Source organism: Sinorhizobium numidicum (genome assembly GCF_029892045.1).
GTDB lineage: Bacteria > Pseudomonadota > Alphaproteobacteria > Rhizobiales > Rhizobiaceae > Sinorhizobium > Sinorhizobium numidicum.
Window position 1 is genome coordinate 848751 of the sequence record NZ_CP120368.1, and the last position, 114747, is coordinate 963497.

The following is a 114747-nucleotide window of genomic DNA, read 5'->3' on the forward strand; positions in this document are numbered from 1 at the left end:
AAATTGCTCAGGAAATGAAGCGCGCAACGCAACTTGAGCAAGCGTTGCGTAATGCGATCATCGCCGACGAGGTCGATGTGCATTTCCAGCCGATCGTCGACCTTCGCAATGACGCGGTCGTCGGCTTCGAGGCGCTTGCCAGGTGGTGCGATGCGGATCTCGGCTATGTCTCGCCTTCCGTATTCGTGCCGCTCGCGGAAGAGCGCGGTTTCATCGAGGCGCTGGCGGAGGCGCTCCTGCGCAAGGCGGCCCAGGCTGCCCTCTCCTGGCCGAGAGAACTCTTTTTATCCTTCAATCTGTCCTCGGCGCAGTTGATGGATCCGGCGACCAGCACCCGTCTGCTGGCAATCGTCAATCAGGTGGGCCTTGATCCGCACCGCCTCGAACTCGAGATCACCGAAACCGCAGTGATGACGGACACCGGTGTCGCCCAGAAGATCGTGTCCGAATTGAGGGCCGCGGGTGTGTGCGTCTCGCTCGACGATTTCGGGACTGGGCAGTCGAGCCTCGGCCGATTACGGGATTTCTCCTTCGACAAGGTGAAGATCGATCGCGCCTTCGTTTCCCGAATTTCAGCCGACCGGGCCTCGGAACACATTGTCAAGGCCATTGTTTCGATGTGCGAAGGGCTGGAACTGGAGGTCGTGGCCGAAGGCATCGAAGACGTCTCCGAGGCGCTGATTTTGAAAGCGCTCGGCTGCGGCATGGGGCAAGGCTACTTTTATGGCAAGCCGGCCGACGCCGTCACCACCATGCGCTATCTCTCTGACCGTTATCGCGACGTCGCGGTGCGTTGACGGCCGCTCGCGTCATCACGATCCTTGATCTCCGAACGATCGCGTCTGCCCTCGTCCAACAGCCAGTCCCTGATGCGCCGCGCCTGGCTGTTGAGCTCGCGCGAACGCGGCCAGACCACGTAGAAGGCTTGGCCGGTCTTCAGCACATGCCCTCCGACCGGCACGAGAGTGCCGGAGCAAACCTGCCGTTCGATCAGGTGCTCCCAACCAAGCGCTATTCCTTCGCCGGAAAGCACGGCCTGGATGACCAGGACATAATCGTTGATCGCGAGCCGCCGCGCCTGGGCGGGATAAGCGAAGCCGGCGCTCGCGAACCATTCGGTCCAATCGCAAGCGCGTCGAACCGGTTCCTCGAGATGAATGAGATTGTGCCGCAGCAGTTCGGCCGGCGTTTGAGGTAGGCCGTGCGCGTCGATATAGGCCGGCGTCGCCACTGCGTTGATCACCTCATCGGCAAGCAGCGCTGCGTGATAACGCGGCCAATGGTTAGGATCGCCGCCGCGAATACCCAAAGGGATCGGTTCCTCGTCGAGATCGAGGTCGCGCACGCTGGTCTGAATGCGGAGGTCGATTTCCGGCAGGTCTTCTCTCAACCGATTCAGTCGTGGCAACATCCACATCGACGCGAACGCCGTCGAAGCCGCCAGGGTAACATTCGTCTCGCGGCCCTTGGCGCGGATATCCTCGGCCGACTTCTGGATTCTCGAAAGCCCGACCGAGACGTCGGCATGGAATTTTTCGCCGGCTTCCGTCAATTCGACCGCCCGGTGAACGCGGTGAAAGAGCGCTACGCCGAGCTGCTCCTCGAGCCCCCGGATGGCATAGGACACCGCGGCCTGGGTCATTCCGAGCTCGCTGGCGGCGCGGGTGAAATTCTGGTGGCGGCCGGCCGCTTCGAAAACGATGAGGCTGGCGGCGGAAGGAAGGAGACGTCGCAGATTTTCCATAAGTTCCACTTATATCATGCGTCGAATTTTTCCAACGTTACAACGATCTCGATCGTCAATACCATCATTGTGAATGATGGGAGGTGGACGATGGAACTGGCTGCTGCAACAGCGGGCGAGACAACGAAACGAACGCGAAGCGGGCGGCCGCAGCGGCGCGAAGGCGGCCGCAGGAGCCTCGGTGTTCCTTACATCGTCCGCAACATACCAACCTACGACATTCTCGGCGAAGAGAGCCTGCAGCGGATCGAGCGGACGGCGGATCGCATTCTCGCCGAAGTCGGCATCGAGTTTCGCGACGATCCGGCCGTCCTCGATCATTGGAGGAGAGCCGGCGCCAAGATCGATGGCGTCCGGGTCACCTTCGAGCCCGGTATGTTGAATGAGATTGTTCGTTCCGCACCGTCGGAGTTTACACAGCACGCACGCAATCCCGCCCGCAGCGTCGAGATCGGCGGCGGCAATGTCGTCTTCTCGCCGGCCTATGGTTCCCCTTTCGTCATGGATCTGGATAAAGGTAGGCGTTACGGCGCGATCGAGGACTTCCGCAACCTGATCAAGCTCGCCCAGTCTAGCCCGTGGCTGCATCATTCCGGCGGAACGATCTGCGAGCCGGTCGACGTACCGGTAAACAAGCGCCATCTCGACATGGTGTATAGCCACATCAAATATTCCGACCGGGCCTTCATGGGCTCGATCACGGCGGAGGAGCGCGCCGAGGATTCGATAGAAATGGCTCGCATCCTCTTCGGCGCCGATTTCGTTGATCGGAATTGCGTCATTCTCGGCAACGTCAACGTCAATTCGCCGCTCGTCTGGGATGGGACGATGACGAAGTCGCTGCGCGCCTATGCGCGCGCCAATCAGGCCGCAGTCATTGTTCCGTTCATTCTAGGCGGCGCCATGGGCCCCGTGACCAATGCCGGCGCGATCGCCCAGTCCTATGCCGAAACGCTTGCCGGCTGCGCGCTGACGCAGCTCGAGCGCAAGGGTGCGCCGGTGATCTTCGGCAATTTCCTCTCCTCCATGTCACTCCGGTCCGGATCGCCGACCTTCGGCACGCCGGAACCGGCGATCGGCAGCATGGTCGTCGGGCAACTTGCCCGCCGGCTCGGATTGCCGCTGCGTTGCGCCGGCAACTTTTCCAATTCGAAACGGCCGGACGCCCAGGCGATGCAGGAAGGCGTCATGTCGATGCTGTCGGCGGTGCATTGCGGCGCCAATTTCATCTTGCATTCGGCCGGTTTCGTCGACGGGCTGCTTGCCATGTCCTACGAAAAGTTCGTGATGGACACGGATTTTTGCGGCGCGCTCCATTCCTATCTCGCCGGCGTCGTCGTCGATGAAAACACGCTGGCCCTGGACGCCTTTCTCGAGGTCGGGCCGGGCAGTCACTTCCTTGGCTGCGAGCATACGATGCGCAACTATCAGACGGCCTTCTGGGACAGCGCCCTTTCCGACAACGAGCCTTTCGAGAAATGGGTTGAGCAGGGCGAAACCGACATGGCGCTCCGCGCCAACAGAAGCTGGAAAAAGACGCTCGCCGAATACGAAGCGCCGCCCCTGGATGCGGCGATAGACGAGGCACTGACGGACTATGTGACCAGACGCAAAAACAGCATGCCGGACGCTTGGTATTGAGAGTGATCCGAAAAGCGGGAACCGGTTTTCGGATTGATTATGCGACAAAAGAAAACCTGAGCGGCGGCGGTAATTCTCAAGGACGATTGTGACTCTCTCGAAAGACCCGCTGCTCCAGCCTTACCGCCTGAAACACCTGACGCTGAAAAACCGCGTCATGTCGCGTGAGCCGGCCTCTTCGGACGACATGCCGAATAACCGCTATCGCCTCTATCATGTGGAAAAGGCGAAGAGCGGTATCGCGCTGACGATGACGGCTCGCTCAGCAATCGTGTCGGAGGATTCGCCGCCGGCATTCGGCAACCTTGCACCTATAAAGCGGCGCCTTGGGCGCCGCTTTCCAGACGGTGAAGCGGGATGCCAGAGGATACCTCCGATCCCGCTTCAGACCGCTTTACTGCTGAGGTGCCGGCTGCGTCGGCGTGGCCGGGGTCGTACCGGTGGCCCCGGTCGTCGATGTGTCGACCGGCTGCGCGGCGTTGCGCTCGGCGATCAATTGCGCCTTCGTCTTGAACTCCGGTGCGGCCTTCAGTGTATCGGCCGTTTCAGTCGTCATCAGCTTCAGCGCGTCTGTGTCGGGCTGCTCGGAGATTTCGATGCGGTCGAATGGAACCGCAACATTCTTCTCACCGATACCCAGGAAACCGCCCACGCCGATCACTGCCGCTTCGACGCCGCCATCCTTCTTGAGGATCAGATCATTGATCTCGCCGATTCTCTCATCGGCGGCGTTGTAGACCGACTGGCCGACATAGGAACTCGTGGCGATCTGGTCATCGGCCTGCTGGGTCAGATAACCCGATCCTGCAGCAGCCGTCTCAGTCGTCGTATCGGCCGGTGGTTTCTGTGCCTGGTCAGCGGGCGCAGGCGTCGTTGGAGCAGGCTGCGTCTGCATCGTCTCAGGCTCGGCCGGAGGCGGTGTCGTGGTTTGCTGCGCGAAACTCGTCGGGGCAACGGCAACGCCCACGAGAAGCGCGCCGGCGGCAACGGAAGATATAAGGTACTTGGTCATATCTGTGCCTTTCGTTGACGTTGTCGAACAAGGCGCAGCTTAGCTCTCGCTGCTCCGGCTGCGCCGGTGATACTCAAGCAACGTCCGGCAGCGAAAACTGTTCCGGAAAAAGTGAAGCTTCGAAGCCGAGAGTTGCGACGATTCAGCATTGATCTGCATCACTTAGCGGAAGCGGGCGGCTTACCTCGTGTTGTAAAATCACCAATCAAAGCTGCTACACGTGCGGCGAGATCTCGGCGCAACCGCGATATTCCCTAGTTGCACCCCTAAAAACTGTGGGTGACCTAGGTCGTAAAAACCCGCATGGAGCTGGCGGGCTGCCTTCCGATACGGTTCGGGAGCGGCAATATGCGTTTTCCCATCGTGCTCACGAAGAAACGACGGCACCTGACCGCCGGGCGACGACAATTGCGCCGTCTTAACACCAGAACGCCGGGGGCAGCGACACCCCGACCTTCCAGAACCATGAACTATCGTATTTCTGGCGTTCAGCAACGGCCGGATTTAGATCATGAACGTTATTGATTCTACTGCATGTTTCCTTAAATCGGAGCCGATTTAAGGATAAAAACATGCAGCAATTCAAAGTGCTACAGCGGCCTTTGTGCGTCTGAAAGACGCACCGCGCTGTAGCAAGTTAGAGCGGGATGCGGACGGAAAACCGCACAGATTTTTCCTTATCCCGCTCTAGTGGCTTTCACGATGCACCTCGCTGCCGCTGTTGCCGACGAGAAAATCGAGGTCGGCTCCCTTATCGGCCTGCAGCACGGTGTCGTGGTAGAGCTTATAGTAACCCCGGTGCCACTTTTGTTCCGGCGGCTGCCAAGCTGCCATGCGGGTCGCGAACTCCTCGTCGCTGATCAGCAGGTTCAATTCGCCCTTCATCGTATCCAGGCGAATACGATCACCGGTCTTGACGATCGCGAGCGGGCCGCCGGCGTTGGCTTCCGGGCTGACGTGCAGGACCACGGTGCCAAAGGCTGTGCCTGACATGCGCGCGTCCGAAATGCGCACCATGTCGCGAACACCCTTTTCCACAAGCCGCCGCGGGATCGGCATGTTGCCGACTTCGGCCATGCCGGGGTAACCCTTGGGGCCGCAACCTTTGAGCACGAGGATCGTTTCCTCGGTCACGGGCAGGTCGGGATCGTCGATCTTCGCCTTGAGATCTTCGATCGTTTCGAAGACGTAAGCAGGCCCCTCGTGGGCGAGAAGATGTTCACTCGCGGCCGACGGTTTGATCACAGCGCCGTTCGGAGCGAGATTGCCCTTCAGCACCCGGATGCCGGCGGCAGCCCGCAGAGGGTTGTCGAGCGGGCGGATGACGTCGTCGTTATAGACTTCCGCGTCCTCCCAATATTTGCTGATCGGGACGCCGCAAACCGTCGGGGCATCGGCGTGAAGCAGATGTCCGATACGGTTCATTACGGCCGGCAGGCCGCCCGCATACGCAAGATCCTCAATGAGATACTTGCCCGACGGCATGCAATTGACGATGCAGGGAACGTGGCCGCCGACGCGATCGAAGTCTTCCAGACAGAGATCGACACCGGCACGGCCGGCAATCGCCAGCAGATGCACGACCGCATTGGTCGATCCGCCTACGGCGGCGTTGGCGATGATGCCGTTCTCGAAGTTCTCCCTCGTCAGGATCTTCGACAGCCGCAGATCCTCATGCACCATCTCGACGATGCGCTTGCCGGTCATATGCGACAGCGCCATACGGCGAGCGTCGACGGCCGGCAGGGCCGCGTTGGTCGGCAGCGAAAGGCCCATGGCTTCCACCACAGAGGCCATCGTGGTCGCCGTGCCCATGGTCATGCAGACACCCGGCGAGCGCGACATGCCGCTTTCAGCGGCCATGAATTCCTGCAGGCTCATTTCACCGGCCCGCACCGCTTCCGAGAACTTCCAGACGTCCGTACCCGAGCCAATGTCCTTGCCCTTCCACTTGCCGTTCAGCATCGGCCCGGACGAAACGACGATCGTCGGCAGATCGACGGAGGCAGCACCCATCAACTGTCCGGGCGTGGTCTTGTCGCAGCCGCCGAGAAGCACGACCCCGTCGATGCCGTAAGCGCGGATCGCCTCTTCGACGTCCATGGCCAGGAGATTGCGGAAAAGCATGGCCGTCGGACGCATCTGGGTTTCGCCGAGCGACGAAACCGGGAATTCGACCGGAAAGCCGCCTGCCTCCCAAACGCCGCGCTTCACACCTTCGGCGAGGATGCGCAGGTGGCTGTTGCAGGGGGTCAGTTCGGACCAGGTGTTGCAGATGCCGATGATCGGCCGCCCGTCGAAGACATGGTCGGGAAATCCCTGGTTCTTCATCCACGATCGATGAATGAAACCGTCCTTGTGGGTGCCGCCGTACCAGTGGCGACTTCTCAGTTCTTTTTTCTTTTCGCTCATCCGAGCACTCCCTTTCCGCTGCGATTCATCGCAATGGATTAATTGTATGACTTTTTCTCGACGCCGCACCAGCATTTGTTGACGGTGCGGGATCAGGAAAACGTGGCGCGGATTCCATCGGCATTCCGCTCCACGTCTTTTTCAGAGAATAAAGGCCGGCTCGAAGCGGCCCTTGACCGTGATGCCGAGATCGAAGGTCTTGCCCGCGTCGGGATCGGCCGCCCGCGCCGCGTCGTCCATGTCCTGCCATGCTGTCGTCACCAGCAGCCGATCGGCCTTGGCGCCGATAAAGGCTGGGCAACTCGGCTGCGTCGCCGGCACGGCGTAACGGGCGACCCTTTGACCATCAGGTTTGTAGACGTCGACGGCACCCGCGCCCCAACGCGCGTTCCAGATCAGCCCGTCGGCGTCGCAGACCGAGCCGTCAAGCCCGCCGGGTGCCGTGCTCTCGTCGCAAAGGACAACAGGGTCGCCGGTCGGAAGCGCAGTCGCCGGATCGATGTCGACCCGCATCAGATGATTGACGTCCGTGTCGGTGAAATAGGCGGTGGCGCCATCCGGCGAGAAGCAGATCGAGTTTGGAATCGTGATGTTTCCGTAGAGCTTCGTTACGCGGCTGCCGGCAACATGGTAGATCGCGCCGGCGTGTTTATCGGCCTTCCGTCCCATGGTGCCGATCCAGAGCGCGCCAGAGGCATGCACACGTCCGTCGTTGGAACGGTTACCGGGCTTGTCCTCGATCGTGGCGAACTGGCTGAGCTTGCCGCTCGCAGTGTCGCGGAGAAAGAGGCCCTCGTCGGACGCTATCAATTGCCGGGCCGGATCGATCACGGCCAGCACGCTGCCGAGAAAGGGCAGGACGTGGACCGTCTTTCGTCCGCTTTCGAGATGAAGCTCGTGCAGTTCCTTGCCCTTGATGTTGAACCACCAGGCCGTGCCCATGGCGGGATCAAAGGTAGGGCCTTCGCCGAGTTCAGATGTCTGCTGACAAAGAATGTGTCCGGCAAAGCGGATGAACTCGGTCATCATGGGTCTCCATAGATGGCGTCATATGCCTTGAGTGTCGCGACGGCCCGCTGCCGCACCTCGTCGGCGTTCATGTCGGGCTTGTAGAGGCTCGATCCGAGACCGAAGCTGCGGATGCCGATTTTTGCGTAATCTGCGAAATTGCTCTCCGAAACGCCGCCGACGGCCGCGATCTCGAGGTCCTTCGGCAGAACCGCGCGGATCGCCGCGATGCCCGAAGGGCCGAGCACGCTCGCCGGGAAGAACTTCAGGCCGGTTGCCCCCGCACCGGCGGCCGCGAGCGCTTCCGTCGGCGTGAAGACACCGGGCATCGTCACCATTCCTTTCGCTGCCGCAAGAGAGATGACGGAGGTTTCCACATTGGGGCTGACCATCAGCCGTCCGCCGACATCGGCAAGGCGTTCGACGTCAGCCGTCGTCAGCACCGTGCCCGCGCCGATGAGGCAGTCGCCGGGGGCCATCTTCACCGCTGTTTCGATGGACTTAAAAGGATCAGGGGAGTTCAACGGAATTTCGATTGCGGTGAAACCCGTTTCGATGAGGGCGCCAACAACGCGTTCCGTTTCGTCCGGCTTCAGACCGCGCAGAATGGCGATCAGCGGATATTTCATCGGTGGCAAGGGGATGCGGTTCATGTTTTTTCTTTCTGTCAAAGAGGCCAGATCGCCCGGGCGGCAGCCGAAAGGCCGTCTCGAACCGCCTCGTCCGCATCGACAAGCTGGACTGCGAGACCCTGGCTTTCGAGGGCGGTGCGATAGAGCACGCCGAGCTTCCCCGAGGCGACGAGGCAAATACCGTCCACCGAACCCGCCAAAGTGAATGCTCCGGCAATCTCGGCACCGATCAGCGTTCCGGACAGGCAAGCCCTGGCGTCGGCGGCGCCAGTTCCACTGAGAAGCTGTCCCGCCCGCACGGAAAAAAGCAGATTCGTCGCCAGTGCCGGATTCTCCCTCGCCCGAGCGACGGCTTCGGCAAAGGCCGGGCTGTCGGCCGGGAAGGCGTCTGCATCCGCCACGGCGTGACTGAGGATCGTATGGCGCGAGATAACGTCGAACAATTCGCCGGTCATGAAAGTCGAGAAGCCCTCGACCGTGTCGTCCGCAAGACGGACCCATTTGCTGTGGGTGCCAGGCATGCAGACGAGGTGCCGGCCGCCGCCAAGCCTTTCCGCGGCGCCGAGAAGCTGCGTTTCCTCGCCGCGCATGACGTCCGGGTGCCGTTCGTCGCGTTGGGCGAGGCCGGGAAGTATCCGGATGTCACGATCGACGTCGGGAACGGCGATCGCATGGCCGGCGATGGCCGAGAGCTTGGCCGGCGTGCCGAGATAGCCGGCTTCCTTCCAGCCCTGCCGGGCACCTGCCATGCCGCAGATGATGATCGGCAGATGGGCTGGCGCGGAGAGGGCCGCGAGATGGGCATCGAGTACGGTGTGAAAGCCCGTCTTCGCCGCCGTCGTCATGCCCTCGGCGCTGCGGCGCTCGGCGAGAACTGCCCCGTCTTCCCCAATGATCCACAGCCGGAAACTCGACGTTCCCCAGTCCACCGCGGCGTAATAGCCAGCCGTTATCAAAATACGCCTCCATCGATGATCATAGTCTGCGCCGTCATCGCGGCCGAGCAATCCGACGCCAGATAGAGGCAGGGCCCCACGAGGTCATCGGCGACCAGCATGCGTTTTAGGCACTGTCTTTCCTGCATCCGCGCAATTGCCTCATCGTCGAGCCAGAGCCGTTTCTGTCGTTCGGTGACGATCATGCCCGGCAGAATCGTGTTGACGCGAATGTTGTCCGGTCCGAGCTTTCCGGCGAGCGACTTGGTGAGCCCGATGATTCCTGCCTTCGCCGTTGCATAGGCGGGGATCTCCGGCATGTTGAGCAGAAAGGCGATGGACGAGAAATTGATGATCGACCCGCCGCCCGCGCGCTGCATATTGGGGGCGATCGCCTGAGACATAAAAAAGAAATGCCTGAGATTGACGGAGAGGCTTTCGTCCCAACTCTCCTCGGTCACCGCTTCGAGCGGCTGTCGATCGTCGCGCGCGGCGTTGTTGACAAGGACATGAATGGAGCCGAGCTTCGCGACGGCGGCCTCGGCTGCTGCCCTGACCGCTTCGATATTCCTGAGATCCGCGAGAATGAAATGCGGCATCCGTCCGGTTGCCTCGGCGACCCTGTCGCAAAGCTTTCGGCTTGGCTCCTCGGCAATGTCGACGAAGGCAACCTGTGCGCGTTGCCGGGCGAAGGCCTCAACCAAGGCTGCTCCTATGCCTGAACCACCGCCGGTTACCAGAACGCCGCGGTCGCGCAGGTCGGGGAACTGGCTGCTTGGCAAAGTCATGATTGGCCTCCCCTTGAAACTGCAAGCGTGGAAATCTCGTTCCATTATTTGGAACGTGGTTTTATTATCTGGAATTATCGCGCCAAGGCATTTATCCTGTCAAGGCGGCATCGCCGGAGGAAATTGGATCAAATGGACGGAGACGAGGCAAGAGATTTCGAGGGGGAAGGTGCCGGGACCGGCACGCTCGGCAAGGCGATGGCCGTGCTTGAGGCGGTGGTGACGGCGGATCGTCCTCAGCGCTTTACCGAGATACTCCGATCTGTCCGGCAGCCGCGCGGCACGCTGCACCGGCTGCTGAGCCATCTCGTCGACGAGGGGCTGCTGGTGCAGGGGCGCGACCTGTCCTATGAACCCGGCCTCCGCCTGTTGAAACTTGCTTATCGTTCCTGGTCCGGCAACCGGTTCCGAGAGATCGCGGCGCCACATCTCCTGAGTTTGCACGAACTTACCGGCGAGACGGTCCATCTCGGCGTGTTGCGGCAAACGGAGATCATCTATGTCGACAAGGTCGAAAGCCGGCAGACGGTTCGCATGAGTTCGCAGATAGGCAAGGCGTCACCCGTCTATTGCACCGGGATCGGCAAGGCGGCTTTATCGTCGCTTTCAGAGCCCGATCTCAAGCGGATCGCCGCAAGCATGGAGTTCCACCCGTTCACCGCGCATACCCATCGATCAGCCGCGACATTGCTTGCCGAAATCGACGAGATTCGCCAGACCGGTTATGCGTTCGATCGGGAGGAGCACGAGGCAGAGATCTGCTGCGTCGCCGCGCCGATAGCCGTCCCGGAACACGATCTGGTTGCGGGTGTTTCCGTGACCGGGCCCTCCTACCGCGTCAGTTTGGCGCAATTGGCAGCCTGGGCCGTGGACGTCCGGAAGGCGGCGGGTCAAATCGAGGAGGAGGTCAGGATCCGCCTCGGCCCTGGGCGCGATGGACGTTGAGACCGCTTTACGGTAAATTAGCGGTTTCGACTGGACGGGGGGTCTTGAGATCGCTAGCTTCGATGGCTTCAAGCTTGCCTCTACGCTTGGTTGCGGGCGCGAGCGGGATTGATCCCGGCGGAAGCTCTGACGTAGATTCATCACAGCGAAAACGGCCGCGCTCCCATGGGAGCAGGATGGAGACGGGCGGAAGATGATAGATTTCACCGCAGACATGTCCTCACTGGTCCTCCCTGATGGCCGGTCCATAAGGGGACCGCTTGGCAGCGAAGACGATATCAAGCGTGTTCTCAACCAGGTATCGGAGGCTTACGGCTTTCGCGGTTTCATGGTTCTGGCCATTCCCGACACCGGCTGTCACAGCCTCGCCGCGCAGGCACTTTTGACGACCTGGGCCTCGGAATTCCTGAGGCGCTACGACAGTGCCGGTCTGATCGATGGCAGCCCCGTCATCCAGAGGTTGCGCAGAAGCACGATCCCCTTCACATATGATGCGCATCAGTTGGCACGAAGACGACTGGACGGCAAGGGAGAGGCCGCCATCAGCGTCTTCGAGCACGCGAACATGCCACGGGGCGTCTACCTTCCGGTTCACGACGCTGCCGGACATCGTGCGGCCATCGCCTTTGGCGGCGACAGGCCGGTGGTGTCCAACGACGAGTTGCAGGCGCTCAATCTTTTGGCGGGACTTGTCTACAGCCGGCTGACTGAGGTCAGGCCACGCGACCGGCGCGGCCCCGGCAGCCTTTCCCGTCGCGAGATCGAATGCCTGCGCTGGGCGGCGGCCGGCAAGACGACCATCGAGATGGCGAGGATCATGGCGCTGTCCGAATATACGGTAAACCACTATCTGAACCGCGCGACACGTAAGCTGGATTCGGTCAACCGCGTGCAGACGGTCGCCAAGGCGATGCGCGCCGGGCTGATTAACTAACCCGCATTTCGATGCGCGGAAAGGGCGGACGCGGCGGTCGCGATGCGAAGAAATGCACAGCCTTTTGCGTATGAACAGTGAGGATCGTCGATCATCTGTTGGCATTGGTCTTCGGCTCAGGCTATTTGATAGTTGATGAATGCCATGGAACGCGCGAATGCAAGATACGATGACGACCGGGATGACTGACACCGATCTGCCCCGGGGCGGTGATTTCGCGTCCGAAATCACAAGGCTTGAAACCCAGTTCGACATCATCCGCTACATGCGGCGGGTCACGCAGATCTTTGGCTTCAAGACGTTCCTCATCTGCTCTATTCCGGCGATCGAGGTGGAGCGCCTGGCGGCCACCACGGTCATCTCCAACATGCCGGCCGAGCTTCTCAACAAATACGACAGCCTGTCGATGCTGCGCTTCAGCACGGGCGTCCGTCGATTGAGAGAGACGACGACTCCGTTCCAGATCATGCTCGAGGACTGGGAAAAAGAGGGCGGCAAGCCGGCGTCGGCCGACGACTATATCGCCATGCTGCGCGAGAACGGCATCTTCCAGGCGAACTATTTCCCGGTTCACGACGCCGAAGGTGGTCGCGGCGCGGTCATCCTCATGGGGCCGGAAGCCTTTTTGCCGATGACGGCGGCAATGGAATTGCAGATGATCGCGATCCACGTCTACAATCGCCTGGCAGAGATCGGCTCTGTCTGGAAGAACGCAAACACCACCCTGTCCGAGCGGGAAATACAGTGCCTGAGTTGGACGGCAGCCGGCAAGACCAGCGCCGAAATCGCCGGCATTCTCGGTCTCTCCGAGCATACCGTCAATCATTACCTCAACCATGTCACCAAGAAGCTCGACGCCGTCAATCGCACGCAAGCGGTCGTGAAGGCGATGAAGAAGGGCTATATCAGCTAACTGGTCGAGTTGACCGGCCGCCGCTCGATTCCGTGAATCGGAACGACTTCCAAACAGAATTGTGCAGCAACTTAACTTAAAGCGTGAGGGCGTGTCGGGAGCGCAGCTTCATCACGAGTCTCCGGCACGGCTGCTCGGTGCCCTGCGCCAAGCAGCGAGCGAATTGCTCAATCGTCATGCTCCGCTCCTGTGCTTAAATGGCAGGCATGCCCAGGAAGTGAGCAGTTTCTTTTCGTAGATTTGTGACGCAAGAAGCTATCCATCTGAAAACGTTACTTTTCAGATGGCATTTCAATCTGGCATGCATTCTGCATATCCGTTGGCATGTCCAGAGGGGACTAGAATAAGACAGCGCCCAAGAAGGTTGCGAAGAAAGGGCCGCCGCCAACGGCTCGTGATCCCGGATGTACGGACACGATCGTTGGCTGGCGGCCCTTCATTTTCTTATCTATCGCATTGGCGAAGCGCCCTAGCTCGACTATCTACTGCATGGTTCCTTTAAATCGGATTCGATCTGGGAATAAGCTATGCGGCAGTACAGAGCGATAAAGCAGTCTCTGCACGTCGGTGCGTAACGCGCCGTCATCAGGGTAAAAGACAAGAGGGCGACATGCCGGACGTAACCAGGGAAATGGTTCTTGAAAAGCTGCGGAACGTTCGCGGCCCGGACATGGAGGGCAATATCGTTGACCTCGGGCTTGTCTCAGATGTGTTTATTTCCGACGGCAAGGCCTATTTTTCGATCACCGTGCCGGCTGAGCGGGCGAAGGAGCTGGAACCGATGCGCGCCGCCGCCGAACGGGTCGTGCGCGACATCCCTGGCGTGAAAGCGGCGATGGTCGCATTGACCGCCGACCGCAAGGCGGCCCCCCAGGCCGCACCCGTGCAGCGCCCGCAACAGCCGCCGGCTGCCGGGCATGCGCATGGTCAGCGCCCGGCCACTCCTTCCAAAGCGGGTGTTCCGGGTGTCGGTGCCATCATCGCCGTTGCCTCGGGGAAGGGCGGGGTCGGAAAGTCTACGACCTCGGTGAACCTGGCGCTGGCGCTGCAGGCGAACGGTCTGAAGGTCGGCTTGCTCGATGCCGATATTTACGGACCCTCCATGCCGCGACTGCTGAAGATTTCCGGCCGCCCGCAGCAGATCGAGGGGCGGCTCATCCGCCCGATGGAAAACTACGGGCTGAAGGTGATGTCCATGGGCTTCCTCGTCGACGAGGAAGTGGCGATGATCTGGCGTGGCCCGATGATCCAGTCGGCGCTGCTGCAGATGCTGCGCGAAGTTGCCTGGGGTGATCTTGACGTTCTTGTCGTCGACATGCCGCCCGGTACCGGTGACGCGCAACTGACCATGGCTCAGCAGGTGCCGCTTGCCGGCGCGGTCATCGTATCTACTCCGCAGGATCTGGCGCTCGTCGACGCCCGCAAGGGCCTTGCGATGTTCCGGAAGGTCGAGGTTCCCGTCCTCGGCATCGTCGAAAACATGAGCTACTTTGTCGCGCCGGATACGGGCAATCGCTACGACATTTTCGGTCACGGCGGCGCGCGCAGGGAAGCCGAGCGGATCGGCATTCCGTTTCTCGGCGAAGTGCCGTTGACCATGGGGATCCGCGAAACCTCGGACGCGGGAACGCCGCTGGTGGTGTCCGAGCCCGACGGCGAGGTTGCGCGCATCTACCGCGACATTGCTCTAAGGGTTTGGGAACAAGTCTCAGCGGCGCAGCAGGATAAGAGCCGAGCGATGCCGAACATCGTTTTCGAATAGCCGCCCCGCGACGCTGTCTCCGGCGTCGCGCTTCTGTCAGCTACCCGAGGCCGCCGGGGCGTCTTAGCTGCGGTGACTTTATCTTAAGTCGATTTTACGGAATGATGCAGTAGGGTCCGGCCCCGGTTCAGTGCCGAGAGTGTAATGCCGTGGGGAGATGGCAGAGGCAAGGGCGTTGATTTTGCGCGAGCATTGCGTCATATGCCTTGCCGCATTCGCGAGGCAAACGGTTCGGCGCCTCTCGCCGGAGATTTCTGACCCCACGACACGACCGTCGTGTCGGGCGGAAGTCTTCATCAGGTGAATCTGTATTGTGGAAATCGTGTGGCGGCTGATCGCTCAAAACATTCAGGGTTCATCCTCGTCGCCCGCCTGAAGAAGGCGGTCCCGTGATCACAGGATATTGCGCCAAAGGTGAAGCTGTCGCTCTTTCGACGGCAGAGCCGCCGGCGACCTTGCGCTCCGATATTGTCTGGATCGACCTCGTCGGCCCGAGCAGGGCGGAAGAGACGATGATGGAAGGTCTGCTCGGGATTTCCATTCCGACGCGAGATGATCTGAAGGACATAGAGCCGTCGAGCCGGCTCTATACGGAAGAGGACGCAGTGTTCATGACGGCGTCGCTGGTCTACCGGAGTGAAACGGAAGCCCCCGGTCTGACGGACGTGGGCTTTATTCTGTCGGGACGGCGACTCGTGACGGTCCGGTACGCGGAGCCGAGGGCGTTCGGGCTCTTTAAGGCCAGTATGCATCGGATACCGGGCGGCTGCCATAGTGGCGTCGTGCTCCTGACCCGGCTGCTCGAGACGATCGCCGACCGAACGGCGGAAATTCTGGAGCAGGCGGTGGACAAGATCGACGATCTTTCGATCGAGGTCTTCGGCGAAAAGACAGCGTCGAAGCGTAGGCCTCCGCATCTGTTAGAGGCCCGCCTGCGTGATGTGGCGGGCCATCACAGGCTGATCGCGAAGACCCGCGACAGTATTGCCTCGCTTTCGAGGCTGCTGACCTTCGTTTATACCGTGCCCGCGGTGCAGGAGGACGAGGACAGTCGTGAACTCTGCCGCTCGATCACCCGAGACATACAGTCGCTCTCGGAACATGCGGGCTTCATTTCCGGCAACATCACTTTTCTGCTCGATGCTTCGCTCGGCCTGATCAATGTCGAGCAGAATGCGATCATCAAGATCTTCTCGATTGCTTCAGTCGTTCTGCTGCCGCCGACGCTGGTGGCATCCATCTACGGTATGAATTTCCGTGTAATGCCGGAGCTCGAATGGCAGCTCGGCTATCCTTGGGCGCTTCTGGCCATGGTGATTTCGGCCGTCATACCCTTTTTCTTCTTCCGCTGGAAAGGCTGGCTCTAAGAGCCTGATGGACACGTATGTCTCAGTTGTCTGCCCCCGCCATACATGGCTCCGAAAATATGCGCCGCCTGGTCGCTATGGCGCTCGGATCTGTTGGCGTCGTCTACGGCGACATCGGCACGAGCCCGCTCTACGCTTTTCGCGAGGCGCTGCGCCCCATCTCGCGTGACGGCGTGACGGACGTGGAGATCATCAGCCTCATTTCGATGATGATCTGGGCGTTGACGATCATCGTCACGATCAAATACGTGCTCTTCTTGTTGCGCGCCGACAACCACGGGGAGGGCGGCACGCTTTCTCTGCTCGCCCTGTTGATGAAAACCGCCAACGGCCACGCGTCGATCCTGTTCTTCATGGGAATCGCTGGGGCGGCGCTTTTCATTGGCGATGCGATGATCACGCCGGCGCTTTCGGTTCTCTCGGCTGTCGAGGGACTGAAGCTGGTGACGCCGGCCCTTTCGGATTATATCGTCCCGATCGCCGTTGTGATCCTCCTGCTTCTCTTTGCTGTGCAGTCGAAGGGGACCGCTGCCGTCTCCATTTTCTTCGGACCGATCACGCTCGTCTGGTTTCTCGTCATGGGCGCTGTCGGGGTGATGCATATCGCCGATGATCTGTCGATCTTCTCCGCCTTCAACCCGCTCTACGCGGTAACCTTCATGTTCAACGAAGGTTTTCTCGGCGTCCTCGTGCTGGGCGCCGTCTTCCTTACGGTCACGGGAGCGGAAGCGCTCTATGCCGACCTCGGCCACTTTGGCCGGCGGCCGATCCAGTGGGCCTGGTTCACCATCGTCTTTCCGGCGCTCACCTTGAATTATCTCGGGCAAGGCGCCTTCGTCCTCAAGAACCCGGACGCGATGTCCGATCCGTTCTTCCTGATGTTTCCGAAATGGGCGCTGCTTCCGGTTGTCATCCTCGCAACCGCGGCGACCATCATCGCCAGCCAGGCGGTGATTACCGGCGCCTTCTCCCTGACCCGTCAGGCGATCCATCTCGGCTTCCTACCGCGCATGGCCATTTTCCATACGTCGGAAACGCATACGGGCCAGATCTACCTGCCGAACGTCAACACGCTCTTGATGTTCGGCGTTATGGTGCTCGTTTTCGTGTTCGGTTCGTCAGAGTCGCTGGCGACCGCCTACGGCATTTCCGTGACCGGCGCCATGGTGGTCACGACTTGCCTCGCGTTCGAGTTCCTGCGAGCCCGCTGGAACTGGTCGGCCTTGGGGGCGGCGACCGTGCTCTTGCCGCTCTTCTCGTTGGAGTTCGTCTTTCTCGGCGCCAACATGCTGAAGATCCATGACGGCGGCTATGTGCCGATCCTGATCGCGGCGACCTTCATCATCGTCATGTGGACCTGGAAGCGCGGCACGGAAATCCTTCACGCCAAGACCCGCCATATCGACATTCCGCTGGCAAGCTTCGTCAAATCGATCGAGCGCAAGAGCGAGCATGCGCCGGTCGCCGTGCCGGGTACCGCGATCTTTCTGACGAGCGATCCGGACTCGACGCCGGCCGCCTTGCTTCATAACATCAAGCACAACCACGTGCTGCACATGCAGAACTTCATCCTGACGATCCGCACCGCCAACACGCCGAGGGTGCCGAAGGAGGAGCGCGTCAGCGTACGGCCCCTGTCGGAGCGCTTCACGCTGCTCGAAATGAAGTTCGGCTTCATGGAGACGCAGAACGTCTCGCAGGCGCTGGGCCTCTTTCGCAAGTCGGGCTTGAAGTTCGACATCATGTCGACGTCCTTCTATCTCGGCCGCCGCAAGCTCGTGCCCGATGCCCAATCCGGCATGCCGCACTGGCAGGATCGCCTGTTCATCGCGCTCGCCAATGCGGCAATCGATCCTTCGGACTATTTCCGCCTGCCGACGAACCGCGTCGTCGAACTCGGCTCGCACGTGATCATCTGACTTCCTTCCATCTCGCATCGGCGGTGAGTCAGCCGCATGTTCCAGTGATGAGGCATTAACCAAACATCAAGGTTAATGCATCATTTTTGACGCTCGAAGGCAGCGGTCACGGAGAGCCGTCCGATCGCTTCAAAGGCCTAACGTTCCGCACGAAATCTTGCCGCTGGTCTTCGGCCGGCTTGCGAGAACGCGTGTCCGAGTAAGAGTTGCGTGGAGCCGATCGGTGCGTAAGAGTCAGAAGTTGCGTCACAAGTTTCGCATGTCCTTCTCGGCCTGGACCGGGCCGGCAATCATCGGTCTGGCAATCTTTCTCAGCTTTCCTTCGGCGGTGGCCTATTCGGATCTGGCGACCTTCCTGGCCGGCATCAACCGCGGCGGCGAACGTTGGCGTATGTATCTGACCCAATCGCCGGCAGGTTCGCTCCACGAGGTCGAGATGGTGTTCGCCGATCCGATCACCACCGGTGCGCTGGATGGTGGCGCCGGCATCAATCTGCCCGACGGTAGCCGCGTAGCGCTGACCGCGGAGACCAAGCATCACGGGACGCCGGACGAAGACCGCGTCACGCGCAAGCTGAAAAAAGGGCGGATCGTTGCCGTCAGCCCGGTTACGCCGCCAAAGGATTTTACCGCCGGTTCGATCCTACAGCGCACGAGCTCATTGCTGGAGCCGGACTTCGACGGGGCCGAGAAGATGATCTTCGCGAAGCCGAAGATCAAAGGCAAGGAGATCGAGATCGCCACGGCCTTCTACCGTAAGAAACCGCCGAAGACCGGTATCGGCGTTTCACCGATGCTCGCCAAGCTCGTCACCAACGACAAGGCCGACATTCTCGCAACCGCCTATGTCCGGCCCGAGCCGGACTATGCGCGTGAATCGCCCTTCGATTCGATCCTGCGGGAAGACAAGAATGCCGGGCGCTTCATTCCGGAAATAGCCCCGGACGACCATGCCTGGGCGGCGACGCCGTTGCCCCCGACCGTTTTCAGTAAGGAAGAGCAGACCTGCCTGGCCGAAGGCATCTATTTCGAGGCACGCAGCGAGCCCGTGAAAGGGCAGGCAGCGGTCGCCCAGGTGATTCTCAACCGCGTCCGCAACCCGACCTACCCGAAGACGATCTGCGGCGTCGTCTACCAAAACAAGGCCTGGCGCAACCGCTGCCAATTCTCGTTCGCCTGCGACATGATCCGCGACCTGATCTATTCGCGCTCGCACTGGAAGACCGCCAAGGAAGTCGCGCTGGCCGTCACCGCCGGCAAGATCTGGCTGTCCGAAGTGGGCTCCGCAACGCACTATCACGCGACCTATGTGAGGCCAGCTTGGGCCAAGACCATGAAACGGGTCGGCAAGATCGGACTGCACATCTTCTACCGCACCTATGGCGGCGGCTGGAGCTGACCGGCGCGTTCGACTCCGTGCACGCGTAAGTCATGCGGCCGGTGCCCGAACACCGCGTACGGCAACGATTCCCGCTGCCGCTTTGTCGCAGCTTGCGGATTTAATCATTTAAGCCATTGATTTCTCTTCGAAACATTGTCCACGTCGAACGCTCTTCCATGCCTTGACTATACGGGTGCCTAAAACTATGTTGCGCGCGACTTCAAATGGGGCCGAAGCGTGGCTTGGATACCGGCCGTTTGTATGACCGAGATCGCGTTCGACCGCGTGGGGCTGCAAAGGGGAGCCATGTGACGGAGAAGCCGGAAGACAGTCTGGAAGCGCGGCTGAAGCGTCTTGGCGACGACATTGCGTCCAAGCGGACGGAAGAGTCGGAGGACGTCGAAGTTCGTGCCGCTGAAAGCCGCAAAGGCTATGCGGCGGCAATGAAGCTCTCGAGCGAGTTCATCGCCGCCATCGTGGTCGGGGCGTTTCTGGGCTATCTTTTGGACCATTTTGCGGGTACAGGGCCGTGGGGCATGATCGTCCTCCTGCTTCTCGGGTTCTGTGCCGGTGTTTTGAATGTGCTGCGTTCTGCCGGACTGGTGGCGACACCCGATCAGCGGAAAGACGGCCTTGGGAATGACAAGAAGGACGGAGGCGGCGTCTGAGGCGTCGCCCGGAAGAACACGGTTTCCGCTTGCGGGCGGGTAAAATGAAAGAGAAGCGCGGTGTCAAACGATCCGACCCACCAGTTCCTGGTCAATAAGATTGTCCCGATCGAGATTGGCGGACTTGACTTTTCCTTCACCAATGCGTCGCTGTTCATGGTTGCGACCGTCGGTGTTGCTGCCGGCTTCCTTTACCTGACTACATCGCAGCGCGGGCTGATCCCGACGCGCATGCAGTCGGTTTCGGAGATGTCGTACGAGTTCATCGCGTCGATGCTGCGCGAGGGCGCCGGCAGCCACGGAATGAAATTCTTTCCGATGGTCTTCTCGCTGTTCATGTTCATCCTGACGGCGAACCTGCTGGGGATGTTTCCCTATTTCTTCACCGTCACCAGCCAGATCATCGTGACGTTCGCTCTGGCCGTCTTCGTGATCGGCACGGTCATTCTCTACGGTTTCTATAAGCACGGCCTCGGCTTCCTGAAGCTTTTCGTGCCTCATGGCGTGCCCGGCGTGCTGCTGCCGCTGGTGGTGACGATTGAAATCATCTCATTCCTTTCCCGTCCCATCAGCCTTTCGGTCCGTCTGTTCGCCAACATGCTGGCCGGCCACATCACGCTGAAGGTCTTTGCGGGCTTCGTCACCTCGCTGAGCGCTCTCGGCGCGCTCGGCATCGGCGGTGCGATCCTGCCTCTCATCATGACCGTCGCTATCACCGGTCTCGAATTCCTCGTTTGCTTCCTCCAGGCCTATGTCTTTGCGGTGCTGACCTGCATGTACCTCAACGATGCCGTCCACCCGGGAAGCCACTAGGGAATAACAGTCGCTGGCTTCCGGTCGGCCTAGCCGCCGAAAGCACAAATCCTAAGCCGCAACACCATTTCGAAGGAGTTCAATCATGGAAGCGGAAGCAGCAAAGTTCATCGGTGCAGGTCTTGCATGCCTCGGTATGGCCGGCACGGCTCTCGGCCTCGGCAATATCTTCGGCAGCTATCTCTCCGGCGCGCTGCGCAACCCGTCGGCTGCTGACGGCCAGTTCGGCCGCCTCGTATTCGGCTTCGCCGTTACGGAAGCTCTGGGCATCTTCTCGCTGCTCGTAGCCCTGCTCCTCCTCTTCGCCGTCTAATAACGGATGAAGTTTCGGCCGCGGCCCTCAGGGTCGCGGCCGCGCATATTCTTGCACCTTGGAGGTGAGCATGTTTGTGACCGCGGCTTATGCCCAGCAGTCGACCCCCACTGAAGGCGCCGAAACACACGATGCCACTGCGGCCGGTGAGGTGCACACCGAAACGGGTGTGGCCCACGAAGGCGAGGCTGGCTCCGGCGTTTTCCCGCCCTTCGATTCGACCCATTTCGCATCGCAGCTGCTCTGGCTCGCGATCACGTTCGGCCTTTTCTATCTCCTGATGTCGAAGGTCATCATTCCGCGCATCGGCGGAATTCTTGAAACCCGCCATGACCGAATCGCGCAGGACCTCGATGAGGCCTCCCGCCTGAAGGGCGAGGCAGACGCCGCCATCGCAGCCTACGAGCAGGAACTCGCAAACGCCAAGGCCAAGGGCCACTCGATAGCGGACACTGCCCGCGAGGCCGTCAAAAGCAAGGCCAACGCCGAACGAGCCACTGTCGAAGCCGAGCTGGCGAAGAAGATCGCCACGGCCGAGGCGCGCATCGCCGATATTAAGACCAAGGCGCTTGCCGACGTCGGCGCGATCGCCGAGGACACGGCAGCCGCGGTCGTCAAGCAACTGATCGGCGGGACTGTCACCAAGACCGAGATCGCCGCGGCGGTCAAGTCGTCGGCAGGCAACTGAGGAGCGACCAACCATGGCACTTGATGCGACTTTTTACGCCCTCGTCGGCCTGATCCTCTTCTTCGCCCTCATCGCCTATCTGAAGGTTCCGGGCATGGTTGCCAGTGCGCTTGATGCGCGTGCCGACAAGATCGGCAACGAGCTTAAGGAAGCCAAGCGCCTGCGCGAAGAGGCGCAGAGCCTGGTCGCCGAATATCAGCGCAAGCGCAAGGATGCCGAAGCGGAAGCTGCCAGCATCGTCGCTGCGGCGCAGCGCGAAGCCGAAATGCTGACCGCGGAAGCCAAACAGAAGACCGAGGAATATGTCACGCGCCGCACGGCGCTTTCCGAGCAGAAGATCAAGCAGGCCGAAACCGACGCGATCAACGCGGTGCGTGCGGCTGCCGTCGACCTGGCGATCAGCGCGGCCGAGAAGGTGCTGGCGACCAAGACCGATGCCAGCGCTCAAGAGGCGCTCTTCAAGAAGACACTCGGCGAGGTCAAGACCCGCCTCATTTAAGTTTTGATCCGGTCTTGCGAATTCGAGAGCTCCGCTTCGGCGGGGCTTTTTTATTGGGATGTGACGTCTGGTGCCGGGCAGTATATGCGGCTGCCGTCCTGCTCGCCTTGACGTCATGCCGGCAGGCGGCACGACCGGGTTGCGCCCGGCAAACGCTCCCGCAAAATTTATGAGGTTCTGCGGCCGCGGCCTGGGTCCGCTATCTTGCATGCGAATCGCACGCGCGCCTTTTCGCGCGCCGGCGTTACGCCGTCCGAAACGGGCGAAAGGTTAGGCGATGCAGGGAACAGGGACCGTGGCTGTCGATCGCAGTGCGATGCTTCTCTGTTGCATAGCCCACATGCGTGGCAAAACCATAGAGGGGGAAGGTGGCATCGGCGCGCGCCATCATCCGGTCTCGGGTAACCTTGGCGACGATGGACGCGGCGGCGATCGACGCGGATCGGGAATCGCCCTTGACGATCGCCTTCGCATGGCAGGAAAGACCCTGAGGAACATCGCGGCCATCGATGAGCGCGAAACGTGCCGCGATCGCTAGGCCGTCGATGGCGCGCCGCATGGCGTCGAGACTTGCCTTGAGAATATCGGTGGTGTCGATATGCGTGGCCGAGGATGAGGCGATCGAGACCGTCGCCGTCGCCATGATCTCTTTGAACAGGACCTCGCGCTGTTCCGCGCTCAAGAGCTTGCTGTCGTTCAGTCCGGCCGGAATGAGATCGGGATCGAGAATGACAGCGGCTGCAACGACCGGACCAGCGAGCGGGCCGCGTCCGGCTTCATCCGCGCCCGCGATCGGCCAAAAACCGTCTCGGCGTGCGGCGAGTTCGAAGCTGAAGTCCGGAACTGGCAGCTCGAGAGGAAAAAGGGGGGAATCGGGCGATTTGCGACGTGACATGCGGGGGACCCTCGCATATTCGCCCGATTCCCTTCAAGCCCCCCGGTTCGATTGCGGCGGTGACCGGGAGGAAAACCAGCGCCATCCAGAGGCAGGGGAGGGCACCGGAGTCGAATTTTGCATGAAACCATTCCTGGACGTCCAAGTCCTGCACCGGGTATCGTTGATCCTCAACGCATCAGATTAAGCTCATTAGAGCGGACGCCTGGGGGAACGCCGATGCCTTCCTCGTCCCGCTAGAGCAGCGACAGTTGGACGCCCATCCCAAGCGGAGGCACAAAAATATCGTTCCGCAATTGCCGCCGGGTAAGATTGAGACCAAGTCGCTTGGCAGCGAGTTCGAAGCGGCGGCCGATCTGCCACGCATAGGGACCTGCCCCCTTCATGCGCTTGCCGAATTCGGCGTCATAGTCCTTGCCGCCGCGCATGGACCGGATGAGCGACATGACATGCCTGTAGCGGTCCGGATAGTTCCTCAAGAGCCAGTCCCGGAAAAGGGGGCTCACTTCGAATGGCAGACGCAAGAGCACGTAACTCGCTTCCGAGGCGCCCGCCGTCTTGGCTGAGTCGAGGACGCGCTCGATCTCGTGGTCGTTCAATGCGGGAATGATCGGGGCAACCAATACGCCGGCCGGAATGCCTGCTTCCGAGATTGCTCGAATGGCCTCGAGCCTCTTGGCCGGCGTCGACGCCCGCGGTTCCATGGTCCGCGCGAGTTTTCGGTCGAGCGTCGTCACCGAAATGCCGACCCGCGCCAGTCCTTTTTCCGCCATTGGGGCAAGAAGGTCGATATCGCGCGTCACCAGGGCCGATTTCGTGACGATCATCACCGGATGGTTGGCCGCCTTCAGGATTTCGAGAATCTGGCGCATGATCCGCCACTCCTTCTCGATCGGCTGATAGGGATCCGTATTGGTGCCTATCGCGATCGGACGAACCTTGTAGTCAGGCCTTGCAAGTTCACGCTCCAGCAGGCGTGGCGCATCCGGCTTGGCAAAGAGCTTGGATTCGAAGTCGAGACCGGCCGAGAGCCCCATATAGGCGTGGGTTGGTCGGGCGAAACAATAGATGCAACCATGCTCGCAGCCGCGATAGGGATTGATCGAACGATCGAAGGAAATATCCGGAGACTCATTGCGCGTTATGATGGCCTTCGGCTTCTCGACCTGAACTTCGGTCTTGAACGGCGGCAGTTCCTCGATGCTTTGCCAACCATCATCGAAGACTTCACGCGTTGTGGGCTCGAAGCGTCCCGACATGTTGAGGCCGGCGCCACGCCCACGGCGGCGGTCGATCTCAATCCTGACGCCACTTCCCTTGACGATCGCTTCGGCCATGTCTGCGGTATTGCCGGGCGCAAAAGCACCTTGCTTGAGTTGAGACAGCTCGCTCATCGGAAAATCTCCCAGGAACCGCACACTTGATTCCGTTTCGTCCTGATTATTTTCCTATCCCAGGAACGAGAACAAAGCAAGAACAAAACATGGTGCGGCGCAGAACGTCGAAGAAGGAGAGATGGCCGAAGGGGCTTGCCGCCCAAAGGGTTGTGGCATTTGGCCGGGCAATACGCTAGGAACGATTATGCTGACGATTATCATGGAGACACGGGATAACGAAGCGGAGCTGGCCCAGACGCTCTCGGCGCTTGTTGCCGGCGCGGTGGAGGGACTTGTCAGCGACGTCATCATCCTCGATCACGGGTCGAGCGACGGTTCGGTGCGCGTTGCCGATGCGGCCGGCTGCCGCTTCTGCCTCGATTGGGATCTCGGCGATATTCTTCGCTCGGCGCGCGGCGAGTGGCTGATGCTGCTGGAGCCGGGCGCTCGCCCCGTCGGACGCTGGGTGGATGAACTCGCGGAATACGTATCGCTCAACAAGAGTCCGGCACGGTTTTCTCCGTCGCGTATGCACAAACGCTCGTTTCTCAAACGCCTGTCACGCAAGACGCCACCGCTTGAGGCCGGCTTTTTGATGCGAAAAAGGGATGCGGTTGCGGTCGCGCGCGCCAACATGCGACTGAGCGACATCGCCAGCGGTCGGGCCGTGCGCAAGCTTGCCACCGAGCTCGTTCCGGCCTGGGTCGCTGCAGGCAATCGATCGGTCGAGCAAGCCTGACCGCAAGATGGGGCGTGCCTTGCGGCACCCCCGAAGCGACCCTCAAATAAACTTTTCTGGGAAATCTTTTGCTATGGATGCTCCACGTCGTTTTGTGGGCACCATGTCGTATAGCTACGTGGACCCCCCGGTTGGATGGTCCGGAAGGAGGCGTCTTCGCTTCGCTCGAAGTGGTCTGGTGATTTGCCTCTGCCGCTTCGCGCTTGGCTGACGAGGAGGAACATACAGCATTTATCTGTGGAAGGCTGTTCCAAAGGGAACATGTGGGTCGTCAGCCCCGCTTCAGATGTTCGTCCAGCCGCGGCATGATCTCTACGAAGTTGCAGGGCATGTGCCTGTAGTCGAGCTGCTGCTTCAGGATTCCGTCCCAGGCATCCCTGCAGGCACCCGGCGATCCGGGCAGGACGAAGATGAATGTGGCGTTGGCGACGCCGCCGGTTGCCCGTGATTGGATCGTCGAGGTGCCGATCTTCTCATAGGAGATCCGGTGAAACACTTCGGAAAATCCATCCATGCGCTTTTCGAAAAGCGGCTCCAGCGCTTCCGGCGTCACGTCGCGGCCGGTGAAACCAGTGCCGCCGGTGGTAATGATCACGTCGATGGCATCGTCCAGCGTCCAGGTTTTCACCTGATCATAAATCTTCTGCCGATCGTCGGGAACGATCGCGCGCGCTGCGAGCCGATGACCGGCCTCGCGTATCCGCGCCTCGAGCGTGTCGCCGGACCTGTCGTCCGCCGGCGTTCGCGTATCGGAGACGGTAAGAACCGCAATACCCACCGGAATAAAGGCACGTGTTTCGTTGATCCCGGGCATTGGCGTTATCCTTCTTTCCCTACCGTTCGAGCGGCGACAACGTACCATCCCGTATGAGCAGCGGAAATGCCCTCAGCGGCGCGTTCTGCGTCGTCGTCGCTGTCGAATAACCCGAAGCAAGTGGCGCCTGAGCCGGACATTCGAACGAGCCTCGCACCGGCGGCTTTCAATGCGCCCGAGACATCCCCGATCACCGGCTCAAGAGCTCGCGCAGGCGGTTCCAGATCGTTGCGCATGTTGGCCATCGCCGCGATCCATTCCGCACGCGTTCTTGCGCTCCGCGGGAGGGCAAGCGGCGAATTCGTCTTCTCGACCAGCATCCGAAAGATCACCGGCGTCGAAACCGCGACGCGCGGATTGACAAGGATGATTGGAAAGGATGGAAGGCGCGGAATGGGGGTAGTCTCCTCGCCGATGCCCTTTGCAAGCAGCGGTCCGCCGTCGAGGCACATCGGTACGTCGGCTCCGAGCTCGAGGGCGAGGCTCTTGAGCCTCGCCGGCGTCATTGATGCACCCCAGAAGGTCAATAGCCCACGAAGCGTCGCGGCCGCATCCGCCGAGCCGCCGCCGACGCCCGATGCGATAGGCAGGTTTTTTTCGAGGTGGAGATGGACGGGGCTTGTCGCACGGCCCTCCGCCGTCAGCCCCCGGCGCAGCAGGTCGCGGGCGCGAAGAACGAGGTTGCCGCGCCTGTCATCCGCAGAAAGCGGCAAATCCTGTGAAAAGCGGCCCGAAACGGTAAAACGGTCGATATCAGCGGGTGCCAGACCGATCCGGTCACCGAAATCGGTAAAAGTGACCAGGCTTTCGAGAAGATGATGGCCGTCGGCACGTTGTCCGACGACATGCAGCGCCAGATTGATCTTGGCGGGCGCCGCATAGGTCAATGCGAAACCCGGAATTCCCTCTGCCTGCATATTGTTATCAGGACTTTTTGCCCGGCGTCGCAGTCGCGGGACCAGCCTTCTTCGGCAGCTTGTCCTTGGCGTCCGCCGCGGCCGGAACCCGTTCCTTGAGCGGCGGCAGACCGTTTTCGATCTTCGCCTTGATCTTCGGAATTTCCGCTTCCTCGGGCTTGAGTTCCAAAGTTTGGTTCCACTGGAACACCGCTTCGAGCTTGCGGCCGACCCGCCAGTAGGCGTCGCCCAGGTGATCGTTGATCGTCGCATCGCCGGCCAAAAGTTCGGCGGCGCGCTCCAGCTCCCTGACCGCCTCGTCGAAGCGGTTCATTCGGAAATAGGCCCATCCGAGCGAATCGACGATGTAGCCGTCGTCGGGCTTGAGCTCGACAGCCTTACGGATCATGTCGAGGCCCTCTTCGAGGTTCTTGTTCATGTCGACCCAGGAATAGCCGAGATAGTTCAGAACCTGCGGCTGGTCCGGATTGAGCTCCAGCGCCTTGCGGAAATTCGGCTCTGCCTTATCCCACATCTTCTGCCGTTCATAGGCGATGCCGCGCTGGAAGAACACCGTCCAATCGCTGCGTTTCGGCACGGGGCCGATCGCTGCCACCGCCCGATCATAAACGTCGCCCATCTCCTTGTAGTCCTTGGCGTCGGAGAGCACGCTGCCATAGGCGAGATAATTGCGGATATTCTTCGGATCGACGTCGATCAGTGCCTTCAGATGCTTCTTCGCCTCGTCGACCTTGCCGATGCTGGCGAGGCTGAGGCCGAGTTGAAGTTCCGAGAGGCGGCGCATCGGCGAGTCTTCCGGAACGCTCTTGTAGAGAGCGATTGCCTCGTCGGGCTTCTTCAGGGTTTCCGCAATGCCGCCAAGCATGACGAGAATGTCCGCGCTTTCCGGATCAAGCCGGCGCGCCGTTTGCAAATAAAGCGACACAATGTCTTCCGCGCCCTCGCGGTTGAGTGCGCCGCCGATGGAGAAAAGTACGGCGGCGGCGCCCTGCACGGCGGTGCGCACCTGCTGCTCTTGCGGTTTGCCTTCTTCGATGCTCTTTCTTAGCGCTTCCAGCGGCGTATAGTTGTTGACCAGGCCTTCGCCGACCGAAATCGTGTCCAGCGCCTTCTGCCTGTTGCCCTCGCGGGCTTCGAAACGCGCCAGCGCCTCGACGGAGCGCATGAACGTGTCCGGGGCGGCGCTGCCGCCCTCGCGGTCCAAAATGGCGTCGTTCAGTCTGGCGCGCGCGGTGGCCTTGTCGCCGGCTGCAAGCGCGATCGCTCCGGCATGATAATTCTTGAACACGCGGAACCATTCCGGCCCCTCGAGCGCCTTGATCTGCGCCAAGGCCTCCTTCGGCCTGCCTTGACCGAACTTCGCCCAGGCGGACAGAAGACTGTTCATCAGCCGGTCGAGATCGTTTGGACCTTCATACTTGAGCAGCTTTTGGGCGCTGCGGTATTCGCGCTTGCGGATCGCTTCGATCGCGCGGACCACCGTGGTGATCCTCTCGACGGCCGGATCGGCTTTCAGTTCCTCCGCGATCTTGGCGCCTTCGTCAAACTTGCCGCTCATCAGCAACGTGATCATCAGCCGCTGCTTGACGTCGTTGTTATTCGGCTCGAACCGCAATGCAGTCCGATAGAGCGCCGTTGCCGTTGCGAAGTCACGATCCACATCGGCCGTCCGAGCAGCAAGGAATGCGCCGGCAAAAGTGTTCACGGAACCTATGTCGAAAGGCTCGGCGTTCTCGACAGCCGCCTTTTCTTCAGCGAAGGCCTGCAGGCCGCCGGTCACCGATGCAAGGACCAGCATTGCCGCGCCGCTGAGGAGGCGAAGGAGTGTATTTTGCCGCATATCAAACCTTTCATTGCCAGTGGTCCGGCCCGCCGTTCCATCGCTGGTTGTTCCGGAATCATCGGAAGTTGCCGGACACAAGTCTTGAAGAATAGAATGGCTTTTTTGGCGCAACGCGGCAAGAAATTCCTCCGGGGAGTATCAATCCGCGGTCCGGCGTTCAGCTCACGCGATCAATGCAGAAATCGATCACCTCGACTAGCGCCGACTTCCATGGAGAGGCCGGCAGCGGGGCGAGTGCATCCCGCGCAATCGTGCCGTAATGCTGGGCCCGTGCGATCGTGTCGGTCAGTCCGCCATAGCGGCGGATAAGGCCGAGCGCCTTCTCGAGGTTTGCTGCACTGCTGACGCCGCCTTCGATCGCTTCGCGCCAGAAGGCACGATCCTCTGGAGTGCCGCGGCGGTAGGAGAGAATAACCGGCAGCGTGATCTTGCCCTCTCGGAAGTCGTCACCGACATTTTTGCCGAGGTCCCTCGACGAGCCGCCGTAGTCGAGGACGTCGTCGACCAACTGGAAGGCCAGACCGAGATTCATGCCATAGGATTTCAGCGCATTGCGGTTGGACTTGCTCGTTGCCGCAACGATCGGGCCGACCTCGGAGGCTGCTGCGAAGAGCGCGGCGGTTTTGGCACGGATGACCTGCAGATAATCGTCTTCGGTCGTTTCCATGTTCTTGGCGACGGAAAGCTGCAGGACCTCGCCTTCGGCGATCACCGAGGCTGCAGTCGAAAGCACGTCGAGCGCGTCGAGCGAGCCGACGTCGACCATCATGCGGAATGCCTGCCCGAGCAGGAAGTCTCCGACGAGCACGCTTGCCTGATTGCCCCAGATCGTCCGCGCCGTCGATTTGCCGCGCCTGAGATCGCTTTCATCGACCACGTCGTCGTGCAGAAGGGTTGCGGTGTGCATGAATTCGACGCTGGTGGCGAGCTTTATGTGGGCATCGCCTTCGTAACCGAACATCGAGGCGGCAGCGAGCGTCAACATCGGCCGCAGGCGCTTGCCACCCGAGGAGATCAGGTGATTGGCGACCTCCGGGATCATCTGCACGTCGGAGCCGGCTTTGGAGAGAATGAGCTGGTTGACCCGCTCCATATCGGACAAAGTGAGGTCGACGAGCGGCTTCACAGACGCCTGTTTGTTTTTATTGTCTTCCAGCGGTATCACTACGCCCAACGCCCGGACTCCTGTTTCGTTGCGGTTTCGACAATAGAAAGAGGGCAATCGGGCGGCAAGAGGCGAATTGCTCCGCCTCATGGAAATTGAAACAGGAAAACCGAGCCGTATGAAGGAACTGATCCGCACCAACGACGCCGTGCTTCTCTCTTTTGCGGAGAGCCTGATGAAGGATGCCGGCATTGCCTGCCTCATCGCCGATCGGGACATGAGCATCCTCGAAGGCTCGCTCGGGCTCCTGCCGCGCCGTTTTCTGGTCGCAGAAGATGATGCGGAGGCAGCCCGGCGCATCCTTGTCGATGCGGGTCTCGAGAAGGAATTGCGGCCGTGATCTCAATGATTGCGCGAGGCGGCTGCGACACGTGGGCAAGACGAGCCATATCATGACTGTGACGTCCGAAACGGTGGACGCGTTCCACCGTGGCAGATTCCATCTGGTCCAGCCGAGCGGTCGGGGCCACCGTTCCGGCATGGACGCGATGTTGGTTGCCTCTCTCGTTTCCTGCGATGGCCCCTGCCGCGTCGCCGATCTCGGCGCGGGCGCCGGCGCGGCGGGAATGGCGGTCGCCTCGCGTCTGGAACGAGCCGAGGTGCTGCTCGTCGAGCGTTCGGCGGTCATGGCGAGCTTTGCCCGCCGCAGCCTCGCCTTGCCGGAGAACGCCCGCTTTGCCTCAAGGATTGCCGTACTTGAAGCGGACGTTTCGCTGAACGGCAAGGCGCGCGCGGCCGCCGGCCTGCCGGATGAGACTTTCGATCACGTGATCATGAACCCGCCTTTCAACGATGCCGCCGACCGCCGGACGCCGGACTCCCTCAAGGAAGAAGCCCACGCGATGAGCGAAGGCCTCTTCGAGACCTGGATCAAGACGGCGGGGGCGATCATGAAGCCGGGGGGACAATTGTCTTTGATCGCACGACCGGAATCGATTGCCGAGATCGTCATGGCCTGCGGCCGGCGCTTCGGCGGGATCGAGATAACGCCGCTTTTGCCGCGCGCCGGCGAAAACGCCGTACGGATTCTGGTGACCGCGATCAAGCAGAGCCGCAAGCGATTGACGCTCCGCGCGCCGCTGATCATGCACGGCGAGGGAACGCATCACTTTTCTCCGGAGGTGGATGATCTCAACAACGGCCGCGCCGCCTATCGGCGCCGATGATTAACGGTAAGTGTGGCATTGCGTTTGCGGCGGCAGTGCATACATGCAGTGATAAAGTCGTGTCGGACAGGAGTTGAAATGGCCGGGTTCTTGAAAAGGCTGGTGCCGAAGCGTTTTCGCAGGGACGGGGTGACCATCCCGGCAATCCGGCTGCATGGCGCTATCATGGCCGGCGGCGGCCAGTTGCGTCCGGTTCTCAATCTTGCGACCGTCGCCCCGCTCCTTGAAAAGGCCTTCTCGGCCACGGACGCTCCGGCCGTCGCCATTTCTATCAATTCGCCCGGCGGCTCGCCGGTGCAGTCCCGCCTGATCTACCAGCGCATCCGCGATCTCGCGGAAGAGAAGAAGAAGCGCGTCCTGATCTTCGTCGAGGATGTGGCAGCCTCCGGTGGCTACATGATTGCGCTTGCCGGCGACGAGATCATCGCCGACCCAACTTCGATTGTCGGCTCGATCGGCGTGGTCTCCGGCGGTTTCGGCTTTCCGGAACTGCTGAAAAAGATCGGCGTCGAGCGGCGGGTGTATACGGCTGGAGAAAACAAGGTCGTGCTCGACCCGTTCCAGCCGGAAAAAGAAAGAGATGTCGAGTTTCTAAAGGGTCTGCAACTCGAAATCCACGACACGTTTATCCAGATGGTCAAGGCCCGGCGCGGATCGCTGCTTGCCGATCATCCCGATATTTTCTCCGGTCTTTTCTGGACGGGGCGGCGCGGTCAGGAACTCGGCCTCATTGACGGTCTCGGCGACATGCGCGGCGAAGTAAAGAAACGGTACGGAACAAGGGCTCGCCTCGAACTGATCCAGCCGGCACGCAGCCTTTTCGGCCGGCGCCAACCCGGTGCGGCGGTAGCGGCGGCGATTGCCGCGCCCTTCGCGGCATCAGCGGCGGCCGGTCTTGTCGAAGCGATCGAGGAAAGAGCGCTGTGGGCGCGCTTCGGGCTTTGAACCGGCAGTTTTTCCGCCGATGCCCGTCTTGTTTTCAGGCCGCGATCACGCCGCATCTGGTCAGGCGCGCAAGGCCGCTGTAACACTTTGAAGCGCTGCATCTCCTCTTGAGCATGGCCGAGGAAGCATGCAGAGGAGGAACCATGCTGCAGATCATCCTGCTCCTCATCATCGGTCTCGTCGCCTGGATCGGATACCGCAAGTTCATTGCTGACGCCGAGAAGCTGACGCGTCAGCGTGAGCGTTTGCGTCGCGAGAAAGAGACCGGCGCCAATGGAACGCTAGTCAAGGATCCGAAGACGGGAGAATACCGACTGAAACGCGATGACGAGGAATGATAGCCGATCCACCAGGACGGAAGGAGGATCGGGCAAGACGCTTGACCCTTCACGTGCGACATGGCACCTGTCCCGCAAATTTTGAAGAATTCGGACGTGATCTTATGAGCAGCGCATCCCTCCCGGACCATTTGAACCCGAAGCGTTCTTTTCAGGCTCTGATCCTGATGCTGCACAACTACTGGGCCGACAAGGGCTGCGCCGTGCTTCAGCCGTACGACATGGAAGTCGGCGCCGGCACATTCCATCCCGCGACCACCCTGCGCGCGCTCGGACCGAAGCCCTGGCGTGCGGCCTATGTCCAGCCGTCGCGCCGTCCGACCGACGGCCGCTATGGAGAGAACCCGAACCGGCTTCAGCACTATTATCAGTATCAGGTTATTCTGAAGCCGAACCCGTCCAATCTGCAGGAGCTCTATCTCGGCTCGCTCGAGGCGATCGGCCTCGATCCGCTTCTGCATGACATCCGCTTCGTCGAGGACGACTGGGAAAGCCCGACGCTCGGCGCATGGGGTCTTGGCTGGGAATGCTGGTGCGATGGCATGGAAGTCTCGCAGTTCACCTATTTCCAGCAGGTCTGCGGCATCGAGTGCTCGCCGGTTTCCGGTGAACTGACCTATGGCCTCGAGCGGCTGGCCATGTATGTACAGGGCGTCGACAATGTCTATGACCTGAACTTCAACGGCCGCGAAGGCGCCGAGAAGATCAGCTATGGCGATGTGTTCCTGCAGGCCGAGCAGGAATATTCCCGGCACAATTTCGAATATGCCAATACCGCGATGCTTCATCAGCATTTCATAGACGCTGAGAAGGAGTGCCTTGCGCTGCTTGCCGCCGGTGCGCCCGGTGATGCCAGCAACAACCGCCTGCACAAATGCGTCTTTCCCGCCTATGACCAGTGCATCAAGGCAAGCCACGTCTTCAATCTGTTGGATGCCCGCGGCGTGATTTCCGTGACGGAGCGTCAGAGCTACATCCTGCGCGTGCGAACGCTGGCGAAAGCCTGCGGCGAGGCCTTCCTGCTGACCGATGCCGGTGGCGCCAACTGGAACAAGGAAGCGGCCTGATCACGAGACCAGGCGGATTTTCCGTCCGCATGGCAAGGTGGTGGGCCGATTTGCTGAGGGCCGCGCGTCGGAAGACGAGGCGCCGTGTTGCAGGCAGAACAACTCGCTCCCATCGAGCCGCCACATCGGCTCCACCCTCAGAGATGCGCCGCTCGACAACTCGCCCGCATAGATTTGCAGAGCGCGCCGGACTCCGCTCGGCCGCTCGATGGGTACTGCGCTCGCATGGGCGGTGAAGAGAGCCGCGAAGGCGATGGCGTTGATGAGAGTTGCGAGTGACGTCATGGTCTTGTCTTCGGTGCTGCGGTTGTTCGATGCTTTGACTATCGCCCATCAACAGCCGCTCCGCGGTTACCGGCGGAACAGCCGAAGACCTCGGCCGAGCGCATGACCGTTCCCGCAAAGCTTTCAGCGCGAGCCTGTCCGAACGGCGATCCTGCAAACTTGTGATCGGCTGCGGGATTGGTGCAGAAATGCCTTTGAAGCTGCAAAGCCGGTGCTAATCTCCGGCGGGTTCTCAAGAGAGGGGTTTTCATGATCGGACTGGCAATCGGCGTCGCCGTGATCCTTTATCTGGTTTTCGTCTACAACGGTCTCGTCAAGGCGCGGCAGGTCGCCGAAGAGGCTTGGTCCGGCATCGACGTGCAATTGAAGCGGCGCGCCGATCTCATCCCCAATTTGATCGAGACGGTAAAAGGCTACGCGGCCCACGAGAAATCGACGCTCGAGGAGGTTGTCGCGCTACGCAACCGGGCGCAGGCGGTGCCGGAGGGCGACGTCGCCGGCCGGGCGGCTGTTGAGGGTGCACTCTCGCAGGCGCTTGGACGGCTCTTCGCGCTCGCCGAAGCCTATCCGGATCTGAAGGCCAACGAGAATTTCGCGGAGCTCCAAGGTTCGCTGGAGACGATCGAAGGGGAGATCCAGATGTCGCGCCGCTATTATAACGGTGCGGCCCGCGATCTTAACGTCAAGGTCGAGAGCTTTCCGTCCAATCTGATCGCCAATGTCTTCCGCTTTGCCAAGGCCGGTTATTTCGAGATCGCCAATGAGGCCGATCGCGCGGTGCCGTCGGTCAAATTCTGACGGCCGGAAAAGGAAATGGCGATGAGGCGGCTTTCCGCGGCGCTTGCGCTCGTTCTTCTCATTCTTGCTTCGCCAATGAGCGTGTCGGCGGAAGAAATAATCTCTTCCTTTCATTCGGTCATTGACGTCGCCAAGGACGGCACGCTCTCGGTCACCGAGACGATCACCGCCAATGTCGAAGGTAGTCAGATCCGGCGCGGCATCTATCGTGATTTCCCTTTAACCTTCCTCGATGCGAACGGCCATCGGAGCAGGGTGGATTTCCGTCTCGTGTCGGTCGAACGCGATGGTGAAGACGAAGAGTACCGTACGGAATCGATTGGCGGCGGTATCCGAATCTATACCGGGAAGGCGGATGTCTTCCTGCCGCGCGGCGAGCATACCTTCCAGATCACCTACGAGACCGGCCGGCAGATACGCTTCTTCGCCGATCATGACGAACTCTACTGGAATGTGACCGGAACCGAATGGGCTTTTCCGATCGAGGAAGCGACGGCGACTGTGAACTTGCCGGAAGGGATAAAGGCCCAAGCCCTCAACGTCTTCACCGGCAGCTATGGTGCCACGGGCAAGGATGCGCGGGCGGTGGAGGAGGGAGACGAGCTCTTCTTCGCGACAACGCGCAGGCTGCATCCGCAGGAGGGACTGACCATCGCGATCAAGCTGCCGAAGGGCAGCATCGATCGGCCGAACGCGTCGCAACAGAATATCTGGTGGTTGCGCGACCACATGGCCCTCGTCATCGCCGGCGCCGGCCTGATCGTCGTCACGCTTTATTATGGACGCGCTTGGGTTCGCGTCGGCCGCGATCCGGCCCGCGGGGTCATGGTGCCGCGCTGGGACGCCCCTGATGGCATTTCGCCGGCGCTCGTTAATTATATCGACAATAAGGGCTTCTCCGGACAGGGCTGGACGGCATTCTCCGCCGCAGCGCTCAATCTAGCCGTCAAGGGACATATCGTCCTTGAGGATTTGAAGCACGCCATCGTTATCGCCGCGACGGGCAAGGGCGGCGGAGAGAAACTGCCGGCCGGCGAGGCGGCACTGATGAAGGCGGTTGCCGCCGCCGGCGGCAAGCTCACGGTCGACCGGGCAAACGGCAAGAAGGTCGAGGCGGCGGGGGCCGGTTTTCGCAGTTCTATAGAGCGGGAACATCGCGGCAAATATTACCGTGCCAACATCGGCTGTATCATCGGCGGCGTGTTGCTCTCGCTCATCGCACTCGCTGCGCTTTTCATCTTCGGCGACCTCAGCGAGGACAGCATTCCGCTTGTGATCGTGCCGGTCCTCATCGCCTTTTTCGTTTCGATCTTTGCGGTAGCGTTCGGCAAGTCTTTCCGGCGCGGATCGAGCCTCGCGCGCCGGATTCTGTCTGTCGTGGTGCTCGCCTTCATCGGCTTCGTGCTTTTCACGATCATTTCCAGCATTCTCGCGGTCGTCATTTTCTCGGCGACTGAACTCGATGAACTGCCGCTTCTCTTCGCGATCGGCGGCATCGTCCTGATCAACGTGCTTTTTTTCTATTTGATGGGCGCTCCGACGCCGCTTGGCACGCGCATGATGGATGGCATCGATGGGCTTCGGCAATATATGACGCTCGCCGAGAAGGACCGGATGAACATGCAGGGCGCACCGGAAATGTCGCCTCGGCATTTCGAGACGCTTCTGCCCTATGCCGTTGCGCTGGGTGTGGAAAAGCCCTGGACAGAGGCCTTCGATCGCTGGCTGGTGGCGGCTGTCGCCGCTGGCGCGGCCGCCTACGCGCCGGGCTGGTACCACGGCGACGATTTCGGGCCAGGTTCCTTCAGCGACAGGATCGGCGGTTTTGCCGGTTCCATGGCCGATACCATGACGGCTTCGCTGCCGCCGCCCCCCAAGAGTTCATCATCGGGTTTTTCTTCCGGCGGAGGTTTTTCCGGCGGCGGCGGTGGTGGGGGCGGCGGCGGCGGCTGGTAGGCTCAATTTCCTCGCCGCACTTGATGACATTTTCGCCAGAGCTTGCTAAGTCCGCCGCAACCGTCCGGAACAGGAACAAAGTCGTACGTCCATGCCCGATCTTCTTATCGAACTGCGCTCCGAAGAAATTCCCGCCCGCATGCAGCGCAAGGCGGCGGGCGACCTGAAGAAGCTTCTGACGGACGCGTTGGTCGAGGCGGGCCTGACCTATGAAGGCGCGCGCGAATACTGGACGCCCCGTCGGCTGACGCTCGATATTCGTGGCCTGAACGCACGCTCCGCCGATATCCGTGAAGAACGCAAGGGACCGCGTACCGACGCAAACGAAAAGGCGATTGAGGGCTTTCTGCGTGGCGCTGGCCTTTCCTCCATCAGCGAAGCGCATGTGCACCGCGACCCGAAGAAGGGCGATTTTTACGTCGCCCACATTCTCAAGCCCGGCCGGCCGGCGGAGGAGATCGTTGCCGAGGTGATGCCGGCGATCATCGGCAATTTCCCCTGGCCGAAATCGATGCGCTCCGGTGCCGCCTCGGCCAAACCGGGAAGCCTGCGCTGGGTGCGGCCGCTGCAATCGATCGTCTGCACCTTCGGTCCGGAGACCGACGAAACGAGGGTGATTCCCTTCGAGGTCGACGGCATCGTTGCCGGAAACGTCACTTACGGCCATCGCTTCCATGCGCCGGAGGCGATCACCGTTCGCCGCTTCGCCGACTATGCCGACAAGCTCGAAAGGGCGAAGGTCGTGATCGACGCCGAGCGCCGCAAGCAGATCATCGCCGCCGATGCCCACAACGTGGCCTTCGCCAGCGGACTGGAACTTGTCGAGGACGAAGCTCTGCTCGAAGAAGTGTCGGGACTGGTCGAATGGCCGCAGGTGCTGATGGGGAGCTTCGAGGAAAGTTATCTCGAAATTCCGTCTGAAATCATCCGGTTGACGATCAAGACCAACCAGAAATGTTTCGTCACGCGGCGGCCGGGTGCCGAGACGCTCTCGAACAAATTCATTCTCGTTTCGAATATCGAGGCCAAGGATAGCGGCAAGGAAATCGTCCACGGCAACGGCAAGGTCGTGCGCGCGCGTCTTTCGGATGCGGCACACTTCTGGAAGCGTGACCAGGGCGATCTGCCGGATCTCGACACTTTGAGGTCATCGGCCGAGAAGTTCGGATTGGACCTAAAGAAGCCGCTCGACCAGCGGATGGCGAAGCTCGACGCGTTGAACGTAACCTTCCACGCCAAACTCGGGACGCAGGGCGAACGGGTCGCCCGCATCCGTTCCTTGGCCGCTGAACTCGCCAAGGTTACCGATGCAGATGCCGCGCTGGTTGATCGTGCGGTCGTGCTCGCAAAAGCAGATCTGCGCACCGAAGCCGTCGGCGAGTTTCCTGAGCTTCAGGGCATCATGGGCCATAAATATGCGGTGCTGCAGGGAGAGAGCGCCGCAGTCGCCAACGCGATCGAGGATCACTATAAGCCACAGGGCCCCTCAGACCGTGTGCCGACCGAACCGGTATCGGTGACGGTCGCGCTTGCTGACAAGCTCGACATGCTCGTCGGCTTCTGGGCGATCGACGAAAAGCCGACTGGCTCGAAGGACCCTTACGCGCTGCGCCGCGCTGCGCTCGGCGTGATCCGGCTCATTCTCGAAGGCAAGGCGCGCTTGCCGCTCCTGCCGCTCTTCAATATCGCTCTGGCGGGCCTTAAGGCGAAGCGGGCCGATGTGGCCGGCGACATTTCCGCAGACCTTCTGGCCTTCTTCCACGATCGCCTAAAGGTCTATCTGCGCGATCTCGGAGCGCGCTACGACCTGATAGACGCGGTGCTGACGCCGGAAGCCGACGATCTGTTGATGATTGCACGACGCGTCGAGGCGCTGACGGCCTTCATCACGGCGGAGGAGGGCAAGAATCTCCTGGCAGGCACCAAACGCGCCACGCAGATCCTCGCCGCCGAGGAGAAGAAGGGCACGGAAGTCGCCGCTTTAGTGGACGAGAAGCTGTTCAGGCTCGATGCCGAAAGGACACTTCACGCCTCCATCAAGATCGCCTCCGGCGACGCGCGCGAAGCCATCGTCAAGGAGGATTTCCGCTCGGCCATGGAGGCGCTCTCCAGACTGCGCGAGCCGGTCGACGAGTTCTTCAATGACGTGCTCGTCAATGACGAGGATGCGGCGATTCGCGCCAACCGCCTGGCGCTGCTGGGGCTCATCCGCACGGCGACCGGCGAGGTTGCGGATTTCTCGAAGATCGCGGGATAGCAAGCGCGATCAGCCTTGTGGCTACTGCATGATCTCCTTAAATCGGAGCCGATTTAAGGAGAAAAGACGCACGGCGCTGTAGAGCCATCCGCTCGCGAGGGCGGACGGCCGCTTTCCGTCGACAACCGGGGAGAACTGTCCTATCTCCTTTATTATGACGAGCGGCAATCCGAGCGCAGGCGCAGGTGTCATCGACCCTCCGGCCCTTGAGAGGCATGGCGATTGGATAGCCGTGGCCGACGATGCCGTCCCGTTCGAGCGCATCGAAGCGTTCTTTGCCGGGCGTGCCTATGAGCCGCACCGGCACGATACCTATGCGATCGGCCAGACGCTCTCCGGCGTTCAGAGTTTCCGCTATCGCGGAGCCGACCGTTCGAGCCTTCCCGGCAAAACGATGGTGCTGCATCCTGATGAGTTGCATGATGGCCGCGCCGGTGGCGACGATGGCTTTCGTTACCGTATGGTCTATATCGAACCGGCTGCGATACAGGACGTCCTTGGCGGCCGTCCCTTGCCCTTCATCAAGGACGGCATTTCCTCCGATCCGCGCCTCTTTACCGCGGTTCGCTCATTGCTTCCGGCGACGGAAGCGCGGATCGAGATGCTGGAGTTCGACGACGGTCTCTTCGAACTTGCGCACGCGCTCGAAGCGGCGGCCGGTGAACCTCCGAAGAGGGGAGGAGCGCTTGACTATCGCGCCGCCGAAAGGGCCCGCCTTTATCTCCATGATTTGCCCGAGGGTATCGTAACGTTGGAGACGCTCGAGGCGATCAGCGGTCGGGATCGCTGGAATCTCAGCCGCGACTTCCGCCGATTGTTCGGCACAAGCCCCTATCGCTATTTGGTGCAGCGGCGTCTCGAGGCCGTGAAGGCCGACCTACGGCGGGGAGCACCCGCTGCCGAGGCCGCGCTTGATGCCGGCTTTGCCGACCAGGCGCATATGAGCCGCCATTTCAAGAAGGCTTTCGGCGTTCCGCCCGGGCGCTGGTTGCGTATGACGGGCAGTTCGCCGGTCGACCTGGAATTGCGAAACGGGCCAATTGCCCGTCTTCACGATCGTTCAAGATAAATCGCCTGAACCGCCATATCCTCCGCGAAAAATGACAGGAGGAAACGGCAATGGACATGCCCAAGCGCACCTATGCTCCAATCAATTTCGGCGACAAGCTGGCGCAGTTCACCGACCGATGGCAGCCGCGCGTGATCGCCGAACTCAATGACTATCAGTTCAAGATCGTTCGCATCGAAGGCGATTTCGTTTGGCATGATCATCCGGAAACGGACGAGGCCTTCATCGTTCTGGAGGGCACGCTTCGGATCGATTTCCGCGATGGCGCGGTGACGATTGGTCCGGGCGAAATGTACATCGTGGCGAAGGGCGTCGAGCACAAGCCCTATGCGGCGAGCGAAGTGAAGATGCTGCTCATCGAGCCGCGCGGCGTTCTGAACACCGGCCATGCGGGTGGCGAGCGCACCGCTCGTAACGACGTCTGGATCTGAGCGTGCCATGACCGACGATCTGGTGCTCCTGATTGCAGCGGCGTTGCCGCTCATGGGCAGTCCCGGGCCGGCGACACTCAGCCTTGCCGGCATGGGTGCCGCTCATGGTGTCCGGCGCAGTGCTCGATACGCCGCAGGCATCAATCTCGGCACGGTCGCCGTCGTGTTGCTGATCGCAACGGGCGTCACTGCGATGATCCTGGGCCTGCCCGCAATGAGGATGACGATTGCGGTTCTCGCCGGGTTCTACATGCTCTATCTGGCGTGGCACATCGCTACTGCGCCGCCCCTCGCGGCGAGCGACCCTGGCTCGCACACGCCCTCGTTCGTCGGAGGTTTTGCACTTGCGATCGCGAATCCCAAGGCCTATGCCGCGATCGGCGCCATCTATGTCGGAAGCACGATCGAGGCCGGGAATGCCGCTTCAGCCACCATCGCAAAAATTCTGGTTCTTGTGCTCGTCGCCATAACCGTGAACACGGTTTGGCTCGCCGTCGGCGCCGCCATCGCCTCCACACTGCGCGATCCCGCAAAAGCGCGTATCGTCAACCTGGTCTTCGCCGTACTGCTGCTCGCCTCAGTCGCATGGGCATTTCTGAGATAGCCCCCTTGAGCAGACGAGGGCCGGGCGGCTATGAGGATCATATGACCGCCCGGATTCTCGTCAGTGCCTGTCTCATGGGCCACGCGGTGCGCTACGACGGCGCATCGAAGCCGTTGCTTCACCCGGTGATCGATCGCTGGCAACGGGAAGGGCGGCTCGTCACCATCTGTCCCGAGATTTCGGCAGGCATGCCGGTTCCGCGCCCTCCCGCGGAGATCGAAGGCGGAAAAACGGGGGTCGACGTGCTTTCCGGCCAGGCTCGCGTTCTCGAAAAGACCGGTGGAGACGTAACGGCCGAATTTCGTCGTGCCGCCGAAAACGCCCTTTCACTCGCGCGCGAAACGAACTGCCGGTTTGCGCTGTTGATTGACGGCAGCCCGTCCTGCGGCTCCGGCTTCATCTATAACGGCAGCTTCAATGGCGAGCGTCTTGCGGGAGAGGGAGTGACGGCCGCGCTGCTACGCCAGAACGGCATTGAGGTCTATTCCGACCGGGAGATCGAGGCTCTGATCGTCAGACTTGAAGGCGAAGGCAACGGCTGCCCCTAAAAGATTACGCCCCTGCTTCTCTCAGGGGCGCAATCTCTCGCCATTGCAGCGAATTGCCCGTCAGCCTTGAAAATCAGGGGTCGGCTGACTGGGGCAGGGAACATAAATTATATGGGCTTAATCTAGCCGAAGTGCGAAATCGGACGGATCAAATTCTCGTGAGCTGTTGTCCGCCATTGACGCCGCAACGGGCTCTGCGCGCGAAATTGGCTGTATGGCGGCGGTGGTCGCCGCCCGGTCGATTTCCGCGGAGACCGTGTCCTGCGTCAGCGACTGAGAGGGGCCGCTGCCGGTCGCGGCATTCGCCATTGTCGGCTGGGCGGATTTCATTGCCGCTGCCTTGATGGCATCCTCCGATGCCTTGCTGACGAAGACGACCGGCGATCCGCCGAGCCAGGCTTCAGTGCGCACGGACTTCACCTCTCCGCCGATTTCCTTGAATTCCACCCGCTCGGTGCCCGGTGCGAGATCGGGCACGACGTAGGAAGATTTCTTTTTTGGCTTCAACGGCGGGCAGCTTGCACAAGAAATCGCGGCGACGCTGGAATTCACGGCCTTGCCCGAACCCACATCCTCGATCGACGACGCTGCCGCAGTGCCGGAAGCAAGCGCGAAGGCGGCGGTGATCAACAGGGCGCGCATTGATTTCTCCTCGATATTATCGAGGGCAAGAATAGGCGTCCTCCCTTACCTTCCCGTCATGAGAATTGGTAAAAATTGAATCATGCCGCCATTTCTGCGGAAGTCAGGCGCGTTCGCGCTCAACGGCGCGCCAGCCGATGTCGTGGCGATAGAAGCCGTTCTCCCAGGAAATGCCGCTGAGGACGGCATAGGCTGCGTCCTTCGCATCGCTGACGCTTTCTCCCATGGCGGTGACGTTCAGCACGCGCCCTCCGCAGGCAACCAGTTGGCCGTCCTTTATCGCTGTCCCTGCATGGAACACCTTCGTCGTCGCAGACGGATCGGGCAAAGCGGTGATCGGTGTGTTCTTCTCGTAAGTGCCCGGGTAGCCTTTCGAGGCCATCACCACTGTGAGCGCCGCCTCGTCTCGCCATTCGATGTTCATGCCGCCAAGCGTTCCGGTCGCGGCTGCATAGAGCAGCGGCAGCAGATCACTTTTCATCCGCATCATCAGCACCTGGCATTCGGGGTCGCCGAAGCGGACATTGTATTCGATGAGTTCCGGTCCCTTTGCGGTGATCATCAGCCCGGCGAAGAACACTCCGGTGAAGGGATAGCCGCTCTCGGCCATGCCGCGCATCGTCGGTTGGATGATTTCCTTCATCGTCCGCTCGACCATTTCAGCCGACATTACCGGCGCCGGCGAATAGGCGCCCATGCCGCCGGTGTTCGGCCCCGTATCGCCATCGCCGACGCGCTTATGATCCTGCGCCGAGGCGAGCGGCAGCGCGCTCTCGCCGTCGCAGAGGCAGAAGAAACTTGCCTCCTCGCCATCGAGATAGGCTTCAACGACGACTTCCGCGCCGGCTGAGCCGAAGGCACCCGCGAAGCACTCGTCGACGGCCGCAAGCGCCTCGTCGAGCGTCATCGCGACGGTAACGCCCTTGCCGGCAGCAAGGCCGTCGGCCTTGATGACGATCGGCGCACCATGCTCGCGGATATAGGCCTTGGCAGGTGCGGCCTCAGTGAAGCGGTCATAGGCGCCGGTCGGGATTCCATATTTGGCGCAGAGGTCCTTGGTGAACCCCTTGGAACCTTCAAGCTGAGCTGCGGCAGCCGAAGGACCGAACACCGGAATTTTGGCGGCGCGAAGGACGTCTGCGAGACCGGCGACGAGCGGCGCCTCGGGGCCGACGACGACGAAGTCGATCGCCTCCCGGCGGCAAAACGCGGCAACGGCCTCGTGATTTTCGGTGTCAAGCGCAACGATTGTCGCTTCTTCGGCGATGCCCGGATTGCCGGGGGCGGCATAAAGCGCAGTCAGTTCCGGCGACTGCGCGATTTTCCATGCAAGTGCATGTTCGCGTCCGCCCGATCCGATCAGAAGAACCTTCATTGCCAGCCCCCGCCATCAGATAAGTGTTGCGCTGCGGTTAGGACGGCAGGCCGGTCGGGTCAAGAAAAAAGCGGCCGGTGGCATAAATTGGTGAAGCCGTCAGGCCAGAGCGGCAGCAGCCGGCCAGGCGACGAGTTCTTCGGTCGCCGGCCCCTCAGGGGAGCACACCGTTCGCGTCAAGGCCCAGATCGCCAGATCGTCCAGTGAAAGGGGTTTGCTGATCAGATATCCCTGAAACCGATCGCAGCCGGCAGCAGTGAGCATGGCCAACTTCTCCGGCGTATCCACTCCCTCGCCGACTACCGCCATGTCTTTTGCATGGCAGAGTGCGATCACCGCTTGGAGCACGGGAAGCGATTGTGAGGCCGCCAGGTTTGAAACCAGGGCCCTGTCCAGCTTGATGGTGTCCGCGGCATAGTCAATGATCTGCTGCACCGAGGTGTAGCCGGCGCCAAAATCGTCGATCGAAAGACGGAAACCTTGCCGCCGCAATTCCTCGATATTCCGGTGCAATTGATCGCTGACTTTGACGGCAAAGGTTTCCGTGAGCTCGATATCGATCGATTGCGGTTGAATCCCGTGGCGCGTCAGGCGGTCGGAAAAATAATCGCTGATTGATCGCGAGTGCAGTTCGGCCGAAGAGATATTGATCGCCAACACCGTTTGCGGTCCAAAAAGGGATTTCAACTGGGCGCAATCGGACATCGCCTTGTCGATGACCCACCAGTCGATCTTGGTGAAGAGGCCGGAGCTCTCGGCGATCGGCACGAATTCGTCCGGCGTGACGCTGCCGAGCACGGGCGAGTGCCAACGCAAAAGAGCTTCGCAGCCGGTGACTTGACCGAGTGCGTCCACGATCGGCATGTAGACGAGGCGAAACTGCTCGTCGGGATCGAGCGAGCGCAATTCCTCCTGAATTTGGCGCAAACGGGTACGCTTGTCGTTGATCGCGCGCGAAAACCGGGCGGAACGGTTCTTGCCGCCGCTCTTTGCCTGGTACATCGCGGCGTCGGCATTGGAAATCAGTTCGGCGATTGTAGATGCGTCGTCCGGACAGATGGCCGCACCGATACTTGCGGTCACCGGATAGCGCCTGCCCGACACTTCGAAGCCGCCGTCAAACAGGGCGAGGATTGCAGCGGATATTTCCCGTACCGTACCGTCTCCTGGCCTCGAACGCACAAGAACCGCAAATTCGTCGCCCGATAAACGCGCGAGGATCGCCGGCTTCTGTCCTCGCTTTCGGGTGATGGTGTCGACACTGTCCGCAATCCGTGCGGCCAGTGTTTTCAAAAGGTCGTCGCCGACGTTGTGGCCGTGCTTGTCATTGACGAACTTGAAATTATCGATGTCGATGAACAGCAGGCTGCGTTTTTCACCGGCGGCGATCGCCTCGCCAACGGCGGTGGCGGCAAGCATGTTGAAGTGCGCACGGTTGCTGATGCCGGTGAGCGTGTCCGTCCAGGAGCTTTGCTGTACGAGCTGCAGCGAATGAACCGACTGGCGATGTAGTTCGCGGATGTTCTGGGTCAGACGGCCGATCTCTCCGGCTTCCTTCACATCCGCGATGTCGTCGCGGGCACCGGCCATGACTGCCATGACGTTGGCGTCGAGCGTCGCGATCGGGCCGGTAATGAAGCGGCGGATCAGCACGATAATCAGGCAGATGGAGAAGAGACTCATAACCAGAGCGCCGAGAGCGAGCAGCACTTTCTGGCGCAGCATCTGGTTGTTGAAATGCGCATCGGAAATTGTGAGCGTCGCATGGAGCGATGGACCAAGAGGCACGCTTGCCGAAAGGTTGTCGGTTATTGCCAGGGGCCAGGGCTGCAGAACGATGTCGGCGCCATATTCCTTTTTCAAGGCGGCCTGCATGTCGAGGAAGCGGTCGGGTTGCACCGCCACTTGCATCAGCAGCGCGCTTGCCTTGGCACTCGGCATCGGGCGTCCGAAGGTGATCGGATCGACGAACAGCGAGTAGACGATTCTGGGCCGATCGCCGGCGCCGTGAAGATAGGTCCAGTCGCCAAGCTTGGAGCGTCTGGTCAATTGCCTGGCAAGCTCGACCTGCGCCTGGTCGATCTCGGCGAACGGATCCCAGCTGTTTTCGAAATAGTATTCGGTTTCCAGTTTCGAATTGAAAATGACAAACGAGACGAAGCCCATCGGGTCGTCCGAGAGTGATTTTACGCTCTCCTGCAGGCCCACCCCGAGTGCGTTGGCGCGATAGCTCCTGTCTGTCTCGGAGACGAACTGACGCAGCGCATTGCCGTTCAGCAAAGCATTGAGGAAGCCCTTGCTTCGCCGAACCTCGTTCTGGAAGACGGCGGCGGTATGCTCGAGCCGTTGCGATAGCTTGGCGTGCTCGAGCGCGCGGATCGATCTACTCTGGGCGATGTGAACAGAAAAGGCCGCGAGAAGATAGCCCGCCAGCACCACAGGAAAGATAAGGATGAGCGCGCGTTTGCCGAGGGTCACTGGAAATTCGCCAATGTGCTGATGATCCGTCGGCGCGCCTGCACCGAAGGAACGGAGAGTTCCTGTTGGTATTGGCTTTTTGCCAGAATTTCGGGTGGCGGATAGATTTCCGGATCGGAGCGCGTCGCCTTGGGAAGCAACGCCAAAGCCGCACTGCTCGTGGTCGGCATAGTCAGCGCCATCGCGTTTGCGGCCGCGCTCTCCGCCGAGCCGATGAAGTCGAGAAACTCAAGCGCGCGCCGCTTGTTTGGCGACGCCGAATTCGCCGCCAGGCAATCGACCCAGGAAAGCGTGCCTTCATTCGGGACCGAATAGCGCCACAGCCCGGACACGCCCACCTTGTCGTTGAGCACATGCTGATCGCCGCTATAGCCGAGGGCCATATGGATGTCGTCGCCGAGTACCGGGTCCTGGATCGACGTGATTGCATAATCATAAGTCAAGACGAACGGCGCCTGTTTCTTCATGAGATCGAATGCGGCCTTCAGCGTTTCGTTGTCGTTGGCATTGATGGAGGTGCCGAGCAGCATCAACGGCGGCACGAATGCCTCGGTGTGATCGCTGATCATGGCGATATGTTTCTTGAGCGCAGATGCCGGGCGCATCAGATCCTGCCAGGAGGTCGGTGGCCGCGTGATGACATCGGAACGATAGAGAATGCCTACGGTGCCCCAAAAATAAGGCAGGCCGAATCCCGCACAGCGCTTGCGCCATTCCGGCGCGTAGTCCTTGAGGGAAGGCACGTTCGTTTCGGCGAGCGGCGCGAGAATGCCTCTTCTGCCGAAAAGTGCTGCCGCGTTTTCGCCGACGACGACCAGATCTATGTTGCTGCTCGGATTCGCGAGGATCTCGTCTCGGGCATCGCCGCTGTCATAGTTGATCTGACGAATGGCAACGCCGGTTTTCTCCATCCAACGGTCGACGACCTTCTGGTCGATATAGGATTCCCAGATAAGCAGGTTGAGTGTTTCGGCACGGCTCGGTGACGTCCAAATCAGCGTCGCCACCAAAACGGAAATAGCCGTGCACCCCCTCATTCTCAGCCCCTGCTCGAACCCCCATTCACCGACGGTAGCTGCCAATAATTTATGAATGATTACGGCGGTGCGAGCGCCGAGGCACAGCTTTTCGAATGCACTCGATAGTGGCTGCGGAACGCTCCGAAGAGCGCCCGCTGTCGTCGCTTCAGCGCATGATTTTATCGTGCCGGTATTTTCGGCAGGAAGACGGTGAAGATGCCGAGCAGTGGCAGATAGGAGCAGATGCGATAGACGAACTCGATGCCGTGGCTGTCGGCAAAGATGCCGAGCACCGCGGCGCCCATGCCGCCGAAGCCGAAGGCGAAACCGAAGAAGACGCCCGCGATGAGCCCCACGCGACCGGGTACGAGCTCCTGCGCGAAAACGACGATCGCGGAAAAAGCCGATGAGAAGATCAAGCCGATGACGATGCTGAGCACGCCTGTCCAGAACAGGTTCGCATAGGGAAGCAGAAGCGCGAACGGGATAACGCCGAGGATCGAGAACCAGATGACGAAGCGCGCGCCATACCGGTCGCCGATTGGCCCGCCGAGGAAGGTGCCGGCAGCCGCCGACCCAAGAAACAGGAACAACATCAGCTGCGCCTGCTGCACGCTGGTGCCGAACTTTTCAATGACGAAAAAGGTGAAGTAGCTGGAAACACTGGCGAGGTAGACATTCTTTGTTGCCGTCAGCAGCACGAGGATCGCGACCGCCCACAGGACGCGGGCCCTCGGCAGGGGCAGCGCGCGGCTGGGCGCGGAGCGGCTCATCGTCGTGCGGCGATGCCGCACGTACCACGTGCTGACCCAGGAAAGCACGAAGAAGCCGATGATTGCGACGATCGAAAACCAGGCAAGGCTGCCTTGGCCGAATGGGATGACGATGAAGGCGGCGAGCAGCGGCCCCGCCGCGCTGCCGGCATTTCCTCCGACCTGGAACAATGACTGAGCCAAACCATGGCGGCCGCCCGAGGCGAGCCGGGCGACGCGGGAGGATTCCGGATGGAAGATGGCCGAACCCACGCCGATCAGGCTTGCCGCCACCAGTAGCATCCAGAAGTGATCGGCATTAGCGAGAAGGACGAGTCCAGAGCAGGTCGAAAGCATGGCGACGGGGAGCGAATAGGGGAGCGCCCACCGATCGGTGACGATGCCGACCGCCGGCTGCAACATCGAGGCCGTCACTTGAAAGGTGAAGGTCAGGAGGCCGATCTGGACGAAATCGAGAGCGTAATTCTCCTTGAGCAGCGGGTAAATCGCCGTCAGCAGCGACTGCATGATGTCGTTCAGCATGTGGCAGAAGCTGACGGCAAGGATGACGGAGAAAGCTGTCTTTTCCGGGCTGATGCCGCCCGCGGACGTAACCGATGCCATGAGATGTTCCTTCCGAACGGCCCGCTGTCGGAACCTTCCGTTCATCTCTAGCCCGCTTGCTGCTGGCCTGCTTTTGTGATTTGGTCTAGTTCTTTCGCGAGTGGGCCACATGGCGAAACCCGATCAACATTATCTGCCGGCGCTGCCGGATGCGGACCATTTCAGAAGTCTGGAATGGATTGAGCAGGCGAATGTCCCCGTTCTGGCAATCGGGCGGGATTATGGCTCCGGGCTGATCGTACCCCTTCACAGCCACAGCCGCACTCAGCTCTGGTGGGCGCGCTCCGGAGTTGTACTGGTGCATACGGCAGGCGGACGATGGATGATTCCTCCTGGCCATGCCCTGCTCATCCCCGCCGGCATGGAACATTCGGCTGAGATGGTGAGCGACGTGCGGATGCATTCGATCTACATCTCGTCGGCGATGAACCGGGCTCGCCGGCCTTTGGTGCTGGAGATCACCGCTCTTGTCGGCAGCCTCATCGACGAACTCGTCGGTCTTGAGAACGAAACGACATCGGACCGGCGCGAGCAACTGATCACGGATTTGTTGCTCGAGGAAATTCCACGCCTTAAGGAGCGGCCGCTCGGTCTGCCGTTTCCACAGGACCGCAGGCTCGCCGCCCTCTGCCGGCAATTTTTGAAAGCGCCTTCGGCAAACGCCAATACCGATGAGTGGGCTGCACGCCTGGGCATCAGCCGCCGTTCTTTCACGCGGCTATTCCGGCGCGAGATGGGCATCAGCTTCGTCACTTGGCGCCAGCAGGCCTGCATCTTCGCCTCGTTGCCGCGCATTGCCGATGGCGAACCGGTTACCACCGTGGCGCTCGATGCCGGCTATGACAATGTCGCCGCGTTCACCACCATGTTTCGCCGGATGCTAGGCGCGCCGCCGAGCCTCTATCTCCGCGGCCAGCAGACGTGATTGAATCGGGCATGCCATGGAAACCGAAAGCTGAATTGACCTGGTTAACCGAATCGTAGGAACACGTCGCCGATAAGCGATTGCCGTGCCAAATCAAGCCGCTCCCCTTCTTCGTGCATCGGCACGTTCCAAGTTCGTGCCGCCGAATGATTCATCCGGAGTTGTTCCTTGCGTATCCGTATTGCTTTCCTTTTGTCTGGAGCTTTTCTTTTCACGGCTGGTGCCGCTTCGGCCGGCGACGGCTCCTATTTCTGGTCGGGCGACTGGTATTTGAAGGTCGGTGCCACCGGTTTTCTCGGTCCGAAATACGAAGGCGCTTCGAAACGGATGTTTCAGGCCGCGCCCCTCGTCTCTCTCGGGAGGGCGGGCAGCACGGTGCGCTTCTCGTCGCGCAACGACAACATGTCCTATGCGCTTATCGATCAGGGTGGCTTTCGCGCCGGTGTTGCCGCCAAGCTGATCTTCGGTCGCGACGCCGATACGTCCAGTGACCTCAAAGGGCTGGACCCGGTCAAGTTCGGCGGGGAGCTCGGCGGCTTCGCTGAGGTCTATCCCACGGACTGGATGCGCATCCGCGCCGAAGTCCGCCAGGGTATCCGCAGCCACCATGGCATCGTCGCCGACGTTGCCGCCGATGCATTCGTCGATGTCAGCAGCAATGTCCGCGTTTCCGCCGGCCCGCGTGTGACCGCGGCCACGAGCGACTATTTCGACGCCTATTACGGCGTGAATGCCGCCGAATCCGCCGCATCGGGCCTCAGCACCTATAATCCGCATGGCGGTATTCATTCCGCCGGTGTTGGCGCTGCGATCACTTGGGCGGCGACAGAGAAGCTGGAAGCCGGCGCTATGCCGAATATCGGCGGCTGATGGGCGCCGCCGCGGATTCGAGCCTTGTGCGCGAACGTGGCAGCCGCAATCAGTTGCTCGTCGGTGTCACCGCGACCTACCGTTTCGACTTCACCCTTCCTTGATCGCTGGACGGAAGATTGCGCGAATGATTGCAGGCGCCTGACCGCTGGAACTTGACCGCTGGAACTTGCGCGGTCAAACAGGAGCCATGAACACTTCGTCCGCCGAACACGGGCGCGTACATGACGCGCCGTCCAACAACTGGGTCTACCGGGTATTGCCGCGCGCGCTCTGGCCCTATGCGCAGCTCGCCCGCTGGGACAGGCCGATCGGCTGGCAATTGCTGATGTGGCCGTGCCTCTGGTCTGTCGCACTGGCCGCGGGAACGGCAGCTTCTCTCGGCAGCTTCTCTCCGGAGCGCTTCGTCTTTCACGTGTTTCTCTTCATCGCCGGCGCGATCGCCATGCGCGGCGCTGGCTGCACCTACAATGATATCGTGGACCATGACATCGATATGGAAGTGGCGCGTACCCGCTCGCGCCCGCTGCCTTCCGGTCGCGTCACGCGTTTTGGGGCCAAAGCCTTCATGGTGCTGCAGGCCTTGGCGGGACTTATCATTCTCTTGCAGTTCAACGGCTTTACCATTTTCCTCGGCATCCTGTCGCTTGCGCTGGTGGCGATCTATCCGTTTGCAAAGCGCTTCACGGATTGGCCGCAACTGTTCCTGGGCCTCGCATTTTCCTGGGGCGCCGTCATGGGCTGGGCGGCGGAATTCGGCGAACTGGCTCTCGCCTCGATAATCCTCTACGGCGCCGCCATTGCTTGGACCATCGGTTACGATACGATCTATGCCTATCAGGATAGGGAAGATGACGAACTGATCGGCGTCCGCTCGACCGCACGCCGCTTCGGCGACAATCCAAGGCCCTGGCTGATCGGGCTCTATGGGCTGGCCGTTCTCCTGATATTTTTCGCATTCCTCGCCGCGGGCGCCGGCTTCTTCGCCTATGCGGCCCTTGTCGTGGCGGCCGTGATGCTCGGCTATCAGATCCTGGTCTTAAACATCCACGATCCGCTACAGTGCCTTGCATTGTTCAAGTTCAACGGCATCATCGGCCTCATCGTCTTCGCGGGGCTCGTGCTGGCGCTTCTCGTGCGCCTGATATGAAAAACCTTCCGAGAGCTCCGGAGGATTTACAGCGCTGTACGTCCTTTCAGACGCGCAAAAGTCGCTGTAGCACTTTGATTTGCTACATGTTTTTCTTAAATCGGACTCCGATTTAAGGAAAACATGCGGTAGTGGATTTCAACTCGGCTAGCGCTCTTCAGGCGCGGTTGACCCGAGCCAGACTGCTTTTCAAGCCCAGCTCGGTTCGGCATCCGCCTTGCGCCGCTCGGCAGCGATGAAATTACGAATCACGGCCCGAAGGGCGACGAGGGTAGCGAGCAGGTGCTTGCGCATCGGTATCTCCTTCATGTGTGCGCCGCTTATGGCACGATGAACGCCTACCTGCTGTTTCTGCAGTAACACGTCGGAGAGACCGATCATCGAACTTGCCGGCGATGACGCCGGCGGCAATCGAGACCTTGTACTTACATACAAGAAGCCGGCCGCAGGGAACGGCCGGCTTCTTGCACTGGAGATAGAAAAACGTCGATCAGCGCCGGGCGATGATTTCGCGCCCGTCGATCTTCATCTGGACGCCGAGCGTGCCTGTCGACCGGCGTACGAGAAAGCGCGGCCGGCGTTCGGCGAAAAAGGAGTGGCGGCGGCGCGGCTTCACCGCCGCGGTGCGGACTTCGCCGAGATGCTCCTCGAGCGGCCGGGCGACGCCGTCCGCTTCGACCATCAGCATGGGAGTGCGATAGGCTTCGGCCCAGGCGCGCCAGTCGGCGGCGATGTCGGAAAGGTCGTGGGCGACGAGCAGCGGAATGCAGAGATCCGGATCATCGTGATGGAGTTCTAGCGTCACTGTAACCTCCCCGTCCCCATGGTCGATGGCCCGCGCTGCGACACCCTTGAACGCTCTTGCAGGCAAGGCGATCGAAAGCGGCAAACCGCTGGATGGTAACACCTTGCGCAGCACAGCGCCACGCTCGTCGAGATTAATGGTCACTTTGCCCACATGCCCGCGCAGGGCGTAAGTTGCCTGCTGCGGAAAACGCTTCGGGTCGAGCCTCAGCGTGTTTTCAACCCATGCCGGTTGAGTGAGTGTATTGCGCATTTTCAATCGCCCTTGTTTTCCTTGAGAGCCGGTTCCCGGTCTTCTCGTCGGGACTTTTCGTCCTCTATGGGCAGGAGGATAGGCGGCCGCTCTTCCGGACGGCTTAAAAATCGCGGTTAAAAAAACTTTGCATCTGCCGATGGTTAGCAAAAACCGACCCGCCAAGGTTTCTCCTTCGTCAACGAAACCGCGGGCATTTTTTTAGAGCCGCGCAAACGAGCGCTCGAAAAGCCACGCACAAGTCCCCCGTGAGATCATGCGGCGTCAGAATTCCGTTTCGACGGGAATATGGATAGATCGACAGGGCAGCGGCATGGTTTCGACCTATATCGACTACAATCTCATCACCCGCGACATGAGAACCAGTCTCAACCGTGTGTCGCTTCAGCCGTTGGTCGCCCGCGAAGCGGAATACTATAAGGCCAATATCGGCAAGGTGGCTTCTGTCGACGAGTTTCTCGACGACTATCGGCTTTACTCCTATGCGATGAAGGCTCACGGGCTTGAGGATATGACCTATGCGGTCGCCTTCATGCGCAAGGTGCTGGAAAGCGATCTCAAGGACGACAACAGCTTCGCCAACCGTCTGACAGACGAGCGCTATCGCAATTTCGCCGAAGCGTTCAGTTTCGGCGCGTCAACCGCCGTTGCCCAGACCGATGCCCAGACGGATGCGCTGATCGGTCTCTACAGCGAGACCATCGCCAACCAGTCTGACGTGGTCAATGCCGAGACGAACTATTACAATGCGGTGATCGACACTGTCGCGGATGTGGACCAGTTCCTGGGCAACGAGCGTCTTCGAACCTACGCGATGAAGGCTTTCGGTCTCGATCCCAGATACACATCCTATTCCCATTTGAGACAGATTCTGACGAGCGACGTCAGCGACCCGAACAGCTACGTCAACAAGCTCGGCAGCAGTAACGCTCTAAACCTGGCAAACGCGTTCAATTTTGCGACTGATGGAAGCCTTCCGACGGGCACCCTGCCGCAGGACTCGGCCCAAAAGAGCGCAATCAACGAAAGCTACACCCTGAACGGCAGCGACCACGTGACCTCCGCTGCTGCACTCCTCAACAAGGCCTATTATGAGGCAAAGATCGGCAGCATAACGACGATCACGCAATTGAAGGCCGATACCCGTCTGTTCAATTACGTGGTGACGGCGTTCGGCCTTCCGGCGAGCACCTTGACGACGACCTTCGAAAACATTCTGACGAGCGATCTCAACGATCCGAACAGTTACGCCAATACAATGGGTGGGGAATACAACGCCGAGTACAAGGCCATGGCCGCCGCGTTCAATTTCCAGACCGACGGCACGCTCGCCAGCGGCGACAGCGCCCAGACCGCGGCGCAGATCACCACCACGTCCGACGGCTACATGATCCATTACAACGACAAGGATGACGCCGCGGACGAGGCGCTGATTGCGCGTTTCAAGATGCTGATCAACACGCTGACCAGCGTCGACGACCTGCTCAGCGATTCGAGCATGATGAATCTGACCTTGCGCGCCTTCGGCCTCGAAGATGAAGACGACAGCGTGCGCAAGCTGAGAAGAGTTCTGACGAGCGACCTTAGCGATCCTGACAGCTACGCCAATTCGCTCAGGGACGAGCGTTACGTGAAGCTCGCCAAGGCTTTCAATTTTCAGCCGGACGGCACACTCGGCGCACCGAAGCTCGCGCAGTCCGAGGCGGAAATCCTCAACACATCGAAATCCTACGTCATCGAAAAGAGCCGCTTCGGCACGGAGGAGGACAAGACCAAGGCGCAGGAAGAGGCCAAATACTACAGCGCCGAGATCGAGAAGATCGAGACGCTCGACGACTTTCTCGGAAACCGCCGGCTGGTCGACTTCGTCCTTCTCGCCGCCGGCATCGATCCCGAAACAGTCGAGACCAGCTATATCGAGGAGATGTTTATCTCCGACCTCGATGATCCGGAAAGCTTCATCAATACCGAAAGCGACACGCGCTACCGTGAAATCGTGGCCTCCTTCAATTTCGATACGGAGGGCAAGCTGCTTCGCGGAACAGCGGGCGAGATCCAGACCCGACGCGGCATCATTTCCACGATGGATCTTTATCTGAACCAGACGCTGGAAGAAAATGCCGGGGAAGACAATGCCGGCGTGCGCCTGGCGCTTTATTTCAAGCGCATGGCTTCGGACGTCAACACCGCCTATGACTTGCTCGCCGACAATGCCTTGATGCAGGTCGTCCGCACCGCTTTCAGCATCCCCCAGGAGATGGCGAGTTCCGACATCGACGTGCAGGCTGAATATATCAAACGCGTTCTGGATATCGAGGATCTGCACGATCCAGAGAAGCTCGAAAAGCTACTGCAGCGATTTACCGCGCTCTATGACGTCGAGAACAACACCGACGTTTCGCCCGCCGCCACCATTCTTTCCGGTGGCAGCGGCTTCGGGATCAGCGCTGATACGCTGATGCAGCTCACGCAGCTCAGATTGGGCGGCTAGAGCATCCCGCTTTCAAGCGGAGCCGCTGGAACCGGACAAGATGCTCTAGAATCCAATGTGCTAGAGCGTCCTTTGTGCGTTCACTTGAACGCACGGCGCTCTAGCGCCGAACCGATTTCCTGCACCGCTTACCAAGCGGATTTCAATCCTCCCGCAACACCTTGCCGGGATTCATGATGCCGGCCGGATCGAAGGCGTGCTTGATGCGTTGCATCAGCTCGAGTTCGATCGCCGGTCGGATTTTCGCGAGCTCATCGCGCTTCAGCTGACCGATGCCGTGTTCGGCCGAGATCGAGCCGTTATGTTTGAGCACGATCGCGTGGACGATGGCGTTGATCTCCCGCCACCGCCCGAGGAAGGCCTGCTTGTCTGCGCCGACCGGCTGCGAGATGTTGTAGTGGATGTTGCCGTCGCCCACATGACCGAAGGCGCAGATGCGTGCGCCGGGTATGGCCGTCATGACTGCGGCATCCGCCTCGGCCATGAAAGCGGGAATGCTCGATACCGGAACCGATACGTCATGCTTGATCGAGCCGCCTTCGGGCTTCTGTGCCGGCGACATGCTCTCGCGCATATGCCACAGCGCCTTGCATTTGGCTTCGCTCGTTGCGATGACGGCGTTTTCTATGAGGCCATCGTCGGCCGCCGCCTCGAGCAGGTTCTGGATTATCCGCTCCGCACTCTCAGCGGACTCCGAGGTCGAGACATCGATCAGAACGTACCAGGGATGCGACGTTTCCATCGGATCGTGAACCCCGGGAATGTGCCGGGTCGTGAATTCTATGCCGAGCCTCGGCATCAGCTCGAAGCCGGTCAGGGCAGGACCGCAGAGGCTTGAGGCGCGCTCGAAAAGGGCGAGCGCATCTTCGACGCTCTTGAGGCCCGCAAATGCGACCTGATGGCCGAGCGGCTTCGGAAACAGCTTTAGCACGGCTCCGGTTATGACCCCGAGGGTTCCCTCGGCGCCGATGAAGAGGTCACGGAGATCGTAGCCGGTATTGTCCTTCTTCAGCCGTCGCAACCCGTCCCAGATCTCCCCCGTCGGAAGCACGACTTCCAGCCCGAGGCAAAGCTGTCGCATGTTGCCGTAGGCAAGTACGGCGGTGCCGCCTGCATTGGTCGAGAGATTGCCGCCGATCCGTGCCGATCCTTCCGAACCGAGCGAAAGGGGGAATAGTCGGCCATTGTCGTCCGCGGCTTTCTGGATGTCGGCGAGGATGCAACCGGCATCGGCGACGATGACATTGCCGACTGGATCGATATCACGGATGCGGTTCAGCCGCTCGAGCGAGAGGACGACGTCGGCTTTTCCTTCACGCGGGATCTGCCCGGCCACATGCCCGGTATTACCGCCCTGCGGAACGATTGCCGTGCGGGTCCGGCTGGCGAGCTGCAGGATGCGCGAAACTTCAGCGACCGCACCGGGCCGCAATACGAGAGGCGTCGTGCCGCGATAGAGCCCGCGCGACTCGACGAGATAAGGCGCCGTCTCTGACGGACCGGTGAGGGCATTGCCGGGGCCGACGATCTCGGTGAAGGAGGTGATCAGTTCGGGAGAAGGAATAATGGTCGTCATGGCCTCTGCCTTGGATCAGGATGATTTATTCGTTGGAGCGCCTCATCCCGCTCTAGGGGCAGCCGCCCGTTGCAGGCGATCGACAATCGCTTCGCCAAGTCCCTCGGCCGGGATCGGGCCGAAGGCGATGGTCGCAGCGCCGCTTGCATCCGCCTTTTTCATATAATCGAAGAGGTTGGCGGCCGCCTCCCGAAGATTGCCCGCCGGGCTGAGCTCGAGCACGATCGCCGCCTCGCTTTCGCCGGGAAGCGGCTTTCCGCCGAAACGGATCAGCGCTTCTCCCTGTCGGACGTCTTCGGCATTCAGCCGTACGGCGGCGCCCGGCGCGTAATGCGAAGCGAGCATGCCCGGCGCTTCGATCGCCGCGCCGGCGGTTTCCGAACGCTCGACCGTAAGGCCGGTAAGTGCCTCGACCTCCGCCACGTCGAGCCCGCCTGGCCGCAGCAGCCGGAGCTTCCGATCATCGAGCTTGATGATCGTCGACTCAAGGCCGATCTGCGCGGGGCCTGCATCGAGAATAAGCTTGAGCTTGGATCCGAGATCCGCTTCCACATGGGCCGCACTAGTCGGGCTGATCTTGCCGGACGTATTCGCGCTCGGCGCCGCGAGCGGTCGTCCGAAACGGGCGATCACCTGCCGCGAAAAGCCATCCGGCATGCGGATGCCGAGCGTATCGAGACCGGCGGACGCGAGCGCATGGACGGTACTCTCCGGCCGCTGCCGCAGGATCAAGGTAAGAGGGCCGGGCCAGAAGACTTCCGCCAGGCGCCGCGAAATCGGATCGAATTCGACGTGCTTCTCGGCCATCGCAATGTCCGAAACATGGCAGATCAAAGGATTGAAGCGCGGCCGCCCTTTCATCTCGTAAATGTGGCTGATCGCGTCGGCATTGGTGGCATCGGCAGCAAGGCCATAGACCGTTTCCGTCGGGATCGCGACCGGTTCGCCTTCGGAAAGTATGGCGCAGGCTCTCTCGATCGCCCGATCCGGCTCGATGCGCGTGTCGATGATTTCGGCCATGGCGTTTCCATTCCTTTCCGACGCTTCCTTAAAGGAGGTGTCGCGAAAACAGAACGATTTTCTGCGTGCGAGGGCTGGTCAGAGGTTGCGGATGATTTTGCGCAGCGCCTCGTCTGCGGCGCCGAGCATCAGCACGTTCTTGAGCGCTATCATCGGATCCTGTGTGCGGAAGATCAGTCCGTTGCCGCGAACGTAGCGATTGACGACCATGTGCCGATCATAGGCGTCGGGTTCGATGGCGACGGCGAAATACATGCGCGAATAGCCCGGCTGTATTCGATCGAAGAAATGCGTCTCGTCACCAAGCTCGGAGAAAAAGTTCGCAAAGTAGAAGGCCCAGGTGACCTCTCGCGAGTGGGCCAGATGCGTTCTGGCGCCGGTCACATGGCAGTAACCAAGGTGAGGACTGTTGGCGAGCGTCCGGTGAAAGATCATCTTTGGAAAGCGGATCGAAGCATGGAAGCTGTTGATCCGCTTGTGGGTCGTCTCGCCGGCTGCCGTCAGTTTGCGTCCGGTCCGCTCCGCGACTTCGTCATGTGTCAGATAGCGCCGCTGCTCGGCTATCCAGTGGCGGCGCCGATCGATGCGGCCCGTCCTCAGGAACTCGGTATGGATTGCAGCCTTTGGTGCCAGGGCGGGTGCCCTTTCGGCCGCGTCGTAATATCTGAGCTTTGCCATCGACGTTAATGCGCCACCCTGCCGGTGAAACGGTTGATCCGTTAGCGGATGCTAAGTGATCAGGGTTAATGAATGTTTTCCGCCGGGGCGCGCTCGATGCGGGTGTCGCAAAAGGGCGAGCCTCTTTCGCAGCCGAGACTGCGCTGCCGAAAAAATCGCCAATTGCTCAAGTTTTCCGCTATCGCGTTGTTTACAAATGGAAAATATCATTTCTTACATGACGCGCAGATGCCGGAATATCTGTCGTCTTTCTGGAAACGGATGTCGCGAACCGGCAGTTGTCAAGGCTATCCGCCGGCTTAGATACCCACACTCAAGGTGCCGCCTTAGGGAGGGCGGAGAATTGGGAAGCCGGTCAAATCCCGGCGCTGCCCCCGCAACGGTGGTGGAGCAAAAAGCCTCGGCACAAGGCCACTGGACAAATCGGTCCGGGAAGGCGCCGGGCTGGTCCTTCGTGGACTGCTCCAGAGCCCGGAAACCAGCCTTGAAGCGAAATCAACCGTAACTGGTTGCGGCGGGCAGCCGGATCGGAACCACATGGCGCGCCGGCGTCATCGCCGGCGTTTGGTTCCTGTCCTGCCTCTCCGAAACGTGGCGAATGAGGATGGGACATGGACATTCAGAACGACATGCTGCGCAAGCTGAAAAGCCGCCGCAACGGGTACAGCCTCGACCGGGCTTTCTATATCGACCCCGACTATTACCGCCAGGATCTGGAGCATATCTGGTACAAGGATTGGCTCTTCATCGGCCATGATTGCGAAATCCCAAGAGCCGGGAATTATTTTACGGTCCAGGTCGGCGACTATCCGATTGTCGTCGTTCGCGACCGGCAGGGGACCATCCGGGCGCTGCACAACTCCTGTCGCCACCGCGGCTCGCGCGTCTGCGCGCAGCAGAAGGGCTCTTCGGCCAAACTCGTCTGTCCCTATCATCAATGGACCTACGAACTCGACGGCAGGCTGCTTTTCGCGCGGCAGATGCCCGAGGGCTTCGACCCCGCCCAGCACAGCCTGAAGCCGGTGCACTGCGAGACCGTTGGAGGATATATCTTCATCAGCCTCGCCGACCAGCCCATGGATTTTCAGCCCTTCCGCGACATGGCGGCAGGCTATCTCGCGCCGCATCGCCTTGGCGAAACCAAGGTCGCCTACGAGAGCACCATCGTCGAGAAGGGCAACTGGAAGCTCGTCTGGGAGAACAATCGCGAGTGCTACCACTGTGCCGCCAACCATCCGGAGCTCTGCCGGACGTACCCCGAGGCTCCGACGGTCACCGGCGTTCAGGCCTCGATGGACGATCCGGAAATTGCCGCCCATTGGGCGCAATGCGAGGCAGCGGGGCTGCCAAGCGCTTTCAAGATCTCGCCGACCGGCCAGTTCCGCACGACGAGAATGCCGTTGATCAACGACGCCGAGAGCTACACCATGTCGGGTGAGAAGGCCGTCCGTAAGCAGCTTTCCGCCGACGTCAACGCGAGCCGGATCGGCACGCTGCTTCTCTTCCACTACCCGACGACCTGGAACCACGTGCTCGGCGACCACGCGATCACCTTCCGCGTCTTGCCGCTGGGGCCCGAATTGACTGAGGTCACGACCAAATGGCTGGTCAACAAGGATGCGATCGAAGGCGTCGATTACACGATCGAGGAACTCACCCATGTCTGGACGGAAACCAACGATCAGGACCGCCGTATCGTTGAGGAGAATGCCTTCGGCATCCGCTCGCCGGCTTATGAGCCCGGTCCCTATTCGGCCGAGCACGAGGGGGGCGTGATGCAGTTCGTCGAATGGTATTCGAACTTCATGCAGAACCGCCTTCAGGGCGCTGCCGCTCCTCTCTCGCGGGTGGCATGACCCATGGAAATGGCCGCCTCCTTCCGCCATTTCGATGAACTGCATCCCTGGATCGATCGCCAGCACATGCTTGAGTGCACTTCGACGGTTGCCGAGACTGCGGATGTGATGACTTTCACGTTCCGGTCCGACAAACCGGCCTGGTTCCGTTATCTGCCGGGACAGTTCGTGACGCTTGAACTGCCCGTCGGCGAGGAGTCGGTGATGCGCACCTATACTCTATCGTCCTCGCCCTCGCGTCCGCTCTCGGTGGCCGTCACGGTTAAGGCCCAGGCGGACAGCGTCGGTACGCGCTGGATGTTCGACAATCTGAAGCCGGGCATGACGCTGAAAGCGCTCGGGCCGCTCGGCGATTTCAGCTTCGTCCGCCATCCGGGCGAAAAATATCTTTTCGTTTCGGCCGGTTCCGGCATCACCCCGATGATGTCGATGACGCGCTGGATGGGAGATTGCGCACCGGAAACGGATGTTACCTTCATTTCCTGCGCGAGACGGCCGGACGATCTTCTGTTCAAATCCGAGCTTGAAGTTCTCGCCCGTCAGATGCCGCGGCTCAATCTCGGCTTTCTGGTGGAGGGACACGAGGCACGCCACGGTTGGCACGGATTGCGCGGCCGCATCGATGCGACGAAGCTGCCGCTGCTTGCGCCGGATTTCCTGGAGAGAACCGTCTTTTGCTGCGGTCCCGAGCCCTTCATGCGAGGTGTGAGGGAAATGCTGAAGGCGTCGGGTTTCGAGATGGCGCGTTACCATCAGGAAAGCTTCCAGCCGGCGGCCGCACCCGCCGCCGAGGAGCTTGCCGTCCGCGCTGGGCCGGCCGCAGGCGCTCCGGTCGAGGCCGCACGGTTGACTTTCACCATGAGCGGCAAGGAGGTCACAGCCGTTCCGGGCCAGACGATCCTTCAGACGGCGCGCGTCAATGGAGTGAGGATCGGCGCCGCCTGCGAAGGGGGCATCTGCGGCACGTGCCGGGTGAAGAAGATTTCCGGCGATGTCGAGATGACCCACAACGGCGGCATTCTCGATGACGAGATCGAGGAAGGCTATATCCTCGCCTGCTGTTCCCGGCCGGTCAGCGATGTGCAGATCGAAGCTTGATCGAGCTTTAAAAGTCGGAGCGGAACGCGGGCGCTAGAGCATCCCGCTTTCAAGCGGAACCGCTGGAAGCGGGATGCTCTAGAATCTAGAGTGCTAGAGCGTCCTTTGTGCGTTCACTTGAACGCACGGCGCTCTAGCGGCGCTCGGTCTGATAGGGCAAGCGCGCCTCCGCCGCCTTCACGCTGATGGTGCCGGTGACCGTCATGTCGACGCCGGTGCCTGATCCGCTCTCGGCCCCGGCACGGCTGATGAGCAATGGCTGCGCGAAGGAGGCGACGGCGGTGGCGCCCGTCATTTGCGCGGCGCCGGCTTTGGCGGAGGCGACAACCGTCAGGACCGGCGGTTTTTCCGGCAGCAGCGTACCGCTGGCCCAGACAGCCTTCAGTGCTGCGACGGGCATGGCCGCGACGTTCACGTCAATGTCGTTGAGTGTGCCCGGCACGCGGTAGGGGCAGCGTTTCTTGCCGCAATTATGCGCAGACGAGAATTGCCACAGCGCATAGCTGTTCCAGTTGCCCAGCGGAAAAACCTTGCGGATATCGGGTTTATAGCGCGCATACCAGAGCGGAAGGCGCGAAAGCAGCCGATGCTTGAACCGGTTGGCGGCGATGTGCTTCGCCGTTATGTGGTTGGTATAGAGGATCGGATAGCGGCCGGTGCGCGCTTTGATATGGCCGGCGAAGATCGCCGCGTCGTCGAGAGACATGTATTTGTCCGGATCGATACCTTCGATGTCGAGGACCATCATCTCGTCGTCGCGCGGGTCCGCGTAGTCGAGGAAGTGATTGGCCTGATCGACCGGGTTGCCGGGCCGGGCCAAATGATATGCACCCCAGAGCAGGCCGTGAGAACGGGCAATCATTCGGCGGGTCTGGTAGAGTTCCCGGCTGACCGCATATTTGCGCCACATCGTCTTGCAATGGGCGACCGTATCGCCGCCATGGTCGCCGGTGCAGGTGAAGCTTTCCGGCAGGCCGTCGGAGGCTTTTGCGATGAAGCCGGAAATCCGCTTATCCTTCAGCATCGCTTCCCAGTCGATGCTGTTCATCTCGTAAGCGTCGACGATGATCGCGTTCTGGCGCTGCTTCCACGGCTCGACGTCACTCGCGCGTGCGCTCGCCGCCGCGAAGGTCAGGCCCACAAGGGCCGCCAGGCGCAAGATCATCCCCGAAATCGAGAGTCCCCGCTTTTCCATTCTCTGAGATTGCCGACATTAGGGTTAAAAGGTCGTGAATCTCAGCCCCTGTGCTGATCCTGCGCGAGACGGCCGCTTCTGTACATAGACCTGCGGCGGCAAAGTAGCCGTCGAGTTCGGCTCTGGATTGTGATCTCGCCGGCGGTTTTGTCCGTTATGTGCGCGGGCCGGCAGCTTCGCCGCCCGCTCCATCGACTTCTAGAGGATGCCGATACGCTTGAGGATCATCCAGGCAAGTCCCATCGAAAGGGCAATGAACAGCCCTGCATAGAGCGTGCCGCTCCCGCCGGCGAAGGGCAGGGCGCCCGTGTTCATGCCGAAGAAACCGGTCACCAGGGTGGCCGGCAACAGGAACGCCGTCATCAGCGACAGGATGTAGAGATGGCGGTTGGTCTCAGAGGAGATCTTGCTATCGATTTCCTCGTGCAGGAGCCTCGCTCGTTCCTGAAGCGCAAACACATCGCGGTCGACGGCCTCCAGCCGATCGGAAAGCCGCTCGGCCGCGTCGATGAATCCCGGTGGCACCTCGTCATCCTCCGAGGCCGCCGCGCGCCGCAGCAGGGCGAGGGTGGTTCTCAGGTGCCGGTGCAACCGCACCACAGTTCGGCGCAACGGCGCGAGCCCGGGCTGCTGCCTGTGTTCCGCCTCGCCGTAGACGCGGTCCTCGATGACGTTGAGCTCTTCCGTCAGCTCGAGCACCAACGAGATCAATGTGCGTTGGAACTCGATGACGAGCATCTCGAAGAGATCGATCGGCCGGCTGCATCTGGCGTTCTTTTCAACGGCCGCCTTCACCCGGTCGATGCTGCGCAGCGGATGCAGGCGCGTGGTGATGACGAGCCTGTCGCTGACCGCAAAATGCAGCCAGCCGATCGTTTTGGTGACCGTGTCGAAGGTTCGCTCGAAATCGACCACGGTACCGTGCACGACATCTTCCGAAACGGTTATCGCCGCCTGGGTGTCATGGCTGGTGAGCGTCGCGATTGCTGCCTGCGGCAGATTGGCGATACGCTCGATCAGCGCGGGCGTGCGCGCATCGCTGAGCGCCAGATGCATCCAGAGCCAGCCCTCGCTCGCCTGGAGACTATCGACGGACGAATCGGCGGAGATGCGCTGGCATCGGTTTTCGCCGGGAAAAAACCGGTAAGCCCAGACGAGGCCAGGTATCTCGGGGGAAATCAGGTTCATCGGGAGTGCCTTAGACCGCGAGGATTTTGACTTGAATCAACCCAAAATTCCTAGGCCTATCGATTCAAATAAGGAGAGCGGGATCCGCGCGGAAAACCGTTCACACTTTTCCTTAATCCCGCTCGAGCGGCCGTTTGAGACGGCTTCTATTCGTCTTCAATGACAGTTTTGTTACACTCATTTGCTGCAAGCGCTGGCACGCATCTCAGCATTGACGTTTACGTAAAAATCAATAGGCTCGGCACGTGAAGAGTGCGCGTCGTCTACGATGGCCGCGACTGCACGGGAGGAACATTATGTACAAGGCGCCAATTGACGAGATTGCATTCACCCTGAAGCATGTGGCCGGCATGGACGGTGCTCTGACCGCGGGCAGATTCGGCGAACTCGGCGAAGATCTCGTCGATGCGATCCTTTCGGAAGCGGGTCGTTTTGCAACGGAAGAGATAGCGCCTCTCGCCGAGATTGGCGACCGGCAGGGCGCACGCCTGATTGATGGGGCTGTCCAGACGCCCGAGGGCTGGCGCGACCTCTATCGCAATTGGATCGGCGGCGGGTGGAATGGTCTGACGGCACCGGAGGCCTTCGGCGGACAGAACCTGCCGCACATGCTGCATGTCGCCGCGATGGAAATGTGGAACGGCGGCTCGATGGCCTTCGCCCTCGCTCCCACGCTGACCATGGGTGCTATCGAGGCGTTGGAAAAACACGGCTCCGACGCTCTGAAGGCAACTTTTCTCGGGAAGATGGTTTCGGGCGAATGGATGGGGACCATGAATCTGACGGAGCCGAATGCCGGCTCCGACCTAGGCGCGCTCAAGACCCGCGCTGAACGCCGCGCGGACGGCAGCTACCGCATTTTCGGCCAGAAGATCTTCATTACCTGGGGCGAGCACGACTTTACCGATAACATCATCCATTTCGTGCTGGCGCGATTGCCCGATGCGCCACCCGGCACGAAAGGAATTTCGCTATTTCTTGTGCCGAAATTCCTCGTCAACACGGATGGCACGCTCGGTGCCCGCAACGATCTCTTTTGCCACTCGCTTGAGCACAAGCTTGGCATCCATGGATCGCCGACCTGCACCATGATCTACGGCGACGGCAGGTTCGGTGCGGAGAAGGGAGCGATCGGTTATCTCATCGGCGAGGAACATCGCGGGCTCGCCTGCATGTTCACGATGATGAACAATGCCCGGCTTGCCGTGGGGATACAAGGGGTCGCCATCGCCGAAGCCGCTACCCAGAAGGCGATTGCCTACGCCAAGGAGCGTACGCAGGGCAGGGCGCCCGGATGGAGCGGTGAAGGCATGAGCCCGATCATCGAGCATCCGGATATCGCCCGCACATTGCTGACGATGAAGGCGCTGACCCAAGGGTCGCGTGCCATCGCCTACGCCTGCGCACACGCAGTCGACATGGCGCACGCCAGCCGGGGCGACGAAGCCCGTCATTGGCAGGAACGCTCAAGCCTGCTGACCCCGATTGCCAAGTCCTTCGCAACCGATGCCGGCGTCGATGTCGCCTCGATGGGCATTCAGGTGCATGGCGGCATGGGCTTCATCGAGGAAACCGGGGCGGCCCGGTACCTGCGCGACGCGCGAATCGCACCGATCTATGAAGGCACCAACGGTATCCAGGCGATCGATCTCGTCATCCGCAAGTTGCCGCAGTCCGACGGCGCTCATGTGCGCGGTTTCATTGGTGAACTCGGCCAGGTCGCCGCTGCCGTCAGGGCATCGAACAGGCAGGGATTTGGCGAGACGGCATCGCGGCTCGACGCTGCGATCGCCGATCTCGCGGCGACGACCGAATGGCTGCTGGCAGCGCTGGGAAGCGAAAAACTCGCCGATGCACTCTCCGGCGCCACCCCCTATCAGCGCCTGTTCGGTCTGGTGCTGACCGGCGTCTATCTCGCCAAGGGAGGGCTCGCCGAAGCCGGCGATGGAAAGCAGGATGCGCGCATCAGCCTCTGCCGCTTCGCCGCGGAAAATCTTTTGGCAGAGACAGCCGCGCTCAGAGACCGTGTCGTCAATGGCGCGGAGAGCCTTGCAACCGCCCGCGCCGTTCTCAATTGAGGAAAACCCCATGACTGACCACGTGCTCGTAGAACGGCCGGAGGCCTCTCCCGGTGTCCAGGTCATCCGTTTCAACCGGCCGGAGAAGAAGAACGCCATCACGCGCGAGATGTACGCCAAGATGACGAAGGCACTGACGGTCGCCGGAGAAGATCCCGCTGTCCGTGTGACTGCCTTCCTCGGAACGGAAGGGTGTTTTTCGGCCGGCAACGACATGGCCGATTTCCTGACCTTTGCCATGGGCGGCAGTATGGGAGGCGAAGTTCTGGACTTCCTCCAGGCGCTCGCGGGCGCGGCGAAGCCCGTTGTTTCCGGGGTCGATGGATTGGCGATCGGCATCGGTACGACGATCCATCTGCATTGCGATCTCACAGTGGCTTCCGCCCGTTCGGTTTTCAGGACTCCTTTTGTCGACCTGGCGCTCGTTCCGGAAGCCGCCTCAAGCCTGATTGCACCGCGCATCATGGGGCATCAGCGCGCTTTTGCGCTTTTGGCAGCCGGTGAGCCGCTTGAGGCCGCCAGTGCGCTGGACGCCGGACTGATCTGGAAAGTTGTCGACGAGGATACCGTGGAAACCGAAACGCTCTCGCTCGCAGCGCGCCTCGCCAAGAAGCCGCCGGAGGCGCTGCGCATTGCACGCGATCTCATCCGCGGCGACCGCAAGGATGTCCTCGCGCGGATCGACGAGGAGGCGGCGCACTTTTCGGCGCAATTGAAGAGCGCCGAAGCGCGTGCCGCTTTCGAGGCATTCATGCGCCGCTAGGACCGAAGTTCGGGTGCAGGCATCCTGAATTTCTATCTGTCAATTTTAATCGGTTCTTAAATAGCAATCGCTAGCGTCCGGCCGCAGTAGGCCTTCCCTCGGAGCAGCCGGCCTTAGGTGCAATCACTGGCGCCTAAGGGCTGCTCTGAATGAAAGGCGCTGGAGCGTCGTCCGTGTGTTCACCGGAACTTGCGGCGGTTCGGCGCCGGCCCCGGCGGCATGAGGCATGGCCGGCATCGCCCTCGCGGCATGTCCACTCGGTTTCCCGGCATTTCTCCAGTCGCTCCGGCGATCGGTCCGTCGCGTACGGGAAAACCCTTACGAGCTCATGTCGCCGAAAAACGCCGGCCATTCCCGAGGAGCCCTATTTTGTCCAAACGATCGAACCTCATGACGCGCATCCTTCTTGCGGCGTCCTGCGTTGTCGTCGGTGCCTTCGCAGGTTTTTCCGTCTATATCGATGCGCTTCAGCGTGACACGACCACGAAGGCAGTCGAGGAGAATATTTCCTCTTCCGGCAACCAGGCAGCTCAGAGCGTCGCCAACTGGCTGAACGGCCGGGTGACGTTGACCGCCATGGCGGCGGATGCGGCCGGCAGCGCCTCCGACGAAGCCGGCATCCTGGCCGCGTTGAAGAATGACGTTCTTACCGGCGAGTTCATGTCCACCTATGTCGGCAATGAAGCGGGCAAGTTCATTACGTGGCCCGAGATGCCGCTGCCGGAAGGCTACGACCCGCGCCAACGCCCCTGGTATCAGCAGGCGGTGAAGGCCGATGCTCGCGTTCTCACCGAGCCTTATATCGACGCGTCGAGCGGCGACGTCATCATCAGCGCAGCTGTTCCGGTCAAGCATGACGGCAAGCTTTATGGCGTGGCCGCGAGCGACTTCTCCCTGAAGACCCTGGTCTCCATGATCAACGATATCGATGTCGGCAGCAAAGGTTTCGCGTTTCTCGCGAGCAAGGACGGGCAGATCCTCGTCCATCCGGATGCAAAGCTCGTGACGAAGACGCTCGCTGACGCCTTCCCGGTCGATACGCCGGTGATCGGCAGCGGCATCATGCATAGCGAGCTTGACGGCAAATCGATGCTGGTAAGCTTCGTGCCGGTGCAGGGACTTCCATCGGTCGAATGGTATGTCGGCTTCGCCCTCGATGCGGACGTCGCCTATTCGGCGATCAGCCAGTTCCGCGTGGCCGCGACCGTCGCGACGCTTCTCGCCGTCGGTGCCATGATCGTCTTTCTCGCGACCCTTCTCAGCCGTCTCGTCATCCGCCCGGTGACCGACATGACGGGTGCGATGGAGAAGCTTGCCGCCGGCAATCTCGCTGTTGCGATTCCGGGGGAAGAGCGCCGGGACCAGATCGGCTCAATGGCGGCGGCGGTTGCCGTTTTCCGCGCCAATGCGGTCGAACGGGTTCGGCTTGAAGAAGAAGCGGATGCCAACCGCTCGCTGTCGGAACGTGAACGCCTCGAGCGCGAAGCACAGAAGGCTCGCGATGCGGCGGACGTGCAGCATGCAGTCGAAGCGCTGGCGACGGGCCTCGGCCGGCTCGCGGACGGCGATCTCGCCTATCGCATCGACAGCCCGTTCGCCGATCGCCTCGATCGTCTCAGGGACGACTTCAACAATTCGGTCGCCAGGCTGCACGATACGCTGTGTGCGGTCGGCACCAATGCACGCGCCATCGATGCCGGCGCCAGCGAGATCCGCTCTGCCGCCGACGATCTTGCCCGCCGCACCGAACAGCAGGCGGCTTCTGTCGAGGAAACTGCTGCAGCGCTCGAGGAAATCACCACCACTGTCAAGGACTCGGCGCACCGAGCAGAGGAAGTCGGTGCGCTCGTCGCCCGCACCCGTGAAGGGGCGGAAAAGTCCGGCGAAGTGGTGCAGAACGCCGTCCACGCGATGCACGCAATCGAAAAATCATCCGGCGAGATCTCGAACATCATCGGCGTCATCGACGACATCGCCTTCCAGACCAACCTCTTGGCGCTGAATGCCGGCGTCGAAGCCGCCCGCGCGGGCGAGGCCGGCAAGGGCTTTGCCGTCGTCGCTCAGGAAGTGCGCGAGCTCGCCCAGCGTTCGGCCAATGCCGCGAAGGAAATCAAGGCGTTGATCACTACCTCCGGCGAACAGGTGCGCTCCGGCGTGACGCTCGTCGGCGACACCGGCAAAGCGCTGGAAGCAATCGTCGCCGAGGTTCAGGAGATCAACAAGCACGTAAGCGCGATCGTCACCGCGACTCGCGAACAGTCAACCGGGCTCCAGGAGATCAACACGGCCGTCAACACCATGGACCAGGGTACGCAGCAGAACGCGGCCATGGTCGAGGAACAGACGGCGGCAAGCCACGGTCTTGCCCAGGAAGCGGCTGCGCTCAATGCGCTGCTCGCACAGTTCAAACTTGGAGACATACTGGCGTCCGCCAGCCCGGCCAAGAGCCATCGCCGCCGCGCGGCCTGATGCCGCCTCCGTTGGCAACAGGAAGGGTCCGGCCAGCCGCCGGGCCTTTCTTATTTTTCGAGCGTTGCGACCGCCTCGACATGGGCCGACCAGAGAAACTGGTCGATCGGCGTCACCGATGTGATGCGGTAGCCCGCGGCAACGAGGATCGAGAGATCCCGTGCAAGCGTCACGGGGTTGCAGGAGACTGCGGCGATTTTTTTGACGCTCGAGCGGGCGAGCTCATGGCATTGCGCTTCGGCTCCGGCGCGCGGCGGATCGAAAACGACGGCGTCGAAGACCTTCAACTCCTGCACCATCATCGGTCGGCGGAAAAGGTCTCGCTTCTCGATGGTTATGGGTTTCAGCCCTTGCGTCTTGCGGGCCGCAAAGTCGAGCGCCTTCAAGGCCTTGTCTTCGCTTTCGACGGCGTGGACCCGCGCTGTCCGCGCGATCCTGAGTGCGAAGGTGCCGATGCCTGAAAAGAGATCGGCGACGCGCTTTGATTTGCCGACGTGGCCCAGCACGCGTTCGGCCATTGCCTCTTCGGCCTCGCGGGTCGCCTGAGTGAAACTCCCGGGCGGCGGAGAGACAGTTACACCGCCGAAGCCGATCGCCGGCTTGACGGGCTCGACGATGATCTCGCCGTTCAGGCTGACGCGGGCAATGCCGCGCTCACCCAAGACCGTCTCGACTGTCGTGCGCCTCTGCTTGTCGCTGAGCTTGATACCTTCAGCGGCCAAATCGAGCCCGGTCTCCGTCTCAAGCACGGTGATGCGGAACGGCTCGGCGCTCGACGCCATGGCGGCGGCGATCCTGCGGATGGTCGCGAGCCGCGAGACGATGCCCGGGCTCGTGATGGGACATTCGCTGATCGCGACGATATGGTGGCTCTCCGCCTGGTTGTAGCCGAGGAGCAGTTCCTTCTCAGTTCGCCGGGCGGTAAACACGACGCGGCGGCGCTCACCCGGTCGGGCGATGATCAGCGGGCCAACCTCCGGCGTCAGACCTTTCGACTTCAATGCATCGATGACGAGGCTGCGCTTGAACGCGTGATAGAGTTCGTCGGAAGCGTGTTGCAGCGTACAGCCGCCGCAAGTGCCGTTGACGCCCTCGGGTCCGAAGTGGCGACATTTCGGTTCGACCCGCTGAGGGGAAGCCTCCTTCAGCGACATCAGCGTGCCGTGCGTCCTGTCGACCGCGAGGGTCACCGTCTCGCCGGGCAACGTGAAGGCTGCATAGACGTGGCCGGTTTCCGTCTGCGCGACGCCGTCGCCTTGCGCGCCCAGCCGACTGATCTTCACGGTTTCCGTGCTCATGGCTTTCTTCCCGCGAGAAGAAATTCGCTGTTGCCGTCGCCGCCCGCGATCGGCGAGGGGATGAGTCCGAGGCTCTGCCAGCCCATGTCCTCCACAAGCCAGCGTTCGAGCTCGGCCGCCACCGCCGGCGCGCTCTCCGGATCCTTGAGCAGACCGGCCTTGCTGATCGCGTCGCGACCGGCCTCGAACTGCGGCTTGACGAGCAGGACGCAGTGCGAGCCGGGCTCGGCCATGTCGAGCGCGGGCGGCAGCGCCAGTTTCAACGAGATGAAGGATACATCGGAAACGACGAAGGTGATGCTGCGGTCGCCGATATCCTCAGTCGTCATCGCTCGGGCGTTTAGCCCCTCGATATTGGTGACGCGAGGATCTTGCGCAACGCGCGGATGTATCTGCCCGTGACCGACATCGACGGCAACCACATGGGCAGCCCCTCTCTTTAGCAGCACCTCGGTGAATCCACCCGTCGACGCACCGATGTCGAGACAGGTTTTGCCCGAGGGGTCGAGCCCGAAATGGTCGAGCGCGGCGACGAGCTTCAGCGCCGCGCGGGACACATAGGCCTGTGCCGGGTCGTCGATGGTGATCGCAACGCCTTCGGCGAAAGTCGTGGCGGGTTTGGTCACGGTGCGACCATCGACCTTGACGGTTCCGCGCTGGATCGCGTCACGCGCGCGGGCGCGGCTGGCGACGAGGCCCTTGTTTAGAAGCAATTGATCGAGGCGGATCATGACGTGCATTTCATTGGACATGGTCCGTCATGGCGCGTCATGCGGCGTATTGCAAGGGAGCGGGATAAGCGCCTTTGGATTAAGCGAAATTTAAGTCAAAAAATGCGAATCTTTCAGGGCTGGCAAAGCTCCCTCCCGACGAACCATGAACGGTTCCGTCCTCTGCCATATCCAATGATGCCTTTGGCGCGACCCGAAGCGGCTGGCCGTCTCCCACGGCACCGATCGGGTTGCGCTGCCCGATCCGCGTGTGTCCCTGAAACAGGATTCCACCTCAATGTCTCTAAAAAACATTCCCCTTAGTCGCAAACTCGGCCTGACTTTTTGCGGCCTTATCGCACTCTTCCTGACCGTATCCGCGGTCGTCTATTGGAAAGCCGAACTCGCCAGGCAGTCGTCCGCCCGACAGAGCCAATCCGCCCGGCTCGTCAACCTCATCGATGAGGCTTCTCAGGCCATGCTGGAGCAGGCGGTCAATCTTCGAGGCTTCCTGCTCTTCCGCAGCGACAGCACCTATAATGACGTCTTCGCAAATCGCGAGCGCATGGGAAAAAATATCGCTGCCGCTCGCGAGACGGCCGCCGGCGAAACGCGATTGCTGGCCCTAATCGACAATATGCAGAAGGCTGCCGACGTCTATTTCAACGAACTCGCCAAACCGCAGCTGGAGGCGCGTCGCACGACCGAAATGCCGATCCTCGAGGTCATCGAGATCGGGCGCAACGCATCCAAGGGACAGCTTGACGCGTTTCGTGAGGCTGCTGCCCAGATCAAGGAAAAGGCACGTGGTTGGTCGGCCGAGCAGCAGGACCTTCAGGCAAACGCCACATCGGTCCTCATGGCGGCTCTCGGCCTCGGCGCCGTCGCGGCAACCGTGGTGGCGGCCCTGATGGCCTGGATGCTTTCCCGGACGATCGTGCGGCCGATCGTCGGCATGACCGGCGCAATGGGCCGCCTTGCCGGCGGTGATCACGATATCGACGTGCCCGCCCTCGACCGCGAGGACGAAGTCGGTCAGATGGCCCGTGCGGTGCTCGTGTTCCGGCAGGCTGCGATCGAGAAGCTCAGGCTCTCCGGCGAAACCGAAAAGATGCGCAGCGCGGCCGAAGCCGAACGCAGCCGTAGCGATGCGGACAGGGCTCGCGAGGCCGCTGAAATCCGAGTTGCGATGGAAGCGCTTGGCAGCGGGCTTGCGGCTCTCGCCGAGGGCAATATTGCCCACCGGATCGAGGTGCCGTTCGCCGAGCGCCTCGATGCCCTGCGCATGGATTTCAACCAGTCGCTGGAGAAGCTTCAGGCAACTCTTCGTGCCGTCGGCGAAAACGCCGGTGCGATCAATGCGGGCGCCAATGAAATTCGCGAAGCCGCAAATGACCTGGCGAGACGCACAGAGCAGCAGGCCGCTTCCGTCGAGGAGACGGCGGCGGCGTTGGAGGAGATCACCACGACGGTGCGCGATTCGACCAAGCGCGCGGAGGATGCAGGCGTTCTGGTCGATCGCACCCGAGCGGGAGCGGAAAAATCCGGCGATGTCGTCCGCCGCGCCGTCAGTGCCATGCATGAGATCGAAAAGTCGTCCGGGGAGATCTCCAACATCATCGGCGTTATCGATGACATTGCTTTCCAGACCAATCTCCTCGCGCTGAATGCCGGCGTCGAGGCCGCACGCGCTGGCGAAGCGGGCAAGGGCTTTGCGGTCGTGGCGCAGGAAGTTCGCGAGCTCGCCCAGCGCTCGGCCAACGCGGCCAAGGAGATCAAGGCCCTGATCATGATGTCCGGCGAACAGGTTCGCGCCGGCGTGCACACCTCGTCGGCCAGACGGGCGAGGCCCTCGAAACGATCGTGACCGAGGTGCGCGAGATCAATCAGCACGTGAGCGCCATCGTCACGGCAGCACGCGAGCAGTCGACCGGACTGCAGGAGATCAATATGGCCGTCAATTCGATGGATCAGAGCACGCAGCAGAATGCGGCAATGGTCGAGCAGTCAACCGCCGCGAGCCACGGACTCGCGCGCGAGGCCGCAGCTCTGGATCAGCTCATTTCACAATTCAAGCTGGGCCGCCGTCTCGAAACGACTGCGGCGGTGACGAGCGCTTCAGCGGCATCGAAGCCGATTGCTTCTCCTGCCCGACTGCTCAGCCAAAAAGTGGCGAGATCGTTCGGTTCTGCGGCGGCGGCGCAAAGCCAGGATTGGACCGAGTTCTGATGGCGTCCTGACGATCTTGCCTAACGCGAAGGCCCGGCGAAAATGTCGGGCCTTCTTCTTGAAGTAGAATGCCTCAGCCCGCCGCGCCGAGGCCAACCGCGTGCTTCTGGCCGAGCGCCTGGAACACGGTCGAGACGATGCCTGCGCGATCGAGGCCTGCGCGAGCGTACATCGCTTCCGGTTTTGCCTGTTCCATCCAGACGTCGGGCATCACCATCGGCCGCACCTTAAGGCCGCCGTCGAGCAGGCCCTCTTCGGCAAGGAAATGCAGTACCTGGCTCGCAAAGCCGCCGATCGCGCCTTCCTCGATAGTGATCAAGACCTCGTGGTGGCGGGCGAGCTGACGGACCAGATCATGATCGAGAGGCTTAGCAAATCGCGCGTCGGCGACCGTTGTCGAGAGGCCGGAGGCGTCGAGGTCTTCGGCCGCCTGCAGACAGTCTGCAAGCCGGGTGCCGAATGAAAGCAGCGCTACCTTCGTTCCCTCCTTGACGATGCGGCCCTTGCCGATCTGAAGGATCTCGCCGCGCTCCGGCAGTTCGACGCCCACACCTTCACCACGCGGATAACGGAAGGAAATCGGCCCTTCGTCGTAGGCCGCGGCGGTGCGCACCATATGCTTCAACTCCGCCTCGTCGGCAGCAGCCATCACAACGAAGCCGGGCAGGGTGGCAAGGTAAGTCGTGTCGAAGGAGCCGGCATGCGTCGGCCCGTCGGCGCCGACGAAGCCGGCGCGATCGATCGGGAACCGGACGGGCAGGCCCTGGATCGCCACGTCATGAACGACCTGATCATAGGCGCGCTGCAGGAAGGTCGAATAGAGTGCGGCGAAGGGCCTGTAGCCTTCGGCGGCGAGCCCTGCGGCGAAGGTCACGGCGTGTTGCTCGGCGATACCGACATCGAAGCAGCGTGACGGATGAACGGCCGCAAACCTGTCGAGACCGGTGCCGGTCGGCATCGCTGCGGTGATCGCGACGATCTTGTCGTCGAGGCTTGCTTCCTGGGTGAGCGCTTCGGCAAAGACCGAGGTATAGGCTGGGGCATTCGGCTTTGCCTTGGCCTGCGCGCCGGTGATCACATCGAACTTGTTGACGCCGTGGTATTTGTCGGCGGCGGCTTCCGCCGGCGGATAGCCCTTGCCCTTCTGCGTCACCACATGAATCAGCACTGGCCCTTTGGCATTGTCGCGAACGTTGCGGAGCACCGGCAGCAGATGGTCGAAGGAGTGCCCGTCGATCGGCCCGATATGGTAGAAGCCCATTTCCTCGAAGATGGTGCCGCCGGTGACGTAGCCGCGTGCATGCTCGACGGCCCGGGTGATCGCCCGGTCGACGGTCTTGCCGAGATAGGCGGTAAGCTTCTTGCCGACTTCGCGGATACCCATGTAGGTCCGCCCGGAAGCAAGCCGCGCGAGATAGGCGCTCATCGCGCCTGTCGGCGGCGCGATCGACATGTCGTTGTCGTTGAGGATGACGATCAGGCGGGCATCGAGTGCTCCGGCATTGTTGAGCGCTTCGAAGGCCATGCCGGCCGACATGGCGCCATCGCCGATCACCGCGATGACATTGCGGGCCTTGCCGTCGAGGTCGGCGGCGACGGCCATGCCAAGACCGGCAGAGATCGACGTCGAGGAATGCGCGGCACCGAAGGGATCATACTCGCTTTCAGCGCGCCGGGTGAAGCCGGAGAGGCCGCCTTCCTGGCGCAGTGTGCGGATACGGTCGCGCCGCCCGGTCAGGATCTTGTGCGGATAGCACTGGTGGCCGACGTCGAATATCAGCCGGTCGTCGGGTGTGTTGAAAATCTTATGGATGGCGATCGTCAATTCGACCACGCCGAGGCCGGCGCCGAGATGGCCGCCGGTGCGTGACACCGCATCGATCATTTCCGCGCGCACTTCGCTTGCCAGTTGCGGCAAGTCCCTGTCGTCGATCTTCTTCAGATCGGCGGGGAACTTAACCTTATCAAGCAAGGGAGTCGCCGGCATCGGATTGGTTGGCAGTTGTGTCACGCTGCATGCCTCGTGCGCACCGAAGGACGGCGCGCGAATGTTGATGGGTCCGTTAGAACGGCTGTTTAGACGCAATCGTCGTTGAATGCAAAATTAGGCTTTCCTGCGTCTTCAACCAAGAGCTTAACGAAAATTACCTTTCGGGCAAAGGCACGAACTCTTCCTCATCCCCCGGCACGATCTCGAAGCGCCCGGTGCGCCACTCTTCCTTGGCCTTATCGATCCGCTCCTTGGAGGAGGAAACGAAGTTCCACCAGATGTGACGCGGCGAAGCCAGGCTAGCACCCCCGAAGAGCATCACGTGGCAACCCTTTGCGCCGGCAGTGATGGTGATTTCATCCCCCGGCCGGAAAACGAGAAGCTGATTGTCGGCGAAATGATCGCCGGCGATGATCGCTTCGCCGGAAAGAATATAAAGCGCGCGTTCCTCCCAATTGGCGGCGAAGGGCGCGCTTCTGCCCGCCTCGATCGCCAGATCGACATAGATCGTGTCGGTGAAGACGGAGACCGGCGAGCTTCCGCCTTCAAAATTGCCGATGACCACCCGCGCCCGAACGCCGCCGTCGGCAAGATGGGGCAGCATGTGTTCTTCAGTGTGATCGAAGACGGGATCGATCTCTTCCTTGCCGTCGGGGAGTGCCAGCCAGGTTTGCAGTCCAGAGAGCGAGCGTTCATGGCCGCGCTGGTTTTCCGGCGAGCGCTCGGAATGCACGATGCCGCGCCCGGCGGTCATCAGGTTCACGTCACCGGGACGGATCACCATCTCGGTGCCGAGGCTGTCACGATGCTTTATCTCGCCGTCGAAGAGATAGGTGACGGTCGAAAGACCGATATGCGGATGCGGGCGGACATCGATTGCCTCGCCCGCCCGAAGCAGCGCCGGTCCCATACGATCGAAGAAAATGAAGGGGCCGACGAGGCGGCGCCTCGCCGTCGGCAACGCTCGGCGCACCTGCAGGCCGCCGATGTCACTGGTGCGTGGAATGATGAGGTGCTCGATGGCATCACAGGCGGGTTTGTCGCCGGCGAGCGGATCGGGACCAGGAAAGAAGGACATGGCAGTCGCTCCCGTTGGTGGGCGTTCCGGTTGAAACTAGCGGTAAACCCCTCAACGCGGTAGCGGCTCTTCGAAGACGCAGCGTTTCCGGTTTCAAGCCTTTGCCGCTCACTGCTCTGCGTCGAGCGGCTCCACGCCCTGCGGTCTGCCCGCACGATCGAGGCGGATTTTCTCGATACGGTCCTCGGCCGCCTTCAACAGCGTCTCGCAATGCTTCTTCAAAGCCTCGCCGCGCTCGTAGATTTCGATGGACTTGTCGAGCGCGACATCGCCGCGTTCAAGCGCGGAGACGATGCGTTCCAGTTCTTCGACCGCCTGCTCGAAGGAGAGGGTAGAAACGTCCGGTTGCTGGATGCTGGTGTCCATGAATTACCCTCTCAGAAGTCTCAAGATATGCATGCCGGCCGACTCGGCGAGCCCCTGCAGATCGTAGCCGCCCTCGAGCAGGCTGACGACACGGTGGCCGGCGCTTTTACTGGCCATGTCCATGAGGCGCCCGGTGGCCCAGTCGAAGTCTTCGGCAACAAGGTTGATCTGGGCCAGCGGATCGCGATGGTGAGCGTCGAAGCCGGCGGAAACCAGAATGAAGTCGGGTCGGAAATTGTCGAGCGCGGCGAGCACGCGGCTGCGGAAGGCATCGCGGAAATGCTCGCTGCCGCTGTTTGGCGACAGCGGCGCGTTTACGATGTTGTGCTTGACCCCGGTCTCGTCCTTGGCGCCGGTGCCCGGATAGAGCGGCATCTGGTGAGTGGAACAGAAGAGCACTGACGGATCGTCCCAGAAGATGTCCTGTGTGCCGTTGCCGTGGTGAACGTCCCAGTCGACGATGGCGACCCGCTCCGCGCTATGCGCCTTCTGTGCGTGGCGCGCGGCGATCGCCACCGTGTTGAAGAAGCAGAAGCCCATCGCCTTGTCCTTTTCGGCGTGGTGCCCCGGCGGGCGGGCCGCGACGAAGGCGTTATCGGCCCCGCCGGAGAAGACCGCGTCCACGGCAGCAACCGCACCGCCGATCCCTGTCAAGGCTGCCTCAAGGCTCAGCGGACTGGCATAGGTGTCCGCTTCGATCTGGTTTATATCGTCGCCGTCCGGGATCGCGCGCTTGATCGACCGCAGATGCTCTTCCGTATGGGCGAGCAGCACCAAATCTTCATCGCTTTTCAACGCCTCCAGGCGCTTGAGCTCCGTAAAATTCGGGTGCTCCAGCGCAAGGTTCAGCGCCTTCAGCCGATCCGGCCGCTCAGGGTGCCCCTCCGGAACCTTGTGTTCCAGGAAAACTGGGTTTTCGTAAAAATGCGTGGTCATGCCCGGAAACTAGTGCGCGAACGGTCAGAGGTCCATGGCGGAACACCGTGAAAGTGTCGATTTTCAACAGCGCGGATCGAGCAGGATCTTGCCGTTGCGAAGCGGGTCGGCCTGATGCGCCAACGCATCGGCAAGCCGGCTTAACGGGTAGGTTGCGGCCATCGGGCTTGCGAAAAGGCCGTCGCGCAGGCCAGCGAAGCTCCGCGCAAAGGCCGCTTCAATCGCTTGGCGATCGGCCGAATGCACCCAGGTCCTGAGCCAGAGGTAGGCGAAAAGGACGCCGGAGCGGCGGCTGATTGCCGCCTGCGGCACCGGCACGCCGCTGAGCGCCCCATATTGGATGAAGGTCCCGCCGGGGCGAACGGAGCGGCTGATCAGCTCGCCGGCCAGCCCGCCGCCGACGGCATCGAGTACGGCGTCGAAGTCGATGTGCGGGGGAAGGTCGCTCCCGTCGCTCACAATCACGCGGTGAGCATTGCCAAGACGGACGCGGCTTTTTTCGCTGCGAAGGATTGCCGTCGGCGCCATGCCTTCGAGAGCCAACAGCCTCAACAACATTCCGCCGATCGCAGAGCCGGCAGCGGTCACGGCGACGCTGCGCCCCTCGAGCGAACCGAAATGCGTCCGCAAGGCTTCGATAAGCCGAAGCGCGGTTAGCGGATTGACGTAGCACGCGGCGGCCTGTTCGTCGGTTATATCGTCCGGCACACGGAAGCACCATTCGGCCGGGCGTATGAGGAATTGCTGCCATAGGCCGCTTGCCCCGATCGGAAGGACGCGGTCCCCCGGCCTCAGATCTCGCACGCCCGGTCCAACGCGGCTGATAACGCCGACGCCTTCGAAGCCGGGCACGAAGGGCAGTTCGGTGCGGGCGCGATAGGCGCCGGTCACGGGAATGAGGTCGGACGGGTTGATCGCCGCGAGCGATATCGCGATCTCGATCTCGCCGGCAGCCGGGGCCACGCGCTCGGCATCCACAAGTTCGATGACTTGTTCGGGATCGCCAAACTGTCTAACGAGGGTGGAGAGCATGGCAAGGGGCCTCGCATGGACGGCACGCATCGGGAAAATGTCACGGAAATCCGCATTCCTTTTCGCGATATAGACATGCACGGGCATATGCACAATGCGGCCTATTACGCGCATGCGGAAGCAGCACTCGCCAATCTGTGGCGGCATCGGCCGGCGGTAAAGGGCGAGCCTGCCTATCTCGTTCGCCGTTCAGCCTGCGTCTACCATCGAGGACTGCGTTTCGACGAGCCGGCCAGGTTCACGGTAAGTGTCGCGAAGGTCGGCGGCAGTTCCTTAAGCTTCGCCGTGCGGGTCGAGGCGGCCGACCAGCTGTCGGCGGAGGTCGAAATCGTCTGGGTCGCCGTCGATCCCGTTCGCCACAGACCCTTGCCGGTTCCCGCCGCTACCCGCGAATGGCTTACGGCTTACATGGCCTGATCCGGCCGCAGGCTGCGGACATGGGCAACGATCCCCATGCCGCCGCCGACACCCATCATCGCGAGGCCCTCCGCCTGTGATGGGACGGCAAGCATCTGCGAGAACAACCGGACGATAAGAATGGCGCCCGAAGCGCCGTAGGGATGGCCGAGCGCAATGGCGCCACCGTCGAGATTGACGCGCGCGGGGTGAATGTCGAGCTGGTCGAGGCTGCCGAGGACCTGCGAGGCGAACGCCTCGTTGAATTCGATGAAGTTCATATTTGCTATGTCGAGCGCGGGGTTGCGCGCGCGAAGCCGCGCCATCGCAGGGACGGGACCAAGCCCGAGCAGGTTCGGGTCGACGCCCGCCGCCGCCGCATCGACGAATTCGAGCGCAAAGGGAACGCCGAGCCGCCGCGCCTCGGCGAGATTGGTCACCAGCACCATGGCAGCCCCGTCATTGATCGGGCAGGCATTTCCGGCGGTGACGGTGCCGTTCTTGACGAAGACCGGCTTCAGCCGGGCGAGCGTCTCAGCGGAGGCGTTTGCGCGGGGGCATTCGTCCCTTGCGACAATACCGGCAGGTGTCGCCACCGGCACGATCTCACGCGCGAACCTGTCCGCCGCTTCGGCCGCGACGGCGCGCCGATGGCTTTCCAGGGCGAACTGGTCCTGCCGTTCCCGCGAAATGCGGCAGACTGCGGCGACGTTCTCGGCCGCAACGCCCATGTCCGGGTCGCCGATGAAATCAGGCGCCATCCGCGCGCGCTTCACCGGCTGAAGCTCTTCGCCACGCGCAAGTGGCGGCCGAAGCCGGACGTGGGCGCGGCTGGCGCTTTCCGTGCCGCCGGCAAGATAAAACCGACCCGCGCCGGCCTGAATCTGGCGTGCCGCAAGCACGATGGCTTCGAGCCCGGAGCCGCATTGGCGATCGACGGTGACACCCGGGATGGAAACGGGCAAGCGGGCTTCGAGAGCGGCGAGGCGGGCGAGATTGCCGGCGCTGTTGGCGGCGTTGCCGATGAGCACGTCATCGATCTCGGCGCTGCCGATGCCGGTGCTGGCGACGATCTTCTCGATCAGCAAGGCAGCAAGGCTTGCCGGCTCGATCGTGGCGAGGCTGCCGTTGACGCGGCCGACCGGTGTGCGCAGCGCTGCGATGATGACCGGCGTGCGCGCCGGATCAGACGAGACGTTCAAGGGCACGGTTTCCCTCCGCGATCCATTGCCGCAGCTCCTTGGCGGCGATCTTGCCGGAGGACGTCATCGGCATCTCGCGGCAGAGCCAGACCTTTCGCGGGTGCTTGTAGCGCGGCAGGGCGGCGGCAAGATGACGCTCCAGCGCCTCGCGTTCAAAGCCGCTTCCGTTTGGCTGGATCACGGCGGCAAGCTCACTGCCAAGATCGGGATGGTCGAGCCCGAGGACCAGAACAGCGCGGCTGCAACCGCCGGCCATGATCGCTGCTTCGACCTCGGAGGGATAGATATTATTGCCGCCCGAGAGCACCATGCCGCCCGCGCGTCCGATGAGATGCAGCGTGCCGTCGCCGTCGAGAAAGCCGAGGTCTCCGACAGTTGCGCGAGCGCCTTGCCGAAGGAAGCCGGTGCCGTCGGCGCCAGCAATGTAGCCATCGGATATCAGTTCGCTCTCGACGAAGATCGTGCCCGTTTCGCCTGGAGGAAGACTGTTGCCTGCGTCATCAAGGATCGCCAGCCGAACGCCAGGGAAAGCCTTGCCGACTGCGGTCGGCGTGTGGTTGTCCATTGCCCCGGAAACACTGATGAAACCAAGCTCGGAAGCGCCGTAATATTCGGTAACCTCCGCCGTAGGAAAGGCGCGGCTTGCCGCCTTTCGATCCGTAGGCGTGAGCTTGGCGCCGGCGACGGTGATCTTTTCGACGGAGCTCGACTGGTAGCCTTCCGATAGGTCGCAAAGCCGTCGCAACATCGTCGGCACCAGCACGAGCCGCTTGGCTTGTGCTGCTTGGATCGCAGTGAGTGCCTGGCGCGCTTCGAAATGGCGGGTGCCGATGAACTCGGCTCCGGCCGTCAAACTTTCGGCAAGCGCATAGAGGGCTAGGCCGTGTGCCAGTGGGCCGGGCGCATAAGTCTTCGTTTCCGGTCCGATGCCGAAAAAGCCCTGACCGATCTTGAGACTGAGGCGCCAGGACCTGCGGTCGCGGATGATCGCCTTCGGTTCGCCGGTAGTGCCGGATGTGGAGACGATGAGGAAGGGTTCAGCGCCGTTGCCGATCGGGAGGAGGGGTGCACTATCGAAGCTGCCATCGACAAGATGACCTTGTCCCGTGGCGAGCACATCAAGACGCAAGGAATCGCCCTCGGCGCTGATGACGATGTCGGGGCGCAATTGCTCTTTCATTCGCCGTCGGGCGGCCTCCGGCAGGTGCGGATCGATGATCGCTGCGCAATTGCCGCCTGCCGTTGCGGCAATGACAGCGGCCGGAAAGAGCGGATGATTGCCGACTTCGAGCGCGATCAGCCGCGCCCGGCCCGAGAGGACGCTGCGGCTCGTGGGCGCCTCTCGCTCGATCGCGTAGAGAATGCGTTTTGCCTCCGCAGCGAGCTCCCGGAACGTGAAGGTCCGGTCCTCCATTCGGAAGGCTGGAACATGCGGGCGCTCACCCGCATGCAGCATTGTCGCCTCGGCGAATGGCATGGCGTTAGGCGCGCACCGGCAGCAGCGGGTAGCCGGCAAGGACGGCGCGGGCGGCAAGCGCGGCAATCGCTGCCTTGAGAAGATCACCCGGTATGAACACCAGCGAACCGGTCGCGGCAGCCAGCAGCGGCGTGCCTGTGACTGCGGAAAGCCACGGAACGCCGATCGCATAGAGCACGACGATACCGCCGATCACCGATGCCAGAAAGAAGCCGGCAAACTGGCGGCCTTCCGAATTTGCCGGATGCACGAAACGCTCGGCGATCAGGCCGGTGACGAAGGCGGCAACCGCCCAGCCGAGGATGAAGCCACCGGAGGGACCGGCGAAAACCGCGAGGCCACCGCGTCCACCGGAAAGCACCGGCAGGCCGATGGCGACCAGCAGGATGAACAGCAGGAAGGCAAGTGCCCCGCGTTTCGCGCCGATGATGCAGCCGGCGAGCATGACGCCCATAGACTGCGCCGTGATGGGAACGGGAATGAAGCCGAGAGTGATCGGCGGTATGAGGCCAAGCACGATGACGATCGCAGCGAAGAGCGCGACGAGGACGAGATCTCTGGTGTTCATATGGTCTTACCCTTTTATTAGAAAGCGCGAATTTATTGCCGGCGAAATCCGCGGGCGTCAATGGCGGCTGCAATCGTATCCGCATCTTTCAGTGTCAGGATGATCAGCGGTCCGACGATCGTCAACGGCCGCACTGGCAGCCCTCGTGCGCGGTGCGCCTCGCGGATCGCCTGATAGCGAGCGAAGATATCGGGGACGAAACGCAGCACGAGGCCGAGCGCCAGGCTGACGTCTGCCGCACGCAGCAGACCCAGGCGCTCAAACGGCTTCATCAGGATCGTGATCTCGTCCATGAAGGCGCCGATGGTCGTCGTCGCCGTGACTGCCGCCGCAAAGAGCACGAGCGACGTCAGCCGCAGGATCAGAGCGGCGACGTCCGGCACTGGAAGGAGGAAAAGGTTGACGAGCGCGAGGACGAGGATGGTGAAGAAGATGAAGCCGACGCGCGAAATCGCTTCGCGTAAAGTCATGCCGAGCGACAAGTAGAGCGAGCCGCAAAGCAGGAATGCGGGCAGCAGGAGCGTGAGCGACTTTGTCGCGAAGAGGAGCAAGCTGACGATCACGAGCGCGATGAGTTTCGCGCGTACCGGAACGCGATGAAACCAGCTTTTTCCCTCGACATAAAGGCTCGTCAGCATCCGGCGACCCCGTGATAGTGCCGGATCGTCTCGTCCGGCGGTCCGTCGGCAACGAGCCGGCCCTCATGAAAGAGAAGCAATCGCGCCACACCTTCGACAAGTCGTAGGTCATGGGTGATGACGATCGTGTCTTCGTCGAGCGCGTCGATCGTTTCGGCGACCATGCGGCGGTTGCGCAGATCGAGCTGATTGGTCGGCTCGTCGAGGATCAGAATTTTCGGTCCGGTGACGACGACGCTTGCCATCGCGACGAGTTGCGTTTCCCCGCCCGAAAGCTCGTGGACGCGGCGCCGCGCGAGGTGAGAGACGCCGAAACGTGCCAGCACCGCCTCGGTTCGCAACGAGATTTCATGGGCAGATAGTCCGCGGTTCTTGAGACCGAAGGCGATGTCATCGGAGACGATCGGCATGATCAATTGGTGCTGCGGATTCTGGAAGATGAAGCCGGCTTGCGCCAGCACCTCCCGGTCATTCTCGATTGTATCGAGCCCGTTGACCGTCACGCGGCCCGTGGTCGGTTTGACAAGCCCGTTGATAAGCCGTGCGAATGTGGTCTTGCCGGAACCGTTGAGGCCGATGATGCCGATACGCCGTTCGTCCAGGGAAAGGGTCAGGGGATAAAGCGCGACCCGCTCGTTGAAGCTGACCGAGCAATCGGTAAAGCGGATATTCAATCCTTGTTCCCTCGCAGTTTGCGTGATCGCTCTATAGGGCAAGTCGATCGGAAAGAGCAATGCGGCTTCGCCCCCGCTTCGCGCTTTGCGGAGTATTTGAAAAATGGGAATAAAAGCCTACTCTTTGCGGCATGACGATTCGTCTCTCCAACCGCGATGCCCGGTGCATCTTCCTTGCCAAGCAGGGTCTCTCCGCCGCGCCGCATCGCGCGCTCGGCAAGGAGGGCTTGCTGCAGCTCATTCACGACATCGGCTTCGTGCAGGTCGACAGCATCGCGACGGTCGAGCGGGCCCATCACCAGATCCTCTTCTCTCGCAACCAGACCTACCGCCGCGAGCACCTGACGGAGCTCCTGGAGAAAGATGGCGAGCTCTTCGAGCACTGGACCCACGACGCCTCGATCATTCCGAGCTCCTTCTTCGTCTATTGGAAGCACCGCTTCAAATGGGAAAGCGAGACGCTGAAAGAGCGCTGGCGCAAATGGCGTGGCGAGGGCTTCGACGAGGGTTGCGACGAGACTTACGACAGGGTCGCCAGCGGCGGCGCGGTCATGTCACGCGACTTGAAAGCGGATGACCACGAGTCCGGCGGCTGGTGGAACTGGCACCCGTCGAAGACGGCCCTCGAAGTGCTCTGGCGGCAGGGCAAGCTCGCGATTGCCCGGCGGGTGAATTTTCAGAAGGTATACGATCTCACTGAACGGGTCATTCCCGCGCGCCACTACGAGGGGGACGTCAGCCACGAAGAGTTCGTCGATTGGGCCTGCCGCAGCGCGCTCGAGCGTCTCGGCTTCGCCACCCACGGCGAGATCGCAGCTTTCTGGGACCTGGTGTCGTCGGACGAGGCGAAAGCCTGGGTTGCCGCGCACCGCGACGAGCTTTGCGACGTGGTGATCGAATCTGGCAATGGCGGCAAACCGCGTCCATCCTACGCTTTCTCCGGCTTTCCGGACAACGTCGGCGATATCCCCGATCCACCGGGCCGCATTCGCGTGCTCAGTCCTTTCGATCCCCTGTTGCGCGATCGGAATCGCACCGAACGCCTCTTCGGCTTCTTTTATCGCATTGAGGTCTTCGTCCCGGAAGCAAAACGCGAATACGGCTACTATGTCTTTCCGCTGCTTGAAGGCGACAAGCTGATCGGCCGCATCGACATGAAGGCCGACCGCAAGCGCGGAAGCCTCGATGTTCGGCGTCTCTGGCTGGAGCCGGGCGTAAAGGCGTCGTCGGGGCGGATGGAAAAGCTCGCCGCCGAACTCGACCGCGTTGCCCGTTTTGCCGGCGTCGAAGAGGTGAACCTGCTCGATGCATGGGATGCTCCTGTTTCCTGATCGAGAATTTCCTTGGCTTGCGGCTCCACGCTTCCTAAATGGAGCAAGGAATCTCGCCCACGCAGGAGCAGAACCATGAATACCGATCTGATGAGCCTCTTCGACGCGGACGAGGCAATAGTCCGCAAGGTTCTCTCCGAGACGCTTTCCGGCGCCGACGACGGTGAACTCTTCCTCGAGCATGCGCAGGCCGAGGTGCTCTCATTCGACAACGGCCGCCTCAAGGGCGGCAGCTTCAACACCGATCAGGGCTTTGGCCTGCGTGCTGTAGCCGGCGAGGCGGTGGGCTATGCCCATGCGGGCGAACTGTCGCTTGCGGCGTTGAGAAGAGCTGCGGATGCCGTGGAGCAGGTGACCCGGGGCCATTCAGGCTCCTATGCTGCGGCTCCGCAACGCACGAACAAGAAGCTCTATGGCGACGAAAATCCGATCGGCGAGCCGGCATTCGAGACGAAGGTAACGTTGCTTCAGGAAATCGATGCCTATCTGCGCGCGAAGGAGTCGAAGGTCCGGCAAGTCACAGCGACGATCTCCGCCAGTTGGCAGGTTGTGGACATTCTGAGGGCTGACGGCCATCGCGTTCACGATATACGGCCGATGACGCGCATCAACATCTCCGTCGTCGTCGGCGAAGGTGACCGGCAGGAAACAGGCTCCTTCGGCATCGGCGGACGGCGCGGCTTCGGCGACTTCATCACGGAAGAAAACTGGAAACGCGGCGCCGACGAAGCGCTACGGCAGGCGCTCGTTAATCTCGAAGCTATCGACGCGCCGGCGGGCACCATGGATGTCGTGCTCGCCTCCGGCTGGCCGGGCGTCATGCTGCACGAAGCGGTCGGCCATGGCCTTGAAGGCGACTTCAATCGCAAGAAGACATCAGCCTTCGCCGGCCTCCTCGGTGAGCAGGTCGCTGCAAAGGGCGTTACCGTCGTCGATGACGGGACAATCGAGGAGCGGCGCGGCTCGATCTCGATCGATGATGAGGGTACGCCCTCCGGCTACAACGTGCTGATCGAGGACGGCAAGCTCGTCGGTTATATGCAGGACCGGCAGAACGCCCGACTGATGGGCATGAAGCCGACCGGCAATGGCCGCCGTGAAGGCTATGCCTATGTGCCGATGCCGCGGATGACCAACACCTATATGCTCTCCGGCGATCGCACGCCCGAGGAGATCATCGCCTCGGTGAGGAAGGGCATCTATGCGGTCTCCTTCGGCGGTGGTCAGGTGGACATCACCTCCGGCAAATTCGTGTTCGGCTGCACTGAGGCCTATCTGATCGAGAACGGCAAGCTTGGAGCGCCGGTCAAGGGCGCGATGCTCATCGGCAACGGACCGGATGCAATGAAGCGGGTGACGATGGTCGGCAATGACACGAAGCTCGATACCGGCATCGGCAATTGCGGCAAGGCAGGTCAGTGGGTGCCGGTCGGCGTCGGTCAACCGCATCTGAGGATGGATCAGATCACCGTCGGCGGCACGCAGGCGTAGATCGCACATGATAGAAATCCGGCGTTTTTCGCCAGCCGACGAACAGGCTGTCATCGACGTCATCCTACCGATCCAGCAGGAGGAATTCGGCTTCGATTACGGTCGAGGACCAGCCGGACCTCCGGCGATCCCGGAGTTCTATCAGAGCGGAGACGGTGATTTCTGGTTGCCACGACCGGCGGCCGCGTCGTCGGCACGATTACCCTCAAGGATATCGGAGGCGCGCAGACAGCACTGCGCAAGATGTTCGTCGCTCGCGACTTTCGCGGCCGAGACCACGGCGTGGCCCACACGCCTGCTAAAGGCGCTTCTCGCCCATGCCGAGCGCCGCAAGACTGCGGCGATCTTCCTTGGAACGACCGAGAAATTCCTCGCCGCGCATCGCTTCTGCGAAAAGAACGGCTTTGTGCAAATCGCCTGCGAGGACCTTCCGCCGAACTTCCCGTTCATGGGCCTGGACACACGTTTCTATGTTCACCGGCTGACGCCCGCCGCATAGGCCGGGCGGCCTGTAAGTTAACCGCGGCCGGGAAGCAGAACGCAGTCGTACGCCTGTTTCTTCAGCCTTGCACAGGCAGCGGCGGCGGCCTCGCGGCTGGCAAAGCCGACAAAGCGTGCACGATAGAACCTGTTCGCGCCCTTGCCGACCGCTTCAGTGGTAGGCGAAGCTTTGGCGAGGGCACCGGCCGCCACAGACCGGGCTTTCGCAAGAATTCTGCGCGCTCCTTCCTCAGTCGGCGCCGCCGAGACCTGAATCTGCCAAAGGCCGATTGCCGGCCGCGATGGCGTTGCGGCGAGCTCCTCCGTTTCGACCGCAGATTCGGCGGATGCCGCAATGACCGCCGCCACGGCATCTTCGGTCGGCCGCGGCGGAGCGGCATAGGGCAGTGAAACGCCTGGCAACGTTGCTATGGCGACCGCGCCGCGAGGCGCAGCTGCTGCGACGTTCGCTTGCGCGGCTCTGCCCAGGTGCTGGTCAAGGAGGGCGGCCATCCTGTTGTCGCGGCTTCTCGCTGTGCGCCCGCCGAGAACCACACCGATGATGCGACGGTTGCCGTCCTGGACGGCGCTGACGAGATTGAACCCGGAAGCATTCGTATAGCCGGTCTTGATCCCGTCCATGCCGTTATAGCGGTACATCAGATTGTTGTGGCCGCGGATCGTACGGCCGCGGAATTTGAAACTCCGCGTCGAGAAGAGGCGATACTCCTGCGGGAAGTCCCTCATGAGCGCCACGGCGAGCGTTGCCATGTCGCGCGCGGTCGTCATCTGCTGGCTCGCCGGCAATCCCGATGCGTTGACGAAGACGGTGCGCGTCATGCCGAGACGGCGCGCTTTCGCTGTCATCATCTGGGCGAAGGCCGGCTCGGATCCGCCCAGCTTTTCGGCCACAGCCGCCGCCGCGTCATTGGCCGAATGGATGATCATGCCGTAAACCGCCTCGCGGACGGTGATGGCATCGCCAGCCTTGAGGCCAAGCCTGGTCGGCGGCTTGCGCGCAGCCTCCCTCGACATAGGCACCGTCGTCTCCCAGCCGACCTGGCCGCGATGAAGCGCTTCGAAGGTCAGGTAGAGCGTCATCATCTTGGTCAGAGAGGCGGGATAGTTCGGGGTGTCTGCGTTCTCGGCGGCAAGGATCTTTCCGGTACGGGCGTCGAGAACGAGAGAGGCACTGCCGGCAAGCGCCGATGTGGCGGCGACGAGAAAAGCGACCACCGCCGCGAAGGCAAATTGCAAGTTCTTCATCGAAATCCCCCCACTGGATCCGCGGAGCCCCTGGCGCGTGACCCGTTTCATAATGTGACAAGCGTGGCATTGTCGCAACATTGAGGCCGAAAATCGATCGGTACTGGAATTTTTAATGGCTTGATAAACATTGGATGAATCAAACGCCGATTCAGCAAGGCTTAACCCCCCGCTGCCAAGCTCCGCCTTGACAACGCGGCGGGGCGAGTGGTTTTGCGCGTGCCCCGCGTCTTACCTCCGGAAAAGTCGATCGCAATGAGAATGAGCTTGGCCTGCTTCGAACAGAATCATCGCCGTGGCGGGACAGCGGAAAACGGATGAAACAAGGCCTCGCGCGGATGGTCCGCAACAATATCAAGCGCGCCGTCATTGCCGGCGGACTCAATGCTGCGCATGTTCTTGCGCGCGCGGGCCTGATGGCGGGCGCGCGCGGGCGTGGTGCGGTCTTTACCCTGCATCATGTTCGCCCCAAGTTGGAGCGAGCCTTCGATCCTAACGCGCATCTGGAAATCACACCCGGATTTCTCGAGGACACCATCCTGGCTTTGGAGCGCGGCGGCTACCGCTTTGTCCCGCTGGAAGATCTACCCGGATGTCTCGTCTCGGCCGACGAGCGGCCATTCGCCTGTTTCACCCTCGACGACGGCTATCGCAACAATCTTGAATACGCGCAGCCCCTGTTCGAGCGGTACGGCGTTCCATTCACAATCTTCGTAACCGCCGGCTATGTCGATCGTACCCACACGCTTTGGTGGGAAACGCTGGCCGATTTACTGTCTGTGCGCCGCGAGGTGCGTTTCGATTTCGGCGCGGGCGCGGAGACTTTGGCGACCGGCACCCTCGCGCAAAAGCAGGCCGCATTCGATCGTGTCGCCGCTCATATTCATAGCGCCGACGAGGCAAGTGCCGTTGCCGCTCTAAACAGCATCGCGGCCGAACAGGGAATCGATCCTTACGCGATCACCGAGCGTCTGACGCTCGACGAAGACGGTCTTCGCGCATCGATCAACTGCCCGCTTGCAAGCCTCGGCGCGCATACGATCAGCCATCGTGCGGTGGCTAGGCTGAGCGATGACGAGGCGCGTCGCGAAATCTCGACATCGGCCGCACGCGTCGAGGCGATCGCCGGACGTCGACCGCTGAGCTTCGCCTACCCTTACGGCTTTCGGCCGACGGTCTCGCCGCGAGACCACCGCCTGGTCGCGGATTTCGGCTTTGCGGTCGCGGTCACGACCGAGCCGGGCACGCTTTCATCCGGCGCCAATCCGCATGCGTTGCCGCGGATTTCGCTCAACGGCCACTTTCAGAATACGCGCCACGTAGCTGCCCTCGCTTCGGGCATTCCGTTCCGACTTGTCGCGCGATAGCCGCTCGACCCGGCGTCAGGGGTACATCCGCGCTTTCGACCAGCCTCCTTCCGGCACCTGACGGCGGAACTCGACGCGATCATGCAGCCGGAATGGCCGATCATGCCAGAATTCGATCGAGATCGGACGGATGCGGAAGCCGGACCAATAGTGGGGCCGTGGAATTTCGCCGATCGCGTGGCGGGCGGTATATTCGGCGACCGCTTTTTCAAGCGCAAAGCGGCTTTCAAGCGGACGGGACTGTTTCGAAGCCCAGGCGCCGATGCGGCTGCCGCGCGGCCGGCTCCTGAAATATTCGTCCGCTTCTTCGTCGGAGACGATTTCGACGGGGCCGCGCAGACGCACCTGGCGGCGCAGCGATTTCCAGTGAAAACACATGGCCGCCTTGCGCGTCGCAAGAATTTCGCGGCCTTTCTGGCTTTCGAAATTGGTGTAGAAAACGAAGCCGCGCTCGTCGAATCCCTTGAGCAGAACCATACGCACATTCGGCAAGCCGTCGGGATCAACGGTCGCAAGCGCAACCGCGTTGGGGTCGTTCAACTCGCTCTCCTCAGCGTCCTTCAACCATGTGCCGAAAAGGGAAAAGGGTTCATTTGCTTCCGTGAAGTCACCGGTTATTAACTCGTTCGCGGTCATATTGCCTTCCAATGCCGTGTGTCTGGCGCGGGGACGCTTCGGGATGAGCCCGACTGGTGTTTCCGCATCGAAAAATGTCAGAGCCTGCCTGCGAACTTTCTCGCGATACGTGCGGCTCTGCCGAGTCTGACAGGATTGCCGTGCAAGACATATCAAAGTGGATCGATGGCAAGAAGGGTTTTTCCTTCGCGTTGCTGCGAAGCGCAGCAATTTGCCTGACAATTCTCGTTCTCCCGGGATGCATGGGTACGGGCCTTGACCTCTTCGGCAGTTCCGGCGTCGACCGCTCGCTCTCGACCGGCACAGTGCCGGTTGCGAAAACGTCGGATGGTCTTTCCGACGCTGTAGCCGTACGCAATGCCGTGACCTCCGCCGATATCAGCCAGAGCGGCACCAACGCAATCCCGTGGGCGAATGCAAGGTCCGGCAGCGCCGGCGTCATCAGCAGCATCCAGGAGGATCGCGCCTCCGGCATGCTTTGCCGCCGCTTCACGACGACGCGGCATTCCTATGAAGGCATCGCCAAGTTCGACGGCAGCACCTGCCAACTCGGAAATGGCGAATGGTACCTTACGAGCTTCGGCCCCCGCGGCTGAACCACCGGCGGCTGAAATAGGCGGTTAACCACGTTGTCTCAAAGCGGCTGACGGGCGTTCGAAACCGTCAGCTTCAACCGGCCATGCGGCGGAGGACTAACCGATATTTAGCAACTTCTCCGGATCATCGCCCGGAAAGAGGCGATCGCCGGCTCTCCCACTCGTCGTGGAGAGGGGAGCTAGCGGGGAGAGAAACCGCCGGTCAAAGAAGATGGTACCAAGCCATGCGTGATCCTTACGCAATCCTCGGCGTGCGTCGCAATGCCGGGCAGGAAGAAATCAAGGCCGCCTGGCGGTCCGTCGCCAAAACAGTTCATCCGGATCGCAATCAGGACGATCCGCTGGCTGCGGAGCGTTTCGCCGAAGCCGGTAGAGCCTATGAACTCCTGCGCGATCCCGTGCTCAGAAACCATTACGATCGCGTGCGCCGCGAGGCGGAACTGCGCCGCATGGAGGCGATGAAGGCGAAGATGCGCGGCCCGGAGCCTACCGAGGAGCCGGTTGGCGCCGAGACGGCGGAGGAGGCGATTTCCCGGATCTTCGGGGTCGAGCCGCAGCCGGGATCGCCGGCCTCAAGGCCGAGGCCCTCGCGGGCAGTCGAAAGACCCGAGCCGGCGACGAGTGCCAAACCGGAAGCGGGCGCTGAGCCGAAACAGGAGGAGCCTTCGCACCCGGAGGCGGCAATTGTGCGGCGCTCTGCCGCGCCGGCGGCCGATATCGTCGCCGCTATCGTCCGGCGTATTCGCGGCCGTATCGCTAAAACCGCGGAGAAGGTTCCGGACCTTGCGGTCGACGTGCATGCGACCCTCGAGGATGTCATCAACCGGACGCGCCTCGCAGTCGAACTGCCCGATGGCGAAACGATAAAGATCACGGTCCCGCCCGGCGCAACCGACGGGCAGGCGATCCGTTTGAAGGAACAGGGATACCGCGTCACCGGGATGACGCGCGGCGATGTCGTCGCGACGTTGCGAATTCGACAGGACGGGCCGTTCCGAACCCATGGACTGGACCTCCTGACGACGCTGCCATTGGACCTGCAGAATGCAGTGCTGGGTTGCGAGACCGTGATCGAAACGCCAAACGGACCGGTCGCCGTCGCGGTGCCCGCCTGGTCGGGATCGGACAAGGTAATCCGTATTCCAGGAAAGGGACTGCGCGGTGCCGACGGGGAAAGCGGCGATTTGCTTGTCGAACTGCGGCTGATGCTGCACGAAAAACCGGATGGCAAAGTGACTGATCTGATGCGATCGCTGCGAGACGGCCTCTATTTGTGATGGATTTTTGACAAGCTGAACCAATATTACGGGGACTAACAGTTCCTGATCCGCACCGCGCTTGAACCGCTGTGACGGCTATGCCATAGGCAATGCTCGACAATTTGCCGCACCCGCACGGGGCCGGTTCGGCGTCATTGACATTCATGAACTCTCGCATCGGCGGCGGCTGGTGCAGGCAGACAGTATTGGGGACATTCCATGGCTCAGACATCGGGTCTGATGAATGGCAAGCGCGGCGTTATCATGGGCGTCGCAAACAATCGCTCGATTGCATGGGGCATCGCGAAGGCTTGCTCGGAAGCTGGCGCTGAAATTGCGCTGACGTGGCAGGGCGATGCGCTCAAGAAACGCGTCGAACCGCTGGCACAGGAACTCGGTGCCTTCATGGCCGGCCATTGCGACGTAACCGACCTCGCCACCATCGACGCCGTCTTCTCGACGCTCGAAGAGAAGTGGGGCAAGATCGACTTCGTCGTGCACGCCATCGCCTTCTCCGACAAGGATGAACTGACGGGCCGCTACCTGGATACGAGCCGCGATAACTTCGCGCGCACGATGGACATCTCCGTTTATTCCTTCACCGCCGTCGCTGCGCGCGCCGAGCGCATCATGAACGATGGCGGCTCGATGTTGACGCTCACCTATTACGGCGCCGAAAAGGTGATGCCGCATTATAACGTCATGGGTGTTGCCAAGGCGGCGCTCGAGGCAAGCGTGCGCTATCTTGCCGTCGACGTCGGCAATCGCGGCATCCGCGTCAATGCGATCTCGGCAGGCCCGATCAAGACGCTTGCCGCCTCCGGCATCGGCGATTTCCGCTATATCCTCAAGTGGAACGAATACAATGCGCCGCTGAAGCGCACCGTTTCGATCGAGGAGGTCGGCAACTCGGCACTGTACCTGCTTTCCGACCTCTCGAGCGGCGTCACCGGTGAAGTCCACCATGTCGATTCCGGTTATCATACGGTCGGTATGAAGGCGGTCGATGCGCCGGATATTTCCGTTCTGAAGGACTGATTTCCTTCATTGCTGGAAAGGCGGCAATGACGGCTGGCCCGGAGTGAACACTGTGCTCATCTACATGGTTCGCCACGGACAAACGGACTGGAATGCAGAGAGCCGTCTTCAGGGGCAAAAGGACATTCCCCTCAACGAAACCGGTCGCCGACAGGCGACCGAAAATGGTCTCGCTCTAGCGAAAGTTCTCGCGCGAGATGCCGTCGGTTTCGACTTCGTGAGCAGCCCGCTCGGACGCACGCGCGAAACCATGGAGCGCCTTCGCCGCGCAATGGGACTTGATCCCTTCGCCTATCGTACGGACGAACGGTTGAAGGAGGTCTCCTTCGGCGACTGGGAGGGCTATACGCTCCCGGAACTGAAACGCGAGGTGCCGGGGCGGATCGCCGAAAGACGGGCGGCCAAATGGGATTTCATTCCCCCCGGTCCCGATGCGGAAAGTTATGAGATCCTGTCCTGGCGCGTAGGCGCCTGGCTCAAGGATGTGGCGCGACCCACCGTCTGCGTCAGCCATGGGGGCGTCATCCGCGCGCTCTTCAAACTTCTTGGTGAAATGAGTGCCGATGAGGCGGCCACCGCCGCCATTCCGCAGGACAGGTTGTTGAAGATCGCCGACGGCTCCATTGGCTGGCTTTGAACGCGGGGACCGCTCCCGAAGTCAACATCGATGAGGCCCGGAGAGGGAAATTTGGACGTCCGTATTGGCTCGAAGACCTACTGGACGATTTCCAGATCATTGATGACGCGTTTGCCGTCGACCTCGGTATAGAAGACGAGAACCTTGACGCCCGCCTTCAGTCCTTCGAAATTGAATTCCTCGGGTGCCTGATAACTCTTGCCATCGTCCAGCGACAGGCTCAGCCGGTCCGTGTCCACACTGGTTATCACGGCCTCGACATCGGCGCTTTCGGCATGCGCGGAAAGCGGCGAAAGCAAGCCAGCGGTAGCCATGAGCGCGGCAATGACAAATCGCATCTTTCTTGCCCTCTTCCATGATTCTGCGAATATTCTTGTCATCACCCTTTGATCCCCGATTGTGGCAAAAGTAGCCGTATAACCGCAGCTTTCGGCACACCGCCGATCGTTTCCCGAAACGTGTGGCCGGCTTGATCGGAGAGTGAATGCGGGCGCGGCGAATTTCAAGCAACCAAACCGTGAACACGCTCACGACGTGCTTTGACGGCGGGCGCTATCACCAGGTTTTCCAAGGAAATTTCGCGAAAGCCTATCTTAAGACTCCAACGCTACGGTGCTCGGCGGATTGGGGAAAAACCAGTGATCATTGCCGTTCTGCGTCATCACATCCGCACGGTCGCCAAACTTGCAAGACCGTCGCTCATTCCGGCGGCTATCGCCGGCATGGTCGTCTTCATGGGTGGGTATGTATACGAGCGTCAGAATCGCGAAAATTTCCGCAACGAGCTGAAGATTAATGTTGAAGGCGAACTGAACCTCATAGCCAGCCGGCTCCACGCGGAAATCAATGCGAACATTGCGGCACTGAACGGAATCGCGAATGGGCTGGCGATCCGCCCGGATATGACGCCGGAGGATGTCGACGGGCTGGCCAAGAAGCTGCTTCAGCAGAACCCGCTGATGGTGCGCATTTCGGTGGCACAAAGCGGAGTGGTCGGTTTGGCTTTTCCAAAAGCCAGCCAGGAATGGTTCATCGGGACGGACTTCAACAAATTCCGGACTACCCGCATGGCGGTGGAGCGGGCGGCTTCGGCCGTGAAGCCGGTCATTGTCGGACCCGTTCGCCTGCCGACCGGCCGCAGCGGCTTCGAACTCTTCCTGCCTGTGTTCTCCAAAACGGAAGGACATAGCGGCCTCTGGGGTTTCGTCGAAGCGGTTCTTGACGATAAGGCGCTTTACCGGGCGGCCCACCTGTTCGAGGAACGCGACGAGCGCGCCGAAAATTTCGGCGCCCATCGGCATGTCGATCTACGTCTTTCGATTCGCGACATTTCCGTCAGCGACAATGTTCAGGACGCGTTTCTCGGTGAGGACGAAGTCTTTCGGAGCGCGCCGGTCGTTCGTGAGCTACATCTGCCTGGCGGCATTTGGGAACTGGCAGCAGTCCCTGCCCGAGGCTGGACGCAGGAGCCTGAAAACGGGGGAGACATCAGGCTGGCAATCGCGGCCGCGGTTGCCATCGTCGTCATTCCCATCCTGTTGACCGGCGGCCTCGTCAATGAGCGGCAGCGCAATATCGCCAGGTTGAGGGCGCGCGAAAGCGAAGTGATGGCGCTTTCGCACCGCCTCAAGCTTGCGCTCGATGCCTCGAAGATCGGCATATGGGAAATCGACATAGAGACACAGGAACGGTCCTGGGACGACCGCATGTTTCATCTGCACGGGGTTGCGCATGACGGCCGTGAACCCAGTTATGACGAGTGGCGTGCAGCCGTGCACCCGGACGACATAGCCGCCGCTTCGATGACGCTGTTCCGCAGCCTTGGAGCGGGCATCGAGTATCGTTCGCAGTATCGCGTCGTGCTGCCGGATGGCAGCATACGCCACATCCGCAACGTCGGTTCCGGCCACGACGGCGCCGACGGTCGAGCCAAGATTACCGGGATTAGCTGGGATGTTACCGATGATGTCTTGAAGAACGAACGGTTGCGGGCGGCCAAAGAGCAGGTCGACCTCCAGAACTTGGAGTTGGAACAGGCGCTGAAAGAGCTGTCGGAGCGGGAACAGGAACTGGAGAGACTTACGCGGAGGCTCGACCTCGCGCTCGATTCCTACCGCTGCGGTTTGTGGGAAGCCGATCTCGACGAGAATGTGATCTATTGGGACGAGCGAATGCACCAGCTCTATGGTCTTGTCTACGTTGACGGCAGGATTCCCAGAGACATGTGGCTGCAAACAGTACATCCGGAGGATCGGCCGCAAGTGGTCAAGAATATCCGCCAGGCTGTCGTGACCCGCGACGCCTATCAACAGCAGTCACGCATCGTGCTGCCCGACGGTACAATTCGGCACGTGCGGTCCGTCGGAAAGTTGCATCAATCACCAGAGGGCCAGAAGAAACTCATCGGCATCGCCTTCGATGTCAGCGACGACGTGTTGCTCACCGAACAGTTGCGGGCCGCCAAGGCCATGGCCGATGTGAAGAATGCGGAGCTCGCTCACGCCAAGGATCGCATCGAGCACAATGCTCTCCACGACCCGCTGACGGGTCTCGGCAACCGCCGCATGCTCGACAGGGTGTTGGAGCAGCTGTCGGCGGCGAGCGCCGAAACACCGGACAGCATCGCCATTCTTCATATCGATCTCGATCGCTTCAAGCAGATCAACGATACGCTCGGACATGCGGCGGGCGATGCGATGCTCGTCCATGCATCGGAGATCTTGCGCTCTAGCATCTCGGCGAATGACATCGTCGCACGCATCGGCGGCGATGAGTTCGTTGTGGTGATTTCCGGAGCACCCGAGGACGGCGCGCTAGCAGCCCTTTGCGACCGCATCACCGCGCAGATGCGCCAGCCGGTCGATTACAACGGCTTCTCCTGCCGCTTCGGCGTCAGCATAGGGATTGCCGTTGCACGTGGATCGGCGGTGGACGCGCGCAAGCTGCTTGTCAATGCCGACATTGCGCTCTACCGAGCCAAGAAAAATGGTCGCAATCGGCATCAATTCTTCACGCCGATGCTACAGGCCGAGGTGGTCACCACCAAACGGATTGCCGACGAAATCCTTGAAGGCATCGAACGCGACGAATTCGTTCCCTGGTATCAGCCGCAGTTCGATGCCTCGACGCTTGCGCTCTCCGGTGTTGAGGCGCTGATCCGCTGGCAGCATCCGCGCGAGGGCATTCTCACTCCCGATCGATTCCTGCGGATCGCCGAAGAGCTGAACGTGACCGCCGTGCTCGATCGGTTGGTTCTCGAAAAGTCGCTGGCCGACCGGATGCGCTGGACGGCGGCGGGCCTCAGGGTTCCGAAGATTTCCGTCAATGTTTCTGCCAAGCGCCTGCAGGAAAGGGATCTGCTCGCCTCGCTCGAAGGGCTCAGCATCGTGCCCGGTCAAATCTCGTTCGAACTGGTGGAGTCTATCTTCCTGGACGAAAGCGACGACGTCGTGACTGCCAACATCGATGGGATCAAGAAACTCGGCATCGATATCGAGATCGATGATTTCGGCACCGGACACACCTCGATCGTCAGTCTCCTGAAGATCAAGCCGAAGCGGCTGAAGATCGATCGCCAACTCGTTGCGCCGGTGCTTGGGGCGCGGACGGAACAGGCGTTGGTGCGCTCCATCATCGATATCGGCCGATCACTCGGCATCGAGACCGTAGCGGAAGGTGTCGAGACGATGGCGCATGCGGAAATGCTCGGTATCCTAGGCTGCGATCTTCTGCAGGGATATGCCTTCTCCAAGCCGCTGAGCAGCGAGAATTTCCTGGCCTTCGCAAGCAATCAGGGATTCCGCTTGGCCTCTTGACGGGCGCTTTGACTGGCAAGTGTCGGGTCGCCGCAGCACTTTGAATTGCTGTATGGTTTTGTCCTTAAATCGGTTCCGATTTAAGCAACCATGCAGTAAGAGAGGGCACGCGCATTTTTGCACGGTCTTGGAGCGGGATGAGGAACGCAAGCGTTCCCGTGCGCATGCCGCTCTGATTTATAGGAAGCAGTGCCGTCATGTCCCACAATACCTTCGGTCATCTTTTCCGCGTCACCACCTGGGGCGAAAGCCACGGCCCGGCGCTCGGCTGCGTCGTCGATGGGTGCCCGCCGGGAATCCGCTTCACGCTCGCGGAACTCCAGTTGTGGCTGGACAAGCGCAAGCCGGGGCAATCCCGCTTCGTCACGCAGCGCCGCGAAGACGATCTCGTAAGAGTGCTCTCCGGCGTGATGCTCGACGAGGACGGGGAGACGATGATCTCCACGGGTACGCCGCTTTCGATGATGATCGAGAACACCGACCAGCGCTCCAAGGATTATTCCGAGATCGCCAAGCGTTATCGTCCGGGCCATGCCGACTATACCTACGATGTCAAATACGGCATTCGCGACTATCGCGGTGGCGGCCGCTCTTCGGCGCGTGAGACGGCGGCGCGGGTCGCTGCCGGCGGCATCGCGCGCAAGGTGGTGCCCGGGCTTGTCGTGCGCGGTGCGCTCGTGCAGATCGGCAAGCATAAGATCAACAGGGCCAATTGGAACTGGGCGGAAGTAAGCAACAATCCATTCTTTGCTCCGGACCCGGCGATCGTCCCCGTTTGGGAAGAATATCTCGACGGCATACGGAAGGCTGGCTCTTCGATCGGCGCCGTCGTTGAACTGGTCGCCGAGGGCGTTCCGGCAGGCATAGGCGCGCCGATCTACGCCAAGCTCGATCAGGATATTGCCGCAAATCTGATGTCGATCAACGCAGTCAAGGGCGTCGAGATCGGCAACGGCTTTGCCGCGGCCGAAATCAGCGGCGAAGAAAACGCCGACGAAATGCGCGTCGGTCCCGGCGGGGAACCGGTCTTTCTCTCCAATAACGCCGGCGGTGTCCTCGGCGGTATCGCGACCGGCCAGCCGGTCGTCGCGCGTTTCGCGATCAAGCCGACCTCCTCCATTCTGACCGAGCGTCGTTCGATTGATAGCGACGGCAAGGAGGTCGACGTGCGCACCAAGGGGCGCCACGATCCCTGCGTCGGCATTCGGGCCGTGCCGATCGGCGAGGCCATGCTTGCCTGCACGATCGCCGATCATTACCTGCGCGACCGGGGTCAGACCGGACGGCTGAAGTAGTAGTTTGCGGAGTTGAAAGATGTCCTATGATCAGAAGCGTGTCGTCGATGCCATACGCGCCTTCGAGGCGGGCGAGATCGTCGTTGTTACCGATGACGGCGGCCGCGAGAATGAAGGCGACCTGATCGTCGCAGCCGTACACTGCACACCGGAAAAGATGGCCTTCATCGTGCGCCATACCTCCGGTATCGTCTGCACTCCGATGCCACGCGAAGAGGCAAAGCGTCTCAATCTGAATGCCATGGTGGCCGAGAACGATTCCGCCCACACGACCGCCTTCACGGTCTCCGTCGATTTCAAGCACGGAACCACGACCGGTATTTCCGCCGACGATCGGACGCTGACGGTGAGAAACCTCGCCAACCCGAATGTCGGACCGAGCGATTTCGTGCGGCCTGGCCATATCTTCCCGCTGGTAGCGCGCGAGGGCGGCGTTCTGATGCGTTCGGGTCATACCGAAGCCGCCGTTGATCTCTGCAGGCTCGCGAGCCTGCCGCCGATCGGCGTCATCTCAGAACTCGTCAATGATGATGGGACGGTGATGCGCGGCCCGCAGGTCGAAAGCTTCGCCGAAACCCACGGCCTGAAGCAGGTGTCGGTCGCCGACCTCATTGCCTACCGCCAGCGCAAGGAAACGCTAATCGAAAAGGGCAATTGCTTCGAGATCGACACGCCCTACGGCAAGGCGAAGGGTCACGCCTATTCGCTGCCCTGGGATCCGATGCAGCACCTTGCCGTCGTTTTCGGCGACATTCGCGACGGCGTGGACATACCGGTCCGCCTCCACCTCGAAAACGTCGGGGCGGATGTTTTCGGCAACGATCGCCAGATCGATCACATCATGAGGCGTATCGCCGGAGAGGGCAGGGGGGTCATCGTCTACCTCCGCGAGGGATCGGTCGGCGTCGGCGTTTCGCAGACTGCACGGAAGGGCAAGCACGAACGCGAAGTTCACTCTGAAGCCCAGGCACGCGAGAGCGAATGGCTGGAAATCGGCCTCGGCGCACAGATCCTGAAGGATCTCGGCATCACCTCGATCCGCCTCATCTCATCCCGAGAGCGTCATTATGTCGGCCTGGAGGGCTTCGGCATCAAAATCGCCGCGACCGACATTCTGTAAGTGCAGACTTTAAGGCGCAGTCATAAAGAAAACCGCGCCTCACAGCGCGGTTTTACTCATTCCGAGGGGTATGCCGTTCAGGGCAGGGCGTCGTAGCCTTCGCCGAATCCCTTGAGGTCGACTGGAATGCCGATCCCTTCCTCGGGTGATTGGAACACGATGAAGGTTGCCGTTGCTCCCGCCCGGAAGGTCTTCAGGAGTTCGTCCTCGAGCACGACCTCGGCGTAGCAGCCATCGGAAAAGCAGCGCACGAAATAGGCACGGCCGATATCCTTGCCGTCGACGTTGAGGCCAAGGCCGTTCGGCAGAAGCACGCCGAGCGGCGCCAGAACACGAAGAATCTTCGCCTTGCGATCCGCCGTCTTCAACACCACGACCGAGAGACCGACCTCCGGCCTGTCCTCGGCGATGACGTTCTGCATCAGCGCGCATTGCTCCGCCGACGCACCGGCGGGCTGATCGCAGACGATCGACCACGCACCGTGGTTGGACTTTACCGTCCCGGGCGTTCCGCCGGATTGCTGGGCCATGCTTGCGGTGGGGAAGACGAAGGCGGCAATTCCGAGCGCAGCCAGGACCGGCAGCCGGGAGAAGAGGGACAGGCCCATGTAAACCTCAAAACGTCGAATCATTGGGCTATTCTTGAAGTGCGCTGGGATAAATGAAAAGCCCTGCTGTCTACATTCCAGCGCCATATGGCCGAAATTGGGCCCCGCGTCGATGGGTCGGCGTAGTAGGAGGCCCGTTTTCCGCTCAATTTGTCGGGCGAGCACGCTTAGCGATCAGGAGTTGACCGCTCATGCACTCGAGGCGGACAGCAGCCCTAACGCAATTCAGACGGTGGCGCGAGGGTCGTCTGTGCGAAAAATCCGCTTTGTGCAAAAATGCCGCACGGGGTTAATTGGACAGATGTTGCGGCGCTGGTCAAACTGTGGTTTGAAGCGCTGCAGTATCGCAGGGATTCTGCTTTCCGGTTTGATCCTGATCAAGCGCATTGGGGAGACACATTGTGAAAAACAAGGCCTACGCAGTTCTGGCAGCGCTTGCCTGTCTGCTTTTTGCTTCGAGCGCCTTTGCTGACCAGCCTGTCGAATGGCAGACGAGTCTTCAAGCGGCTGCAACGGGCATCATGGAAGAAGTCACGTGGTTTGAGCGTTACACACTGTGGTTCATCATTCCGATCACACTCTTTGTTCTCCTGCTGCTGATCATCGTGGTGGTCAAATTCCGCGAGAGTGCCAATCCGATTCCCTCAAGGACAAGCCACAACACCCTGATCGAGGTCCTCTGGACCGTCGGTCCGGTCATCGTTCTGCTTTTCCTTGCTATTCCGTCCTTCCAGCTTCTGACCGCACAGCTCACGCCGCCGCAGAACCCCGATCTGACGGTAAAGGCGACCGGCAACCAGTGGTACTGGTCCTATGAATACGAAGTCGGCGAAAATCCGCTTTCCTTCGACAGCCTGCTCTTGAAGGACGAGGACCGTGCAGGCCTCGGCAAGGAAGACAAAGGCGCGTATCCGCGCCTTCTCGCCGTCGACAACGAGGTTGTCGTGCCGGTCGGCAAGACCGTTCGCATGCTCGTGACGGCAGCCGACGTGATCCACGCCTTCGCCATGCCGGCCTTCGGCTTGAAGATCGACGCGGTGCCCGGCCGTCTCAATGAAACATGGTTCAAGGCTGATCGCGAAGGCCTCTATTACGGTCAGTGTTCCGAGCTCTGCGGCAAGGATCACGCCTATATGCCAATCGCCATCCGTGTTGTCGCGCAGGATAAATACGATGCCTGGCTCGCGGCTGCCGGAACCAATCTCGGCGAAGCGAACAAGGCGCTCATGGCGTCTATCGATGGCGCGGCGAAGGCCGTTGACGTCGCCGCAAACGCCGCACAGTAATCGGAAGGGGAGCTCGACCCATGGCTGGCACAGCCGTTCATCACGATCACCGTCATGATCACTCCGATCATGGCCATGCAGACCACGCGCACAAGCCGCTGACGTTCTTCCAGCGCTGGTTCCTGTCCACCAATCACAAGGACATCGGCACGCTCTACCTGATCTTCGCGATCATCGCGGGCATCATCGGCGGCACGCTGTCGGTCTTCATGCGCGCTGAGCTGCAGGAGCCGGGCATTCAGATCTTCCACGGTCTGGCGCAGATGGTCTACGGCTTCGAGGGCGACGCTGCCATCGACGGCGGCAAGCACATGTTCAACGTATTCACGACGGCGCACGCGCTGATCATGATCTTCTTCATGGTCATGCCGGCGCTGATCGGCGGTTTCGCCAACTGGATGGTGCCGATCATGATCGGCGCGCCGGACATGGCCTTCCCGCGCATGAACAACATCTCGTTCTGGCTGATCGTGCCGGCCTTCCTGCTCGTGTTGCTTTCGATGTTCGTCGAAGGTCCGGCCGGTGCCTACGGCGCCGGCGGCGGCTGGACGATTTATCCGCCCTTCTCGACCTCCGGCATGCCGGGGCCGGCAATGGATCTCGCAATCCTTGGCCTTCATATTGCCGGCGCCTCGTCGATCCTTGGCGCGATTAACTTCATCACCACGATCCTGAACATGCGCGCGCCGGGCATGACGCTGCACAAGATGCCGCTTTTTGCCTGGTCGGTTCTGATCACCGCCTTCCTGCTGCTGCTCTCGCTGCCGGTTCTGGCAGGCGGCATCACCATGCTGCTCACCGACCGCAACTTCGGCACGGCATTCTTCGCTCCGGAAGGCGGTGGTGACCCGATCCTGTTCCAGCACCTGTTCTGGTTCTTCGGTCATCCGGAAGTATATATTCTGATCCTGCCGGGCTTCGGCATTGTCAGCCACATCGTGTCGACCTTCGCGCGCAAGCCGATCTTCGGCTATCTCGGTATGGCCTACGCCATGGTCGCAATCGGCGCCGTCGGCTTCATCGTGTGGGCGCACCACATGTACACGGTCGGCATGTCGCTCGACACGCAACGCTATTTCGTCTTCGCGACGATGGTCATCGCGGTTCCGACGGGCGTCAAGATCTTCTCCTGGATCGCGACGATGTGGGGTGGCTCGATCCGCTTCGCGACTCCGATGGTCTGGGCAATAGGCTTCATCTTCCTGTTCACCGTCGGCGGCGTCACGGGCGTTCAACTCGCCAATGCCGGCCTCGACCGCGCATTGCACGACACCTACTACGTTGTCGCCCACTTCCACTACGTGCTTTCGCTCGGCGCCGTCTTCGCGATCTTTGCGGCCTGGTATTACTGGTTCCCGAAGATGAGCGGCTACATGTATTCCGAGTTCATCGGCAAGCTGCATTTCTGGGTCATGTTCGTAGGCGTGAACCTCGTCTTCTTCCCGCAGCACTTCCTCGGTCTCGCGGGCATGCCGCGCCGCTACATCGATTATCCCGATGCTTACGCCGGCTGGAACATGGTTTCCTCTTACGGCTCCTACGTCGCCGCCGTCGGCGTGCTGATCTTCCTCTACGGTGTCGCCGAAGCCTTTGCGAGGAAGCGGGTCGCGGGCGACAATCCGTGGGGCGAGGGTGCAAACACGCTCGAATGGCAGTTGTCGTCGCCGCCACCGTTCCATCAGTGGGAGCAGCTCCCGCGGATCAAGTGACGAGCAACGAACAGAAGCCGCCGTTTCCGGCGGCTTCACCCCGCCGGACTTCCGGCAAAATGCGGCTGTCGTGGCCGCAGGAAATACAGGGACGAGACATGACGGTCATCGACAATCACGAAGCAGTCGGCATGGAGGGCGTGCCGCGCCTGTCCGAAGCCTCTGCGCGCGATTATTTCGAGCTGCTGAAACCGCGCGTCATGTCTCTCGTCGTCTTCACGGCCTTTGCCGGGCTCGTTCTCGCGCCCGGGCATATCAATCCCTTCATCGGCTTCATCGCGATACTCTGCATTGCTGTCGGCGCTGGCGCCTCCGGCGCGCTGAACATGTGGTACGACGCAGACATCGATGCCGTCATGAGCCGCACGGCCAAGCGGCCCATTCCCGCCGGCAAGATCCTGCCACAGGAAGCGCTCGCGTTCGGCCTGACACTCTCGGCATTTTCCGTGATCATCCTCGGGCTCGCCGTCAATTGGTTCGCAGCCGGGCTGCTCGCCTTCACGATTTTCTTCTACGTGGTCATCTACACCATGTGGCTGAAGCGCTCGACGCCGCAGAACATCGTCATCGGCGGCGCCGCCGGAGCTTTCCCGCCGATGATCGGATGGGCCTGCGTGACCGGTGGCGTGTCGGTCGAAAGCATCGTCCTCTTTCTCATCACTTTCCTTTGGACGCCCGCTCATTTCTGGGCACTGGCGCTTTTCAAGATGGGTGAATATGAGGCCGTCGACGTGCCGATGATGCCGAATGTCTGCGGCGAGGCGGCGACGAAGAAACAGATCGTCGTTTATGCCGTCCTGACCGCATTGATCGGCATCTGTCCCACCTTCCTCGGCTTTGCGAGCCTTGGCTATGGGGCGTTCGCGACGGCCATGGGGCTGGGCTTCGTCTGGTATTCGATCGCGGTGCTGCGCATGCCTGAAGGAGATCAGCGGATGGTGCCGGCCAAGAAGCTCTTCGCTTTCTCGATCGCCTATCTTTTTGCGATCTTCTCGGCCCTCCTGGTCGACCACGTCATCGCCCAGATCTGGCTCAATGCCGGAGGTATCGTCTGATGGAAACCGTCAAACTCAGCGAAGCCCAGCGGAAGTCGCGCCGCGGCCGCAACATCGCTCTCGGCTTCGTCCTGGCCGGTCTCGTCGTCCTTTTCTACGTCGTCACGCTGATCAAGTTCGGCAACGGCATGGTGAATTGAGGCGCTGCCTATGACCCCGCAAGCACAAAGGAAAGAGCGTTCGAATGGCGTAATCGTCGGCGCATGCGTCGCCTTCGTCGCCGGCATGGTCGGTATGGCCTATGCCGCCGTGCCGCTCTACGACATGTTCTGCCGGGTGACCGGGTATAACGGCACGACGCAGCGGGTCGAGCAGGCTTCTGATGTGATCCTGGACGAAAAGGTGAAGGTCACCTTCGACGCGAATACCGCGTCCGGCCTTCCTTGGGAGTTCAGGCCTGTTCAGCGCGATATCGACGTAAGGATCGGCGAGACCGTGCAGGTCATGTACCGTGCCAAGAATCTCTCTTCGAAGCCGGCCACCGGCCAGGCGACCTTCAATGTGACGCCGATGGCGGCAGGCGCCTACTTCAACAAGGTGCAATGCTTCTGCTTTACGGAAACGACGCTCGACCCGGGCGAGGAGATGGAGATGCCGGTCGTCTTCTTCGTCGACCCGGAGATCGTCAAGTCGGTCGAAACCAAGGGCATCAAGACATTGACGCTGTCCTACACCTTCTACCCGCGCGAACCATCGAAGCCGGTCGCCGAAGTGAAGGCGAAGGCGGGGGTATCTGAGAACAAACTTTGACAGGAGGTCCGTTTCGGCTAAGCCGGGGGCGGACGACAAGAGAAAGACCTATCGGGGATTACTGACATGGCCGATGCGCATCAGAAGAATCACGACTACCACATCATCGACCCGAGCCCGTGGCCATTGCTCGCCTCCATCGGCGCCTTCATCATGGCTTTCGGCGGCGTCGGCTATATGCGTTACTTCTCCGGTGGCTCCTTCAAGGTGTTCGGGATGGAGCTTGCCAATCCGTGGGTCTTCTTCATCGGCCTGGCGCTCGTTCTCTATACCATGTTCGGCTGGTGGTCGGACACGATCAAGGAAGGGCATGAGGGACATCATACCCGCGTCGTGTCGCTGCACCTGCGCTATGGCATGATCATGTTCATCGCCTCGGAGGTGATGTTCTTTGTCGCCTGGTTCTGGGCATTCTTCGATGCGAGCCTCTTCGCCGGAGAGGCTATCCAGGCTTCTCGCGCCGCTTACACCGGCGGCGTCTGGCCGCCGAAGGGCATCGAGGTTCTCGATCCCTGGCACCTGCCGCTCTACAATACCGTTATCCTGCTGCTGTCCGGCACCACGGTCACCTGGGCGCACCACGCGCTGCTGCACGACGACCGCAAGGGGCTCGTCTATGGCCTGACGCTGACGGTTCTGCTCGGCACGCTCTTCTCCTTCGTGCAGGGCTACGAATACGCACACGCCCCGTTCGCCTTCAAGGACTCGATCTACGGCGCGACCTTCTTCATGGCGACGGGCTTCCACGGCTTCCACGTTCTGGTCGGCACGATCTTCCTGCTGGTCTGCCTGTTGCGCGCGCTGCGCGGCGACTTCACCCCGAAACATCATTTCGGCTTTGAGGCGGCTGCCTGGTATTGGCACTTCGTCGATGTGGTCTGGCTGTTCCTCTTCTTCTCCATCTACATCTGGGGTGGCTGGGGTGCGCCGATCGCCCACGGTTAAGGCCAATTCGTCGACGATGATAATCATGGGCGGTTGCGGTCACGCAGCCGCCCTAATTTTTTACGCGAAACACGATCCGCGGTGTAGACGATGAAGAGCGCTTGGCCATGGCTGATCGCTGCGGGGTTGGTCCTGTCGCCGTCCCTTTCGGCGTCGGCCGCCGAAACGGCCGATCGGGTCGTGGTCCACAAGGAACGCCGCATCCTGCAACTGTTCCAGGGGACTAGGCTGTTGCGCGAATATCCGGTCGCTCTCGGCGGCGATCCGGCCGGGCACAAGGAGCGCGAAGGCGACCGCAAGACGCCGGAGGGGCGTTATGTCCTCGATTGGCGCAACGACGAGAGCAGTTTCTACAAGTCCATCCACGTTTCCTATCCCGGACCTCAGGACATTGAGGTGGCGGCGGCCAAGGGGATCGATCCGGGTGGCATGATCATGATTCACGGTCAGCCCAACTACTTCGGCTGGCTGGCGTTTTTGACGCAGATGTTCGATTGGACGGACGGCTGCATTGCAGTTACCAATGCTGAGATGGACGAAATCTGGGATATGGTTCCCGACAACACTGCGATTGAGATCAACCCATGAATGACGACAAGGCACTTTACCCGCCAGTCGATCCGATCGTTGCCGGTCTCAAGGGCCACTGCCCGCGCTGCGGCCAAGGCAAGCTTTTCGATGGCTTCCTGAAAGTCCGGCCGGCCTGCACGAATTGCCAACTCGACTATGGCTTCGCCGATTCAGGCGATGGACCCGTCGTCTTTGTCATCCTGATTGTCGGCTTCATCGTCGTCGGCGCGGCGCTCTGGATGGAGGTCAACGTCAATCCGCCGTTGTGGCTGCACTTCCTGCTCTGGATACCCTTGGCGACCGTCTTCAGCCTGGGGCTGATGCGGATGCTGAAGGGCGTGCTGATCAATCTGCAATACCGCAACAGCGCACGGCAGGGCGAGATCGACCGTGGTTGAGGAGCACAAGCCGTTGCGCGGTGGCCTCGGTCGAGTTGCGGGCTTTGCTCTGGTCGTCGCGGCCTTTGCGATACTGGTTTCCCTCGGTACCTGGCAGATGCAGCGACTACATTGGAAAGAAGCTTTGATTACCGCAATTGCGGAGCGGCGATCGGCGCCCCCGGTATCTCTGCAGCAGATTGAGGCGATGGCGGCGGCCGGCGATGACATCGACTATCGCACGGTAAGCGTGTCCGGAACGTTCGAGCACGGCAGGGAGCGCCACTTCTTCGCCACTTACGAAGGCCGCACCGGCTATTACGTCTTCACACCGCTGATGCTCGCGGACGGCCGCGCGCTTTTCGTCAACCGTGGCTTCGTACCCTTCGAGAAGAAGGAGGCGTCGACGCGCCCCGACGGGCACGTAACGGGAAGCATGACGATCAACGGGCTCGCTCGGCCAAGGCTCACGGAGAAGCCGTCGTCGCTGGTGCCGGATAACGACATCGCCAAGAACATCTTCTATTGGAAGGATCTCGATGCGATGGCGACGGCTGCCGATATCCCTGCCGATCGCGTGGTTCCTTTCTTCGTCGATGCCGATGCTTCGGAAAACCCAGGCGGCCTGCCGATCGGCAGCGTGACGCAATTCGATCTGCCGAACAATCACCTCCAATACGCGCTCACCTGGTATGGCCTTGCCGCGGCGCTCGTCGTTGTTACCGGGACCTATCTCTACCGGCGGAAGCCGAGGAATTTCCCCGGGGATTGAAACGGCAAACGAATGGGCATTCTCCTCCTTGGCGCCAGCGGAACTTTTCCCGAGACCGATGGTTCGGCGGGCGGAGATTTGACCTATGAACGTGAGTTCCGAACGCAGCGTTTCTCTCTGGATGGCAACCGTCCCGGAGTGGCATGCGGAACCGCTTGCCGCAAATGAGCGGGCCGATGTCGTGGTGGTGGGTTCCGGTATCGCTGGCCTCTCGATCGCCTACGAATTGTGTCGTCAAGGGCAATCCGTAATTGTTCTGGACCGGGGCCCACTGGGACGGGGCATGACGGCTCGCACGAGCGCGCATCTGGCCTCGGCCCTGGACGATTTTTACCACGAACTCATCGGAATGCGCGGTCTGGACGAAGCGGGGCACTATTTCCACAGCCAAGTCGCCGCGCTTGAGCGCGTGGAAGAGATCCAGCGGTCGGAAAAGATCGATTGCGACTTCCAACGCCTCGATGCTTACTTGTTCGCTGCGTCGAGCGCCGACATTTCTCTGTTGGAGAAGGAAATTGATGCCTGTCAAAAGTTGGGTTTTTCAGGCGTCACTTGGGAGGTAATGCCGGGTTCAGCCGAGGCCCCTCAGCACCGTTGTGTCCGATTCCCCAATCAGGCGCGTTTTCATCCACTCAAATATCTCGCGGGGCTGATCCGGTGCATTCAACGAGACGGCGGGCGCCTCTACGCAGAAACACCAGTTGTGAGCGTTGCAGAGAAGGGCGGCGAAACAATCGTCCAAACGCAACATGGCAACGAAGTCCATGCGAGGGCGGCGGTGATCGCCACCAACTCACCGATCAATGACTGGATCGCTATCCACACCAAGCAGGCGCCATACCGCACATATGTGATCGCCGGCCGCGCACGACGAGGATCGGTTAACGACGCGCTGTATTGGGACACGCTGGATCCTTATCACTATGTGCGCCTACAGCCTGGTGATGCTGATGATGATTGGCTGATCGTCGGCGGTGAGGACCACAAAACGGGGCAGGCCGACGACCAGTCGGAGCGAATCCTCAGGCTCACGGAATGGGCGAAAAGGCATTTTCCGACAATGCGAGACCCGGAATATGTTTGGTCGGGGCAAGTTGTGGAGCCGGTTGACTATGTTGCCCATGTCGGACGCAACCCCGGCAATGAGAACGTCTTTGTGGTGACTGGCGATTCTGGGGAGGGACTCTCGAATGGCGTTGCGGGTTCTCTGATCCTGCGCGACCTGATTCTGGGGCGGGAAAATGCTTGGGCAAGCGCCTACGCACCCAACCGGATCTCGATCAAGGCAGCTGGCGAGTATATTTCTGAAAACCTCACAATGGCGGCCAATCTCGCTAAGCATATAACCGGCGGCGAGCTGTCGACGCTTGACGATTTGAAACCGGGTTATGGCGCGCTGATCCGCCGTGGCACAGCAAAACTTGCTGCCTACCGCGACGATGATGGCGAGCTGCATCTCCGATCTGCCAGTTGCACGCATGCAGGCTGTGTTGTGCACTGGAATGCTTTTGAAAAGTGTTGGGACTGCCCATGCCACGGTTCTCATTTCTCCGTGGATGGCGAACCATTAAACGCGCCGGCGTTCAAGCCCCTAGCGAATGCGCAGGAATGAAGCCGCGGCAATACACCCCGACATTGGGCGTGTGGAAGCTGCCTTAGTGCGGCAATTCGCTGGACGGCTGTGCTCTGAACGATGTGGTTCTCGCATAGTCGGCCCACGGCCTGACGCCTGTCTGGTTCCTCTCCCGCGAGATCTGACGTTTGCCTTTGCCGAAGCTCTTCTTTCTTGTGTGCGCGATCGTTGCCGCTATATATGGCGCATGGTCGGTCCAGCCCGCAGCCCTCTCGGCGCAAGGCAATCCGGCGACACTCGCTTTCCTGTTCGTTCCATCGGCGTCCTGATCCATGGCCTCATCTGCCCCATCGAAATCTTCGATCACCATTCGGCTTTGCGGGCCGCGCGGCTTCTGTGCCGGCGTCGATCGCGCAATCCAGATCGTCGTACTGGCGCTCAAGGAGTTTGGCGCGCCGGTCTATGTCCGCCACGAGATCGTTCACAACCGCTACGTCGTCGAGGGGCTTGAGGCCAAGGGCGCGATCTTCGTCGAGGAGCTCGACGAAATACCGCCGGAGCATCGCAAGCAGCCGGTAGTGTTCTCCGCCCACGGGGTTCCGAAGTCCGTGCCGGCGGATGCGAATGAGCGCAACCTCTTCTATCTCGACGCCACATGTCCTCTGGTCTCGAAGGTGCACAAGCAGGCGATGCGCCACCACCGGATGGGCCGCCATGTTGTCCTCATCGGCCATGCCGGGCATCCGGAAGTCATCGGCACGATGGGGCAACTGCCGGAGGGCGCGGTCTCCCTCATAGAGACCGTCGCGGACGCCGATGCATACGTGCCGCCGGATCCGGACAATCTCGGCTTCGTGACCCAGACGACGCTCTCGGTCGACGATACCGCCGGTGTCATCAAACGACTGCACGAACGGTTTCCCAATCTGACCGCGCCGGCCGCCGATTCGATCTGCTATGCGACCACGAACCGACAGGAAGCGGTCAAACAGGCGGCGCCCGGCTGCGATCTTTTCCTGATCGTCGGCGCGCCGAACTCGTCTAATTCCAAGCGGCTCGTCGAAGTGGCGCTCAGGGCAGGGGCAACAAAATCCGTCCTCGTCCAGCGCGCGTCCGAAATCGACTGGGAGACGATCGGCGATATCTCCACCGTCGGTCTCTCGGCAGGCGCTTCGGCGCCGGAAGTGATCGTCAATGAGATCATCGAGGCGTTCCGCGAGCGCTATAACGCGACGGTCGAGCTTGCCGACACGGTCGAGGAAAACGAGAATTTCCTCGTGAACCGCGAACTGCGCCACGTCGAACTGACCGCCGCCGACATGGCTTTCGTCAACGGTGATTAGAGCGGGATAAGGAAAAGTGTGAGCGGCTTTTTCGCCCGCGTCCCGCTCCAACCTAGTAGAATAGCGTTTCTGAAAGTAGCGAGCCTTGGCAGTTTACACCGATATCACGGAAGACGACCTGATCCGCTTTCTCGCCGCCTATGACGTCGGTGCATTGACCTCCTACAAGGGCATCGCCGAAGGCGTCGAGAATTCGAACTTCCTTCTTCATACGACCAAGGGTTCTTACATCCTGACGCTCTATGAGAAGCGCGTGAATGCCGAAGACCTGCCGTTCTTCCTGGGCCTGATGCACCATCTCGCCGAAAGGGGGCTTTCCTGCCCGCTGCCCTTGCCGCGCGCCGATGGCAAGCTTCTGGGTACGCTCTCCGGCCGGCCGGCGGCCGTGATCACCTTTCTCGAAGGCATGTGGCTCAGAAAGCCGGAGGCGCAGCATTGCCGCGAGGTGGGGCGGGCGCTCGCCTCCATGCACATCGCCGGAGAAGGCTTTCCCTTGAAGCGCGCAAATGCGCTCTCCGTCGCCGGGTGGCGGCCGCTCTGGCAGAACTCGGAGGCGCGTGCCGATGAAGTGCAGAGCGGATTGAAAGACGAGATCGCGGCGGAGCTGGCTTACCTGGAAGACCATTGGCCGAAGGGGCTGCCGGAAGGCGTGATCCATGCGGATCTCTTCCCCGACAATGTCTTCTTCCTCGGCGATCGCTTGTCCGGTCTCATCGATTTCTATTTTGCCTGCAACGACTTCCTCGCCTATGACCTCGCCGTCTGCCTTAATTCTTGGTGCTTCGAGAAGGACGGCTCCTACAACATTACCAAGGGTATGGCCCTTCTCTCCGGCTACGAGAGCGTACGACGATTGACGGCGGACGAGGTGGCGGCTTTGCCGCTGCTGGCGCGAGGTTCGGCGCTCCGCTTCTTCCTGACGCGCCTCTATGACTGGCTGATGACGCCGGCAGGGGCGCTGGTGGTGAAGAAGGATCCACTTGAATATCTGACGAAGATCCGCTTCCACCGCGCTATCGTTTCCAGCGCCGAATATGGCCTGCGGCGCGAGGAGGCATCGGCATGAAGCACGTCGATATTTTTACCGACGGGGCCTGCTCGGGAAATCCCGGGCCGGGCGGCTGGGGTGCGGTGCTGCGTTATGGCGATGTCGAAAAGGAGATGTCCGGCGGAGAGGCGGAGACGACCAACAACCGGATGGAACTGATCGCGGCAATCTCGGCGCTGAATGCATTAAAGCAACCGTGCGAAGTCGATCTCCATACCGACAGCAAATACGTCATGGATGGGATCTCCAAATGGATTCACGGCTGGAAGCGCAACGGCTGGAAGACCGGTGACCGGAAGCCGGTGAAGAACGGTGAGCTGTGGCAGGCGCTCGACGAGGCGCGAGACCGCCACAAGGTGACCTGGCACTGGGTCAAGGGACATGCCGGCCATCGGGAAAACGAGCGCGCCGATGAGCTGGCGCGCAAGGGGATGGAGCCATTCAAGAAAATGCGCCGACCGGACGTTGTTAAATGAAAAACGGGCCGTATTGGCCCGTTTCGCCTGCCTTGAATGTCCGACTGGTCAAATCTGTTCCAGCATGGCGGCTGCACCGGAAACTGTCGCCTGGCCCGGGCTGTCTTCCACGTTCAGCGCCTTGACCACGCCGTCCTCGACCAGCATCGAATAGCGCTTCGATCGAATGCCGAGTGTGCCAGCCGAGAGGTCGATATCCATGCCGATCGCCTTGGTGAAGGCGGCATTCCAATCCGACAGGAAGTGGATCTTGCCCATGCCGCCGGACGAGGTTGCCCAGGCACCCATGACATGCAAGTCATTGACCGCGACCACGGCGATGTCATCGATGCCGCGCGCAAGAATCGCGTCGCGGTTTTCAAGATAACCCGGAAGGTGGTTGAGCGAGCAGGTCGGCGTGAAGGCGCCGGGAACAGCAAAGAGAACGACGCGCTTACCCTTGAAAAGCTGTTCGGTGGTTACTTCGACCGGACCGTCGGCGGTCTTTTCCTTGAAGGTTACGTTAGGTAGCTTGTCTCCGACAGCAATGGTCACGGCTCTCTCCTCGATGCTGAGCGGGCGGTCAGAACAGGCGCGCCCGCACTCTGCGAGGGACTATAGGCCCACGTCAATCAAAGACAAGGGTGGTTTCCATGCTGCGATCTCCGGCGCGCACGGTGAGGGCGATCGGCTTTCCAGCGATGCGTTTGTCCTTTCCGGAAAGCCTTACGGGAACGTCCACCCGGCGGTGTGTGGCCGGTTCACCGACAACTGGCTTGCCGAAGCTGATCCCGGATGGGCCGGCAAGAAAAAGCTCGGGTCTGCTGGCCTTTTGCGGCAACTGGAGATCAAGACGAATTACCCCGGCGGCCGCGTCAAAGGTCGCGGTCGTGACCCGGAAATCTTCGGATGGCGCCTCCGGGAGTGAGGCCACCGCATCGGCAATGCGCGCGCTGTCGAGCGGATTGTCGAAATCGCCTTCTTTCAGCGTGACGTCGAGTTCGCCCTGCACCGGAATGCAGATGTCTTCGCAGATGCCGAGAAAGACCGAAGCCCGGATCGTCACGTCCCGTCCATTGCCCACTCGTTTCAGGGTCAGCGGAAAGGCGACCGGGTCGTCATATCCGACATAGCGGCCCGCTCCCTCGCCGAATGTCTTCGGTACAGGGAAATGGATCGCATCGAGAACAACGCTGCCAGCCGGATCGAGCGTGATCTGCGGCGGTATTCCGCTAGGCCCCGGATCGCGCCAATAGGTCTTCCAGCCGGGCTCGAGCTTGACTTCCAAAATGGCGGGTATGGAGCCGTCCGCTTTGGGTTGGGAGGCGACGATCCGGATCGCGCCTCCGGTGACAGTCACCCATTCGCTGGCGGCCGCATAGGATTTGGCTGGCAGAAAAAATGCGAGGAGAAGGGTTGTCGCAGCGAGGCGCTGAGCCATGTTCTCTATTGTGGTGCGTCTGGTCATGGTCAAGCAGTATAGCGTTTCATCGTCGGCCTCCAGCCGCCCGGACGCATGGAAGCGATCATAATTGTTTGATCGCAGCGTTAGCGCCGCGCGTGCAATTTTCGCAGCCGCCACGTAGAGGCGCTTTTCATTTCGTGGCGAATTGGTAGGCTATCTCCATTATGGCAACAACGACGCTGCAAAAGACGCGTGAACGTGGCTTCCTTGACGGTCAGTTCCTGATCGCCATGCCCAGCATGTTTGACGCGAATTTTGCCCGCACAGTCATTTTCGTCTGTGCCCATTCCGAAGATGGGGCGATGGGTTTCGTGCTCAACCGGCCGCAACGCCTGACCTTTCCGGATGTGCTGCTGCACCTGCAGCTCCTCGATCCCGACGATGCAATCCGCTTGCCGGCGACGGCGCGCGATTTCCAGATACAGGCTGGTGGCCCCGTCGAGACCGGCCGCGGCTTCGTGCTGCATTCCGACGATTATTTAAGCGATTCCAGCATTCCCGTCAGTGACGACATCTGCCTCACGGCGACGCTCGATATCGTCAGGGCGATCTCCCGTGGTGAAGGACCGCTCAAGGCGACGATGCTGCTCGGCTACGCCGGTTGGGGCCCCGGCCAACTCGAAAACGAAATCTCGCAGAACGGCTGGCTGACGTGCCCCGCCAGCGAGGAACTGATCTTCGACCGCGCGCTTGACGAGAAATACGACCGGGCCCTGGCGCTGATGGGCGTCAGTTCCGCGATGCTTTCGACCGACGCCGGCCACGCCTGACCTGGCCGCCGAGGACGCGGCGGCGTCATACCAGCCTGGCACACTCAGAGATGCGCTGTTCGTTCAGCCGGTGACTTGCATGAAGCTCTTCGCGTGCAGCAATTGCGGTCAGCCAGTCTATTTCGACAATCGCTACTGCGTGGCCTGTGGCAGCCAGCTGGGTTTTCTGCCCGCGCAGACGGCGATCTATGCGGGAAATCCCTCA

General features: G+C 61.2%; 106 protein-coding genes, 4 pseudogenes and 1 riboswitch (2 of these 111 running past the window's edge). Of the genes and pseudogenes, 66 read left to right on the forward strand and 44 right to left on the reverse strand.

The window, feature by feature from the left end; translation table 11 throughout:
* Positions 1–797: the 3' portion of a putative bifunctional diguanylate cyclase/phosphodiesterase gene (locus PYH37_RS15130; RefSeq protein WP_280735744.1), read on the forward strand. The gene continues 601 nt to the left of window position 1, outside the view; only the last 797 of its 1398 coding nucleotides appear in the window; its start codon lies off the left edge, out of view; the stop codon is at positions 795–797.
* Here the strand turns inward: PYH37_RS15130 and PYH37_RS15135 are convergent.
* Positions 773–1744: a LysR substrate-binding domain-containing protein gene (locus tag PYH37_RS15135; protein ID WP_280735745.1), complete on the reverse strand. Its 972-nt coding sequence runs from the start codon at positions 1742–1744 to the stop codon at positions 773–775. The two genes, PYH37_RS15130 and PYH37_RS15135, sit on opposite strands and share 25 nt — an antisense overlap.
* 90 nt (positions 1745–1834) lie before the next feature.
* Here PYH37_RS15135 and PYH37_RS15140 point away from each other — a divergent pair, with 90 nt between their 5' ends.
* Positions 1835–3385 carry a trimethylamine methyltransferase family protein gene (locus PYH37_RS15140; protein ID WP_280735746.1) on the forward strand — a complete coding sequence of 517 codons (1551 nt, stop codon included), beginning with the start codon at positions 1835–1837 and terminating at the stop codon, positions 3383–3385.
* Positions 3386–3473: 88 nt separating this feature from the next.
* Positions 3474–3692, forward strand: a pseudogene (locus PYH37_RS15145) (N-methylproline demethylase); the annotation flags it as partial.
* Positions 3693–3779: 87 nt separating this feature from the next.
* Here PYH37_RS15145 and PYH37_RS15150 read toward each other — a convergent pair.
* From PYH37_RS15150 to PYH37_RS15175, 6 genes are all read right to left on the reverse strand, one after another.
* Positions 3780–4397, reverse strand: coding sequence for a PRC-barrel domain-containing protein (locus PYH37_RS15150; protein ID WP_280735747.1), 618 nt, complete (start codon positions 4395–4397; stop codon positions 3780–3782).
* A gap of 687 nt (positions 4398–5084) precedes the next feature.
* Complete coding sequence (locus PYH37_RS15155) at positions 5085–6809, reverse strand: IlvD/Edd family dehydratase (protein ID WP_280735748.1); 1725 nt, start codon at positions 6807–6809, stop codon at positions 5085–5087.
* Positions 6810–6950: 141 nt separating this feature from the next.
* Positions 6951–7835 carry an SMP-30/gluconolactonase/LRE family protein gene (locus PYH37_RS15160; protein WP_280736052.1) on the reverse strand — a complete coding sequence of 295 codons (885 nt, stop codon included), beginning with the start codon at positions 7833–7835 and terminating at the stop codon, positions 6951–6953.
* The gene (locus PYH37_RS15165) at positions 7835–8470 is read right to left on the reverse strand and encodes a 2-dehydro-3-deoxy-6-phosphogalactonate aldolase (RefSeq protein WP_280735749.1); all 636 of its coding nucleotides are present in this window, start codon (positions 8468–8470) and stop codon (positions 7835–7837) included. Before PYH37_RS15165 ends, PYH37_RS15160 begins: the two co-directional genes overlap by 1 nt.
* A gap of 14 nt (positions 8471–8484) precedes the next feature.
* Positions 8485–9405, reverse strand: coding sequence for a 2-dehydro-3-deoxygalactonokinase (locus PYH37_RS15170; RefSeq protein ID WP_280735750.1), 921 nt, complete (start codon positions 9403–9405; stop codon positions 8485–8487).
* Positions 9402–10172 (reverse strand): SDR family NAD(P)-dependent oxidoreductase, encoded by a 771-nt coding sequence (locus PYH37_RS15175; protein ID WP_280735751.1) that lies wholly within the window; start codon positions 10170–10172, stop codon positions 9402–9404. Before PYH37_RS15175 ends, PYH37_RS15170 begins: the two co-directional genes overlap by 4 nt.
* 132 nt (positions 10173–10304) lie before the next feature.
* Here PYH37_RS15175 and PYH37_RS15180 point away from each other — a divergent pair, with 132 nt between their 5' ends.
* The 12 genes from PYH37_RS15180 (at position 10305) to PYH37_RS15235 (ending at position 22374) form a co-directional block, all read left to right on the forward strand.
* Entirely contained in the window at positions 10305–11117 is an 813-nt protein-coding gene (locus PYH37_RS15180; protein ID WP_280735752.1) for an IclR family transcriptional regulator, read from the forward strand.
* A gap of 193 nt (positions 11118–11310) precedes the next feature.
* Entirely contained in the window at positions 11311–12051 is a 741-nt protein-coding gene (locus PYH37_RS15185) for a helix-turn-helix transcriptional regulator (RefSeq protein WP_280735753.1), read from the forward strand.
* A gap of 139 nt (positions 12052–12190) precedes the next feature.
* Positions 12191–12964 (forward strand): LuxR family transcriptional regulator, encoded by a 774-nt coding sequence (locus PYH37_RS15190; protein ID WP_425336142.1) that lies wholly within the window; start codon positions 12191–12193, stop codon positions 12962–12964.
* 610 nt (positions 12965–13574) lie between these two features.
* Positions 13575–14726, forward strand: coding sequence for an Mrp/NBP35 family ATP-binding protein (locus tag PYH37_RS15195; RefSeq protein ID WP_280735754.1), 1152 nt, complete (start codon positions 13575–13577; stop codon positions 14724–14726).
* Between the two features lie 389 nt (positions 14727–15115).
* Entirely contained in the window at positions 15116–16093 is a 978-nt protein-coding gene (locus tag PYH37_RS15200; protein ID WP_280735755.1) for a magnesium transporter CorA family protein, read from the forward strand.
* A gap of 17 nt (positions 16094–16110) precedes the next feature.
* Positions 16111–18012 (forward strand): potassium transporter Kup, encoded by a 1902-nt coding sequence (locus tag PYH37_RS15205; RefSeq protein WP_280735756.1) that lies wholly within the window; start codon positions 16111–16113, stop codon positions 18010–18012.
* A 259-nt stretch (positions 18013–18271) separates the two neighbouring features.
* Positions 18272–19411, forward strand: coding sequence for a cell wall hydrolase (locus PYH37_RS15210; RefSeq protein WP_280736053.1), 1140 nt, complete (start codon positions 18272–18274; stop codon positions 19409–19411).
* A 290-nt stretch (positions 19412–19701) separates the two neighbouring features.
* Positions 19702–20061: an AtpZ/AtpI family protein gene (locus PYH37_RS15215; RefSeq protein WP_280735757.1), complete on the forward strand. Its 360-nt coding sequence runs from the start codon at positions 19702–19704 to the stop codon at positions 20059–20061.
* Between the two features lie 60 nt (positions 20062–20121).
* Positions 20122–20874 carry a F0F1 ATP synthase subunit A gene (locus tag PYH37_RS15220; protein ID WP_280735758.1) on the forward strand — a complete coding sequence of 251 codons (753 nt, stop codon included), beginning with the start codon at positions 20122–20124 and terminating at the stop codon, positions 20872–20874.
* An 85-nt stretch (positions 20875–20959) separates the two neighbouring features.
* Entirely contained in the window at positions 20960–21187 is a 228-nt protein-coding gene (locus PYH37_RS15225) for a F0F1 ATP synthase subunit C (RefSeq protein ID WP_012707029.1), read from the forward strand.
* Between the two features lie 70 nt (positions 21188–21257).
* Positions 21258–21875 (forward strand): F0F1 ATP synthase subunit B, encoded by a 618-nt coding sequence (locus tag PYH37_RS15230; RefSeq protein WP_280735759.1) that lies wholly within the window; start codon positions 21258–21260, stop codon positions 21873–21875.
* Positions 21876–21888: 13 nt separating this feature from the next.
* Positions 21889–22374, forward strand: coding sequence for a F0F1 ATP synthase subunit B (locus PYH37_RS15235; protein ID WP_280735760.1), 486 nt, complete (start codon positions 21889–21891; stop codon positions 22372–22374).
* A 244-nt stretch (positions 22375–22618) separates the two neighbouring features.
* On the opposite strand, the gene PYH37_RS15240 is transcribed toward PYH37_RS15235, so the two are convergent.
* On the reverse strand, positions 22619–23269 hold the full coding sequence (locus PYH37_RS15240; RefSeq protein WP_280735761.1) for a ribonuclease HII: 651 nt from the start codon (positions 23267–23269) through the stop codon (positions 22619–22621).
* Positions 23270–23505: 236 nt separating this feature from the next.
* Positions 23506–24663 (reverse strand): PA0069 family radical SAM protein, encoded by a 1158-nt coding sequence (locus tag PYH37_RS15245; RefSeq protein ID WP_280735762.1) that lies wholly within the window; start codon positions 24661–24663, stop codon positions 23506–23508.
* Positions 24664–24850: 187 nt separating this feature from the next.
* Here PYH37_RS15245 and PYH37_RS15250 point away from each other — a divergent pair, with 187 nt between their 5' ends.
* Complete coding sequence (locus PYH37_RS15250) at positions 24851–25384, forward strand: glycosyltransferase family protein (protein ID WP_280735763.1); 534 nt, start codon at positions 24851–24853, stop codon at positions 25382–25384.
* A 271-nt stretch (positions 25385–25655) separates the two neighbouring features.
* Here the strand turns inward: PYH37_RS15250 and moaB are convergent, their stop codons facing one another.
* From moaB to PYH37_RS15270, 4 genes are all read right to left on the reverse strand, one after another.
* Entirely contained in the window at positions 25656–26198 is a 543-nt protein-coding gene (moaB, locus tag PYH37_RS15255) for a molybdenum cofactor biosynthesis protein B (protein WP_280735764.1), read from the reverse strand.
* Positions 26199–26203: 5 nt separating this feature from the next.
* Positions 26204–27115: a 4-(cytidine 5'-diphospho)-2-C-methyl-D-erythritol kinase gene (locus PYH37_RS15260; protein ID WP_280735765.1), complete on the reverse strand. Its 912-nt coding sequence runs from the start codon at positions 27113–27115 to the stop codon at positions 26204–26206.
* A gap of 7 nt (positions 27116–27122) precedes the next feature.
* Entirely contained in the window at positions 27123–28955 is a 1833-nt protein-coding gene (locus tag PYH37_RS15265; protein WP_280735766.1) for a tetratricopeptide repeat protein, read from the reverse strand.
* A gap of 160 nt (positions 28956–29115) precedes the next feature.
* On the reverse strand, positions 29116–30132 hold the full coding sequence (locus PYH37_RS15270; protein ID WP_280735767.1) for a polyprenyl synthetase family protein: 1017 nt from the start codon (positions 30130–30132) through the stop codon (positions 29116–29118).
* 109 nt (positions 30133–30241) lie between these two features.
* Between PYH37_RS15270 and PYH37_RS15275 the strand changes: the two genes are divergently transcribed.
* The 5 genes from PYH37_RS15275 (at position 30242) to PYH37_RS15295 (ending at position 33639) form a co-directional block, all read left to right on the forward strand.
* Positions 30242–30463 carry a putative signal transducing protein gene (locus tag PYH37_RS15275; protein ID WP_280735768.1) on the forward strand — a complete coding sequence of 74 codons (222 nt, stop codon included), beginning with the start codon at positions 30242–30244 and terminating at the stop codon, positions 30461–30463.
* A gap of 52 nt (positions 30464–30515) precedes the next feature.
* A complete protein-coding gene (locus PYH37_RS15280) occupies positions 30516–31289 on the forward strand; it encodes a tRNA1(Val) (adenine(37)-N6)-methyltransferase (protein WP_280735769.1) in 774 nt (257 codons plus the stop codon).
* A gap of 78 nt (positions 31290–31367) precedes the next feature.
* On the forward strand, positions 31368–32234 hold the full coding sequence (locus PYH37_RS15285; RefSeq protein WP_280735770.1) for a S49 family peptidase: 867 nt from the start codon (positions 31368–31370) through the stop codon (positions 32232–32234).
* Positions 32235–32377: 143 nt separating this feature from the next.
* Positions 32378–32572, forward strand: a complete 195-nt coding sequence (locus PYH37_RS15290; RefSeq protein ID WP_280735771.1) for a hypothetical protein — start codon at positions 32378–32380, stop codon at positions 32570–32572.
* Between the two features lie 104 nt (positions 32573–32676).
* The gene (locus PYH37_RS15295; RefSeq protein WP_280735772.1) at positions 32677–33639 is read left to right on the forward strand and encodes a glycine--tRNA ligase subunit alpha; all 963 of its coding nucleotides are present in this window, start codon (positions 32677–32679) and stop codon (positions 33637–33639) included.
* On the opposite strand, the gene PYH37_RS15300 is transcribed toward PYH37_RS15295, so the two are convergent.
* Complete coding sequence (locus PYH37_RS15300) at positions 33640–33924, reverse strand: hypothetical protein (RefSeq protein WP_280735773.1); 285 nt, start codon at positions 33922–33924, stop codon at positions 33640–33642. It abuts the gene before it with no gap.
* A gap of 249 nt (positions 33925–34173) precedes the next feature.
* Between PYH37_RS15300 and PYH37_RS15305 the strand changes: the two genes are divergently transcribed.
* The 7 genes from PYH37_RS15305 (at position 34174) to PYH37_RS15335 (ending at position 41587) form a co-directional block, all read left to right on the forward strand.
* Entirely contained in the window at positions 34174–34722 is a 549-nt protein-coding gene (locus PYH37_RS15305; RefSeq protein WP_280735774.1) for a LemA family protein, read from the forward strand.
* Positions 34723–34743: 21 nt separating this feature from the next.
* Positions 34744–36678, forward strand: coding sequence for a DUF2207 domain-containing protein (locus PYH37_RS15310; RefSeq protein WP_280735775.1), 1935 nt, complete (start codon positions 34744–34746; stop codon positions 36676–36678).
* A 91-nt stretch (positions 36679–36769) separates the two neighbouring features.
* On the forward strand, positions 36770–38935 hold the full coding sequence (gene glyS, locus PYH37_RS15315) for a glycine--tRNA ligase subunit beta (RefSeq protein WP_280735776.1): 2166 nt from the start codon (positions 36770–36772) through the stop codon (positions 38933–38935).
* Positions 38936–39089: 154 nt separating this feature from the next.
* Positions 39090–40004 (forward strand): AraC family transcriptional regulator, encoded by a 915-nt coding sequence (locus PYH37_RS15320; protein ID WP_425336143.1) that lies wholly within the window; start codon positions 39090–39092, stop codon positions 40002–40004.
* 50 nt (positions 40005–40054) lie between these two features.
* Positions 40055–40435 carry a cupin domain-containing protein gene (locus tag PYH37_RS15325; protein WP_280735778.1) on the forward strand — a complete coding sequence of 127 codons (381 nt, stop codon included), beginning with the start codon at positions 40055–40057 and terminating at the stop codon, positions 40433–40435.
* Between the two features lie 7 nt (positions 40436–40442).
* Complete coding sequence (locus PYH37_RS15330) at positions 40443–41039, forward strand: LysE family translocator (RefSeq protein ID WP_280735779.1); 597 nt, start codon at positions 40443–40445, stop codon at positions 41037–41039.
* A 41-nt stretch (positions 41040–41080) separates the two neighbouring features.
* Positions 41081–41587, forward strand: coding sequence for a 2-thiouracil desulfurase family protein (locus PYH37_RS15335; protein WP_280735780.1), 507 nt, complete (start codon positions 41081–41083; stop codon positions 41585–41587).
* A gap of 117 nt (positions 41588–41704) precedes the next feature.
* Here PYH37_RS15335 and PYH37_RS15340 read toward each other — a convergent pair whose 3' ends face one another.
* The 5 genes from PYH37_RS15340 to PYH37_RS15360 all read right to left on the reverse strand — a co-directional run bounded on the left by PYH37_RS15340 (position 41705) and on the right by PYH37_RS15360 (position 48477).
* On the reverse strand, positions 41705–42229 hold the full coding sequence (locus PYH37_RS15340; RefSeq protein WP_280735781.1) for a plant virulence effector HPE1-like domain-containing protein: 525 nt from the start codon (positions 42227–42229) through the stop codon (positions 41705–41707).
* Positions 42230–42332: 103 nt separating this feature from the next.
* On the reverse strand, positions 42333–43604 hold the full coding sequence (purD, locus tag PYH37_RS15345; RefSeq protein WP_280735782.1) for a phosphoribosylamine--glycine ligase: 1272 nt from the start codon (positions 43602–43604) through the stop codon (positions 42333–42335).
* A gap of 99 nt (positions 43605–43703) precedes the next feature.
* Positions 43704–46082 (reverse strand): putative bifunctional diguanylate cyclase/phosphodiesterase, encoded by a 2379-nt coding sequence (locus PYH37_RS15350; RefSeq protein ID WP_280735783.1) that lies wholly within the window; start codon positions 46080–46082, stop codon positions 43704–43706.
* Positions 46079–47119: a polyamine ABC transporter substrate-binding protein gene (locus PYH37_RS15355; RefSeq protein ID WP_280735784.1), complete on the reverse strand. Its 1041-nt coding sequence runs from the start codon at positions 47117–47119 to the stop codon at positions 46079–46081. The genes PYH37_RS15350 and PYH37_RS15355 overlap by 4 nt, the downstream gene beginning before the upstream one ends.
* A gap of 161 nt (positions 47120–47280) precedes the next feature.
* A complete protein-coding gene (locus tag PYH37_RS15360; protein ID WP_280735785.1) occupies positions 47281–48477 on the reverse strand; it encodes an MFS transporter in 1197 nt (398 codons plus the stop codon).
* A gap of 109 nt (positions 48478–48586) precedes the next feature.
* Here PYH37_RS15360 and PYH37_RS15365 point away from each other — a divergent pair, with 109 nt between their 5' ends.
* From PYH37_RS15365 to ubiA, 3 genes and pseudogenes are all read left to right on the forward strand, one after another.
* Positions 48587–49402 (forward strand): AraC family transcriptional regulator, encoded by an 816-nt coding sequence (locus PYH37_RS15365; RefSeq protein WP_280735786.1) that lies wholly within the window; start codon positions 48587–48589, stop codon positions 49400–49402.
* A gap of 327 nt (positions 49403–49729) precedes the next feature.
* A pseudogene (locus tag PYH37_RS15370) lies at positions 49730–50376 on the forward strand (MipA/OmpV family protein).
* An 86-nt stretch (positions 50377–50462) separates the two neighbouring features.
* On the forward strand, positions 50463–51422 hold the full coding sequence (gene ubiA / locus PYH37_RS15375) for a 4-hydroxybenzoate octaprenyltransferase (protein ID WP_280735787.1): 960 nt from the start codon (positions 50463–50465) through the stop codon (positions 51420–51422).
* Positions 51423–51611: 189 nt separating this feature from the next.
* Here the strand turns inward: ubiA and PYH37_RS15380 are convergent, their stop codons facing one another.
* Complete coding sequence (locus PYH37_RS15380; RefSeq protein ID WP_280735788.1) at positions 51612–51803, reverse strand: hypothetical protein; 192 nt, start codon at positions 51801–51803, stop codon at positions 51612–51614.
* A 109-nt stretch (positions 51804–51912) separates the two neighbouring features.
* Entirely contained in the window at positions 51913–52479 is a 567-nt protein-coding gene (locus PYH37_RS15385; RefSeq protein ID WP_280735789.1) for a DUF6101 family protein, read from the reverse strand.
* Between the two features lie 313 nt (positions 52480–52792).
* Here PYH37_RS15385 and PYH37_RS15390 point away from each other — a divergent pair, with 313 nt between their 5' ends.
* A complete protein-coding gene (locus PYH37_RS15390; RefSeq protein WP_280736054.1) occupies positions 52793–54970 on the forward strand; it encodes a DUF1217 domain-containing protein in 2178 nt (725 codons plus the stop codon).
* A 142-nt stretch (positions 54971–55112) separates the two neighbouring features.
* Here PYH37_RS15390 and PYH37_RS15395 read toward each other — a convergent pair whose 3' ends face one another.
* The 3 genes from PYH37_RS15395 to PYH37_RS15405 all read right to left on the reverse strand — a co-directional run bounded on the left by PYH37_RS15395 (position 55113) and on the right by PYH37_RS15405 (position 58244).
* Positions 55113–56546, reverse strand: coding sequence for an FAD-binding oxidoreductase (locus PYH37_RS15395; RefSeq protein ID WP_280735790.1), 1434 nt, complete (start codon positions 56544–56546; stop codon positions 55113–55115).
* A gap of 42 nt (positions 56547–56588) precedes the next feature.
* Positions 56589–57566, reverse strand: coding sequence for an L-threonylcarbamoyladenylate synthase (locus tag PYH37_RS15400; RefSeq protein WP_280735791.1), 978 nt, complete (start codon positions 57564–57566; stop codon positions 56589–56591).
* A 78-nt stretch (positions 57567–57644) separates the two neighbouring features.
* Complete coding sequence (locus PYH37_RS15405; RefSeq protein WP_280735792.1) at positions 57645–58244, reverse strand: DUF6656 family protein; 600 nt, start codon at positions 58242–58244, stop codon at positions 57645–57647.
* 299 nt (positions 58245–58543) lie between these two features.
* Positions 58544–58745: riboswitch (cobalamin riboswitch) on the forward strand.
* Positions 58746–58855: 110 nt separating this feature from the next.
* On the opposite strand from PYH37_RS15405, the gene PYH37_RS15410 reads away from it, so the two are divergent.
* Both PYH37_RS15410 and PYH37_RS15415 read left to right on the forward strand, forming a co-directional pair.
* Positions 58856–60100 carry an aromatic ring-hydroxylating oxygenase subunit alpha gene (locus PYH37_RS15410; RefSeq protein WP_280735793.1) on the forward strand — a complete coding sequence of 415 codons (1245 nt, stop codon included), beginning with the start codon at positions 58856–58858 and terminating at the stop codon, positions 60098–60100.
* A 3-nt stretch (positions 60101–60103) separates the two neighbouring features.
* Positions 60104–61198 carry an FAD-binding oxidoreductase gene (locus PYH37_RS15415; protein ID WP_280735794.1) on the forward strand — a complete coding sequence of 365 codons (1095 nt, stop codon included), beginning with the start codon at positions 60104–60106 and terminating at the stop codon, positions 61196–61198.
* Positions 61199–61331: 133 nt separating this feature from the next.
* Here the strand turns inward: PYH37_RS15415 and PYH37_RS15420 are convergent, their stop codons facing one another.
* Entirely contained in the window at positions 61332–62393 is a 1062-nt protein-coding gene (locus tag PYH37_RS15420; RefSeq protein WP_280735795.1) for a glycoside hydrolase family 25 protein, read from the reverse strand.
* A 198-nt stretch (positions 62394–62591) separates the two neighbouring features.
* Positions 62592–63581, reverse strand: a complete 990-nt coding sequence (locus PYH37_RS15425) for a transporter (protein WP_280735796.1) — start codon at positions 63579–63581, stop codon at positions 62592–62594.
* A gap of 296 nt (positions 63582–63877) precedes the next feature.
* Here PYH37_RS15425 and PYH37_RS15430 point away from each other — a divergent pair, with 296 nt between their 5' ends.
* The 3 genes from PYH37_RS15430 (at position 63878) to mcpU (ending at position 68891) form a co-directional block, all read left to right on the forward strand.
* Positions 63878–65659, forward strand: coding sequence for an acyl-CoA dehydrogenase family protein (locus PYH37_RS15430; RefSeq protein WP_280735797.1), 1782 nt, complete (start codon positions 63878–63880; stop codon positions 65657–65659).
* Between the two features lie 10 nt (positions 65660–65669).
* Positions 65670–66422, forward strand: a complete 753-nt coding sequence (locus PYH37_RS15435; protein ID WP_280735798.1) for a crotonase/enoyl-CoA hydratase family protein — start codon at positions 65670–65672, stop codon at positions 66420–66422.
* A 369-nt stretch (positions 66423–66791) separates the two neighbouring features.
* Complete coding sequence (gene mcpU, locus PYH37_RS15440; protein WP_459117316.1) at positions 66792–68891, forward strand: methyl-accepting chemotaxis protein McpU; 2100 nt, start codon at positions 66792–66794, stop codon at positions 68889–68891.
* Positions 68892–68941: 50 nt separating this feature from the next.
* Here mcpU and PYH37_RS15445 read toward each other — a convergent pair whose 3' ends face one another.
* Entirely contained in the window at positions 68942–70189 is a 1248-nt protein-coding gene (locus tag PYH37_RS15445; RefSeq protein ID WP_280735800.1) for a class I SAM-dependent RNA methyltransferase, read from the reverse strand.
* Positions 70186–70941 carry a TlyA family RNA methyltransferase gene (locus tag PYH37_RS15450; protein ID WP_280735801.1) on the reverse strand — a complete coding sequence of 252 codons (756 nt, stop codon included), beginning with the start codon at positions 70939–70941 and terminating at the stop codon, positions 70186–70188. The genes PYH37_RS15445 and PYH37_RS15450 overlap by 4 nt, the downstream gene beginning before the upstream one ends.
* A 256-nt stretch (positions 70942–71197) precedes the next feature.
* On the opposite strand from PYH37_RS15450, the pseudogene PYH37_RS15455 reads away from it, so the two are divergent.
* Positions 71198–73128: pseudogene (locus PYH37_RS15455) on the forward strand (methyl-accepting chemotaxis protein).
* A gap of 73 nt (positions 73129–73201) precedes the next feature.
* Here the strand turns inward: PYH37_RS15455 and dxs are convergent.
* The 5 genes from dxs to PYH37_RS15480 all read right to left on the reverse strand — a co-directional run bounded on the left by dxs (position 73202) and on the right by PYH37_RS15480 (position 78530).
* On the reverse strand, positions 73202–75115 hold the full coding sequence (dxs, locus tag PYH37_RS15460) for a 1-deoxy-D-xylulose-5-phosphate synthase (RefSeq protein WP_280736055.1): 1914 nt from the start codon (positions 75113–75115) through the stop codon (positions 73202–73204).
* Positions 75116–75272: 157 nt separating this feature from the next.
* Entirely contained in the window at positions 75273–76196 is a 924-nt protein-coding gene (locus tag PYH37_RS15465; RefSeq protein WP_280735802.1) for a pirin family protein, read from the reverse strand.
* A 108-nt stretch (positions 76197–76304) separates the two neighbouring features.
* Positions 76305–76562 carry an exodeoxyribonuclease VII small subunit gene (locus PYH37_RS15470; protein WP_280735803.1) on the reverse strand — a complete coding sequence of 86 codons (258 nt, stop codon included), beginning with the start codon at positions 76560–76562 and terminating at the stop codon, positions 76305–76307.
* A 3-nt stretch (positions 76563–76565) separates the two neighbouring features.
* Positions 76566–77498 carry a histone deacetylase family protein gene (locus tag PYH37_RS15475; RefSeq protein WP_280735804.1) on the reverse strand — a complete coding sequence of 311 codons (933 nt, stop codon included), beginning with the start codon at positions 77496–77498 and terminating at the stop codon, positions 76566–76568.
* Positions 77499–77561: 63 nt separating this feature from the next.
* On the reverse strand, positions 77562–78530 hold the full coding sequence (locus PYH37_RS15480; protein WP_280735805.1) for a zinc-dependent alcohol dehydrogenase family protein: 969 nt from the start codon (positions 78528–78530) through the stop codon (positions 77562–77564).
* A 15-nt stretch (positions 78531–78545) separates the two neighbouring features.
* On the opposite strand from PYH37_RS15480, the gene PYH37_RS15485 reads away from it, so the two are divergent.
* Entirely contained in the window at positions 78546–78947 is a 402-nt protein-coding gene (locus PYH37_RS15485) for an acyl-CoA thioesterase (protein ID WP_280735806.1), read from the forward strand.
* On the opposite strand, the gene PYH37_RS15490 is transcribed toward PYH37_RS15485, so the two are convergent.
* From PYH37_RS15490 to PYH37_RS15510, 5 genes are read right to left on the reverse strand one after another with little or no spacing between them, the layout of a single operon-like run.
* A complete protein-coding gene (locus PYH37_RS15490; protein WP_280736056.1) occupies positions 78935–80128 on the reverse strand; it encodes a thiolase family protein in 1194 nt (397 codons plus the stop codon). The genes PYH37_RS15485 and PYH37_RS15490 overlap by 13 nt on opposite strands.
* On the reverse strand, positions 80112–81605 hold the full coding sequence (locus PYH37_RS15495) for a class I adenylate-forming enzyme family protein (protein ID WP_280735807.1): 1494 nt from the start codon (positions 81603–81605) through the stop codon (positions 80112–80114). Before PYH37_RS15495 ends, PYH37_RS15490 begins: the two co-directional genes overlap by 17 nt.
* Positions 81606–81609: 4 nt before the next feature.
* Positions 81610–82173, reverse strand: coding sequence for a biotin transporter BioY (locus PYH37_RS15500; RefSeq protein ID WP_280735808.1), 564 nt, complete (start codon positions 82171–82173; stop codon positions 81610–81612).
* A 32-nt stretch (positions 82174–82205) separates the two neighbouring features.
* A complete protein-coding gene (locus PYH37_RS15505; RefSeq protein WP_280735809.1) occupies positions 82206–82811 on the reverse strand; it encodes a CbiQ family ECF transporter T component in 606 nt (201 codons plus the stop codon).
* Positions 82805–83485 (reverse strand): energy-coupling factor ABC transporter ATP-binding protein, encoded by a 681-nt coding sequence (locus tag PYH37_RS15510; RefSeq protein WP_280735810.1) that lies wholly within the window; start codon positions 83483–83485, stop codon positions 82805–82807. The genes PYH37_RS15505 and PYH37_RS15510 overlap by 7 nt, the downstream gene beginning before the upstream one ends.
* A gap of 131 nt (positions 83486–83616) precedes the next feature.
* Between PYH37_RS15510 and PYH37_RS15515 the strand changes: the two genes are divergently transcribed.
* The 3 genes and pseudogenes from PYH37_RS15515 to PYH37_RS15525 all read left to right on the forward strand — a co-directional run bounded on the left by PYH37_RS15515 (position 83617) and on the right by PYH37_RS15525 (position 86806).
* Entirely contained in the window at positions 83617–84816 is a 1200-nt protein-coding gene (locus PYH37_RS15515; protein WP_280735811.1) for a winged helix-turn-helix domain-containing protein, read from the forward strand.
* 75 nt (positions 84817–84891) lie between these two features.
* Complete coding sequence (tldD, locus tag PYH37_RS15520; RefSeq protein WP_280735812.1) at positions 84892–86307, forward strand: metalloprotease TldD; 1416 nt, start codon at positions 84892–84894, stop codon at positions 86305–86307.
* A gap of 7 nt (positions 86308–86314) precedes the next feature.
* Positions 86315–86806: pseudogene (locus tag PYH37_RS15525) on the forward strand (GNAT family N-acetyltransferase).
* A 17-nt stretch (positions 86807–86823) separates the two neighbouring features.
* On the opposite strand, the gene PYH37_RS15530 reads toward PYH37_RS15525, so the two are convergent.
* Positions 86824–88053, reverse strand: coding sequence for a D-alanyl-D-alanine carboxypeptidase (locus tag PYH37_RS15530; protein WP_280735813.1), 1230 nt, complete (start codon positions 88051–88053; stop codon positions 86824–86826).
* A 317-nt stretch (positions 88054–88370) separates the two neighbouring features.
* Between PYH37_RS15530 and PYH37_RS15535 the strand changes: the two genes are divergently transcribed.
* On the forward strand, positions 88371–89420 hold the full coding sequence (locus PYH37_RS15535) for a polysaccharide deacetylase family protein (protein WP_280735814.1): 1050 nt from the start codon (positions 88371–88373) through the stop codon (positions 89418–89420).
* Positions 89421–89435: 15 nt separating this feature from the next.
* On the opposite strand, the gene pdxH is transcribed toward PYH37_RS15535, so the two are convergent.
* Entirely contained in the window at positions 89436–90056 is a 621-nt protein-coding gene (gene pdxH / locus PYH37_RS15540) for a pyridoxamine 5'-phosphate oxidase (RefSeq protein WP_280735815.1), read from the reverse strand.
* A gap of 140 nt (positions 90057–90196) precedes the next feature.
* Here pdxH and PYH37_RS15545 point away from each other — a divergent pair, with 140 nt between their 5' ends.
* The 4 genes from PYH37_RS15545 (at position 90197) to PYH37_RS15560 (ending at position 93586) form a co-directional block, all read left to right on the forward strand.
* A complete protein-coding gene (locus tag PYH37_RS15545; RefSeq protein ID WP_280735816.1) occupies positions 90197–90652 on the forward strand; it encodes an RT0821/Lpp0805 family surface protein in 456 nt (151 codons plus the stop codon).
* Between the two features lie 224 nt (positions 90653–90876).
* Complete coding sequence (locus PYH37_RS15550; protein ID WP_280735817.1) at positions 90877–91929, forward strand: DnaJ C-terminal domain-containing protein; 1053 nt, start codon at positions 90877–90879, stop codon at positions 91927–91929.
* Between the two features lie 201 nt (positions 91930–92130).
* Positions 92131–92949, forward strand: a complete 819-nt coding sequence (fabI, locus tag PYH37_RS15555; protein WP_280735818.1) for an enoyl-ACP reductase FabI — start codon at positions 92131–92133, stop codon at positions 92947–92949.
* A gap of 52 nt (positions 92950–93001) precedes the next feature.
* The gene (locus PYH37_RS15560) at positions 93002–93586 is read left to right on the forward strand and encodes a histidine phosphatase family protein (RefSeq protein WP_280736057.1); all 585 of its coding nucleotides are present in this window, start codon (positions 93002–93004) and stop codon (positions 93584–93586) included.
* Between the two features lie 77 nt (positions 93587–93663).
* Here the strand turns inward: PYH37_RS15560 and PYH37_RS15565 are convergent, their stop codons facing one another.
* Positions 93664–93924, reverse strand: a complete 261-nt coding sequence (locus PYH37_RS15565; RefSeq protein ID WP_280735819.1) for a DUF1344 domain-containing protein — start codon at positions 93922–93924, stop codon at positions 93664–93666.
* 300 nt (positions 93925–94224) lie between these two features.
* Here PYH37_RS15565 and PYH37_RS15570 point away from each other — a divergent pair, with 300 nt between their 5' ends.
* The 3 genes from PYH37_RS15570 (at position 94225) to ribB (ending at position 99816) form a co-directional block, all read left to right on the forward strand.
* Positions 94225–97401 carry a bifunctional diguanylate cyclase/phosphodiesterase gene (locus PYH37_RS15570; RefSeq protein WP_342394667.1) on the forward strand — a complete coding sequence of 1059 codons (3177 nt, stop codon included), beginning with the start codon at positions 94225–94227 and terminating at the stop codon, positions 97399–97401.
* A gap of 197 nt (positions 97402–97598) precedes the next feature.
* On the forward strand, positions 97599–98696 hold the full coding sequence (aroC, locus tag PYH37_RS15575) for a chorismate synthase (RefSeq protein ID WP_280735820.1): 1098 nt from the start codon (positions 97599–97601) through the stop codon (positions 98694–98696).
* A gap of 19 nt (positions 98697–98715) precedes the next feature.
* A complete protein-coding gene (ribB, locus tag PYH37_RS15580; RefSeq protein WP_280735821.1) occupies positions 98716–99816 on the forward strand; it encodes a 3,4-dihydroxy-2-butanone-4-phosphate synthase in 1101 nt (366 codons plus the stop codon).
* A gap of 77 nt (positions 99817–99893) precedes the next feature.
* On the opposite strand, the gene PYH37_RS15585 is transcribed toward ribB, so the two are convergent.
* Entirely contained in the window at positions 99894–100424 is a 531-nt protein-coding gene (locus tag PYH37_RS15585) for an invasion associated locus B family protein (protein ID WP_280736059.1), read from the reverse strand.
* 401 nt (positions 100425–100825) lie between these two features.
* On the opposite strand from PYH37_RS15585, the gene coxB reads away from it, so the two are divergent.
* From coxB to rnhA, 14 genes are all read left to right on the forward strand, one after another.
* Positions 100826–101710, forward strand: coding sequence for a cytochrome c oxidase subunit II (coxB, locus tag PYH37_RS15590; RefSeq protein WP_280735822.1), 885 nt, complete (start codon positions 100826–100828; stop codon positions 101708–101710).
* A 20-nt stretch (positions 101711–101730) separates the two neighbouring features.
* Positions 101731–103419: a cytochrome c oxidase subunit I gene (ctaD, locus tag PYH37_RS15595; protein ID WP_280735823.1), complete on the forward strand. Its 1689-nt coding sequence runs from the start codon at positions 101731–101733 to the stop codon at positions 103417–103419.
* A 98-nt stretch (positions 103420–103517) separates the two neighbouring features.
* The gene (locus PYH37_RS15600; protein WP_280735824.1) at positions 103518–104474 is read left to right on the forward strand and encodes a heme o synthase; all 957 of its coding nucleotides are present in this window, start codon (positions 103518–103520) and stop codon (positions 104472–104474) included.
* Positions 104474–104614, forward strand: coding sequence for a hypothetical protein (locus PYH37_RS15605; protein ID WP_280735825.1), 141 nt, complete (start codon positions 104474–104476; stop codon positions 104612–104614). Before PYH37_RS15600 ends, PYH37_RS15605 begins: the two co-directional genes overlap by 1 nt.
* Before the next feature lie 10 nt (positions 104615–104624).
* The gene (locus PYH37_RS15610; protein ID WP_280735826.1) at positions 104625–105224 is read left to right on the forward strand and encodes a cytochrome c oxidase assembly protein; all 600 of its coding nucleotides are present in this window, start codon (positions 104625–104627) and stop codon (positions 105222–105224) included.
* Between the two features lie 66 nt (positions 105225–105290).
* The gene (locus PYH37_RS15615) at positions 105291–106169 is read left to right on the forward strand and encodes a cytochrome c oxidase subunit 3 (RefSeq protein ID WP_280735827.1); all 879 of its coding nucleotides are present in this window, start codon (positions 105291–105293) and stop codon (positions 106167–106169) included.
* 90 nt (positions 106170–106259) lie between these two features.
* Positions 106260–106757 (forward strand): L,D-transpeptidase family protein, encoded by a 498-nt coding sequence (locus PYH37_RS15620; RefSeq protein ID WP_280735828.1) that lies wholly within the window; start codon positions 106260–106262, stop codon positions 106755–106757.
* The gene (locus tag PYH37_RS15625) at positions 106754–107137 is read left to right on the forward strand and encodes a DUF983 domain-containing protein (protein WP_280735829.1); all 384 of its coding nucleotides are present in this window, start codon (positions 106754–106756) and stop codon (positions 107135–107137) included. Before PYH37_RS15620 ends, PYH37_RS15625 begins: the two co-directional genes overlap by 4 nt.
* Complete coding sequence (locus PYH37_RS15630) at positions 107130–107888, forward strand: SURF1 family protein (protein WP_280735830.1); 759 nt, start codon at positions 107130–107132, stop codon at positions 107886–107888. Before PYH37_RS15625 ends, PYH37_RS15630 begins: the two co-directional genes overlap by 8 nt.
* 85 nt (positions 107889–107973) lie before the next feature.
* Positions 107974–109500: an FAD-dependent oxidoreductase gene (locus PYH37_RS15635; RefSeq protein WP_280735831.1), complete on the forward strand. Its 1527-nt coding sequence runs from the start codon at positions 107974–107976 to the stop codon at positions 109498–109500.
* Between the two features lie 176 nt (positions 109501–109676).
* Entirely contained in the window at positions 109677–109790 is a 114-nt protein-coding gene (locus tag PYH37_RS15640; RefSeq protein WP_280736060.1) for a hypothetical protein, read from the forward strand.
* A gap of 3 nt (positions 109791–109793) precedes the next feature.
* Positions 109794–110804: a 4-hydroxy-3-methylbut-2-enyl diphosphate reductase gene (gene ispH / locus PYH37_RS15645; RefSeq protein ID WP_280735832.1), complete on the forward strand. Its 1011-nt coding sequence runs from the start codon at positions 109794–109796 to the stop codon at positions 110802–110804.
* 85 nt (positions 110805–110889) lie between these two features.
* Entirely contained in the window at positions 110890–111870 is a 981-nt protein-coding gene (locus PYH37_RS15650) for a homoserine kinase (RefSeq protein WP_280735833.1), read from the forward strand.
* Positions 111867–112328, forward strand: a complete 462-nt coding sequence (gene rnhA / locus PYH37_RS15655) for a ribonuclease HI (protein ID WP_280735834.1) — start codon at positions 111867–111869, stop codon at positions 112326–112328. The genes PYH37_RS15650 and rnhA overlap by 4 nt, the downstream gene beginning before the upstream one ends.
* Positions 112329–112376: 48 nt before the next feature.
* Here the strand turns inward: rnhA and PYH37_RS15660 are convergent, their stop codons facing one another.
* Positions 112377–112862, reverse strand: coding sequence for a peroxiredoxin (locus tag PYH37_RS15660; RefSeq protein ID WP_280735835.1), 486 nt, complete (start codon positions 112860–112862; stop codon positions 112377–112379).
* Between the two features lie 73 nt (positions 112863–112935).
* Entirely contained in the window at positions 112936–113775 is an 840-nt protein-coding gene (locus tag PYH37_RS15665; RefSeq protein WP_280736061.1) for a protein-disulfide reductase DsbD domain-containing protein, read from the reverse strand.
* Between the two features lie 161 nt (positions 113776–113936).
* Between PYH37_RS15665 and PYH37_RS15670 the strand changes: the two genes are divergently transcribed.
* Positions 113937–114542, forward strand: coding sequence for a YqgE/AlgH family protein (locus PYH37_RS15670; RefSeq protein ID WP_280735836.1), 606 nt, complete (start codon positions 113937–113939; stop codon positions 114540–114542).
* Positions 114543–114621: 79 nt separating this feature from the next.
* On the forward strand, positions 114622–114747 hold the 5' end (the start) of the coding sequence (locus PYH37_RS15675) for a zinc-binding metallopeptidase family protein (RefSeq protein ID WP_280735837.1). 939 nt of this gene lie beyond the right edge of the window; only the first 126 of its 1065 coding nucleotides appear in the window; its start codon is at positions 114622–114624; the stop codon falls past the right edge of the window.

Coding starts and splice junctions, on each gene's coding strand:
- PYH37_RS15135 (WP_280735745.1), bottom strand. CDS start 1,744: ATGGAAAATCTGCGACGTCTCCTTCCTTCCGCCGCCAGCCTCATCGTT.
- PYH37_RS15140 (WP_280735746.1), top strand. CDS start 1,835: ATGGAACTGGCTGCTGCAACAGCGGGCGAGACAACGAAACGAACGCGA.
- PYH37_RS15150 (WP_280735747.1), bottom strand. CDS start 4,397: ATGACCAAGTACCTTATATCTTCCGTTGCCGCCGGCGCGCTTCTCGTG.
- PYH37_RS15155 (WP_280735748.1), bottom strand. CDS start 6,809: ATGAGCGAAAAGAAAAAAGAACTGAGAAGTCGCCACTGGTACGGCGGC.
- PYH37_RS15160 (WP_280736052.1), bottom strand. CDS start 7,835: ATGACCGAGTTCATCCGCTTTGCCGGACACATTCTTTGTCAGCAGACA.
- PYH37_RS15165 (WP_280735749.1), bottom strand. CDS start 8,470: ATGAACCGCATCCCCTTGCCACCGATGAAATATCCGCTGATCGCCATT.
- PYH37_RS15175 (WP_280735751.1), bottom strand. CDS start 10,172: ATGACTTTGCCAAGCAGCCAGTTCCCCGACCTGCGCGACCGCGGCGTT.
- PYH37_RS15180 (WP_280735752.1), top strand. CDS start 10,305: ATGGACGGAGACGAGGCAAGAGATTTCGAGGGGGAAGGTGCCGGGACC.
- PYH37_RS15185 (WP_280735753.1), top strand. CDS start 11,311: ATGATAGATTTCACCGCAGACATGTCCTCACTGGTCCTCCCTGATGGC.
- PYH37_RS15190 (WP_425336142.1), top strand. CDS start 12,191: ATGCCATGGAACGCGCGAATGCAAGATACGATGACGACCGGGATGACT.
- PYH37_RS15195 (WP_280735754.1), top strand. CDS start 13,575: ATGCCGGACGTAACCAGGGAAATGGTTCTTGAAAAGCTGCGGAACGTT.
- PYH37_RS15205 (WP_280735756.1), top strand. CDS start 16,111: ATGTCTCAGTTGTCTGCCCCCGCCATACATGGCTCCGAAAATATGCGC.
- PYH37_RS15210 (WP_280736053.1), top strand. CDS start 18,272: ATGTCCTTCTCGGCCTGGACCGGGCCGGCAATCATCGGTCTGGCAATC.
- PYH37_RS15225 (WP_012707029.1), top strand. CDS start 20,960: ATGGAAGCGGAAGCAGCAAAGTTCATCGGTGCAGGTCTTGCATGCCTC.
- PYH37_RS15230 (WP_280735759.1), top strand. CDS start 21,258: ATGTTTGTGACCGCGGCTTATGCCCAGCAGTCGACCCCCACTGAAGGC.
- PYH37_RS15235 (WP_280735760.1), top strand. CDS start 21,889: ATGGCACTTGATGCGACTTTTTACGCCCTCGTCGGCCTGATCCTCTTC.
- PYH37_RS15240 (WP_280735761.1), bottom strand. CDS start 23,269: ATGTCACGTCGCAAATCGCCCGATTCCCCCCTTTTTCCTCTCGAGCTG.
- PYH37_RS15245 (WP_280735762.1), bottom strand. CDS start 24,663: ATGAGCGAGCTGTCTCAACTCAAGCAAGGTGCTTTTGCGCCCGGCAAT.
- PYH37_RS15250 (WP_280735763.1), top strand. CDS start 24,851: ATGCTGACGATTATCATGGAGACACGGGATAACGAAGCGGAGCTGGCC.
- moaB (WP_280735764.1), bottom strand. CDS start 26,198: ATGCCCGGGATCAACGAAACACGTGCCTTTATTCCGGTGGGTATTGCG.
- PYH37_RS15260 (WP_280735765.1), bottom strand. CDS start 27,115: ATGCAGGCAGAGGGAATTCCGGGTTTCGCATTGACCTATGCGGCGCCC.
- PYH37_RS15265 (WP_280735766.1), bottom strand. CDS start 28,955: ATGCGGCAAAATACACTCCTTCGCCTCCTCAGCGGCGCGGCAATGCTG.
- PYH37_RS15275 (WP_280735768.1), top strand. CDS start 30,242: ATGAAGGAACTGATCCGCACCAACGACGCCGTGCTTCTCTCTTTTGCG.
- PYH37_RS15280 (WP_280735769.1), top strand. CDS start 30,516: ATGACTGTGACGTCCGAAACGGTGGACGCGTTCCACCGTGGCAGATTC.
- PYH37_RS15285 (WP_280735770.1), top strand. CDS start 31,368: ATGGCCGGGTTCTTGAAAAGGCTGGTGCCGAAGCGTTTTCGCAGGGAC.
- PYH37_RS15290 (WP_280735771.1), top strand. CDS start 32,378: ATGCTGCAGATCATCCTGCTCCTCATCATCGGTCTCGTCGCCTGGATC.
- PYH37_RS15295 (WP_280735772.1), top strand. CDS start 32,677: ATGAGCAGCGCATCCCTCCCGGACCATTTGAACCCGAAGCGTTCTTTT.
- PYH37_RS15300 (WP_280735773.1), bottom strand. CDS start 33,924: ATGACGTCACTCGCAACTCTCATCAACGCCATCGCCTTCGCGGCTCTC.
- PYH37_RS15305 (WP_280735774.1), top strand. CDS start 34,174: ATGATCGGACTGGCAATCGGCGTCGCCGTGATCCTTTATCTGGTTTTC.
- PYH37_RS15310 (WP_280735775.1), top strand. CDS start 34,744: ATGAGGCGGCTTTCCGCGGCGCTTGCGCTCGTTCTTCTCATTCTTGCT.
- glyS (WP_280735776.1), top strand. CDS start 36,770: ATGCCCGATCTTCTTATCGAACTGCGCTCCGAAGAAATTCCCGCCCGC.
- PYH37_RS15320 (WP_425336143.1), top strand. CDS start 39,090: ATGACGAGCGGCAATCCGAGCGCAGGCGCAGGTGTCATCGACCCTCCG.
- PYH37_RS15325 (WP_280735778.1), top strand. CDS start 40,055: ATGGACATGCCCAAGCGCACCTATGCTCCAATCAATTTCGGCGACAAG.
- PYH37_RS15330 (WP_280735779.1), top strand. CDS start 40,443: ATGACCGACGATCTGGTGCTCCTGATTGCAGCGGCGTTGCCGCTCATG.
- PYH37_RS15335 (WP_280735780.1), top strand. CDS start 41,081: ATGACCGCCCGGATTCTCGTCAGTGCCTGTCTCATGGGCCACGCGGTG.
- PYH37_RS15340 (WP_280735781.1), bottom strand. CDS start 42,229: ATGCGCGCCCTGTTGATCACCGCCGCCTTCGCGCTTGCTTCCGGCACT.
- purD (WP_280735782.1), bottom strand. CDS start 43,604: ATGAAGGTTCTTCTGATCGGATCGGGCGGACGCGAACATGCACTTGCA.
- PYH37_RS15355 (WP_280735784.1), bottom strand. CDS start 47,119: ATGAGGGGGTGCACGGCTATTTCCGTTTTGGTGGCGACGCTGATTTGG.
- PYH37_RS15360 (WP_280735785.1), bottom strand. CDS start 48,477: ATGGCATCGGTTACGTCCGCGGGCGGCATCAGCCCGGAAAAGACAGCT.
- PYH37_RS15365 (WP_280735786.1), top strand. CDS start 48,587: ATGGCGAAACCCGATCAACATTATCTGCCGGCGCTGCCGGATGCGGAC.
- ubiA (WP_280735787.1), top strand. CDS start 50,463: ATGAACACTTCGTCCGCCGAACACGGGCGCGTACATGACGCGCCGTCC.
- PYH37_RS15380 (WP_280735788.1), bottom strand. CDS start 51,803: ATGATCGGTCTCTCCGACGTGTTACTGCAGAAACAGCAGGTAGGCGTT.
- PYH37_RS15385 (WP_280735789.1), bottom strand. CDS start 52,479: ATGCGCAATACACTCACTCAACCGGCATGGGTTGAAAACACGCTGAGG.
- PYH37_RS15390 (WP_280736054.1), top strand. CDS start 52,793: ATGGTTTCGACCTATATCGACTACAATCTCATCACCCGCGACATGAGA.
- PYH37_RS15395 (WP_280735790.1), bottom strand. CDS start 56,546: ATGACGACCATTATTCCTTCTCCCGAACTGATCACCTCCTTCACCGAG.
- PYH37_RS15400 (WP_280735791.1), bottom strand. CDS start 57,566: ATGGCCGAAATCATCGACACGCGCATCGAGCCGGATCGGGCGATCGAG.
- PYH37_RS15405 (WP_280735792.1), bottom strand. CDS start 58,244: ATGGCAAAGCTCAGATATTACGACGCGGCCGAAAGGGCACCCGCCCTG.
- PYH37_RS15410 (WP_280735793.1), top strand. CDS start 58,856: ATGGACATTCAGAACGACATGCTGCGCAAGCTGAAAAGCCGCCGCAAC.
- PYH37_RS15415 (WP_280735794.1), top strand. CDS start 60,104: ATGGAAATGGCCGCCTCCTTCCGCCATTTCGATGAACTGCATCCCTGG.
- PYH37_RS15420 (WP_280735795.1), bottom strand. CDS start 62,393: ATGGAAAAGCGGGGACTCTCGATTTCGGGGATGATCTTGCGCCTGGCG.
- PYH37_RS15425 (WP_280735796.1), bottom strand. CDS start 63,581: ATGAACCTGATTTCCCCCGAGATACCTGGCCTCGTCTGGGCTTACCGG.
- PYH37_RS15430 (WP_280735797.1), top strand. CDS start 63,878: ATGTACAAGGCGCCAATTGACGAGATTGCATTCACCCTGAAGCATGTG.
- PYH37_RS15435 (WP_280735798.1), top strand. CDS start 65,670: ATGACTGACCACGTGCTCGTAGAACGGCCGGAGGCCTCTCCCGGTGTC.
- PYH37_RS15445 (WP_280735800.1), bottom strand. CDS start 70,189: ATGAGCACGGAAACCGTGAAGATCAGTCGGCTGGGCGCGCAAGGCGAC.
- PYH37_RS15450 (WP_280735801.1), bottom strand. CDS start 70,941: ATGTCCAATGAAATGCACGTCATGATCCGCCTCGATCAATTGCTTCTA.
- dxs (WP_280736055.1), bottom strand. CDS start 75,115: ATGCCGGCGACTCCCTTGCTTGATAAGGTTAAGTTCCCCGCCGATCTG.
- PYH37_RS15465 (WP_280735802.1), bottom strand. CDS start 76,196: ATGTCCTTCTTTCCTGGTCCCGATCCGCTCGCCGGCGACAAACCCGCC.
- PYH37_RS15470 (WP_280735803.1), bottom strand. CDS start 76,562: ATGGACACCAGCATCCAGCAACCGGACGTTTCTACCCTCTCCTTCGAG.
- PYH37_RS15475 (WP_280735804.1), bottom strand. CDS start 77,498: ATGACCACGCATTTTTACGAAAACCCAGTTTTCCTGGAACACAAGGTT.
- PYH37_RS15480 (WP_280735805.1), bottom strand. CDS start 78,530: ATGCTCTCCACCCTCGTTAGACAGTTTGGCGATCCCGAACAAGTCATC.
- PYH37_RS15485 (WP_280735806.1), top strand. CDS start 78,546: ATGGACGGCACGCATCGGGAAAATGTCACGGAAATCCGCATTCCTTTT.
- PYH37_RS15495 (WP_280735807.1), bottom strand. CDS start 81,605: ATGCCATTCGCCGAGGCGACAATGCTGCATGCGGGTGAGCGCCCGCAT.
- PYH37_RS15500 (WP_280735808.1), bottom strand. CDS start 82,173: ATGAACACCAGAGATCTCGTCCTCGTCGCGCTCTTCGCTGCGATCGTC.
- PYH37_RS15505 (WP_280735809.1), bottom strand. CDS start 82,811: ATGCTGACGAGCCTTTATGTCGAGGGAAAAAGCTGGTTTCATCGCGTT.
- PYH37_RS15515 (WP_280735811.1), top strand. CDS start 83,617: ATGACGATTCGTCTCTCCAACCGCGATGCCCGGTGCATCTTCCTTGCC.
- tldD (WP_280735812.1), top strand. CDS start 84,892: ATGAATACCGATCTGATGAGCCTCTTCGACGCGGACGAGGCAATAGTC.
- PYH37_RS15530 (WP_280735813.1), bottom strand. CDS start 88,053: ATGAAGAACTTGCAATTTGCCTTCGCGGCGGTGGTCGCTTTTCTCGTC.
- PYH37_RS15535 (WP_280735814.1), top strand. CDS start 88,371: ATGAAACAAGGCCTCGCGCGGATGGTCCGCAACAATATCAAGCGCGCC.
- pdxH (WP_280735815.1), bottom strand. CDS start 90,056: ATGACCGCGAACGAGTTAATAACCGGTGACTTCACGGAAGCAAATGAA.
- PYH37_RS15550 (WP_280735817.1), top strand. CDS start 90,877: ATGCGTGATCCTTACGCAATCCTCGGCGTGCGTCGCAATGCCGGGCAG.
- fabI (WP_280735818.1), top strand. CDS start 92,131: ATGGCTCAGACATCGGGTCTGATGAATGGCAAGCGCGGCGTTATCATG.
- PYH37_RS15565 (WP_280735819.1), bottom strand. CDS start 93,924: ATGCGATTTGTCATTGCCGCGCTCATGGCTACCGCTGGCTTGCTTTCG.
- aroC (WP_280735820.1), top strand. CDS start 97,599: ATGTCCCACAATACCTTCGGTCATCTTTTCCGCGTCACCACCTGGGGC.
- ribB (WP_280735821.1), top strand. CDS start 98,716: ATGTCCTATGATCAGAAGCGTGTCGTCGATGCCATACGCGCCTTCGAG.
- PYH37_RS15585 (WP_280736059.1), bottom strand. CDS start 100,424: ATGGGCCTGTCCCTCTTCTCCCGGCTGCCGGTCCTGGCTGCGCTCGGA.
- ctaD (WP_280735823.1), top strand. CDS start 101,731: ATGGCTGGCACAGCCGTTCATCACGATCACCGTCATGATCACTCCGAT.
- PYH37_RS15600 (WP_280735824.1), top strand. CDS start 103,518: ATGACGGTCATCGACAATCACGAAGCAGTCGGCATGGAGGGCGTGCCG.
- PYH37_RS15605 (WP_280735825.1), top strand. CDS start 104,474: ATGGAAACCGTCAAACTCAGCGAAGCCCAGCGGAAGTCGCGCCGCGGC.
- PYH37_RS15610 (WP_280735826.1), top strand. CDS start 104,625: ATGACCCCGCAAGCACAAAGGAAAGAGCGTTCGAATGGCGTAATCGTC.
- PYH37_RS15615 (WP_280735827.1), top strand. CDS start 105,291: ATGGCCGATGCGCATCAGAAGAATCACGACTACCACATCATCGACCCG.
- PYH37_RS15620 (WP_280735828.1), top strand. CDS start 106,260: ATGAAGAGCGCTTGGCCATGGCTGATCGCTGCGGGGTTGGTCCTGTCG.
- PYH37_RS15625 (WP_280735829.1), top strand. CDS start 106,754: ATGAATGACGACAAGGCACTTTACCCGCCAGTCGATCCGATCGTTGCC.
- PYH37_RS15635 (WP_280735831.1), top strand. CDS start 107,974: ATGAACGTGAGTTCCGAACGCAGCGTTTCTCTCTGGATGGCAACCGTC.
- ispH (WP_280735832.1), top strand. CDS start 109,794: ATGGCCTCATCTGCCCCATCGAAATCTTCGATCACCATTCGGCTTTGC.
- rnhA (WP_280735834.1), top strand. CDS start 111,867: ATGAAGCACGTCGATATTTTTACCGACGGGGCCTGCTCGGGAAATCCC.
- PYH37_RS15665 (WP_280736061.1), bottom strand. CDS start 113,775: ATGACCAGACGCACCACAATAGAGAACATGGCTCAGCGCCTCGCTGCG.
- PYH37_RS15670 (WP_280735836.1), top strand. CDS start 113,937: ATGGCAACAACGACGCTGCAAAAGACGCGTGAACGTGGCTTCCTTGAC.